We start from the raw sequence: 115,343 nt of genomic DNA, 5'->3' as shown, positions 1-115,343 counted from the left end.
GTCCGTGTTGTCCGCATTGTCCGCTACATAAAATACCTTTGAATGTGCATGGACACAAGGATTTTATATACGCGGACAACATGGACAGCGCGGACAAGGCTGATTGTAGGGTATAGTTTATTGCATATCAGGTAGCTGGTTGAGATGATGCTTTGAGTTATAAATTGCTTTTTGAATATTTTTTAAGCTTTGGAGATATTCGTTATATAATTCATATTTTTGATGGTCGTATGGCAATGAGAAAATTTCTTTACACAATGCGAATTGCATTGAAACTATTTCGTTGAAGTCCTCTAAGGCTTTTAAGGGGGTTGATGCCACATCGGGCTCAGATTTGTCACTTGCTTGGGTTCTGTTTATGTTCTTGAGAGGTTGTACTTCGACAAGGTAGTTCTGATATTTTTCTTGAAGGTTATCTATTTTCTCTCGCTGTTTTCTTATAAGGTCTGTAAGTTCCTTGGAATGAGCAGCTATTATGGAAAGATATTTATCTGATAAAATGTATTTTTTTGAGTTGCCGGATGAGCTTAATTGATTCTTAAAAGATACAAGGTAGTCAGTCATTGTCAGGAAGGTTTCAGATGCTGCTGTAATGGCTGCAACTGTTTTTAGATAACGATTACTATCCGTATTTGTGTTTCTCCCATAATATTCAAGTGTGGAGTTTCCCTCAAGAAAATCCAGGGTATATCCTGTGACTGCGGCCCAGAACCAGAGATGTTTTTTCAAAAATTCATTGCTGTTTTTGTTGCGGCTAATGGTTCCTTCGGTAACAGATAGTATTTTGGAAAGCTCTTTATTATTAATCCCAAAGTTTGACATGATATAGCTTTGAAGATTTGAAAATACGGGAATGTATTCTATATATGGCATTTTAGTTAGGCGAAGCACTTCTTCCAGCCTTTCAAGGAAAAGAGCTTCTGCAGAGGTGATGACGGTATTGCTCACTTTTAGATAGAACTTGTATTGTTTTATTAGCTTCAGTAGCATGAAAAAATTCAAGCGATTATTGCTTTTGTAAGCATCATTACAGATAACGTATGGTTTACATAATTCATCAATAGCAACATCTGGCTTGTAGAATAGAATGTCATCAATATCTGGATAATGTTGCTTTAATAGTTCATAGATGTAGGTGAAATATGCTTCATATAGTTCTATTGTTCCAGCTATTGATTCAGGTTTTTGTTCAAAGAGAAATATATATACAATTTCAAGATTGTGTTGACCAGCATTTCCAAATCGGAGCATGAAAATAAGCTCGTTTAATATTTGCTGCTGATTACCATTTTCTGTACGGTTTAATAAACTGCATGAATGTAAATGTTGTCTTATTTCAGTTATATATCGACTAAGATTGTCTATACTTTCATTAATCGTCTTCCAATCAGATTTCATGCCAGTATACAAATATTTATTCTGTATAAATTCAGTATGGTTTCTATATTGTGCCAATAGCTCTGTGATGGCAGTGAGCTTTTCGCGTAAAAAAATTTTTCGTTTAAATTCCAACTCATTGATGTGAGGAGAATATTTTTTGATAAATGCAGAAAGTTTTTGAGTAATTTCATTTACATCGTTTAGCAATGTTGTTAGTTTTTCCTTCATGCATGTATTGGTTATATGGCTAATACTGTCATTTAAATTGTTATGATGTTTGCCCACAAACTCAATAATGTCATAGGTAGCAAAATTTTCATTAATCTGGGGAGAATATATTTCATATACTTTGTTGCGTATTTTTTTGATGCTAGATTCTGAAAAATCAAAATTGGAAAGTGATGCCCAGCCTTTTGTGCTGTTTAAAAAGTGCGTGAAATTCAAATGGTTTATCCAGAAGGCAGCAACTAAATTTGGATGGTCAGCGTTGTCATTTAAAAAATTAGCTAATTCTTTGTGTAGCTGTGTATTTGTATGCATGGAAATTCCTCCTTTTTCTTAATTTTATCCCCTAAAAATTTTTTTTGCAATTTTTTCCCCTTGTAATTGTGGCACAGTGCGATTTTGTTATGAATTGCGTTTTTTGGGGGACTCTGTAGAAGTGGGAGATTTTGGTACTATATAATTGCAGCTAGGGAAATGGAGGTGAATATAAGGGCTGTCAATACGTATGAAATGAAAGAAGGAGAATTGACATGACAAAAATGGAGAACGCCGAGCAGGCAGTTTTCACGGCAAGAGTTGTCAAACGAGAGGCGGCAGAGCCACCAACATTGCGTTACCCTGTAATTTTTTACGGTGATAGTGCTGAGGTAAAAAAAGCAGAGAGGCAGCAGGTGCCTGTCAGACCATTCCTGTTGGAGAAAGTTCCAAACAGCTATTTTGCTCAGCCGCATTATTTTGGGCCTGTAGAACATGTGGATGATTTACCAGTACGGTATAAGCACATCGAACGCGATTACTATGAGGGTGATGATGGATATTACGTTCTACTAAATAATGGAGAATATGTTCGTATAACGGATTTTAAAATCACGCTATTAAGAAGAACAAAAATGCTAAAAAATACTGAGGAGGAGGAATTTGAAGAAATAACAACCAAAGTTCGCAATGATTTAGGCAGGGAAATTTTATTGGAAGTTCGCCTCGAGGAATGGGTGAATTTGCAGTCAATAATAGAACGCAAGGCACCTTTTATGCAGTTTATTGGCGAAAAAGTGGGAAATATCAAAGAGCGCTTCAAAGGGTTGCTGGCAATTTTACTAAAACAATCGTTTGGAAATTTGCCGTCTAGCATAGTTGTGGAAACTTGGGGGTGGGGACCAAAACTTGCGGATGGCGGGCGGTATTTTTATCATGGAGGGCGCGAGGACTGCTGTTCACCGAAATGTTTGTCAGCGCATATTGATGCCGAAAGATTGCAGCAGGGCTTGGGAATTTTAGAAGTCGCACCACAGGAGGTTATTCGTCCACTTTTGTTATACAGCCTTGCTGCATACACAGACCAACTGTTTACAGATGCAGGGTATCCATTGGCGAGTTGCCTGATGCTGGTGGGGGAGTCGGGGATGATGAAGTCGGCGTTGTCGCGAGTGGTTTTTTCGCCATTCGTGCCAGATTCAAAACGATTATTTTCGGTCAGGAGTACCGAGGCTTCCATGAATGTGATGACCGAGCAATGCCTTGATGATGTACTGGTGATTGATGACTTCAATCTGGAAGGAACAAGAGCAGAAGTTTTACAAAAAATGAAACTTATGCGCGGCCTGATTCGTGGCTACTCCGATAAAACGCCAAGGACGAAATATGGCGGGAATAATAATATCAAACAATACAAAATACGAGGAGGATGTGTATTCACAGGTGAGACTCGCTTGACAGGGCAGCTGAAATCGTCAGAATTGCGGTATCTATTGATAAAATTGCGAACTCGAGTGGATGGTGGAAAATTGCGCCAATATCAAGAAAAACCAGATTTGATGCAAGTATTGATAAGCGCATACGTTTACTTTTTAGAGAAAAATTACAGAATTGTTGTTCTTGAAATCGCAAGGCAATTTCCCATTTTGCGTGAGGCATTTGCAGACATAAAGGAGCCACGAATGCGGGATACCTGTATTCATCTAGTTCTGACATCGAAACTTGCGTTTGTGGCCTTTCAAAATGTTTTGCATTTAGATAATTCGTTCGCAGAAAATTGGAGTACCGTAAATGAGAAAATTTTGTTCGATATTTGCTATCGTCAGAGCAATGAAGCACAAGATGATGAACCGTATATTCGCTATTTGGCAGAATTTTTCAACCTTATTGGTACAGGCGATATAAAAATTGCAAGTAATATTGAGCAGTATGTCAAGAGCCTCGATTATTTTGATGGTTATATGGACGAACAGCTGTGCATGTTGAAAAAAGATGTCATTTATGGGAAAATCCAGCAGGCATTTTATGGAAAAAATTCTAGCTTGCCGATTGATGTGGATGAGGTGTCGCGAAAACTAAAGGAGGCGAGTTTAACGAAGTGCGATGCCAATTCTGCGCTCAAAAAAGCATCTAGCAAAATCCCAGGGAGGCCGCGGATGCTGGCATTATTTTACAAACAAGCATTTGATATGGTAGAAAGGAAAGAAGTATTATGAACAATGTAGCTTTTGTTCCGTTTAAGGGAAGATTTTTTGCAGTCTGGGGTAGCGACGGCTGTGCTGTAACATTTAACGAAGCGGTATTTTTACATGCTATGCGCACATTGTCACATGCCCGTGCGGCTGAATGTTCGACGGAGGAAGAAGCAAGGAGCTTAGCTGTCCGGATGTATGGTGGAGAATTGGTGTATCGCCATTTTAGTCGGGAACAGGGCGAGAAAATCTCTCTGGAGCTGATGCTGAATTTACCGGTCGATGCGATATATAAGGAGCCAGAGCCTCATACAATTACTATTGATAATAATTATCAAAACTATCCTCCGTTAATGTAGTGCAGATATGTTCTGGTTATTGAGGTGGAGATATGAAGGTTACAATTTCCCCAGAAAATAAGTATTGCCTGACAATTAACGAGGCAGCGTCATATTTTAATATTGGCATCAAACGTTTGGTTCATCTGTTGAATTCGCAAGAAGGAGCAGATATTCTATTAATGGCTGGCACTAAGCGGCTTGTGAAACGCGAAAAAATGGAAAAATTTCTGGACAAAACGTTAGCGGTTTGATGATTTTTTTGCCTCCGCGTGCTACAATAAAGGTATGCGGAGGCTCTTCTTGTATGGAGGAGCGGTTAAAATGGCAACGAGGAGAGATAAAAAGAAAAGAGTTCTTCGCAAAGGCGAGGGACAAAGACCGGATGGCAGGTATTTCTTTAAGTATCAGAATGTGAAGGGAGAGGTGCATTTCGTATACAGTTGGAAGCTTGAGCCTTATGATATTCCTCCGGCTGGGAAAGATTCTGAGTATTCTTTACGAGAACTTGAAAAGCAAATCGTCCACGATATTGAAAATGGTATTGTCGGATATGACAGTAGAACTACAGTATTGGAATTAGTGGAGCTTTATCTTCAACAAAAGGTGGGTGTACGTCATAATACTCAGGCTAACTATAATTTTGTGATTAATATTTTGAAGAAGGAAGCCTTTGGGCGTATGCTGATAGGCAAGGTTAAGCAATCTGATGCTAAGCGTTGGCTTATCAAGATGCAAAAGCAAGATGGGCGAGGCTATAGTTCTATTCATAGCATCAGGGGTGTAGTCAGACCTGCTTTTGAAATGGCTGTTGCAGACGATTTATTAGTAAAAAATCCTTTTAATTTTGAGCTGGTCACAGTGGTTGTGAATGACAGCGTCAGAAGAAAAGCTCTTTCTCGTAATGAGCAGCGAAAGTTTTTGGAGTTTATTGCTAATGACAAACACTTTTCAAGATATTATGATGCTATTTATATTCTGTTTCATACAGGGCTGAGAATATCTGAGTTTGTTGGTTTGACACTCAATGATGTAAATCTCAAGGATAATAAAATAACAGTGGATCATCAGCTTCAGCGCAAGAGGAACATGGAATATGTCATAGAAGCTACTAAGACTGAAGCTGGTAACAGGGTTATTCCTATCACCAGCGATGTAAGTGCTGCTTTTAAGCGCATTATTGCAAATCGTAAGGCACCAGATGTTGAGCCGATGATTGGTGGCAAGGTTGGCTTTTTATTTTTGGACAAGAATGGTATGCCCATGGTAGCGTTGCATTGGGAGCACTACTTTAAGCATATTTGTCAGAAATATAATTCAATCTACAAGGTGCAGCTGCCTAAGATTACGCCTCATGTGTGCAGACATACTTATTGCAGTAATATGGCGCATTCTGGTATGAATCCCAAAACGTTACAATATTTGATGGGGCACTCTGATATAAGTGTCACACTTAATACTTATACTCATACCAGCTTTGAGATGGCTGAGAAGGAACTAAAAAAAGTGAATGGATTAAAGTTGTAATTCGTGATTTTTGCGCCGTTTTTACAACTTTTTTACAACTTTTGCCATCAAAGATATGCGAATTTATGCAGTTTTATGCCGATTAATTAAAAATGAGAAAATGCTGAGAAGTCTTGTATATCAAGGGTTTATGAGGGGTTAGAGGAAATGAAGAAAGTGCTTTTTATTTGCCACGGCAATATATGCAGGTCAACAATGGCTGAGTTTGTTATGAAACATCTGGTGAAGCAGGCAGGGTGGGAAGATGAGTTTGAGATTGCCTCGGCTGCTACCAGCAGGGAGGAAATCGGGCATGATACCCACTACGGCACCAAGGAGAAGCTTCGGGAGAAGGGGGTGCCTTTTGCAAAGAGGCGGGCTGTTCAGATGACAATGCAGGACTATCAGTATTATGACCTGATAGTGGCTATGGACAGGGAAAACCTCTGGGGCATCAGGCGGATTATTGGTGATGATACCTTGGGCAAGGTGCGGCTGCTGCTATCCTATGCCGGGGAGCCGGAAGGCGAGGTGGCTGACCCGTGGTACACGGGAGATTTTGAGGCAACTTATGTGGATGTACTGCGGGGGTGCCAAGGGATTTTGAAGAATGGCTGATATGCATGCTATTTATATGGTCAGGCTTTCAAAGAGGGCAGCTACTGCCCTGGGGATGTCCTTTTCCGTCAGGGATGAGTAGTTGACCACAAAGGTGTGCTCCGGTGCTGCCTGGCGGTTCTGGTAGTAGTGCTGCAGGGATTGCAGGTGGACGCCGTTTTGCTGCAGCCGGGAGCGCAGGTCCCTGTCGGATAGGGTGGTGTTGATTTTGAGCAGGAAGTAGAGCCCTGATGCCTGTTGCAGGATTTGGATTTTATCATGTTCAGGATGGGTGAGGAGCTCCTTCAGGAGCAGCTGGCGCAGCTTTTTGTAGTTGTTTCTCATGCGGTTGATGTGTCGCTCGAAGTAGCCCTGATTGATAAACTCAGCCAGGGTGTACTGCTCGAAGGTGGAGACGGTGCAGCTGAGATAGCCCAGGCGGCGGTTGAACTCCTCCATGAGCGGCATAGGCAGCACCATATAGCTGATGCGGATGGTGGATGTGAGGCTTTTGGAAAAGGTATTCATGTAGATTACCTTGCTGCTCATATCCATGCTGAACAGGGAAGGGATAGGCTTTCCTACCAGCCTAAATTCCGTGTCGTAGTCATCTTCAATAATGTATCGCTGGCCGGAAGTTGCCCAGCCCAAAAGCTCGTAGCGGCGGCTGACCGGGGTGATAATCCCCGTAGGGAAGTGGTGGGAAGGGCTGATGTGGATAACATCGCAGCGGACGGCGTTCAGGGCGGTAACTGACATGCCCTGCTGGTCAATAGGCAGGGAAAAGCAGCATGCCCCGTTGTCCGTGTATATTCTTTGCAGCTTGTGGTAGCCAGGGTCTTCCACGCAGTAGATTTTGTCCCTGCCGATAAGCTTGATAATCAGTTCGTAGAGATACTCTGTACCGGCACCGATAATAATCTGCTCCGGCTGGATATGCATGCCGCGAAATCGCAATAGGTGCTCGGCTATAGCACAGCGCAGGCTGTAGATGCCTGCTGTGGGGGATTTGGTTAGCAGCAGTGCCTGGTTTTCTGACATAGTATGGCGCATCAGCTTTGTCCAGATGCTGAAAGGGAAGCTTTCCGGCAGGATGTTGTTGGAGGAAAGGTCAATTGTTGCACATGAAGTCTGGGCAGTGCGCTCATGGCTCATTCTGCCCTTAGATGATATTGTTGATGATGAGGGCATTGATGTTGAGGTTATTGATGGCCTTGATGATATTTCGGATGATGCGTGGGATAACGCGGTATTTGTGCTTTGCAGGCTGGATGGCACAAATATGCCTGATGTGCTGGGGCTATTGGATAAACCTGCCATATTAACGGTGCCAGATGCGCCAGGCATATTGTCGGTGTATCCCGATTCGTAGCTGATTTTTTCCGGGCCGCTAAAAAGCTGGGCATCCCCCAGTGTATTGTGCTGGAAAAAATCTGCGGCACTATCATCTGCCTGCTGAATGCTTTCCAAAGGGGAGATATAGTAGCCGGATTTTGCCTTCGCATAGATATATCCTTCCGCCATCAGCTGACCATAGGCGCCTTCAATGGTGATGGTGCTTATGCCCAGCTGGGCTGCCAATGCCCGTTTGGAGGGTAGTTTGGTCCCGGCCTTCAGGCGGCGTGCCAGCACCTCGCTTTTTATGTAGCTGTAAATCTGCATATAAAGAGGGGTGCTTTTGTTTTTGTGCAGTTCCAAAGTCAGCATGGCTATATCTCCCTATCCAAATCCAAAATATAAAAAATGCAAAATGTGGAATATATGGAATCAAAAATGCTCAAATCCCAATTTACTTTAAAAGCTTGATTTTCTGCAAAGGCTTTGCCAGTATCAGGAATACCACTGCGTTCATGACGCCCTCCATGGCAAGTCCCGGGGTGGAAGCAAGCCCTGCCTCAAGGCTGCCGTAGAGGACGGCTCCGGCAATTGTATAGGAAACAGTCATCCACAGGCATGCCAGCACCAGCCCGATGATGCTCTGGCGGTTGATGGAGAAATTGCCCGGCTGTGCCTGTCCACCTGCATAGGCGAAAATCATGGCCATAACGTATTTGATAATCAGGGTAGGGATAATCCAGATGGCAAAGCCGCCGATAAGATCAGCCAGCCCGGAGCCGATGGAACCGGCAATGGCACCGTTACGCCTGCCAATGAGGATAACCCCGAGGAACACGGCAGCGTTTCCCAGGTGGGCATAGCCGAGGGGAATCGGGATTTTTGGCACAAAGGTCATGACGAAGACCAGGGCGGTAAAAAGGGCGGTAAGGCAGATTTCTTTCACAGTGAATTTCATGGTAACACACTCCTGACAATAAAAGATAATAATAATATGACGAATATGCTGTATAGTATAATATCAGATTGATTATATAAAAATAGCCAATTTGAGACAATAATATATTATCAGATTTATAGCCAGATGAAAAGATGGAATCCATGCAGCTAAAGGCGAGGGGCTTTACGGCATCTTTTTCAAGTAATATAATGGATATGATTGCGGTTATAATTAAAGTAGATTAACATAGATAATGTGTATCAGACAAATCAGAAAATAAAACTTGGGCAGGGTGGCATTATGGCAAAGCTTCGGTGCGTGGTGGAGAGAATTACATTTCAGAGCCCGGAAACCGGCTACACGGTTTTGAAGGCAAGGGTAAAGGATTATACAGAGCTGGTGGCAGTAGTGGGCAATCTGCTGGATGCCAATGTGGGCTCCGTGCTACTGGTGGAGGGCAGCTGGAAGGTGGACAGCAGGTATGGGCGGCAGTTCATGGCGGAAAGCTGGGAGGAAACCATGCCTGCCACGGTGTATGGCATTGAAAAATACCTGGGTAGCGGGCTGATTAAGGGAGTGGGTCCCAAGTTTGCCCAGCGCATTGTGCGGATGTTTGGCACGGAGACCATCGCCGTCATCGAGGACGATATTGACAGGCTGCGGCAGGTGGAGGGCATTGGCAGCAAGCGGATCAGCATGATCAAGGAAAGCTGGCAGAAGCAGAAGGAAGTCAAGAATATCATGCTGTTTTTGCAGTCCAATGGCGTCAGCACCGCCTATGCGGCAAAGATTTACAAGGAGTACGGCAATGCTGCCATTGACAAGGTGAAGGAAAACCCTTTCCGGCTGGCGGATGATATCTGGGGCATCGGCTTTCGGACGGCAGATACTATTGCGGCAAAGCTGGGCTTTGGCAAGGATAGCTTCGTGCGGCTCAGAAGCGGCATCCTGTACACCCTGTCCGCTCTTGCTGACGAGGGGCATGTATACGCGGAGAGAGACCAGCTGGCAGACAAGGCGGTGGAGCTTCTGGAGGCGGATATTGCCAATGTGCAGATGACCTTGGACAACATGCTGCAGGCAGAGGAATTGATTCTTGAGGAGGATGCCATTTTCCTGCCTGCCTTTAACTATGCAGAAAAGGGCACGGCTCACAAGCTGATACAGCTGTCGGAAGATGTATCAGGCTTTGACAGCCTCCGCCCGGAACCTCAGGTGGATGTGGAGGCACTGGAAAAGAAGCTGGGCATCCAGTATGATGAGGTTCAGGCACAGGCTGTGCAGGAGGCGGCCAGGTCAAAGGTGATGGTGCTGACGGGCGGCCCAGGCACAGGCAAGACAACCACCGTGCAGGGGATAATTGCCGCCTATGGCCAGATGGGCCTGCGGATTTTGCTGGCTGCCCCTACAGGCAGGGCGGCAAAGCGCATGTCGGAGGCTACCGGGCTTCCTGCCAAGACCATACACCGCCTGCTGGAATGCAAGCCCCCGGATGGCTATCAGCGCAACGAGGACAATCCGTTAGAGGGTGATGTGCTGATTGTGGACGAGTGCTCCATGATAGATATCATTCTGATGAACTCCCTGCTGAAAGCCCTGCCGCGCAATATGCGGCTGGTGCTGGTAGGTGATATAGACCAGCTGCCTTCCGTAGGGGCAGGCAATGTGCTGCGTGATATTATTGATAGCGGCAGGTTTCCTGTGATACGCCTGACCAGGATTTTCCGCCAGGCACAGCAGAGCAGGATTATTACCAATGCCCACAGGATAAACCAAGGTGAGTTTCCTGATATTTCCAATGGCAGGAATACGGATTTTTTCTTTATCAACAGCGAGGAGCCGGAGGCGGCAGTGCAGGAGATTGTGGCACTGGTCAGCAGCAAGCTGCCCAGGTATTATGGGGTGAAGCCCTCGGAGGTGCAGGTGCTGACGCCCATGCAGCGGGGCGTCCTGGGGGGAACCAACCTGAACCAGACCTTGCAGGCTGCCCTCAACCCGGAAGGGGAGGGGCTCAGGCGGGGCGGCTTCATCTTCAGGCTCTATGACAAGGTTATGCAGGTTAAGAACAACTACGACAAGGAAGTTTTTAACGGGGATATTGGCAGGATTACAGCAGTTGATTTGCAGGAGCGCACCTTGCAGGTCATGTTTGACGGCAGGGTGATAGAATACGATGTGTCCGAGCTGGATGAGCTGGTGCACGCCTATGCCACCACTATCCACAAGGCCCAGGGCAGCGAGTATCCCATTGTGGTGATGCCTATATTGATGACGCATTTTGTCATGTTGCAGCGAAACCTGCTTTATACGGGGATTACCAGGGCAAAAAAGGTGCTGGTGCTTATTGGCAGCAAAAAAGCGCTGGCCTATGCAGTGCACAATGTCACTGTCAGCCAGCGCAATACAAAGCTAAAGGAAAGATTAAGCCGTGACTAAGTGGCGGCTTATTTCCGTTTCAGCGTAATGTAGATAATCGGCATGATTATCAGCAGGGAGCCGATGATTTCCGGCAGCTCAAACATGACATCCAGCAGGATGATGGAGAAGACGATGGATGCCAGGGGCTCTGTGGCGTTGAGGATGCTGGCTTCCTGGGCCAGGATGTACTTGGTGCTGGTTACATACAGCCAGAAGGAGGCGGCAGTGCCCAGCACGCAGATGTAGGCAAGGCTCAGGAGGGCAGGTATATCCACTATGCCTGGGTATGACAGGGGCGGATAGATAAGGGAGATGGCGGCACCGCCTATGAGCATGGCCCAGCCGATGACCTGGGGGGAAGGCCAGCGCATGAGCAGCCAGCGGGGCTGCACTGTGTAAAAGGCGGCGGCAAAGGCACTGAGGATGCCCCAGAAAAGTGCCCTGTCCGAGATGGCCAGGGCCGTCAGGCTGCCGTGGGTAACCAGCAGCGCCGTGCCGAAAATCGCCATGATGGCGCAGATGACCTGGGACAGGCCGGGCAGCTTCCTCTCCGTGATGGAAAACCATGCCAGGATGAGGATAGGCATCAGGTATTGGATGATGGTGGCAGTAGGGGCGTTGCTGCATTCGATGGCAACGAAGTAGGTGTACTGCACGGACATCATGCCCAGCACGCCGAAGGCCAGCAGCCGGTGGCGGCTTTCCTTGTCCTTCCAGATGGCGAAGATGTTGTTTTTGTTGATGAAGGCATCGATGGACAGCAGCAGGATGCCTGCCACAATGGTGCGGACAGCCGTCAGGTAATCCGCAGTCATGCCTTTTTCCTGCAGGATAAACTGGGCGGCTACCCCTGAACCGCCCCAGAAAATGGAGCCGATGACAGCCATCAGCACGCCTTTGGTTCTTGATGAAATATTCATGGATACTGCACCTCGTTATTGCTAAAATAATACAGTACATAGTATATCAGAAAAATGTTTTTCTGATAAATTTTTTTCCGCTGAAATGCCGGGGATGTGGCTGGAGTGGATAGATTAGAGATTTGGGTAGAAAAAATATTGCATATGGTGTATAATATTATGGTGTTTTTGTAATCAGATTCAAATTTGGATGGTGAGAAAATGAAAGTTACCAAGAAGGATATGGAAAACGTAGCAGTTTTGTCCCGTCTGGCAATTCCTGCTGACAAGGAAGAACAGTACACCCAGCAGCTCAATGATTTTCTTGAGTATGTTGACAATCTCAGTGCTGTTCCTACTGATGATATTCAGCCTATCGCTCACGTGCTGCCGGTCAGCAACGTGTTCCGGGAGGATGTGGTGAAGGAGTCCCTGGACCGAGAGCTGGCTTTGTCCAACGCTCCTTTGAAGGATGATGGCTATTTCCGTGTGCCAAAGGTTTTGGAAGATTGATTAGGAGGCTTGACTGTGAAATTGTTTGAACAACCTGCCCATGTCCTCCATGACATGCTGGTAAATAAAGAAATAACCTCTCTGGAGCTTACCCAGGCTGTGCTGGCCCGTATTGATGAGGTAGAGGGTGATGTGCAGGCATACCTGACTGTTACCCGTGATGAGGCCCTTGCCCAGGCAAAGGCCGTGGATGAGAAAATCGCCAGGGGTGAGGAGATCGCTTTCCTGGAGGGCATTCCGGGAGCAATCAAGGACAATATCTGCACCAAGGGAGTAAAGACTACCTGCGCTTCCAGGATTTTGCAGAAGTTCGTGCCGCCTTATGATGCTACCGTTGTGCAGAAGCTGGCTGCCCAGAATCCTGTTGTGCTGGGCAAGACCAACCTGGACGAGTTTGCCATGGGCGGTTCTACTGAGAATTCCGCTTTTCATCCGACTCACAATCCGTGGAATACGGACTGCGTGCCTGGCGGTTCCTCCGGTGGCAGTGCTGCTGCCGTGGCTGCCGGTACTGCTGTGTGGGCTCTGGGCTCTGATACCGGCGGCTCTATCCGTCAGCCGGCTTCCTTCTGCGGCGTTGTGGGCATGAAGCCTACCTATGGCCGCGTTTCCCGCTATGGTTTGGTGGCTTATGCTTCCTCCCTTGACCAGATCGGGCCTATTACCAAGGATGTAACTGACTGTGCCAACATCCTGAATATTATTGCCGGCCGTGACGAGATGGACTCCACCAGCATTGACAGCGTGGTGCCTGATTATACCAAGTCTTTGGTGCAGGATGTGAAGGGCCTGAAAATCGGCCTGCCGAAGGAATATTTCGTCAAGGGCATGGACCCTGAGGTTGAGGGTGCTGTCAAGGCTGCCGTCAAGCAGCTGGAGGCTCTCGGTGCCGAGGTTGTGGAGATTTCCCTGCCAAACACGGATTATGCTATTTCTACCTATTACCTGATTGCCCCTGCTGAGGCGGCTACCAACCTGGCCCGCTATGATGGCGTAAGCTATGGCGAGCGTGCGGAGGATGCAGCTGACCTGGTGGAGATGATGACCAAGACCAGGAGCCAGTATCTTGGCGAGGAAGTAAAGCGCCGCATCATGATTGGCAACTATGCCCTGAGTGCAGGTTATTATGATGCTTATTACCTGAAGGCATTGAAGGTGCGCCGCCTGGTGAAGGAGGACTACGACAAGGCCTTTAAGGAAGTTGATGTTATTATCTGCCCTGCGGCTCCGTCCGTTGCTTATAAGATTGGCGAAAAGATTGACAATCCGCTGGAGATGTATTTGCAGGATGCCTGCACCGTGCCGCTGAATCTTGCCGGTTTGCCTGGCATTTCTGTTCCTTGCGGCTACAACAAGGACAAGATGCCAATCGGCATGCAGATTATCGGCAAGGCACTGGATGAGGAAACCCTGATCCGCGTTGCCTATACTTATGAGCAGAGCCAGTCCTACTATCAGGACAGGGCGCAGTTGGGAGGTAAATAAGCATGAGCTACGAAGCAGTCATCGGACTGGAAATACACAGTGAGTTAAAGACCAATACCAAGATTTTCTGCGGCTGTGCAACCTCCTTCGGTGCGGAGCATAACACCCATGTCTGCCCTGTATGCCTGGGTCTGCCGGGAGTGCTGCCTGTGCTGAATAAAAGGGTGCTGGAGTTTGCCATCAAGGCAGGTCTTGCCCTGAACTGCAAGATTAACAATTTCTCCAAGTTTGACCGCAAGAATTATTATTATCCTGACCTGCCGAAGAACTGGCAGACATCCCAGTATGATTTGCCAATCTGCGAGCATGGCTATGTGGATATTGAGACTTCCAAGGGCAAGAAGCGCATCCGCATCACCCGTATTCACATGGAGGAGGATGCTGGCAAGCTGGTACATTCCGGCAATACCATCAAGGATTCCGAGACTTCCAACGTGGATTACAACCGTACCGGCGTCCCTTTGATTGAGATTGTTTCCGAGCCGGATATGTCTACTCCGGAGGAAGCCCGTCTCTACATGGAAAAGGTTAAGTCCATTCTGCAGTACATTGATGTTTCCAACTGCAAGATGGAGGAGGGCAATCTCCGTGCCGACCTGAATGTTTCCATCCGCCCGAAAGGCTCCGATGTGCTGGGCACCCGTACTGAGATGAAGAACATCAATTCCTTCAAGGCTGTGGAGGAAGCTCTGGAATACGAGATTGAGCGTCAGGAGGAAGTGCTGGAGGATGGCGGCCATGTCATTCAGGAAACCCGTACCTGGGACCCTGACCGGGGCGTTACCCTGTCTATGCGCAGCAAGGAAAACGCTCACGACTACCGCTACATGCCGGAGCCTGACCTGGTGCCTATCATTACCTCTGATGAGGAGATTGAGGCATACAGGAAATCCCTGCCGGAGCTGCCGGATGCCCGTCAGGCACGTCTGGAGAGCGAGTATGGACTGTCCAGCTACGATGCAGGCATCATCACCAGCTCCCGCCAGATGGCAGAGTATTTTGATGATGTAGTGGCTGCCGGGGCGGATGCCAAGCTGGCTGCCAACTGGATTATGGGTGATTTGTCCAAGAACCTGAATGCAGAGGGCATCGGCATCGAGGCTTCCCCTGTGGATGCCAAGCGCCTGGGCGAGATGATTTGCCTCATCAGCAAGGGAACCATTTCCTCCAAGATTGCCAAGAAGGTCTTCGAGGAAATGTGGAAAAGCCCGGATAGCCCGGAGAAGATTGTCAAGGACAAGGGGCTGGTACAGATTACCGACACCAAGGCTATAGAGGCAATCGTGGACAAGGTTATTGCTGACAACCCGAAGGCCGTGGAGGAATACAAGGGCGGCAAGAAGAAGGCTATCGGCTCCTTGGTTGGGCAGGTTATGAAGCAGTCCAAGGGCAAGGCAAATCCTCAGATGGTCAACGAGCTCCTGACTCAGAAGCTGGGCTGATTTGCATTGTGGCAGCTGGTGAGCCGGGAAGCTATATTATTTTGTTGTATACATCAGCAATTTGCTTTTATTTTTCAGCGTTTTGTGTTAGCATGATAGAGTAGCGTACTTTTAGTGGCATGCTTTGGATTTGAAAGGTGGGATTGTTGTGGTTAGTGAAGAAACTATGATGTTCCGTTTTGGAGCTGAGGAAAACCGGGCTGAGAGCATCATTCGCAGTACCTGTTCCTCCATGGAGAAGAAGGGGTATAACCCTATAAATCAGCTGGTAGGCTATCTCCTGAGCGGAGATCCTACCTATGTCACCAGCTTTGAGGATGCGAGAAAGAAAATCCGCAGCCTTGAGCGTGATGAGATTCTTGAGGAGCTTATCCGCTCCTATCTGGAGAAGCACTGATGAAAAGAGCATTGGGACTTGATATTGGTGACAGGACCATCGGCGTGGCAGTCAGCGACCTTCTGGGCATGACGGCGCAGGGGGTGGAGACTATCCGCCGCACTACGCTGGAGGCTGATTTGGCGCGGCTGCAGGAGCTGATGGCGCAGTATGAGACAAATCTGCTGGTTTCCGGCTATCCCCGGAACATGAACGGCACCGAGGGGCCTCGCTGTGAGTTCGTGAGGGAGTTCTGCGAGGAAATCCGCAAGGCGGTGCCTGAGGCGGAAATCGTCTTTCAGGATGAACGGCTTTCCACGGTGGCGGCAACCCGTTCCCTGCTGGAGGCGGATGTGAGCCGCAAGAAGCGGAAGAAGGTCGTGGACAAGATGGCTGCGGTCTTCATCCTGCAGGGGTGGCTGGACAGCCATCCCCAGCTGTAAGAAAATAAAATTTACCTATGGGCGTGACTCCCTGCCGGAGCTTTCTGGCAGGGAGTTATTTTTGCATTGCAGAAAACTTTTGTTTAAGGTAGAATTGTTCTTGAAAGGAATTGCTAGAGGCAGGGTTAGTCGTGTTTACCTGCCTGACTAATGTTATCGTGCGTCAAGTTTCTGCGAGATAGGATGTGAATGTATGCCAAGGGAAAAGTTTAACATTGATGGACAGATTCAGCAGATGAAGTCAAAGGGAATTACCTTTGAGATGATTGATGAGAAAAAAGCCAAGGAGTTTTTGGCGAATCATACTTATTATTTTCGATTGAAGTTTTATGCCAATAATTATGACAAATATCGCAAAGGTGACCGGATGGGAGAGTATATTGATCTGGATTTTGCCTATCTCAAGGAGCTGTCCTTGCTGGATGTTTATCTGAGGCGTGTTATGTTTCCTATTGTGATGGATGTGGAGCATTTTGCCAAAATCAATCTTCTGTCTTCCCTGCAGAAAAACAAGCGTGAGGATGGCTATAGCATTGTGACGGAGCTGTTTAAAAAGCAGCCATGGCTGGCAAGGGAGATTGAACGGCAGAAGGCACCGTATACCGCTGGTTTGATAAAGAAGTACAAGGATAATTTTGCAGTGTGGAATATCATAGAGGTGCTGACTTTTACCAATCTGATTGTATTGTACGATTTTTATTACAGTAAATATGATCAGAAGCATGTCAATCCAAATTATTTTTATTCCGTGCGCAATATAAGAAATAGTATTGCTCACAACAACTGCCTGTTGCATGATTTGCGGGCAGTGGACGATGGTCAGATGGAAAAATCGGAGGAAATATGCCGGATAGTCAGTGAGATTCCGGGGATTGGTGTTTCCATGCGCAGCACTAAGTTGTCTGTGCCGTTTTTGTATGATTTTGTTACTGCTATGGAAGTATTTGATAAAATCGTTACTAGCAAGCAGGAAAAAATCAAGCAGCTGGAGCTTTTGTATTTAGTGGTGAACAATCGTTTTTCCAGGCACATTGACTATTTTGCCAATAATGATATAGTCAGGACGGCCTTTGATTTCATGAATAAGGTTGTCAGTTATTACAGAAGCAAAAATTTAGCCGGCATGGAGACAGATGATGTCTGATGGTGTAATGAAAATAGGGGGATTTGTGAAGGAATATAGAAGGGATGTTGGCAATCTTTTGCTGCTGGGTAAATTTTGATGAGATGTTGGTCAAAAAAAGATTGACTTTTGGGAGCGTCTAGGATATTATTTATATGTTATTTTGGAATGAGTTTAAAGTGGGGAGCAGGTGACTCCCCTTTTGTTTGCATTAATGGGAGGAATTGAAAACCTATGAGTACAAATGAGAATTTGAGGAATATTGCTATTATTGCTCACGTTGACCACGGCAAGACTACCCTGGTGGATGCCATGCTGCAGCAGAGCCATATTTTCCGCTCCAACGAGCAGGTTGCTGAGCGCGTTATGGACTCCGGTGATTTGGAGCGTGAACGAGGCATTACAATTCTTTCCAAGAATACTGCTATTATGTACGATGGCATCAAGATCAACATCGTTGATACCCCGGGCCATGCTGACTTCGGCGGCGAGGTAGAGCGCGTACTGAACATGGTTGATGGCGTTGTGCTGCTGGTTGATGCCTTTGAGGGTCCGATGCCTCAGACCAAGTATGTGCTCAGGAAGGCACTGGAGCAGGGCCTGAAGCCAATCGTGGTCATCAACAAGATTGACCGCCCTGACCAGCGTGTGGACGATGTGTATGATGAGGTGCTGGAGCTCTTTATGGAGCTGGATGCAGATGATGAGCAGCTGGATTTCCCTTGCATCTACGCTACTGCCCGTGATGGTATCGCCAAGTACAGCATGGAGGACGATAATGCTGATCTGAAGCCTCTGATGGAGACTATCGTTAAGGAAATCCCTGCACCGAAGGGGGATGCTGAGGGGCCTTTGCAGATGATGGTTACTACTCTTGAGGCTGATGAGTACATCGGCAAGGTGGCTGTGGGACGCATCATCCGTGGCAAGGTAAAGCCTAATCAGGCTGTGGTGCTGATGGATGGCGATAGCCAGACCAAGGCCAAGGTAGGCAAGGTGTATACCTATCAGGGCTTGAGCCGTGTAGAGGTGCCGGAGGCTTCCATGGGTGAAATCGTGTGCCTGACCGGCCTGGGCAATGTAAGCATCGGCTATACGGTAGCAGATGCGGAGAATCCTGAGGCATTGCCTACTATCAATATTGATGAGCCTACCCTGTCCATGACCTTTGGTGTCAACACTAGCCCTTTTGCCGGCCGTGAGGGACAGTTCGTTACCTCCCGTCATCTCCGTGACCGCCTCTTTAAGGAGGTTGAGACCAATGTTGCCCTGCGGGTAGAGGAGACTGAGAGTGCCGATGTATTCAAGGTTTCCGGCCGTGGCGAGCTGCATCTGTCCATTTTGATTGAGACTATGCGCCGTGAGGGCTACGAGCTGCAGGTGGGCAAGCCTGAGGTTGTGTACAAGACCATCAACGGCCAGAAGTGCGAGCCGATGGAGAATCTGACCATTGAGGTGCCACAGGAGTTCATGGGCACCGTTATGGAGTCCCTGGGCACCCGCAAGGCGGAGCTTTCCAACATGACCGAGGTGGCTGGCTACATGCGCATGGAGTTCCTGATTCCTGCCCGGGGCCTGATTGGTTTCCGCTCCGAGCTCTTGACCAATACCAAGGGTAACGGCATCATGAACCATGTATTTGCAGGCTATGTGCCATACAAGGGGGATATTCCGGGCCGTGTACGGGGCTCCCTGGTAGCCTTTGAGCAGGGTGAGACCACCGGCTATGGTATCTTCTCCTTGCAGGACCGTGGTACTATGTTTATCTCTCCGGGCCAGGCGGTTTACGAAGGCATGATTGTGGGCGAGAATTCCCGTGAGATGGATATCGATATCAATCCTTGCAAGGCAAAGCATGTTTCCAATATGCGTACTTCTGCTTCTGATGAGGCAATTCGCCTTGTGCCACCGCGTATTTTAAGCCTTGAGCAGGCTATTGAGTACATCAATCAGGATGAGCTGGTGGAGATTACCCCGGAGAGCATCCGTTTGCGCAAGGCGATTTTGGACAAGACTGTTCGCGGTCGTGCCAGCAAAAATGCCAGGAAGTAAGGCAGTTTTGAATTAGGTCTAAAGTATCCATTGATATTTATGAAACAATAGTGTATAATAATCGCAGAATTATAGATTGATGAAGATGAAGTTTAGCACTTGATGGAGTAAAACAATATGTGGCGTTTTTCTGTAGGTGCAAGAACACGATAGCAAGGGATATATCGTATTTGTTTGGATTTATTGTTGGAGGCGGATAACGTGGAAATTATCAAAAAGCTGAGCAATTTTTTTGCACCCGTGGAGGAAGAGATCTACTTGGAAAGCGGAGCTGAGGAGGAGTCTGCAGCAGTGACTGCCGGCCCTGAGGTAGTGTATACTGCCGCTGCTAATGAGGAGAAGAAGGTTGTTGGCGGTGAGCCTTTGGGCGTGGTTGCCCCGAAGCCTGCTTATGGTGTGGGCGGTTCCCGCAAGAGCGATATCAGGCTGGTATCCAATAATAAGTCCCTGGATATGAAAATCCAGATTTATACTCCTCAGAATTTTGACAGTGTGTCCGAGATTGCTGATGCCTTGAAGTCTAAGCGTTCCGCTATTGTGAATTATGAGCGTGTAGAGATGCCTGAGCAGCGCCGTATCTGTGATTTCCTGAATGGCGTGTGCTATGTGCAGGACGGCGAGGTGCGCCGCATTACTGCGACTATGGTGCTTTATGTACCGGATGGAGTGGAGATTAGCGAGGTAAAGAGCGTAGCTCCGGCTCCGGCACAGCTCTGATAGCTGGTTTGGCAGTTGCTTTATTTGTTTTGCTTTATTGCTTGCTGCTGGTTTTGTATTTGTTTTTTGATAGGCAGGGAGTCGGTTTGCCCGGTGGGCGCCGACTCTTTTTTTATGCTGATAGGGGGCGGATATGAAAAAAATTGCAAAAAAGTGTTGACAAGCTCGAAAAAAAGGTGTAGCATACAAATCGTCAAAGGGAGCAGGGCTTCTGGGACATGAAAGGTATCAGAACTGAATATTCTAAACCATGGAGTGGGAAATAGTAGCTGATTTTACTTATCTTCAGCGAGCCGGTGCCGCGGAAGCGGGTTGGTGTGATGACCGGTGTTAGGCCTTCAGTGAATGGTCCCATGAGGGTTCACCGAAATCTGTCTTGTTGGGAGATGGAGAGTAGGCTGAAACGGGTGCCCCCGTTACAGGGCTGAGATATCGGAAGCATCAGTGTTGATAGTTTCCCGTATCAAGAGGATATCATATCGAGTGGTACGACATTTCGTCTCGTTAGGGAGGAAGTGTCGTTTTTATTTTCTCCTGCTTGCCGGTGGTGCGTGACAGCAGATACAGCTAAGGCTCAGGATATGATGTTGAAATTGGGTGGCACAGCGAAACCATTTCGCCCCATGTATAATCCGTAGGAACGGTGTTGTACATGGAGCGAAATGGTTTTTATTTTTTTACGGAATGAAGAAAGGAAGTAGTTATTATGTTGAAGCAGTATATTACGAAGATTATGAACGGTGAGAACCTGACTCAGGAGGAGGCAGGCAGGGCCATGGATATTATCCTGACCGGCGAGGCCAATGAGAGCCAGATTGCCAGCTTTTTGTCCGTGCTGAAGATGAAGGGAGAGGTTGTGGATGAGATTGCAGGGTTTGCCAAGACACTGATTGCCCATGCCTCTCGTGTGCCCCATCAGAAGCCGGTAATGTGCAACTGCGGCACCGGCGGTGATACCAAGAACACCTTCAATATCTCCACTACGGCAGCCTTTGTGCTGGCAGCCGGCGGTGTATCCGTTGCCAAGCATGGCAACAGGGGCGTGTCCAGCGCCAGCGGCAGCTCCGATGTGCTCAGTGAGCTGGGCGTCAAGTATGACCTGACACCAGAGAAAGCAGGAAAAATCATTGATGATATCGGCATTGCCTTCCTCTTTGCACCGGCCTTCAACAAGGCCATGAAGTATGTGGCAAAGACCAGGAAGGAGCTGGGCTTCCGCACTGTGTTCAACCTGCTGGGCCCGATTATCAATCCGGCAGGCCTTGACTATCAGATGGTGGGTATCTATGATGCGGCACTGACGGAGCTGATTGCAGGGGTGCTGAAGGAGGTCGGCGTAAAGCATGCCATGGTAATTGCTTCCGGTGACGGCATGGATGAGATTTCCACCAACACGAGAACCAAGGTCAGCGAAATCAAGGATGACCAGATCAGGACTTATGAAATCAATCCTGCTGACTACGGCTTCCAGCCGGGGACGCTGGCTGATTATGCAGGCGGCACGCCACAGGAGAATGCGGAGATTACCCTGAAAATTCTCCGGGGTGAGGAAAAGGGCAGCAAGCGGGATATCGTGGTGATGAATGCCGGTGCCGCCCTTTATGCCGGTGATAAGGCTGCTTCCATTGAGGAGGGCATCAGGCTGGCAAATGAGCTGATTGATTCCGGGGCGGCTCTGAAGAAGCTGCAGCAGCTGATTGAGGAAACTCAGAAGCTGAGTGCGTAATATGTATATGAGGTGCAGGGTGATTGTGTGATGAAGGACAGCAGCGTAAAGGTGAAGATTTGCGGCATCAGGGATATGCAGGCGGCCCTGGCGGCAGCCAGGGGGGCGGATTTTCTGGGGTTTATCATGAACAGCAGGTTCTGGCGTTATATAGAGCCTGAGATGGTGCGGGAAATCTGCCAGATGGTTCCCCAGTGCCGCAAGGTGGGGGTTTTTGTGGATCAGCCCCTGGACGAGGTTAGCCGCCTGGCTGACTACTGCGGGCTTGATTTTGTCCAGCTTCACGGCCACGAAAATGAGGCATACGCCGGAAGGCTGAAGGCAGGCGGTTACAACATCATCAAGGCATTTCGCTACGGGGAGGATTTTTCCCCGGAAAGAGCCAACGATTACCCGGCAGATTTGGTTCTGATAGACAGCTACAGCAAAAATGCCGAGGGGGGCAGCGGCATCAGCTTTGCCTGGCAGGCCGCTGCCAAAGAGATACGCCAGGTGACAAAGCCGTATATTATCGCCGGAGGCATAGGGGCGGACAATGTCAGGGAGGCAATGGAGCTGTTCCAGCCCTACGGCATAGATGCTTCCAGTTCTATGGAAAAGGACAGGAAAAAGGATGTGCACCTGATAAGGAGCTTCCTGCAGGAGGCAGGCAAGCTGTGAGAAGCAGGTCAGGAGCAGGCAAGCTATGAGAGGTAAGTTATGAGAGATATTTTGGCAGAAATCGTGGAAAAGAAAAAGGATACGGTGGCGGCGGCAAAAAAGGCCCTGCCATTGCATGAGGTAAAGCGGAGAGCGGAGGAGAATACAGGCAATTTTGCCATGTCCCATCGCTTCCGGCAGAGCAGATGGAACCTCATAGCTGAGTGCAAGCTGCAGTCTCCTTCCAAAGGGAATTTCGGGCATCACCATTCGGTGGCGGAGCTGGCGAAGATTTATGAGCAGGCAGGTGCCGCGATGCTTTCGGTCCATACGGATGAGCATTTTCTGGGCAGGAACGAGGATGTGACCATGGTCAAGGAGCTGGTGGATATCCCGGTGCTGAGAAAGGAGTTCATCATTGATGAGTACCAGATTTATGAGGCGAGGATGCTGGGAGCGGATGCGGTGCTGCTGATAGCCCGTATCCTCACGGCACAGCAGCTGAAGGATTATCTGTATCTGGCCTGGAGCCTGGGGATGGATGCGCTGGTGGAGGTTCATGACGAGGATGACATGGCGAAGGCACTGGCAACTCCCGCCCAGTTCATCGGCATCAACAACCGCAACCTGAAGTATTTCAGGACGACTATCCAGAACACCCTTGACCTGCTGCCCCTGGCAGACAGGAAAAGGAACTTGATTAGTGAAAGCGGCATCCACACGGTGGAGGAAGCGCGGCAGCTGCACGAGGCAGGGCTGGATGGCATCCTGGTAGGCGAGGGCCTGTCCACGGCAGCTGATGTGTACGGGCAGACGGAGAGCTTCGCGAGAATGTGATACCTGCCCGGGGTTACGGGCTGGGAAATTATACGGTTATAAGAATTATAAAGTTGCAAAGTTATTGAAGATGTAGAATCATAGGAGGAAATAGAGAATGGCTAGTAAGGGTAGATTTGGCAAGTATGGCGGACAGTATGTGCCTGAGATTGTTATGCCGGTGCTGAACCAGCTGGAGGAGGCATATAACAAATACAAGGATGATCCTGATTTTCTGGCAGAGCTGAGAAAATACTATGTGGAGTATGCAGGCAGGCCGACGCTTTTGTATTATGCAGACAAGCTGACCAAGCATTATGGCGGAGCAAAGATTTATCTCAAGCGTGAGGATTTGCTCCATACCGGCGCCCACAAGATCAATAATGCCCTGGGGCAGGCTCTTTTGGCGAAGCGCATGGGCAAGAACCGGGTGATTGCGGAGACCGGTGCAGGCCAGCACGGCGTGGCAACTGCTACGGTGGCGGCGCTGTTCGGCATGGAGTGCAAGATTTTCATGGGGGCTGTGGATATTGAGCGCCAGAAGCTGAATGTTTTCAAGATGAAGCTTCTGGGGGCAGAGGTGGTGCCTGTCACTACCGGCACCAGCACCCTGAAGGATGCCACCAGCGAGGCAATCCGTTACTGGGCTGCCCATATCGATGATACCCACTACATCATCGGTTCTGCGGTGGGGCCTCATCCATATCCGACTATGGTAAGGGATTTCCAGTCCGTTATCGGCAGGGAAATCCGTGAGCAGATCAAGGAAGAAACCGGCGGACGCCTTGACTATCTGCTGGCCTGCGTGGGCGGAGGCTCCAACGCCATCGGCACTTTCTACGAATTCAGGGACGATGCCGATGTGCACAAGTTTGGCGTGGAGGCAGCCGGCCGCGGCACTGCCATCGGCGACAATGCCCAGACTCTTTCCAACCCTGACAGCCGTCCGGGCGTGCTGCATGGTGCATATAGCTACCTGGCACAGGACGAGGACGGGCAGGTTATCGAGGTGTATTCCATCTCGGCAGGCCTTGATTATCCGGGAGTTGGCCCGGAGCATTCCATGTTCCATGACCAGGGCGTAGTAAAATATGTAGGAATCAACGATAAGGAGGCACTGGATGCGTTCCAGCTGCTGACGAAGCTGGAGGGCATCATTCCGGCGGTGGAAAGCTCCCACGCGCTGGCTTATCTGGAAAAGCTGATGCCGAATACGAAGCAGGACGAGGTTGTAGTGGTTACCCTGTCAGGCAGGGGAGACAAGGATGTACAGCAGGTAGCGAAAGCATTGGGAGAGGAGATTGACTAATGAGCCGTTTGGAGAATAAGTTTCAGGAATTAAAAAATGCAGGCAGAAAGGGCCTGGTTATCTATATAACTGCCGGTATGCCGGATGCGGAGTCCACTGCAGGGCTGGTGCTGGAGGCTGAGAAGGCCGGTGCGGATATTATCGAGCTGGGAGTGCCTTTTTCAGACCCTATGGCAGATGGCCCTGTGATTCAGGCGGCATCCTATCAGGCTATTCAGAAGGGCATGACGGTGAAGAAGGTGCTGGAAATCGTCAGGGAAATCCGCAAATCTTCCCAGATTCCGCTGGTGGCCATGGGCTATGTGAACAACATGCTGACCTACGGCTTTGAGAAATTTACTGTGGATGCCAGGGAGGCAGGGCTGGACGGCTTCATCATCCCGGATGTGCCTCATGAGGAATCTGCTGACATGAAGAAAGCATGTGCAGAGCAGGGTCTGCATCTGGTGGAGTTTGTTACCCCGGGCACTACCGATGAGCGCATCAGCGAAACCTGCACTACGGCGGACGGTTTTATCTACTGCGTGTCCATTAATGGTGTTACCGGCGTCAGGAAGATTGATTACAGCCCGATTAACAGGGTGATTGAGCATGTGAAGAAGCAGACGGCTACCCCATGTGCCGTAGGTTTCGGCATCGGCACCCCGGAGGCTGCCGTGGAGGCCGCCAGGCAGGCGGATGCCGTTATTGTAGGCTCTGCCGTAGTAAAGCGCATCATGGAGGGCAAAAGGTCAGAAGCTATGGAGCTGATTGGCAGCATGCGCCAAGCCCTGGATAAGATGTAATTGGGGAAGGTGAAATAATATGAAGCTGAGTCCGTCAAGGGAGGATTTTAAGAAGCTGTCGGAAACCGCCAGCCTTGTGGCGGTGGCAACTTTCATAGATACGGATTTGGATACGCCTGTGTCCATGTATTATAAGCTGGTGGGTGAGTCAAAGGGCTTTTTGCTGGAGTCCGTGGATGCCCATCAGAAATTTGGCCGCTTTTCCTTTATCGGGGCGGAGCCTTTTATCAATTTGCAGATTTATAAGAACCGCCTGATGATTCAGGAGGATGACCGGCTGAAGGCACTGGATGGCAGCCCGGTGGAAACCATGAATGAGTACATGAAGGGCTTGAAGTCAGCCCTTTATAACCAGCAGCTGCCCCTTGCCAATGGCGGTGCGGTAGGGTATTTCAACTACGAGACTGCCGCTGTCTTTGACCGGGTGCGGGGCCTGGATGTGGCGGAGGATGAGCTTTTGGGGCAGTTCATGATTTGCAGGGTGCTGATGGTTTTTGACCAGCAGAAGAATGCTTCCCAGCTTATCTACCTGGCTGATGTAAAAAATGCGGAGAACCTTGACGAGCTGTATGACAAGGTGGAGGCCAGGATGCAGGAGCTGGTGGAGAAGCTGTATAGCCCGGCTATCACTACCTCTGCCAAGGTGCCGCCTCGGCAGGAAAAACTGGATTTTCTCAATGAATATGGCGAAATGCCTCAGGATTTTGCGGATACCATTGCCAGCTGCAAGAAATATATCAATGCAGGAGATATTTTCCAGGTAGTGCCAAGCAAGCAGTTCCGCACCAAGCTGACCAAGCCGCCATTCCTGTTTTATCGCCGCCTGCGTCAGGTAAATCCTTCTCCGTATATGTTCTACCTGAATTTTGGCAGGAAGAAGTTCGTGGCGGCTTCCCCTGAGATGCTGGTGAAGGTGGCAGGTGAGTATGTATATACATATCCGATTGCCGGAACACGCCGCCGGGGTGCCAGCGAGGAGGAGGATAGCGCACTGGAGGCGGAGCTGAAGCACGATATCAAGGAGTGTGCAGAACATTCCATGCTGGTGGATCTTGCCAGGAACGATATCGGGCGCATCAGTGAGCCGGGCTCTGTGGTAGTGACCAAGCTCAGGCAGGTGGAGAGGTTCTCCCACGTGATGCACATGGTTTCCGAGGTGCGGGGCAATCTGAAAAAGGGCTATACGCCTATGGATGTGATGCGGGCCTGCTTCCCGGCAGGTACAGTCAGCGGTGCACCGAAGCTGAGGGCCATGGAGATTATCAACGAGCTGGAGCCGGTGAAGCGCGGTTCTTATGCAGGTACGGTAGGTTATATGGATTTTGCCGGCAACATGGATATGTGCATTACCCTTCGCACCATGTTTATTGACGGGGATAATGCCTACATCCAGGCAGGTGCCGGGATTGTCTACGATTCCAAGGCGGAGTTTGAGTACAAGGAGATTTTGCAGAAGGCCAAGGCCATGTTTACCGTAGTAGAGGAGGTGGAGAACGATGTTGCTGCTTTTAGATAATTATGATTCCTTTACTTATAACGTTTATCAGCTGATGTGCGAGCTGGGAGCAGAGGTTGAGGTCATCCGCAATGATAAAATCACTGTGGAGCAGGTGGCAGCCAGGAAATATGACGGCATCGTGATTTCACCGGGGCCGGGTGTGCCTGGTGACTCCGGCATTACCGAGGAGCTGATAGACAGGATGAAGGGCAGGGCGCCTATCCTGGGCATCTGCCTGGGGCATCAGGCCATCGGCGAGGTCTTCGGGGGCAGGGTAATCCGTGCCGGGGAAATCGTCCACGGCAAGACCTCCAAGCTCAGGCACAATGGGGAGGGCATCTATGCCGGGCTGCCCCAGGATATCGAGGTGGGGCGTTATCACTCACTGATTGTGGAGCGTGACAGCCTGCCTGATTGCCTGGAGGTGACAGCGGAGCTGGCCAATGGCATGATTATGGGGCTGCGGCACAAAGAGTACGACATTCAGGGCATGCAGTTCCATCCTGAGTCCATCCTTACCCCTGACGGCCATGTGATGATGAAAAACTTCCTCAGCCGGGTGCTGAAATAAGCAATATCAAAGCCGGGGAAAGCTGGATAAGCCCTGTTTTGAAAAATATTTTACAAATATTTTACGAAAATGCCTCACAGGCCAATGGACTGGTTTGGGGGCATTTTCTCGTTCTTATGAATATGATGATATTTTTGGTTTTTGCAGGATTAAACTCCCATAGATACTTGAGAAATTGGTGTAATGAGTATACAATAGAATAGATGATAGAATGGGAGGGCAATGATATGTCTGCGGATAAGCTTCATAATAAGGACATAGATGATGTTTTACGGTTGGTAAGAAATGTTTATCACACAATAATATATATCAATCTGACGGATAATTCCTTTCGCTGTATTCAGAGCAATCAGCTGGATATTCAGCGGCTGCTGGCGAATAGTGAGAATTATGAGAGGATGGCTGCCAGGGCAGCTGAGGCCGGTATGGTCTACGCAGAGGATGCCCAGGAGTTTGCCAGCTTTCTGGAAAGAAGCCAGCTGAGGTCGCAGCTGGCAGGCGGCAAGGAATATCTGAGCATAACCTATCGCCGTTCCAAGGGTGGCAGGTACAGGTGGGAAATGATTGAGATTATCCCCTCCCGGGACTACAAGGCTGACCGGCAGGTGGTTCTCCTGTGTGCCCGTGATATTGATGAGGAGCATCAGCGTGAGCTGGACAAGGAAGCGAAGCTTTCCGTGAAGGAACGCCAGCTGGTGGGGGACAAGACGGTGCTGGTGGTGGATGACTCGGATTTGCAGCGGACTACCCTGTGCTATTTTTTGGAGCAGCACTACAAAACTGTTGAGAAGGAAAACGGCTTTGAGGCACTGGAGTACCTGAAAAATCACAGCACGGATATCAGCGTTATCCTGATGGACCTGAATATGCCGGTGATGAACGGCTATGAGTTCTTGCGGGAGTTCCAGAAGGATGAAATCATGCGGATGATTCCTGTGCTGGTGCTGACCAGCGACAATACCCCGGAGGAGGAGGCAGGCTGCTTGAAGGCCGGTGCCACGGACTTTGTAGCCAAGCCATTTAATCCTGATGTGCTGCTGAGCCGCCTGCAGCGTGCCATAGCCCTCCATGAGAAGACCGTCATGCTGAACGTGCTGCGCATGGACAACCTGACCAACTGCTATACCAGGGATTATTTCCTGCATCTGGCGGAGCAGCTTTTGGCCAGGTATCCTGAGGAGGATTTTGATATGGTCTGCACCCATGTGGTGAATCTGCCCAACATCAACGAGCAGTACGGTGCGAAGCAGGGAGAGGCTATTTTGCGCTATGTGGCGCAGAATCATGACCAGGACCAGTGGGAAAGGAGCGTCTACGGGCGCCTGGATGATGCAACCTTCGTCCAGCTGCTGCCTCATTCGGCCGGCAGCTACCAGAAGCTTTTGCAGCAGCAGTCTGACGAGCTGCATGAGTACAAGACGGTTAAGGAGGGGCTGCCGCCCTTTGTGCAGAAGTACGGCATTTATGAGTCGGTGGATCATAGCATACCTGTCAGTGTCATGTGCGACCGTGCCATGATGGCGCTGCAGAAAATCCTGCACAAATACAATCAGCTGATTAATCTCTACGATGATAATATCCGTTTGTATGCCCTGAAGACCCAGCGGATTCTGGAAAATATGGAGGAAGCCATCAATCAGCGGCAGTTTCAGGTCTGGTACCAGCCCAAGCACAATATCTTTGATGGCAGGCTGATTGGGGCGGAGGCTCTGGTGCGCTGGATTCATCCTAGGTACGGCTTCATGTCCCCGGGAGAGTTTATTCCGATTTTTGAGGATAACGGCTTTGTGGCTCATGTGGATAGGTATGTGTGGGAGGAGGCCTGTGCCGCTATCAAGCGCTGGCGGGACATGGGACTGAAGACGGTGCCTGTGTCGGTGAATATTTCCCGGAAAGATTTTATCTATTTCCACGATGAGGAGATGTTGAAGCCCCTGCTGGCAAAATATGGCCTGGAGCCTGCGGATTTGCACATCGAGGTAACGGAGTCGGCATACATGGACAATCCTGATATGGTCATCAGGAAGGTCAATGAGATGCATCGTGACGGCTTTGTGGTGGAGCTGGACGATTTTGGGACGGGCTATTCCTCCCTGAGCATGTTCGGCCACATGGATATAGATGTGGTGAAGCTGGATATGAGCTTTATCCGCCAGGAGCAGAATGAGCAGAGCGACAAGATGATGCGCTATATTATTGATATGTGCAAGAATATGGGGCTTTCGGTGCTGTCCGAGGGGGTTGAGACCGAGGAGCAGCGGCAGCGGCTGATGAAGATGGGATGCGACTATGTACAGGGGTATTATTACTCCAAGCCTTTGCCGGAGGCAGATTTTGTTGATTATTTGCGAAAACACAGTTGAATTGAGGGCGCAAAGTCTGTATAATTAAACGGTGTTGATTCAGGCGGTATCAATATGAAAAATTGCTGCACGGAAATATGGATTCACTGTTGGTTGCTGACGAGCTGATGATTAGTTGTTATAGAAAGTTGTTCATAGAAAGGAATGTTCACGGATGGAAATTGATAGCCTTTCTTCTCTGGAGCGCAGGGAGATTTTGCTGACTGATATACGAAATGCCATTGAGGTGGAATGGGCAAATCCCATGAAGATGAATAATGATGATGCTGTGCTGCGTTCATCCCTCACTTTGTCGGATATTGATTCTGCCTATGCCCGTATGCGCCGCTTTGCTCCTTTGATGAAAAAGCTGTTCCCGGAAACGGAGGAAAGGAACGGCCTGATTGACTCCGACCTGGTGGAGGTGTCGAAGCTCAGGGAGGCACTGAATTCGCCCCGCATTGGCGCGGATATTTCCGGGCGGCTGATGATGAAGCTGGACAGCCATCTGGCGGTGGCTGGCTCGGTGAAGGCCAGGGGCGGCATCTATGAGGTGATGAAGCATGCGGAAATCCTGGCGGTGGAGAACGGCATCCTGGAAAGCTTTGAGGATGACTACTGCAAGCTGGCTGATGAGGAGGCACGGGAGTTTTTTGCTACCCGCAAGCTGCAGGTGGGCTCTACAGGCAACCTGGGGCTGTCCATCGGCATCATGGGAGCGGCTCTTGGGTTTCAGACCATTGTCCACATGTCCAGCGATGCCAGGCAGTGGAAGAAGGATTTGCTCCGCAGCAAGGGCGTGACCGTCATTGAGTACGAGGGCAACTATAGCGATGCTGTGAAGGAAGGCCGGGCAAAGTCTGATGCTGACGAGAGCAGTTATTTTGTGGATGATGAACACTCCCAGGAGCTGTTCCTGGGCTATGCGGTGGCGGCCAAGATGCTGGTAAGGCAGCTGGCAGCAGAGCATATTGTGGTGGATGGTGACCATCCCCTGTTTGTATACCTGCCATGCGGCGTAGGCGGTGCCCCTGGGGGCATTACCTTCGGCCTGAAGCAGCTTTTTGGGGAAAATGTGCACTGCTTCTTTGTGGAGCCTACTCAGGCTCCTTGCATGCTGCTGGGCATGGTGACGGGACTCTTTGATAATATATCCGTGCAGGATATCGGACTTTCCGGCAATACCCAGGCGGATGGGCTGGCTGTCAGCCGTCAGTCGGGCTTTGTGGGGGAGTTTATCCTGCCGTTCCTCAGCGGAGATTTTACCATTAAGGACAAGCGGATTTTTGAGTATCTGCAGCTTTTGTGGCAGCATGAGGGCATTTTCATCGAGCCTAGTGCCTGTGCCGCCATCCACGGCCCTGTGTGCATGGGGCGGTCCGCTGTGATGGATGAGTACAAGTACGACAACCGCCTGGGCAAGAAGATGGCCAACGCTACCCATATTATCTGGGCTACCGGCGGCAATCTGGTGCCGGAGGAGGTGCGTCAGCAGCTGCTGGCGAGAAAAGCCTGACTGTGCCATTGGCCTGTTTTGTTTGATATGGAGCTGATTTTGCTGTGGGTTTGCCTGACGCAAGAAAGGCCTGATTTTGTTGTAAGCCTGCCTTGCCCCCAAAAAAGGGCTGGGCAGGTAATAAAAATATATAGGAGTTGAAAAAATGGATGTATTGTTATGTTCCCTGCTGGTATTCCTGCTGGGAACGCTGACTATTGTCTGGCCCAAGCGGCTGGAGCTGGCTGCTCATTATGTAGGCATGCTCTGTGCCATTGTTGCCAGCGGCATGACTGCTTTCAGCGGCCTAAGGTATCTGCTGATGCCTAATAGTGCCCTGCTGATTGATGCAAAATGGGGCAGCTATTCGCTGATTGCCGATGGCTGGAGCAGCGTGTTTTTAGTTATTACCGGCGTGGCTGGGTTTTTCATTAGCATTTATGCCCTGGACTATGCCAGGGGGTACCTGGGGAGCCGTATCCGTGCCCTGACAGGTATGTGGAATTTATTTTTGTTTTCGATTGTAGCGGTGCTGATTTCCGGGGATGCGTTTACTTTCATTGTATCCTGGGAGATTATGGCACTTGTTTCTTTTTTGCTGGTAAATCACGAGGCAGGCAAGAAGGAAACCGTTTCAGCCGCTTATCAGTACATGGTGATGACTCACCTGGGAACGGCGGCAATCCTCGTGGCTTTTTATCTTCTGGGCAGCCATTCTGCCAGCTTTGCTTTTGCTGATATGATGCATAATCAGCTTGACGGGGTTATGCGGCATATCGCTTTTTTATGTGCCTTTGCAGGCTTTGCCCTGAAGTCAGGCCTGATGCCTCTGCATATCTGGCTGCCTAATGCCCATCCGGCGGCACCAAGCCATGTGTCCGCCCTGATGAGCGGCGTCATGCTGAAGGTGGCACTGTACGGCTTTGGCCGCTTTGCTTTTCAGTTCATCGGCATGGATGTGTTCTGGTACGGCCTGCTGGTGACTGTTGTGGGCTTGATTTCCGCTTTCCTGGGTGTGCTGTACGCCACTATGGAGGTGGATATGAAGCGGATTCTGGCTTATTCCTCTGTGGAGAATATGGGCATTATCTTTGCCGTGTTTGGCTGCGGCATGGTGCTGATGGCTATGAATCTTTTCCCTTTGGCGGTGGTGGCCTTTACTGCCGCTATGGTACATGCCTTCAGCCACAGCCTGATGAAGGGGCTCATGTTCATGAGCGCCGGTGCCGTGATGCACGCTACCGGCAGCAAGAATATTGAGAAGATGGGCGGCCTGATTAAGAAGATGCCTTATACGGCATTTTTCACCTTGATTGGTGCCATGGCACTGTCTTCCTTGCCTTTTACCAGCGGCCTGATTGGCGAGTGGCTGGTATTGCAGAGCTTTATTACCCTGGCACAGCAGGCTGGCAGCCCGGAGCTGAGGCTTTTGGTGATTTTTGCCTTTATCCTGCTGGGACTGACCGGCGCTACGGCACTGGGGTGCTTCGTGCGCCTCTACGGCACGGCCTTTTTGGGCTGCCCACGGAGCCAGATTGTGGACAAGGCTCATGAGCAGCCGTTCTTTATGCTGCTGGGCATGGGCATCGCTGCGGCTCTGGTAGTGATTGTGGGCATCTTGCCGGACCCTGTGGTGAACATCATGCAGAGCATCGTGGCGGGGCCGATGACTGCGCCTATGGGGAACCCTCTGGGCATTATCTGGGGCGGAAGCGGCCGCTATGCCATCTACAGCCCGGCGATTATCCTGGCTGTGACGGTGCTGGTAACGGTGTTTGTGGCCGTGTCACTCCTGGGCAGCAAAAAGTTTGAACGCCGGGATGTGACCTGGAACTGCGGCACTTATCCTACCAGCCGCCAGCAGTACAGCGCCACGGGCTTCAGCAAGCCTCTGCGCCGTGCTTTTGGCAGCATCCTGAACCCTCAGCGGCATACCGAGTACATCCGCAAGGAGCATGATTATTTCGGCCGCAAGCTGAAGGTGCATCTTGAGATTCCTGATTTGTTTACTGAGAAATTGTACAAGCCGGTACAGACCTGGATGATCAGCTCATCCTCCGCTTTCCGCCACATTCAGGAAGGCAGTGTGAGCCTGTATATCGGCTATACCATGATTGCCATGATCTGCGTGCTTATCTGGGGGGTATTATAATGGGCTACATTCTGGAAGGTCTGGGGCTTAATATAGTACAGGCCCTGGTGCTGCTGGCTTTTGCGCCTTTGATTGCCGGCATTATCAACAAGGTAAAGGCGTTCTTGCAGAAAAGGCAGGGTGCCAGCGTGCTGCAGGAGTATTTTGATTTGCGGAAATGGTGGAAGAAACCTACTATCCTGACGCCCCATACCAGCGTGATTTTCATTCTGGCGCCGGTGGCGTACTTTGTGACTAGCTTTTTGGCGGCTTCTATGGTGCCGGGCTTTTTGGCAGGGCAGGTAAGCATTAGTGATGCTTTTGTCTTTGTCTATATTCTCGCCCTGGGGCGTTTCTTTATGACGCTTTCCTCCATGGATGCGGCAACTTCCTTTGGCGGCATGGGGGGCTCCCGTGAGATTTATATTTCCGTGCTGGTGGAGCCTGCTGTGATGCTGGCCATCCTCATCAACAGCCTGCGGTATCATTCTACTACTTTGTCCAGCATGGTGATTGACTATGACGGGGCTTATTTTACCGTGTCGGCTGCCCTGGCCTGCGTGGCGTTTTTCCTGGTAATCCTGGCGGAAAACAGCCGCCTGCCGGTGGATAACCCTGACACCCATCTGGAGCTGACCATGATTCATGAGGGCATGACCCTGGAGTATTCCGGCCCCCTGCTGACGCTGATTCATCTGGGCAGCATGCTGAAAATCATGGTGTTCCTGACCTTGTTCGGGGCTTTGTACTTGCCGTTGGCTGTGCCTTTGGCAGTGAAAATCCTGTTTGGGGCGGTGCTGATTGGCGTTGTGGAAATCCTCAACAACAAGATGCGTCTCTTTAAGGTGCGTGTTTATCTGGGGGCGGCAATAGTGCTGCTGCTTCTGGCGATTATTGCAGAGTAAGGAGGACTGGGAGAAAGTGGATTATTTGGTAGTGTTCCTGGTTCTTGTAGTTTTTCTGCAGACCAGAATTACGAATTTGCGGCGGGCAGTCATCTGCCTTGCCAGCCAGTCATTGATTATTGCCTGTGCCTGCTTCTGGCTGGGCCTGTCCCATGGGGGCGGGATGCATGCTATGCTGCCGGGGCTTTTGACGCTGGCGGTAAAGGTCATCTTTATCCCGGGGGCTGTATGGAATCTGGTGGGCAAGCTGACCAACGAGCGTGAGATTTTGTCCGAGAGCAACGTCAACTACTCAACTATGGCAGCGGCACTGTTTCTGGTGCTGGGCTATGCCATTGTGGAGCGGCTGCTGCCGGGCTCTGTGGGACGTGATATTGTTGCCGCTTCTATCCTGATGATTATGACGGGACTTTCCCTGATGGTGCTGAGAAAGCGTGCCATCATTCAGATTGTGGGGCTGATTACCCTGGAGAACGGCATTTACCTGCTGGGACTCCTGATGACGGAGGGACTGCCGCTGGTGGTGGAGCTGGGTGTTTTCCTGGATGTGCTGATTGCGGTAGTGGTGCTGGTTATCCTGACCTCCAGAATGCGCCTGTCCTTTATGACTACTGATACAAGTGTAATGAAAAAGCTGAAGGGGTAATAATGAGATGAATTTTAGTATAAGTGACCTTATCTATATCATACTTTTGTTGCCTGTCATTTTCAGTCTGGTTTCGGCAACAAATATGCTGTCAAGGAATGTGCTGCACTGGCTGAACCGCCTGACTGCCACCTCTGTGGCGGCGGCGCTTTTCCTGCTGGTGACGGCCTTTGATGTTAATACTCCCTACGGGGATGAATACCTGTATCTGGATGCCCTCAGCGTCTGGATGCTGCTGATTATCGGTACACTGTACCTGGCCTTTGCCTGGACCAGCAAGGCCTACCTGGACAGGGACACCAACAAGCGGTATGGCTACCTGCGCCGCTTCGGGCGTCTGGAGGGGCGTTTTTATGCCCTGTCCCACATGTTTGTGTGGATTATGTTTGTGGTGGTGACGGTGAATAACCTGGGCCTGATGTGGGTTGCTATCGAGGCGACTACTTTGGTGTCTGCACTTTTGGTGGCGTTCAAGTTTACCCGTACTTCGTTGGAGGCAACCTGGAAGTATGTCATGGTCTGCACCGTGGGCATCTGTCTTGCTCTTTTGGGAACAATTCTCGTTTACTACATCCAGCTGACCAATATCGGGCCGGCCAATCCTCTGAACTGGCTGTATCTTGCCCAGCATGTGGACAGCATTGACCCGGCTATGGCCAGGTTCGCCTTCTGCTTCCTCTTTGTGGGCTATGGCACCAAGGTGGGGCTGGCGCCTATGCATGCCTGGCTGCCGGATGCCCATTCCGAGGCACCGGCACTGACCAGCGGTCTTTTGTCCGGCTCTTTGTGCATCTGTGCCATCTATGTGCTGATAAGGAACATCATCATCCTGCTGCCATCCATCGGGGTGGATTTCATCAGCGGCCTGTGCCTGTTCTTCGGCCTCTTTACAGTGGCGGCGGCAGTGCCTTTTGTGCTGGTGCAGAGGGATGTAAAGCGCATGCTGGCGTATTCCTCCATGGAGAATTTCGGCCTGATGGTGGCAGGTTTAGGGCTTTTTGTGCCGATGGCTGCCCAGGCAATGCTGCTGCACATGTTTAATCACGCTTTGGTGAAGTATTCCCTGTTTTACACGGCCGGTACTATCATGGAGGAGTTTGGCACCAAGAATATGATGCGCATCCATGGCATGATGACTCAGACGCCGCGGACAGCTTTGTTCTGGCTTTTGGGCATCGTAGGTATTCTTGGCATGCCGCCAATCGGCGTGTTCTTCAGCAAATTTTATATTATTTTCGGCTTTTTCCAGGCGGAGCATCCGTGGCTGGGCATTTTAATGCTGCTGTTGCTGGCTGGCATGCTGATTGGTATTCTGTACCATGTCATGCGCATGTTTGGCGGCCAGGCTAAGAGAAAGAGCTCCGGGGAGCTGTTTGGCTTCGTGGATTCCGCTGTGCTGGCATGGCTTTTGCTCTTTAGCTGCGTGGCCAGTGCCGGGCTCAGTGAGATTGCAGTGCTGAATAACCTGCTGGCTCATGCGGCACAGATTGTTCTGGGAGGTGTGTATTGATGGAGCGTATTGCACATGTTGCGCAGGTGATTGCGCCGGAGGCCTTGCTGGAGACGGCAGTGCGTGTCTATGACGGGGGGCACCATCCGCTGACTGCCATGTTCGGCAGGGATGAAACCGCCCAGGGCACCGGCTACGCCATTTATTGCTATTTTGAGATTCCTGAGAAGAAGGACATGCAGGTGGTCAAGGCTGTGTTTAAGCCGGAGGGCTCCCTGAGCTATCAGAGCATCACCCATGCTATTCCGGCTGCGGCCTGGTATGAGCGTGAAATCCATGATATGTTCGGCCTGGTGCCGGAGGGACATCCTGATTTGCGGCCGCTGGTGCTGCATGAGAGCTTCCCGGATGGCTTTTATCCCCTGCGGAAGTCTGTGAAGGTCAATGCCAAGGTGCGGGGCGAGCGGAAGTTCAAGGTGCGCTCCGCCAAGGGGCAGGGGCTCTTTGAGGTGCCTGTAGGGCCTATTCATGCAGGCATCATCGAGCCGGGGCATTTCCGCTTCAGCCAGGCCGGTGAGGCTATGCTGCAGCTGGATGCCAAGCTGTTCTTTACCCATCGCGGCATTGAGAAAGCCGTAGAGGGTAAAACGCCGGAGGAGGCCCTGCATATTGTAGAGCGCATCTGCGGTGCCTGCAGCGTGTCCAACACCTGGAGCTTCTGCCAGGCGGTGGAAAAAGTGGTAGGTGTCAGCGTGCCGCGAAGGGCGGAGATTATCCGTACCTTGCTTTCGGAGCTGGAACGCATTGTAAATCATGTAGGTGATTTGGGCAACATGCCGGCAGGCGTGGGCTTTAATCCTGCTATCAGTTTGGGTTCAAGGCTCAAAGAGCGTTTGATGAGGCTTTGCGAGGCCGTGGCTGGCAATCGCTTCCTCCGGGGCGTGATTGTGCCGGGGGGTGTCCGTCAGGATATTACGCCAGAGCTGATTGAGGAAATCCATAGCGTGATGGATGCTACTGCCGAGGGCGTGGAGGATTTGGCTACCATGTTCCGGGAGCAGGAGAATTTTCAGAACCGCGTGCAGACTACGGGCATCATCCGCCATCAGACGGCTGTGGATCTGGCCATGGTTGGCGTGGGGGCCAGGGCCAGCGGCTATGCCCATGACAGCCGCAGTGATTTTGCCTTCGGGGTGTACCCGGAGCTGGACTTCCAGCCATATACCAAGACCATGGGGGATGTGGCGGCAAGGCTGCTGGTGCGCATCGGGGAGCTGTCTGCTTCCTTTGAGATGGTGGACAAGCTGCTGGATATGCTGCGGAACTGCCAGGGCATGCCGCTGCATGCCGATATGGCCTATGGTGCCGGGGAAGCCTGGGGCATCTGCGAATCACCGAGGGGCAGCAATTTCCATTATGTGGCGCTGGATGAGGAGGGCAGGATTGACAGGCTCTTTGTTCGCAGTGCTTCCTATCCTAACTGGCCTGCCCTGACCATTGCGGTGCAGGGTGATATTATTCCTGATTTCCCATTGATAAACAAGAGCTTTGAACTTTGCTACGCATGTATTGACAGATAAGGAGGGATGACTGTGTTTAAGGTATTGGAGAGAATTTTTCGCGACAAGATAGCCACGGAGCAGGTGTCCCTCAGCGGCAGCCAGCGTTTTCGCGGCAAGCTGTCAGGCAGCGTGGAGGAAAGCCTGTTGCCAAGGTGCCAGGCGGCATGCCCGGTAGGGGCTTTTCAGGCTGAAGGCAGCGGATATAAGATTGACTACAAGAAGTGCATTTTCTGTGGCAAGTGCGTAGAGGCTTGTGCCAGGGCTGCCCTGGAAGACGGCAGGGAAACTGAGGGCGTGCTGCACCATTCTGCTGAGGATGCCATGCCATATCTCATTGAAGCAGGGCAGGAGGCTTTGGCAGATGTGCTGAAGGAAAAGCTGGGGCGTTCTTTGCATGTGCGCCATCTGGATGCAGGCTCCTGCAATGCATGTGATTTTGAGATGGGGGCACTGGGCAATCCTTATTATGATTTGCACAGGTACGGGGTGGCTTTCGTGGCATCCCCGCGCCATGCAGATATGCTGATGGTGACAGGCGTGGTGACGCGCAATCTGGAGCAGGCCTTGAAGATGAGCTATGAGGCCATGCCGGAGCCGAGGCTGGTGATGGCATGCGGTGCCTGTGCGGCAGGCGGCGAGACCTATGGGGATACTTATGCCATCGTAGGGGCTGCCGACAAGGTAGTGCCGGTGGATGTGTATGTGCCGGGGTGTCCGCCGAGGCCATCGGCCATGATTGTGGGGCTGCTGGCGGCAGCTGATATGCTCAAGGAGAAGATGAAATAATACTTACTGCATCGTAAGCGTACAAATATTGTATACGGGGCGGCATGGCAGTGCCTGTTCAGGTACATGCCATGCCGCCCTGATGCATTGCCAGTTTGTTATTTTTATGCAATCTATATGTTCCTTCGTAAAAAAGTGCTATGCGTATATTGGATGAGGTGCATATTCTATTATTAGTTGCTACAGATCCCTTACAACATTGACTTTTCCCTTTTTTTATGATGTAATTTAAGGGAATGATTTGGAGGTAAGGTTATGAGGACATTTAATTATTCTGACATAAAGAATCAAAAGTGGGATTCAGAAATTCTGGGGTTAATTGCGGCTATATACAAAGAAGCTGGGAAGCAGGAAATGTATCTGAAGCAGAGACCGGAAGAACTTGAAAAGCTGGTTGAGATTGCAAAGATTAAAAGTACCGAAGCTTCTAATGCCATTGAAGGTATTGTAACGACAAGTACCCGTATGAAGCAGCTGGTGGAAGAAAAAACGACTCCTAAAAACCGTAATGAACAGGAAATTGCAGGCTATCGCGATGTTTTAAATATTATTCACGAAAGCTTTGATGCGATTCCGATTTCGCAGAATTATATCCTGCAGCTTCATAAAATTCTGTATAGCCACATGAATAATCCTATGGCAGGCCGGACGAAAAGTGTGCAAAACTACATTAGTGCCACTTACCCGGATGGCCATGTGGAGAACTTGTTTACTCCCCTTGCACCTTATGAAACCACGGAAGCACTGGATAAAATCTGTGAGGAATATAATCGTGTTATTGGTAATATGGAAGTTGAACCATTGATTGTCATTCCGATATTTATTCACGATTTTCTGTGTATTCATCCTTTTAATGATGGCAACGGCAGAATGAGCCGGTTGCTCACAACTCTATTATTATACAGAAGTGGTTTTTATGTTGGAAAGTATGTTTCTCTTGAAGCAAAAATTGCTAAAAATAAAGACCTTTACTATAATGCACTGGGGCAGGCGCAAATTGGATGGCATGAAGGTGCTGAGGATGCGGTTCCATTTATCAAATATCTGCTGGGAACTATCCTTGCAGCCTACAAGGATTTTGAAGACCGTTTTGCGTTGGTAGAAACAAAACTGCCTGCCTTGGAAACAGTCAGACGTGCTACGATGGATAAAATTGGTCGTTTTACCAAGCAGGACATTCGTGAGATGTGTCCATCTCTCAGCGTAAGCTCCATTGAGGGAGCTCTCCGCAAGCTGGTATCATTCGGTGAATTGAAACGGGAAGGAGCTGGGAAGAACATCTGCTATTACAGATTGAAGTAATTTCCTCAATTTACATTTTTGTATTAAGTCCGGTTGATGGTAACAGCCGGGCTTTTTAGCGTAAAATTATTTCTTAATCTTGAGATATATGGTAATATTACAGTGTGAAGGATAGTGCCGATATTCAAGGCTGAGTGTTGTGCAGGCAATACTGAATAATGTTGGTGGCTGGATACGATATAGGAAGATGTGCAGCTTTTTTTGACGAAAGTATGTAGTAATAGTATAATGTAGAGTGAGATTTGTTGGACTAATTTTTCGGCATGGCGGCAGCAGGTGATGCGGCTGCTGTGTCTTATAGATATGATTTGCAGATAGGAATTGATAATATGGAAAAGAGAAGAATTGCCGTTGCCATGAGCGGAGGCGTGGATAGCTCCCTGACGGCAGCGCTTTTGCAGGAGCAGGGGCATGAGGTGGTCGGCATCACCATGGAGCTGAGTGATTGCTCTGCCGGTGCCATCAAGGATGCCAGGATAGTGGCGGATTTTTTGGGTATTCCCCATCATGTGGCGAATTTCAGGGCATTGTTTCAGGAAAAGGTGATAGATTATTTTCTGAATGAATATGCCGCAGGGCGCACTCCTAATCCTTGTGTTGCCTGCAATCCAAATGTGAAGTTTGGCGGCCTTTTGCAGCAGGCGGCGGAGCTGGGCTGCGATTATCTTGCTACAGGGCACTACGCCAGGGTGCATTATAATGAGGCAACGGGCAGGTACAATATCAGCAAGGGTACAGATGGCAGCAAGGATCAGGCTTATGCCCTTTATCGCTTGCGGCAGGAGCAGCTGGCCCATGTAATGACTCCCCTGGGGGGCTGGGTGAAGACGGATACCCGGGCGGAGGCGGCAAAGCGCAGCCTGCCGGTGGCCAACAAGCCGGAGAGCCAGGAAATCTGCTTTGTGCCTGATGACTACAAGGAGTATTTGCTGCAACACCGTCCCGAGCTGAAGCAGCCGGGAGATATTGTGGATACCTCCGGCAGGGTGCTGGGCAGGCATGAGGGCATAGCCTTTTACACCATCGGCCAGCGCAAGGGGCTGGGGATTGCGGCAGAGAAGCCTCTGTATGTGGTAGGGCTTGATGCGGCGCACAATCAGGTCATTGCAGGTGACAATCAGGAGGTTTTTGGCAAGGGCATAGTAGTGGAAAGCCTGAACTGGGTTGCTATCCCTGAGCTGCGGGAGCCCATGGAGGCAGGTGTCAAGATTCGCTATGGGGCCGGGGAAGCGGAGGCTGTGCTGGTGCCTCAGGCAGATGGCACGGTGCAGGTGGAGTTTGCTGCGCCTCAGAGGGCCATTACCCCGGGGCAGTCGGCGGTATTTTATATTGGTAGCGATGTTTTGGGCGGCGGCATCATCAGGTCTGCCATCAAGTGAGGACAGCACTTCTGATAGATGTGCTATCAGGCAGGGCTTTGCTGCCAGGATTTCGTTTTAAGGTTTTATTTCAAGGTTTTGTTTTAAGATTTGCTGTTATATAGCTTTGCTGTTATATAAAGGGAATGATTTGTATGAATAGATTTATGCAGTCTTTAAAGAAAAGGGTTATTGCCTTTGCCCTGGTGGCGGTGGTGATTGCTGCGGCAGGTGGCTGGTGGTATGTAAGCTATTATACCAGAACGCCTGAGTATTCCATAAAAATGGTGCAGGAGGCGGTAAGCCAGCACGACAAGGAGAAGCTGTACAAATATGTGGATGTGAACCACATGCTGGATACGGCTAGCGATGCTATGCTGGACGGGCTGGTACAGGCCATGGTGCCTGCTACCGGTGATACCAAGGAGGCCGTCAGCAGCCTGACCAAGATGTTCAAGGCACCTGTGATTATGAGCCTTCAGTCGGCAGTGGATAATTATGTGGCGCAGGGAACCTGGATTGACGAAAATGTGGACGAGCGCAGCATGGCTGCCGCGGTGGATGCGGATATGATTGTCAACCGCATCGGTTTGCCGAATATCAGCTTCCAGAAGCTGGAGTCCATGGCAGTTGATTTTGATAATGGCACAGCTGTGGCAAAGGTGCAGGTGCGCCAGACGGAAGCAGGGGAGGATTATACGCTGGATGTGGAGCTGGTGGAAACAGACAGCGGCATCTGGCGCATATACGAGATTACCAACTTCAAGGAGTTTATTGAAAATCTGCAGCGCCTGCGGCAGAGGCATGTGAAGGCATATCTGGACGAGTCAGCCAGCCTGATGGAGCAGCATGATGCTGTGATAGCGGCAGCTGAGCAGGAAATTGCGGGGCTGCTTGCCAATGGCTCCCTGGGAAGCAATGCCACCCGGAGCCAGGTAAAGGCTGTGCTGGAAAACAAGCTGATACCTGATTGGCAGGCGCGGAAGGCTGAACTGGAAGCTATGGAGGTGCCTGATGCGGCAGGCAGCCTGCACCGCCTGAGATTGAAGATTTGCGATGCCAGGATTGAGGCGGCAGCCAGTTATGCCAAATGGATGGATGACAAAAAGGCAGCTACCATTCGTGCTTCTGATAATAGCCTGCGCATGGCAAGAACCCTGGAAAAGGATGCAGAGCTTCTGACGAAGCAGGTAAACGCCCATGTGCGTTAAATTGAGAGAGGATATAGGTTATGAATAATAAAGGTGAACATGTCCTTTTGTATCAGTTCAGTGACCAGGCGCGGCTGGAAGCTGTTACCCGGCTTCTGCACCACATGAATATCAGGGTGACTGTGCTGCCTGATGAGGCCTGGAAGGAGAAGGTGGGCTTTCTGCTGGGCAGCAGGGGCTTTTCCCCGGCCAAGGCAGAGGAGGAGGAGTTTTCTTTTCCTCATGAGGTCATGCTGATGCAGAATATCCGCAATAAGCGGCTGGATAAGCTGCTGGCAGCCTGGAAGGAGGCAGGGCTGGCACCTGTCATTTACAAGGCGGTGGTGACGCCCTTCAATACGTTGTGGACACTGAAAAAACTCTGCCAGACCATGGAAAAGGAGCATGGGGCTGTTGTCAAGGAGATCAGCGAGCATGAGGAGCAGAAAGCATTGAGCGAGGATGTTATTGATGAGCGAGGAGATTGAGGATAGTATAGATGAATAAGGATTTTGAGCATACACAGCCGCTGCCACGGGTGAGCCCGGATATGGAAAGCCAGAAAACACAGCTTTTGAACGTAGGCAAGGTCAGGGAGCTGGAACCTGTGGAGATACCGAGACGCCAGCAGCAGGCTGATAATGGCGGCTATGGCGGTGCTGGCAATATGCCGCCCGGGGACAATACCGGCATAAACGGCATGAATAGCATAAACAACATGAACAGCATAAACGGCCGCAATGGCATGAATATGAATGTTCCTGGCAATCCGCCACAGAAAGACCGGCCAGGCGGCAGGGGCAAGATGATTGCCCTGCTGGCTGTTGGTTTTGTGGTGGCGGCTTTTTGCGGTGCGGCACTTTCCGGCTACCTGAGCGAGCAGCAGGCAAAGAAGGAGGCCTTGGACAGCCAGCATGCTGCGGCAACCAGGCAGCTGCAGGAGGCTGACAGCCAGCAGGAGTCCCTGAGCAGGAAGAAGGAACGGCTGGAGGCCGAGTATCAGAGGCTGCTGGAGGAACAGAAGGCTGCCCAGTCCGCAGCGGATAAGCTGCATGGGCAGAAGGAGCAGCAGGAAAAGTCCCAGCAGGGAAAATCCGCTGCCGGCAAGGTGCTGGACAAGATTACCGGCGATGCAGGCAAGCAGAAAAAGGAAGCTGAGTCCACGGCTGCCCAGGAGGCTGAGGCCAAGGAGAAGCTGGAGTCCGTAAGCCAGTCCGTGCAGGCGGCAGGGGCGGCACTGGAGGAACTGGATGACCAGCTGGATAACCTAGAGGCCATGCGCCAGCAGGCGAAAAGCGTCAAGGCCGATGTGGACAGGGCTTATAGCGAAAACAAGGATACTATAGATACGGTGCTGCACTATGTATCTGTGGGCTTAAATGCATTATTCAAGTAAAGGGGAATGGTTTATGAAAAGGTTATTGGTAATGATGATGGCGGCTGTTCTGGTGCTGAGTGCCCTTGTGGCAGGCTGTGGCAGCCAGCAGGCTGAGAAAAAGGAGCTGCAGGGGATAGCCATTGGCTTGATGCCTGATATTGATTCCGTGCCGATTATTATTGCAGAGGAAAAGGGATATTTTGCCGAGGAAGGCCTGAAGGTTGACATTCAGAAGTTCAAGAGTGCCATGGACAGGGATGCTGCCTTGCAGAGCGGCAATCTGGATGGTGCTATTTCTGATATGCTGGCAGTGGCATTTGCCAAGGCCGGCGGCTTTGATGTAAAGGTTACTTCCTACACTGACGGTACCTACAAGCTGATTGCCGGTAAGGGGGATGGTGATGTAAAGCCCCAGGATTTGGCCGGCAAGGATGTGGCTGTATCCAAGAATACCATCATCGAGTATGTGACTGACCGCATTATGGCCAGTCAGAACATGCCGGAGGATAGCATCAACAAGGTGGTGATTCCGCAGATTCCTACCCGTCTTGAGATGCTGCAAAGCGGCAAGCTTGCTGCTGCCACCCTGCCTGAGCCAATGGGCTCCATTGCCATTGCCAACGGCTGCCGGTTTGTAACCGATTCTGAGGAAATGGGCGTGAATCCTGGCGTGATGATGTTCACAGCCAAGGCGGCTAGTGATAAGAAGGCGGAGCTGCAGGCTTTTTATCGTGCCTACAACAAGGCTGTCAAGTACCTGAACGAGCATCCGCAGGATGAGTATATGGACCTGGTGATTGAAAAGAGCGGCTTCCCGGATGCGGCAAAGGCTGCCCTCAAGCTGCCACACTATCGTGAGGCAGGGCTGCCGGCTGAAAAGGACGTCAGCGAGTGCATCAACTGGATGGTGCAGAAGGAGCTCATCAAGCAGAGCTATACCTATGACGAGCTGGTGCTTGACCTGAACAAGTAAGGGCATGGCCGGGCTGCAATGTGAAATGCAGGATGAGTGCCATGCAGGATAATTTGTTACAGAATATGCTATAGAATATGATTGAGATAGAAAATGTGTCTGTCAAGTACAGGACGGAAAATGATATTTACACGGCAATCGCCAACGTAAACCTGATTATTCCCGATGGGGGCACCTGCGCCGTCATCGGGCCTTCGGGCTGTGGCAAGTCAACTCTTTTGAAGTGCGTGGCGGGGCTGATTCCCGATTATGAGGGCAGGGTGCTGATTAATGGGGAGGAAGTCAATCCCAAAGCGCAGACTATCGGCTTTATGCCGCAGAATTATGGCCTACTGCCTTGGAAAACGGTGGTGGACAATATCCGTCTGGGCATGAAGATCAAGAAGGCGCCGGAGCTTCTTGACCGCAATGTGATAAAGCAGCTGATGCGCCAGCTGGGCATCGAGGGGCTGGGGCACCGCTATCCTGTGGAGCTCAGTGGCGGCCAGCAGCAGAGGGTGGCCCTGGCCAGGGTTTTTGCCCTGCAGCCGGATGTGCTTTTGATGGATGAGCCTTTTTCCGCGCTGGATGCCATTACCCGTGAGGAAATGCAGGATATTTTCCTCCGGCTCTGGCGCAAGTTCAACGTGTCCACGATTTTCGTCACCCACTATGTGGAAGAAGCCCTGTACCTGGGGCAGAAAATCGTGGTGCTCTCCGCCTATACCGGCGGCATCAGCCAGGTTATCGAAAATCCGCTGTTCGGCGGCAAGGATATCCGCCAGCAGCCTGAATTTTTTGAAATGGGGCTGCGCCTGAGAAATCTTATCAAGAAGGACTGGAATCAGATATGGGAAAATCAATGAGTGTTTGGTATCTGGCTGCAGCGGTATTTCTGACTGCCCTGTGGGCAGTGGCGGCGGAGCTGGTGGCTCTGCCAATTATTCCCAGCCCTGTGCTGGTGGTGGAGAATCTGGCGGATATCTTTATGAAGCATATTGCTATCCATAGCATCTACAGCCTGTGGCGCATTGCTGCCGGGCTGTTCCTGGCTGTGGCAGTGGGGCTTCCCCTGGGGGTGCTGATGGGGTATTTTCCCAAGTGCGACCGCTTTCTGTCGCCTCTGGTGTACCTTACCTACCCGGTGCCGAAGATTGCCCTGCTGCCTATCCTGATGCTGCTTTTCGGGGTAGGGGAGTCTTCCAAGATTACCATGATTTTCCTGATTATTGTCTTTCAGGTGGTGGTGGCAGTGCGTGACGGCATCCGCGCCATTCCCAAGGAAACCCTGTATCCTTTGTATTCACTGGGGGCAACCTTCCGGGATATTTTCTTTGAGGTGCTCTGGCCTGCCTCCCTGCCCAAGTTTATTACTGCGGTGCGGGTGGCTCTGGCCACGGCCATTTCCGTGCTGTTTTTTACGGAGACCTTCGGCACCAAGTACGGTATGGGGTATTTTATCATGGATGCCTGGCTGCGGGTGAATTATCTGGAAATGTACTCCGGCATCGTGGTGCTGAGCCTTATCGGGCTGATTATGTTTACCACCATTGACATGATTGAGCAGTATGCCTGCCATTGGCAGTACAAGCAGTGAGGTATTGACAGTGTGAGTTCATGTAAATATAAGACAAAAGTACCAATAATGTTAGTAGTTTTGTCTAAATATTTGTGTATTGGTAGCGTTGTAACGTGTTTTATGGTAATATGTAAATATACAGGTAGATATACTTTTACAACAAGGGATGGTTGATATTATGGCAGGAAAGTTGACTAGTGATATGTTGAAGGATTTGACGGTTACCAATGTCATGGAAATGGTTGTAGATGAACAGTTTCCTATTGTAATGCAGAAATTTCCTGGTGCGTGCTGCTGCACCCAGTGCTTGTCGGATATAAAGGCACTGGCTCTGAACAACCTGAAGCCTCATTATGTTTCCTCTGACCGTGGCAATCTTTTTGAGCGCATCAATACCTCTGATATGATGGTCAAGGTAGATGTGCTGCGGGCCATGACTGAGGCAGCTGAAAAGGTTACCAGGAATCCGCGGCATGAGTGATAGTGCTTGATAGCTACAAGCCTGAGTGCAGCCTTGCGGGGCTGCGCTTTTTTTTCAGCAAAAAGCTGTCACACCAATCGCTTAGTGTGACAGCTGATAAAGCGTAATCATGCATGCCATGTTCAGATGTTGCCATCCAATAAATCCTGTATGGTGATGCCATAGAAGAAGTCCTTGGTGAGCTGGTCGTATTTTTCCCACATGGGAAGCGTCAGGCAGGTACTGCTGCGCTGGCAGGGCTCTGCATCCGGCAGCAGGCAGCTCACTGGCGAGATAGATGTTTCTTCCAGATAAAGGATCTCTCCTACGGTATATTCCGATGGTTTTCGCGTGAGGCGGTAGCCGCCTTTTTTGCCACTGATGCCTTTGATGAGTTTGGCCTGCACCATTTCCCTGATAACAATCTGCAGGTATTTTTCAGAAATATTCTGTCTCTGGGCAATAGTGCGCAGAGGTATGTATTCATTGCTGTCCTGGCCGGCTAAGTCCAGCAGTAGCCGCAGGGCGTATCTGCCCTTGGTGGAAATCATATAAAACACCTCCATAGATATCCTTAGACATATTATAATACTATGTTGGTGGGTATGACAATAAGACATCGCAAAATAATGGGAAATGCTGGTTATTGTGGCAGGAGCTGTATATATGTGTGCGGAGGCAGTTCCATAAGCGTGAAATTTTTATTGACGCAGGTGCGTAATTATTGTACAATGTGAGTGTTCGTGAGACTGACGGAAGTGGAATTGACCACATGAATTGCGAATGAGATAATGGCCGACCGTCTGGGCAGAAGGTGCCCTGGTGGCGGCCTTTTTGTTTGCATTTTTAAGGAGTGTGTTGATGGTGAAGGAAAATGGCAGGCTTTTCGTCAGCTCTGTGCTGGCAGGTATGTGTATTGCGATGGGCGGTACGGTTTTTTTGCGGCTGAAGGATGCTTTTCCCGGGGGGAACGTGGTGGGGGCGCTGCTCTTTACCGTGGGGCTTTTCGTGGTGTGCACCAGAGGCTATGCCTTGTTTACGGGCAAGGCATGCTACATTTTTGATAATCCTCCTGCCTACCTGGGCAAGCTGCTGCTTATCTGGCTGGGCAATCTGGCAGGGACGGGCTTTTTTGCCCTGATGGAGCGGCTGACCGCTATCTGCGGCACAAAGGGCATTGATGCCGTGGCAGCAGGCCTTGTGGCGGCGAAGATTGCCAATACCGGCGTGTCCCTGGTCATCCTGGGGGCGGTGTGCAATATTTTTATTTTTATTGCTGTCAACGGCTATGCCAAAAATCCCCATGAGCTGGGCAAGTACCTGGCGCTATTTTTGGGAGTGTCCTGCTTTATCCTCTGCGGCTCGGAGCATAGCGTGGCGGATATGTATTACTGGTGGGTGTCAGGCTGTATGCTGGCAGAGCCGGGGACTGCATTCATTTGCCTTTTGTATATTTCCCTGGGGAATATTCTGGGCGGTGTGCTGTTTCCTGTGCTGGAACGTTATATATAAAATGAGCAGAATAGGCCATCTTTGCAGGTGGCTTATTTTTGTAAAATTTTCTCTGAAAACATTTTCGTCAGTGGAAAACATCATCAGGTCAGCAGGGGATATAATTACAGCATAGAAATAAAAAATGCTTGAGGGGGATATTCACATGATTTTAGTAATAAATCTTAATGCTTCTGTTGACAAGAGATACCGTATGAAGGAGCTGACCAAGGGCGAGGTTATGCGTGCTGCCGAGGTGGATAATACGCCTGGCGGCAAAGGGCTGCATGTGGCCAATGTGGCTACTATCCTGGGCGAGGACTGCATTGCCACCGGCTACCTGGGGGGCAAGAGCGGTGAGTTTATTGGCGAGAAGCTGAAGGATTATGGTATAAAGCAGGATTTTGTCAAGGTAGCAGGTGAAACCCGTTCCTGCCTGGCCATCATTACCGATGATGGTGCCCAGACGGAGATTCTGGAGCCGGGTCCGGTGGTGACAGCTGAGGAACAGGAAGCATTTTTGCTGAAGTACCGGGAGCTTTTGAGCAAGGCAAGCGTTGTTGTGGCTTCCGGCAGCATGCCTCAGGGGCTGCCAAAGAATTTTTATGCGACCTTGATTGAGATTGCCAAGGCGGAGCACAAGCCGTTCCTGCTGGATACCAGCGGCGAGGCACTGGTGCAGGGAATTGCTGCCATGCCGTATTTTATCAAGCCGAATACGGATGAAATCCGTGCTATCAAGGGCACCAATATCGATTCTGATGAGGACGTAGTGAGGGAAGTGCAGCTGTTCATGGCTGACGGCATCAAGCTGCCGGTGGTTTCCCTGGGTGCCCGTGGCTCTATTGCAGGCTACAACAACCATGTGTACAGGGTAACTGTGCCAAAAATCCAGTGCAAGAATCCTGTAGGCTCCGGCGATTCCTTTGTAGCTGGCATTGCCGTGGGCATTGAGCGCGGCATGGCTATAGAGGATATCCTCAGCCTCGGTGCGGCCTGTGGCACGGCCAACGCCATGGAGGATGAAAGCGGCTTTGTGCGCAAGGAAGTTGTGGATGAGTTGTTTGGACAGATTAAGATTGAGCAGTTGGTGTAATCACCGGGCAGATATTTTTTGACCTCCCCGCCCTTGCCAGTTTTTTGCAGCTGGCAGGGGCTTTTTTCGTGGATGAAAATGCTGAAAAGAAAGTGAAAATATTTTCAAGACATGAAAACATGGCATGGCGAGTGGTAGCTATAATTATAACTGTAAGGGGACGAATTAATACCGAATATGACAGATTGCCGTAACTGAGAACGTTGGAACACAGTGGGGATGTGGACGGAGCAAGCGAAGGGAACCTGCATTAGGTCGGAGTTCGTAGCCTGGTTCAAATAACTACTTGTTATAGGGGGAAATGTTATGAAAAAGAAAACTTTAGTATCTGCTGTACTGGCAGCAACTATCATGGGGACTACCAGCGTATCCCTGGCTGCTGAGAATATGTTCTCTGATGTACCACTTGACCATTGGGCTTATGATGCTATCGCAAAGCTGGCTGAGGATGGCATCATTGAGGGCTATGGTGACACCGGCTTCGGCGGTGACAAGGCAATCACCCGTTACGAGATGGCACAGCTGGTTGCAAAGGCACAGGCAAATCAGGAAAATGCCCGCGCAGTTGACAAGGCCGCTATTGAAAAGCTCCAGCAGGAATTTGACAGCGAGCTCAAAGGTGAGGTTCAGAACCTGCGCAAGGATGTAGATGAGCTGAAAGGCCGCATGAGCTGGTATGGTGATGCTCGTGTACGCTACCTCTTTAACAAGAAAATGAATGGTACTAGCGACAATGCAGGCGGACGTCGCACTCAGTTTGAGGAAAGAGTACGTCTTGGCTTCTGGGCACAGATTGATGACAACCTGAGTGTTGATGGTCGCATGAAGTTAGAAAACACTGTTGATGAAGATGACGGATGGGGACAGGCTCGTCAGAACTTCAATCAGTACGAAACAGCAGATGCCGTGTACAGAAATCAGGGCAAATTTGGTATCGACAGACTCAGCCTGACTTGGGATAAGGGAGATACTAAGTATCGTATCGGTCGTAACGAAACCAGCCTTGGACAGGGCTTGCTCTGGTGGGAGAATCCAATTGACGGTGTTGAAGTAGAGCATAAATTTGGTGATAAAGTAACTGCAAAGGTTGGTTATGGTGATACTGCTGCTGGCGGCTGGTATCAGTCTAACCTGTGGACACTGTATGGTGATGTAAAGGTTCAGACTTCTCCGGCTACAAGCATTACTCTCGCTGCATTGCATAATGTTACCAATTTGAGTCATTATGGAAAGACGGATACTAATCAGACTGTTTATAAACCGTCTGGTGGTCAGATTGGTTCTGTGTGGATTGGTGGTACTGAGTATCCTGTATGGGGTAGCGAAAATGGAATAGGCTCATTTTCAACTGAAACCTATTCTTGGCAGGATTCCGGTTATAAGATGAACCAGATTTCGCTTGGTTTCAATACCCAGCTTGCTCCAAAATGGAACTGGACTGTTGAAGGTGTTACCAACAATGTTGCAGGAATGAACGGTGAAGCTGTCAACAAGCATGGTGTATGGTCTCGTCTGAAGTATGGTAATTTGGAGTGGGGCAAGGCAAATACCTGGCATGTATATGGTGAGTATTTCGCTCTTGGTAATGCATCCATGGATACTATTGGTTGGGGGCATCACCTTAATATTCAGGGTGGTAACGCAACTGCAACTAGCTGGGGCGATGGTGCTCGTGGCTGGGGTATCGGTGTTGGCTATCAGATTGCTCGCAACACGAACCTTGAGCTCACTTACTACATGCTGAAGCCATATGATAAGGCTGCTGCTGCTTTCGATAACTATCAGAACGTAGGTTACGCTGCTTTGAGCTATAGCTTCTGATAATACTTATTATTTTCTTGGAATTTGAGAAAGTAGAAAATATAACGGCATTGATATGCATGACAGGCATTAAGCCGTAAATACTAGTGCCTGATGGATATAGTATTCATCAGGCACTAAGTATATAGAAAAACAAAAAAATTGCTTTTTATGAAATAAAGTTTAAGTGCTTAGAGTTAAAAACATAAGAAATACCGATAACAAGTAGTTATTTGTAAAGTATATGTATATCGGATTTCGTCATTGTTCACATCAGGAGCCTGTGCCGTGGCATGTGCCATTCGCAGGCACTGAGACGCGCCTCGGTACTTAGCGAGTCGCAAGCCGCAGGCGCAGCGAGAGCTTAGTACCGCTAGGCGTGGATAGTAGCGCGAGCGTGCCTGCATTGGCATTGCCACGGCACAGGCATAAAAATGTGAACAACGCAAAAAATGAAGAAGGGGTAATTTCACATGAAAAAATTCACAAGCAAAAAACTCACTGCCTATGTAATGGCAGCCCTCATGGCAGGTTCCGCCATGCTTGGCACTTCCTTTGGCGCCAGTAGTGCTGAAGCTGCAGTAAAGGTAAATCCAATCGCAGGCATCAGCGACGACTTCATCAAGGGCGCAGACGTATCCATGATTCCAGAGCTGGAACGCCTGGGCGGCAAATTCTACGACAACGGCGTAGAGAAGGACTGCCTCACCATCTTGCAGGAAAAAGGCATCAACTGGGTACGTGTCCGCATTTGGAACGATCCATATTCCTACGGCCCAAATGGTAACGGCGGCGGCGTAACCGATGAAAAGAAAGCACTAGAGGTAGCCAAACGCGCCAAGGCTCTCGGCATGAAGGTCCTCGTTGACTTCCACTACAGCGACTGGTGGGCAGACCCGGGCAAGCAGTATCCTCCAAAGGCCTGGGAAAACCACAACGCCAAGCAGCTGGCCAAGGACGTATACAACTACACCGCAAAAGTCATGAAAGACTTCAAAGCTGCAGGTGTAACCCCTGACATGGTACAGATCGGCAACGAGCTGAACAACGGCATGCTGTGGCCTGTATGCAAGACCGACACCCCTGAAGGCTACAAGGCATTGGCAGACGCCATCGCCCAGGGCCTGAAAGCAGTAAAGGACAACGACCCGAACAATCAGGTAACACGCATGGTTCACCTGGCCAACGGCAACAACAACGCCCTGTACCGCAGCTTCTTCGATGAGCTGATTGTCAACAACGGCGTCAACGACTTTGATGTAATCGGTTTCTCCTACTATCCATTCTGGCATGGCAGCATGGAGGAGCTTTCCTACAACATGAATGACATGGTTGACCGCTATGGCAAGGATGTCATCGTAGTAGAGACTGCCTATGCCTTCACCAACGAGCAGGGCGATGCCCAGAAGAACTGCGCAGGCCCTACCGAGGAAGCTATCGCAGGCTACAAGTCCACCGTACAGGGACAGGCAAGCGGCCTCCACGATGTAATGGAGCACGTTTCCAATGTCAAGAACGGCAAGGGCAAGGGCATTTTCTACTGGGAGCCTGACTGGATTCCTGTAGAGGGCGCAGGCTGGAAGGCCGGTGAAGGCAACGAGTGGGAAAACCTGGCCATGTTCGACTTCCAGGGCAATGCACTGGAATCCCTGGATGTATTTAAGATGGTCAGCGACCAGTCCAAGCCGGTAGTTGAGTACAAGGTAAAGGAAATCGAGGCAGCATTGGTAACCGGCTCCGTAGGACAGCCTGTGGAAATGCCTAAGAAGGTCAGCGTTGTCTATGAGAACGACGTTGTCAAGAGCATGCCTGTAGTATGGGAGAATGCCGAGCCTGTCTTTGATGCAGCTGGCAAGTACACCGTAAAGGGCACTGTCAATGGCGTAGCTGGCAAGACTGCCGTAGCCTCCATCAATGTTATCAAGAAGGTAAATCTGGTGAAGAACGGCACCTTTGAGAACGGCGATTTGAACGGCTGGACCATTACCGGCGACAAGGATGCCGTAAACACCGTATCCTCCGCTGGTGATGCCCGCGGCAAGAGCGCAATGCACTATTGGGCTGACAAGGGCTTCAAGTTCAAGGCAACCCAGAGCTTTACCGGCCTGAAGGACGGCAAGTACACCGTATCCTGCTGGACTCAGGGCGGCGGCGGCCAGCATTACTACACCCTGATGGTACAGACCTCCAAGGGCGAGCAGTCCGCAGTTATTGCTGATACCGGCTGGAACGATTGGCATCAGTGGGTAATCCGCGATGTAGAAATCAAGGACGGCAAGGCAACCATCGGCATTGATATGGTAGCCAATGCAGGCAACTGGGGCTCCATCGATGATGTGGAGTTCTACCTGCAGGAGTAATCCCTGTGCTGCCGGAGTGGGAAAATAAATAATCATCCATATAATTATCTCTATGAACAGGAACCGGGCGGAGCAATCTGCCCGGCCTTTTTTCTGCCCGGCAATATAATCTCAATATAATCTCAGTATAAGTCTAATATAAGCTTACCATAAGCTAATATAAGCGTATGATGTACATGCCGGTGGCTTGACAAACAATCTCAATGGGGTAAAATTATATAGTAAAAAATTGTAGCCTGAGAAGCAGGTTGAATGCTTCGGGATTTGCAGGAAGCGGAGGTTTTTTCATGACTAAGATTAACATATTTTCAGGTTTTTTGGGCGCAGGCAAGACTACGCTCATCCAGAAGCTGATTAGTGACGGCTTTACAGACAAGATTGCCCTGATTGAAAATGAATTTGGCGAGATTGCCATTGACGGCGGCTTTATGAAGGAAGCCGGTGTGGAGATAAAGGAGCTCAATTCCGGCTGTATCTGCTGCTCTCTGGTAGGTGATTTTGAGCAGTCCCTGAAGCAGGTAATGGATACCTATCACCCGGAGCGCATCATCATCGAGCCGTCAGGGGTGGGCAAGCTGTCTGATGTAAAGAAGGCCGTTGCCACCGTGCTGAGTGATGATGTAGTCCTGGACGGCAGCATTGCCGTAGTTCACGCCAAGAAGTGCAAGATGTACGCCAGGAATTATGGGGAGTTCTTCGTGGATCAGATTGCCCATGCTGACTGCGTTGTGCTGAGCCGCAGCCAGGATGTGACGGAAAAGAAGCTGGCTGAGACTATGGAGATTATCCGTCAGCACAACCCTGAGGCGCCGGTTGTTACTACCCCTTGGGACGAACTGAGCGGTAGCCAGATTTTGGCCGCGTTGGCAAACAGTCCTCTGCTTTCCGTATCTGAGGTAGAGCAGGAGCAGCATGAGCACGAGCACGACCATGAACATCACGACCATGAACACGGCCACCATGACCATGAGCATCATCACCATCACCATGAGGGGGAGTGCCATGACCCTGAGTGCAGCTGTCACGACCACGAGCACCATCATGACCACGAACATGAGCATGAACATGAACATGAACATGACCATGACCATCATCACCATGAGGGGGAGTGCCATGACCCTGAGTGCAGCTGCCATGACCACGAGCATCATCATGACCATGACCACCATCATCATCATGCTGATGATGTATTTGGCAGCTGGGGACAGGAAACTACCAAAAAATATTCTGCCGATGAACTGAAGGAAATCCTGGCGGAGCTGGTCAATGCAGATGAATACGGCGTAGTTCTTCGTGCCAAGGGCATCGTCAAGTCCGTCAATGAGGGTGAATGGTTGCATTTTAACTACGTTCCCGGGGAAAGCAGCGTGGAGACTGGTGCTGCTGACTACACCGGGCGTTTCTGCGTAATCGGCAGCAGGCTGCATGAGCACAGCTTGCAGGAGCTGTTCATGGGCAAGGAGTGAGTGTTAAGATATGAGTGAGAAGCAGAATGTACCTGTATACTATTTTCTTGGCCTTTTGGAAAGCGGCAAGACCAGCGTGATTATCGACTTTCTGGCCAACAACCAGTTTGGCAAGGCTGAGTGCAACCTGATTATTATGGGTGAGGAAGGCGAGGAGGAAATCGACGAGGAGCTCCTTGCCAAAAGCCATGCCAAGATTATTACCGTAGAGGATATTGAGGAGCTGACTCCTGAGTTTTATCAGGAATTGCAGGACAAGTACCATCCCAGCAGTATTTTGTTCGAGGCCAACGGCATGTGGAATGCAGGGGATTTTATGAATATCCCTATGCCGGAGGAATGGTTTGATTTTCAGAATGTGGGGCTGGTCAATGCTGAGACCTTCGAGGTTTATCAGAAGAATATGAAGGATCGCTTCGTGGATTTGTTCCGCTACTGTGAGCTGATTATCTTCAACCGCTGCGACCACAATACACGCCAGCAGGATATCCGGCGCAACGTGCGGGTGGTGAACCGCCGTGCCAACGTGATTTTTGAGTCTGAGCTGCCGGATTTTGTGGAGGAGGAGCCGGAGCTGCCATTTGACAACACCAAGGATGTCATTGATTTGGATTTTGATGATTATGGCGCCTGGTTCGTGGATATGCAGGATCACCCGGAGACCTATGACAAGAAGCGGATGATTTTTGACGGCTATATTTGCTCTGCTGAGAAAAAGGGCAAGGTGCATTATGGCGTAGGCAGGGTAGGCATGGCATGCTGTGCGGAGGATATGATGTTCCTGGGGATTGCCGGTGCCGGTGCGCCTTTCAGGCAGCTGAACCACAAGCAAAACGAGCGCAAGTGGGGGCAGATTACCGGCGTGGTGCACTGCAAGCTGGGCTCTGACGGCGAGGTGGAGAACCTTTCCTTCAAGGTGGAGGAGTTCAAGGAAAAGGCAAAGCCGCAGGATACGATTGTGTATTTTAATTGATTGGGCTGCTTAATCTGCTTAATTTGCTTGGGCTGATTGAGTGGAGCAAGCTGCTTCAATTGGTGTGGATGATTTTTTCATAATCGAGGTGTTTTTATGCCGCTGAAGGAAAAGATAGTTGAACGTGTAAAGAGTGAGGCCGGGGAATGGCCCTATCTTGAAAACCTGCCCGATGAGCTGCATACCTTGCAGTTTCAGCGGCTGTACCGGGAAAACGAGGACATGTACGAGCTTTTTTCCTATACCAGTGAGGAGCGGCATCTGGGATTTTGTGCGTACTTTCATCAGGAGACTGAGGAATACAAGGTGCGTGTCTGGATAGGCCTGACGGAGTTCTGCCTGCTGCAGTTTATTACGGCAAGCTTTGAGACCTTCCAGCACCATCTGCAGCAGTACATGGAAGGGGCGATTCACGACCTGGTGGTGTACAACCCTGACAGCATGAGCTATGTTACCCGGGAGATGAATATTACTGCCTGGGATTACAGGGCTCTGCTGCCGGAGAGGCTGGAGGGCTTTGAGCTGTTTATTACGCCTGAGGCGCCGGTGAGGGTGCTGAATGGCTCGTACATCGTTTTTGATTATTCGGATTTTACTTTGAAAAGCAATTTTATTATCTACTATAATGAGTTTCGCTGTGAGTTCTTTGGGGAGGCCCGTATCCTGAATATCCCGGAGATGAATTATGTGTTTGACTCCAAGAGCCTGCCGGAGCTGGAAGAAAAGCTGAAAGCCCATCTGACGGACAGGCTGCAGGAAATCCGGCGGCGGTCGCTGGCAGCGGATTGAGAAAATCTGCCAAACGGGGCATTTAACGGTTTTGGTTTTTTTTATGCTTTCGGGGCTTTTTAATGGTTTCGTGGCTTGTTGATGCTTTCGGGGCTTTTTTAGTGGTTTGAGTCGGAGGATGAAATGACCAAGTATTGTATCGTACCGGAAAATTGCAGAATACTGGCACAGCTGGCTGCCGGCATGGAGATGGAGCCTGAGGAGCGTGAGCTTCTGGAGAGGGGCTTTATTCGCCATGTGGAGATTACGCCTGGCGCCAACCTGTGGGAGATACTGGTATGGTGCGATGGGGAGCTTCCTGCGGCGCTTCTGGACAGGTGCAGCAGCTATGTGGCAGTCAGGCACCATGTGGACAAGGTTGTTTTCTATCCAACGGCTATCAAGCTGGAAAAGCTGGTGGAGCAGAAATGGCCGCAGCTGGTGGAGTTTGTGTCCAAGGGTGATCATGTGTCCAAGGTCATTCTGGATAAATCCCGCCGGGTGTATGGCAAGGACAGGATTCTCTTGCAGGTGCAGGGGGATTTTGCCCGTCATATCCTGGAGCAGCACAAGATATTGGAAAAGCTGACGGACAGCGCGGTAAAGGTTATCGGCTATCCCCTGCGGCTGACCTGCCAGGCAGTCTATGAGGAAATCGAGGCCTTCCGGCAGAGCAATCAGGACCATGCGGATGTTACGCCTGAGTACCTGGCGGCACTGGAAGCTGTCAAGAATGCGACGCCGGTGGCTACAGCACAGGGGGGCGGCGGCAGCTATGGCGGAAGCTATGGCAGTGGTGGCGGCTATAGAAATAGTGGCGGTGCTGCAGGCTCGTCAGGTGATGCCGCCCATGGCGGCAACGGCAGCAATGGCAGTAACGGCAATGGCGGCAGTGGCGGAAACAGCGGCAACGGCGGCAGGCGGTATCGCCGCAGGCAGCTGGCTATTGGCGCGGAGGATTCGCCTATTGTCTTCGGTGATGGCATCGTGGGGGAGCTGACGCCTATCAACCAGCTGCAGGGTGAGATGCGCTCCGTGGTGGCACAGGGCTATATTGCCGGTGTGGACGGCAAGGAGTTTGCTAATACCAACATGCTGCTGTTTTCTTTGGCTGATACCACCGAGGGCATCAGCTGCAAGGTGTTTATCAGTGACCATGACGGCTACGAGACCGTGCTGGGGCGGCTGAAGGCTGCTGCCAAGGCAGGGGGCATGGTGAAGGTGCGGGGCCCTGTCCGCTATGATACCTATGCCAATGATTATGGCATTATGCCTGAGGCACTGATGCTGGTGGACATGGAGTCCAGGAAGGATAATGCGGCAGAAAAAAGGGTGGAGCTGCATTGCCATACCAATATGAGCTCCATGGATGCGGTGTCCTCTGCCAAGGCACTGATTAAGACAGCGGCCAAGTGGGGCTGGGATTCCATCGCCATCACTGACCACGGCTGCGTGCAGGCTTTTCCTGATGCCATGTCAGCTGCCAAGGACACAGGCATCAAGGTCATCTATGGCGTGGAAGGTTATCTGGTGGGGGATGATTATCAGCAGAAAAAGGCGCACCATATCATTATTCTGGCCAAGAATCCTATCGGCCTGCGGAATCTCTACAAGCTGATTTCCATGTCAAACCTGCGGTTTTTCTTCAAGCGTCCCCGCCTGCCCAAAAGGCTGATTCAGGAATACCGGGAGGGGCTGATTATCGGCTCTGCCTGTGAGGCCGGGGAGCTGATGCGTGCCATTGTGGCAGGGGCAACGGAGGAAGAATTGCTGGAAATCGCCAGCTTTTATGATTATCTGGAAATCCAGCCTGTGGGCAACAACGAGTTCCTCATCCGGGAGGAGGCTTTTCCCCACATCAACACGGAACAGGATTTGATCAATCTCAATCTGAAGGTGGCGGAGCTGGCAAAGAAGCTGAATAAGCCCCTGATAGCCACCTGCGATGTGCATTTTCTCAATCCTGAGGACTATATCTATCGTGCTATTCTCATGAAGGGCAGGGGCTTTGCGGATGCGGACAAGCAGCCGCCTCTTTTCCTGCGCACTACGGAGGAGATGCTGGCGGAGTTCACCTATCTGGGGGAGGAAGCCGCCTATGAGGCGGTGGTGACCAATCCCCGGAAGATTGCCGACATGGTGGAGCGGTTCAAGCCCATTCCTGACGGGCTGTATTCCCCGATGATTCCGGGGGCGGATGAGGAAATCAGGGAAATGACCTACAGCAAGGCTCATGAGTTGTACGGCAGCGTCCTGCCCAAGGTGGTGCAGGACAGGATAGACCAGGAGCTGAAGCCGATTATTGCCCACGGCTTCTCCGTGCTGTACCTGATTGCCCACAAGCTGGTGAAAAAGTCCAATATTGACGGCTATCTGGTAGGCTCCCGTGGCTCTGTAGGCTCATCCTTTGTGGCCACCATGACGGATATTACGGAGGTAAATCCCCTGCCGCCTCACTGGCGCTGCCCGTACTGCAAGCACAGTGAGTTTATTCTGGACGGCTCCTACGGCTGCGGCTACGATTTGCCGGACAAGGCATGCCCTGTCTGCGGCACCAACATGGTCAAGGATGGCCACGAAATTCCTTTTGCGGTGTTCCTGGGCTTTGATGGTGACAAGGTGCCGGATATTGACCTGAACTTTTCCGGCGAATATCAGCCGGTTGCGCATAAATATACGGAGGAACTTTTTGGCAAGGACAACGTGTTCCGGGCCGGTTCCATTACCACTGTGGCGGATAAGACTGCCTATGGCTTTGTGAAAAAGTATTACGAGGAAAAGGGGCAGTCCAAGCGTGATGCCTTTATTGGCAGGATGGCGGTGGGCTGCCAGGGGGTAAAGCGCACTACCGGCCAGCATCCTGCCGGTATCATGGTAGTGCCCCGGAATATGGATGTGCACTTTTTTACGCCGTTGCAGCATCCGGCAGATGATCTGACCTCGGATACTATCACTACTCATTTTGATTATCACTCCATCAGCAGCCGTCTGGTTAAGCTGGATATTCTGGGGCACGATGATCCTACGGTTATCAAGATGCTGGAGGATTTGACTCATCGTGACCCGAAGACCATTCCTTTTGATGATCCGGCTACTTTGAGCATTTTTAACTCCACTGCGGCACTGGGGGTGACGCCGGAGCTTTTGGGGGCTAACTCCGGCACCTATGGCATACCGGAGTTTCGGACGAATTTTACCCGTCAGATGATTGACGATACCAATCCCCAGTGCTTTAGTGACCTGGTGCGTATTTCAGGTTTTTCTCATGGTACTGATGTGTGGCTGGGCAATGCCCAGGATTTGATTCGGAATGGCACCTGCACCTTGCAGAATGCTATCGCTGCCCGTGACGATATCATGATTTATCTCATGCACAGCGGTGTTGACCCGCTGGCGTCCTTCAAGATTATGGAGCGTGTCAGGAAGGGCAAGGGGATTCCTGATGATCAGGTGGAGATGCTCCGGGAGAAGAAGATTCCTGAGTGGTATATCGAGTCCTGCCAGAAGATTAAGTACATGTTCCCTCGTGCCCATGCTACGGCCTATGTTATGATGGCGTACCGCATTGCCTTCTGCAAGGTGCACTATCCGCTGGCCTACTATGCGGCATATTTCTCCATCCGGGCGGCGGCCTTTGATGCGGATATTATTGCCGGGGGCAAAAAGGCGGTGGAGGAAAAAATGGCGGATCTGGAAGCCAAGGACAAGCGTGAGGCCAAGGAGGAGGAGCTTTACGTTGTCCTGCAGCTGGCCTGGGAGATGTATATCCGGGGCTTTGTCTGCGAAAGGGTGGATTTGTATCGCTCCAAGGCGGACAGGTTTACCATGGTGCCGGAGCACAATGCTATATTGCCGCCTTTTACGGCCCTGGGGGGGCTGGGCGGTGTGGATGCCCACGCCATTGAGCAGGAAAGGGAGCATGGGGAGTTTTCCTCCGTGGAAAATCTCAAGAAGCGTACCGGCATTACCAAGACCTCCGTGGAGGCGCTGCGCCGTCACGGCTGTCTTGACAGCATGGATGAGAGCGACCAGCTTTCCCTCTTTGGTTGATATTTTTCGTTAATAAGCATGGTAAAATCAAAATACCCTCTTTCAAGCAGGCAGGATATTTTAATATCTTGACCTGTTTGGAAGGGGGTATTTTTGTGTGGCTTAGAATTTTACCAGCAGGTAGCAGGAGACAACGATGGGGAAGCCCACTGTGGAAATGGCGGATAAAATGTGTTCGTCCATGAATGTGATAGCTCCTTTCTTTTTATTTTCGTGCCCTATAGCGCAGGTATGTCAGCAACCACGAAAACACGCTCTCGCTCGGGGGATAACAGAACCCTATATCCATGATTATTTTCGGTCTAAATCCTTGTCTGCGTTGTTGTTGTCGGTCGGCATGGAACCACCATGCCTTCCTCCTCCGCCTAGCATACAAGGATTTATCCTCGAAACTAATTCATGTCAATAGGGTTCTGTTATCCCGTGCCTCGCGCTTCTAAGTTCCTGCTTCGCTTGCGCTCGCACTCACTAAGAAGCGAGGCTGCACTCAAGGATTTCTTTGGCAGCCGGGTGGTGAATAACCTGGCTGAGTTCAAGTCCATGGCGCAGGTGATTATTGCTAACAGATATGACAGCCAGCTGGCTGATGTGGCTAAAAAGGTATATACCCGGGATCTGTTTGGCAGGGATTGAATATTTAAAAAGAAATTTTTCAAAAAAGTGTTGACAAATATGTCTGAAATACATATAATAGTCATTGTCGCGAGGTGCTAAGGCACTGATGAATGTGACTCACTAGCTCAATTGGTAGAGCATCTGACTCTTAATCAGCAGGTTCGGAGTTCGAGTCTCCGGTGGGTCACCATTTTTTCTCGCGTGATGTGAATAGGCGGTTCGCCAAAATATTGACTCACTAGCTCAATTGGTAGAGCATCTGACTCTTAATCAGCAGGTTCGGAGTTCGAGTCTCCGGTGGGTCACCATTGCAAGTGACAGGTCAGGACGGTGTTCTGACCTGTTTTTAGTATATGGGGATGTAGCTGATGGACATTGGCAGATATTGATATATGTTTGTAGATATTGATGTATAATTGGTATGTAATTGTGTGCAAAAAGGGGGAAATCATGCGAATCTTAATTTCTAATGATGATGGTATCCAGTCCCGGGGCATAGAGGCACTGGTCAAGGCACTTTGCCCTGACCATGAGGTGATTGTGGCGGCGCCTGCCGGTCAGCAGAGTGCCAAGGCTCATGCCATTACGGTGCGTGACAGGCTCTATGTGGAGCATTATCAGCCGCTGGAGGCCCAGTACGGCATACAGGCATTTTCTATTACTGGAACGCCTGCTGATACAGTCAAGCTGTACATTGAGGGGATTATCCGCCGGGAAAAGGCATTGCTGCCTGACCTGGTGATTTCCGGCATCAATGATGGCAGCAACCTGGGCACGGATATTTTGTATTCCGGCACGGTGGGGGCTGCTACGGAGGGATTTGTGCAGGGGCTGGATTCCCTGGCGGTTTCCCTTGAGTACAACGCCGGTTATGCTTTTGATTTTGTAGCGAAATGCGTAGCGTATAAATTGCCGGAGCTTTTGGCAGATAGGGTGGATAAGTCAGATAAGTCAGTCAAGCAGGACAGGCTGCTTCTGAATATCAATTTCCCTCAGACGCTGGCACCGGATTATAAGTGGGTATGGTGCCGTCAGGGAGTGCGGGACTATTGCAATGCCTATGAGCGTCAGCAGGCGGAGGATGGGCGCATCTTTTATACTGTAGGCGGCACGCCTCTGGTGACCGGCAACAGTGATGATACGGATGTGGCTGTAACCTGCCGTGGGGATATTGCCATTACCCCTCTGAAGCTGGATAAAACCGACTTTTCGGTACTACAATCCCGTGCCGGTGTATGATATAATATAACGCGGCAGTGGTATAATAGATTGTTAGTTGCTTTACGAGACAGCATATTGATGCGAGTTTTGATGCGAAATTTAAGATTAATAATTTGATTGCTTATTTTGAGAGGAGAATGTTACATGAAATCTAAGATTAAGGATATTGCCCTGGCACCTTCCGGCCATGACAAAATCAACTGGGTAAAGAATTTTATGCCGGTTATGAATGCCATTGAAAAGGAATACTCCGTAACGAAGCCATTTGCTGGCAAGCGCATGGTTATGACGATGCATCTTGAGGCGAAGACTGCTTATCTGGCACTGGTGCTGCAGGCTGCCGGGGCGGAGGTGATAGCTACTGCTTCCAACCCTCTGTCCACCCAGGATGATGTTTGTGCGGCACTGGTAGAGGGTGGCGTTACGGTATTTGCCCATCATGGCTGCACCATGGAGGAATACGATGCCTATATCGACATGGCTCTGGACTGCCAGCCGGACATCATCATGGACGATGGCGGTGATTTGATTTATCGCCTGCACAATGAACGCCGGGAGCTGCTGCCGAAGATTATCGGCGGTTCAGAGGAGACTACCACAGGTGTTATCCGGGATCGTGCCCTGGAAGCTGCCGGGAAGCTGGAATTCCCGATGCTGGCTGCCAATGATGCTTACTGCAAGTATCTCTTTGACAACCGCTACGGCACCGGCCAGTCCACCTGGGAGGGCATCATGCGCGCCACCAATCTGGTTATCGCTGGCAAGACCGTGGTTATTGCTGGCTATGGCTGGTGCGGCAAGGGCGGTGCCATGCGTGCCAAGGGGCTGGGTGCCAATGTTATCATCACCGAGGTGGATCCGATTAAGGCTATTGAGGCAGTATTTGACGGCTTCCGCGTAATGCCGATGGATGAGGCTGCCAAGGTGGGGGATATTTTCCTGACCCTGACTGGTGATAAGGACATTCTCCGCAAGTGGCACTATGAGTCCATGAAGGATGGGGCAGTGATGGCAAATTCCGGCCATTTTGATTTGGAAATCAATATTCCTGAGCTGGAGGAGGTTTCTGAGAGCCGTACTCAGGTAAAGCCGGGCATTGAGGAGTTTAAGTTTGCCAATGGCAAGAAGCTGTACCTGCTGGGTGAGGGACGCCTGGTAAATCTCGCCTGCGGTGATGGTCATCCGGCTGAGATTATGGACCTGAGCTGGGGCGTGCAGTTCTTCTCCGCCCTGCATATTGTGGAGAACCATGACAAGCTGGAAAACAAGGTCTATGTGCTGCCGGAGGAGGTAAATGCCAAGATTGCCAAGATTAAGCTGGCTGCTATGGGCATTGAGATTGACGAGCTTACCCCTGAGCAGTATGCCTACCTGCATCAGTGCTGATTCAGAGAATTATAATTGTACGGAGTGTTATAGATGAAGATATTGATTAAGGGCGCCAATGTGCTGCAGCCTGATTATTCCACAGGCGTGGCAGATATTGCCATTACGGATGATGTGATTGCTGCCGTGGGAGAGGTTCCCGGGGATTTTGCAGCTGATTATATTATTGAAGGAAAGGACCATTTTGCGGTGCCGGGGCTGGTAAATGCCCACACCCATGCCTCCATGACACTGCTCCGCAGCTATGCTGACGATATGGAGCTGATGGACTGGCTGAACAACAAGATTTGGCCGATTGAGGGAAAGATGGTGGAGAAGGATATCCGCGTGGGGGCAAAGCTGGCACTGGTGGAGATGGTCAAGGGCGGTACTACTGCCTATGCTGATATGTACGGTCCCTGCATGGAGTCTGTGGCAGAGGAAACTATCAAGGCAGGCGTCCGGGGTATTCTCAGCCGCGGTTTGATTGGCTTTGCGCCTACTGCCATGAAAAGCCTGGCAGAAAACGTGGATTTGTACAAGAACTATCATGGTGCCGGTGATGGCCTGATCAGCATTTTGCTGGGTGTCCATGCACCATATACCTGTCCGCCTGATTTTTGCAAGGCGGCAGCGAAGGTTTCGGCAGAGCACGGCATCAATGTGCATATCCACATGTCCGAAACCCAGGATGAAATCAGGCAGATGCAGGAGAAGTACGGCAAGCGTCCATTCCAGTATATTGCTGAAACAGGGCTTTTTGACCGGCCGTCTATTGCCGCCCACTGCGTATGGCTGGATGATGCGGATATTGCCATGATGAAGGAAAAGGCGATTACTCCTGTCCACAATCCTGGCAGCAATATGAAGCTGGCCAGCGGCGTGGCACCTGTGCCGAAGCTTTTGGCGGAGGGCGTGCATGTGGCTCTGGGCACTGATGGGGCTTCCAGCAACAACAATCTGGATATGCTGGAGGAAATCAGGCTGACGGCCATGCTGCACAAGGTGCATGAGCTGAACCCGTTGGCAGTGCCTGCGGCAGAAGCCCTGAGGATGGGCACTGAGTACGGTGCCGAGGCTCTGTGGCTGGAAAAGACTGGCAGGCTGCAGGCTGGCTGGAAGGCGGATATTGTGCTGTACGATATGAACCGGCCGGAGTGGTGCCCTCGCCATGACCTGGTTTCCCTGCTGGTTTATTCTGCCAACAGCGGCAGTGCTGATACTGTGCTGTGCAACGGCAAGGTTCTTATGGAAAAGGGCGAGCTGAAAACTCTGGATGAGGAAAAAATCCTGCGCGAAGCAAATGCCTGTGCAATGGATTTGGTCAATAGGGGTTAAAGCGGATTTCAGGCAAATTTAATGTAGATTTAAGGCAACTTTAATGTCAGTATGCTACATATTCTACATATTAGTGTAGGCAAAGATATTAATGAGATAAATAAGAGGTTAAGTTTGGCAAAGGCGAAGAATAATTTTTATGCAGTGCTGGCAGGAAGGAAGCCGGGAATTTACAGGACCTGGGCGGAGTGCCAGCGGCAGGTTATCGGCTTCAAGGGGGCGAAGTTCAAGGGCTTCGTCACCCTTGAGGAAGCGGAGGCCTTTATGGGCAGCCGGAATGGTAGCAGTTCTGCCGGGAATGGAACAGGTTGCGGAGCAGGTCCTGCCGGGAATGGCATGGATGGCGGAGCCGGTGATTTTCCCAAGGGCACGGTTATTTTTGTGGATGGCTCCTATATGAAGGGGCGGTACAGCTGGGGCTTTGCTGCCTATGAGGATGGCGAGCTGGTGGATACCAGAAATGGTGCCGGTACCTCCAAGGATGCGGCGAAGCTGCACAATGTGGCAGGAGAGATGGATGCTGCCCGGGAGGCAGTCCTGTGGGCGGAGGCCCAGGGACTTGAGGATACAGGCGTGACTATCTGCCATGACTATGAAGGGATAGCTGCCTGGCCTCTGGGGCACTGGCAGGCAAAGCTGCCTCAGACACAGGAATATGCGGCTTTTATGCAGCAGCGGCTTGGCTGGGTACGTTTTCAGAAGGTAGCCGGCCATACCGGCGTTGAGGGCAATGAGCTGGCTGACAGGCTTGCCAAGGAGGCGCTTTTATGAGATTTTTCGGCGTTATTGGTTCTGCTGTTTTACAGGTTGCTTTTTGTGTCGTCTGCTGTGTTGTCCTGCTGATGGGCAATGTGGCAGCAGCAGGTGCTCGTTCCCTGGATTCAGCCGGTCAGGCACGGATGGCGTATATCTGTGCCCTGGCTGATATGGCGGTCTATGACAGCGACCTGAATGAAGCCGTGCGGCAGGAAATGGGCAAGCTTGGCTGGCAGTTCAAGGATTACAGGAATGCTGACAAGAGAGCCCATACTACCTTCTACACGCTGGAGAATACTGCTGCGGATGAAAACTGCCGTGAAACCCTGGTGGTTATCCCGGGGACGGAAAAGCTGAAGGATGTGGAGGTGGACCTGCGCTTTGGCAAGGTGCTTTTTGGCGGCAGGACACCTCAGGAATTTCGCCAGTTTGCCGAGGTGGAAAAGGTAGATGCTAATCAGCCTATGGTACATCAGGGCTTTAACGATTATACCATGACGGCGTTTTTTACCCCGGATGGGGAGGGCGTTATGGGGGCTGACAGGCTGAAAGGTTTTATTGACGAGGAGGGGGAGCACCTCTACCTGACAGGCCATAGCCTGGGTGGCGCCGTGGCAACCCTGCTGGCGGCACGGCTGATTTCCATGGGGGTGGAGCCGGACAGGCTCAGCGTATTTACTTTTGGTGCTCCTACGGTGGGCAATACGGCCTTTGCGGAGGAGCAGGGCTATCGCATCGATCTGAGCCGTTATACCATGGGCGGCGATGTGGTGAAGAATGCCTTGCAGGCATTGAAGGCCGATTATGTGCATTTTGGCACTGAGTACAGGTGGCAGAAGAACGAGAATTCCCACAAGTACAATCACGCCATAGAAGGATACCTTGATGCGGCCATCCGCAATTATTATGACGAGGTGCTGCAGGGGGATTTGAGCCTTGCCGGCCTGGCTGCCAGAAAGCCGGAGCTTCTTGCTGAAGCTGGTTCAGCGGAGGGGGCGGCAAAGGTCAGGCTGCCCTGGAGGCGCAGTTTTGACGAGGGCAGGGTGTATATTGCCCCTGTTGCCATTGATGTGCCTGAGTACATTGCCAATGACAGTGCCTACATGAAGGTGGTGGCAGGGGATATTCTCATGAGCCAGTTCAGCCGTATCCGGGTGGATGAATCCTTTGCCCTGCCGGATGCAGCGGAGGAGACGCTTTTCGCCGCCTGCCGACGGGCGGAAGAAAATGGCTGTGACAGGGTTGCCATGGTGAGCATCACAGGCAGGGCGGACAAGGAAAATCCCAAGCTGTACAGGCTGATGACCTCGGTGGCGGTTTACAGTACTACGGGAGAGCAGCTGATGAGCACGATGACTTCCAATACTACCAAGGAAATCACGCCCATTGAGGCTGTCATGTATGATATGACCAGGGCGGCAGATGATATCAGGGCGGCTCAGAAGCAGGGCATCCTGCCGGAGTAACCCCATGAAAAGAATATATATTGAAAATAGCAACATCTATATTGATGCCCGGGAACATTCCCGGGCGGTATTTTTTTGCCTGAAAATAGCCATAGCAATTTTCTTTCAACCTTGAAAACGTTTTCATGCTTGGAAAACATCCTATGGAAAAATACAGTATAATAATAAATGTAAGGTGAAGGGAACGAAAAAAGCAGCCGGGAGGCTGGCAAAGAAAGTTTGCATACTTCATCAGCAATTATCATCGTTAATAATTTAAAAGAGTTTTATAGGGGGTAAAACAACATGGCAACATTTAAGAAGTTCCCGGAGGACTTCATCTTCGGTGGAGCCACTGCTGCTTATCAGGTGGAAGGTGCTACCAGGGAAGATGGCAGAGGCCCATGTGCCTGGGATGACTACATGAACCGCCCGGGCAGCCGCTTCACGGCAGACCCTGCCAGCGATTTCTATCACAAGTACAAGGAGGATTTGCAGCTGTCCCATGATTTCGGGGTAAACGGCATCCGCATTTCCATCTCCTGGACCCGCATCCTGCCGGAGGGCAAGGGTGCCATCAATCAGGCAGGCATTGACTACTACAACGACCTGATTAACGAGTGCATCAAGCAGGGGGTTGAGCCTTTCGTAACCCTGCATCACTTCGATACGCCGCTGCCGTTCTTCAACAACGGCCATTGGCTGAACCGTGACCTGATTGATTACTTTGTGGATTATGCGAAAATCTGCTTCGAGAATTTCGGTGACAGGGTAAAGAAGTGGGCAACCTTCAACGAGCCTTGGTCCATTCCGCAGAACGGCTACATTGCAGGCAACTTCCCACCTCACAAGCAGTTCGATATGCCGTCCGCCATCCAGATGATGCACATCATGATGGTGGCACACGCCAAGGCCGTAAATCTCTACAAGTCCATGAACCTGCCGGGGCAGATTGGCATTGTCCACACCCTGGAGGGCAAGGTGGCCATGACCGACAAGCCGGAGGACATTCATGCAAGAGACCTGGATGATGCTATGGCAAACCGCTTCATGCTGGATGCCTGCTTCCACGGCGGCTATGATGATGAGACTATGGCGCTCATCAATGAGATTCTTGAGAAGAACGACGGCAAGCTGGTAACCTATCCTGAGGATTTTGAGGAATTTAAGAAAGCTGCGGAGCAGATTGACTTCCTGGGCATGAATTATTATTCCAGCCACTTCCTGCAGGCTCATGACGGCGAGAGCATGATTTACAACAACTCCACCGGTGAGAAGGGTACCTCGGTATTTGCCCTGAAGGGCGTAGGCGCAAGGGTTTGCAACCCTGAGGTACCGACTACCGATTGGGACTGGCCAATTTATCCTGTAGGCATGTACAACCAGCTGAAGCGCATTGCCAGGGATTATCCGAACTACAAGACCATCTACATCTCCGAGAACGGCATGGGCTACAAGGATGATTTCATCGATGGCAAGATTGATGATACACCGCGCATCGAGTATGTAACCCAGCATCTGGAATACATCCTGAAGGCTGTTGCCGAGGGTGTCAATGTGAAGGGCTACTACATCTGGTCCCTGATGGATGTGCTTTCCTGGTCCAACGGCTACAACAAGCGTTACGGCCTGTTCTACGTTGACTATAACGACCAGAAGCGTTATCCGAAAAAGAGTGCCTACTGGTACAAGCTCATGACTGAGCGCAAGGAGATTGTGCCGATTGAGGATGTAGAATACTGATGAAATCAGAAAATTACAAAATTACAAAATAACAAAGTGTAATCATGCAAAATTTGTAAAAGAAGGAAGCGAAAATCATGGAAAAAATTATTGCAGCGGTTGACAAGATGAAGCCTTTCTTTGAAAAGGTTTCCAACAACCCTTATCTTAGAGCAATCCGCGACGGCTTCGTAAGCTGCCTGCCGGTAATCCTGTTCTCCTCACTGTTCATCCTGGTGGCATGTATCCCGGAAATCTGGGACTTCAAGTGGGATGACTACATCAGCGGTCTTTTGTGGCAGGCTTATGGCTACTCCATGGGTATCCTGTCCGTGCTGATGGTGGCCACCATCGCCAAGAGCTTGACTGACAACTTCAACCACAAGCTACCAAAGCTCCGTCAGATTAATCCTGTATCCGTAATGATCGTGTCCATCATCTGTTTCCTGCTTCTCTCCATCGAGGGCGTGGACAAGGGCATCGCTACTGAGTTCATGGGCACCAAGGGCCTGCTTTCCGCTTTCGTGGTAGCCTTCACCGTGCCAAACATCTACAAGTTCTTCGTAGGCCGCGGCGTTACCATCAAGCTGCCTGAGGAAGTTCCTCACTACATCGCACAGACCTATGCTGACCTGATTCCGCTGGCTGTGTCCATCACTTTCTTCTGGGTATTCAGCTTCGTATTCAAGGATATCACCGGCATGCTGTTCGGTAACTGGATTCTTGAGCTGTTCAAGCCGCTGTTCCAGGCTGCTGACGGCTACATCGGTATCGCCCTCATCTATGGCGCAATGGCAATGTTCTGGTTCGTAGGTATCCATGGTCCTTCCATCGTAGAGCCTGCTGTAACCGCTATCTATATCGCTAATATCGAGCTGAACCTGCAGGTTGTACAGGCAGGCGGCCATGCAACTGCAATCCTGACTCACCCTACTTCTTACTTCGTAGCTACCCTGGGCGGTACTGGTGCTACCCTCATGTTCTGCGCAATGTGCGCCTTCATCGCCAAGTCCAAGCAGCTCCGTACTGTAGGACGCAGCTCCATCATTCCTGTACTGTTCGCAGTAAATGAGCCTATCATCTTCGGTGCTCCTATCGTATTGAACCCTGTACTGTTCGTACCTTTCATCCTGGCTCCTATCGCCAACGTATGGCTGTTCAAGTTCTTCGTAGATGTGCTGGGCATGAACGCCTTCTCCTACATCCTGCCTTGGACCACTCCTGGTACTATCGGCTTGATTGTTTCCACCGGTTTTGCAAAGCTGTCCTTTATCCTGGCTCCATTGCTGCTGGTTGTTGATACCATTATCTACTATCCGTTCTTCCGTGCTTATGACAAGCAGCTGGTAGAGCGTGAGGCCCTGGTTGCTGCCGGTATGGCTGACGATGAGGGCGATGCTATCGAGGCTCCTGCTGCCAAGACCGTGGCAAAGGTGGAGCCAAAGGTTGAGGCAAGGCCTGCAGCGGCTGCTGTGCCAAAGACTGAGAAGAAGGTCCTGGTTCTCTGTGCCTCCGGCGCTACCAGCTCCATGCTGGCAAAGGCAATCGTCAAGGGTGCCAAGGCTGCCAATGCTCCTGTTGACTCCATCGCTATGGCGTATGGCCAGCACAAGGACTGCATTACCGACTATGACCTGATTGTACTTGCTCCGCAGATGGCTTCCATGTTTGATGAGCTGAAGCATGACTGCGATGAGAAGGGCGTGCCTGCTGCTACCTGCTCCGGCAAGGAATATGTAGGCCTGACCCGTGACCCGGCCGGTGCACTGAAGTTCGCACTGGAGCATATTAAATAAGTTTTCCCTGTCCGGTGCAGTTCAGATTCTGGCTGCACCGTCCTCCCGAGGGCCACGAAATGAGATAAAGTTCATATCTTGCTTCGTGGCTCTCATTATATATGATGTTTTATAAAGAGTAGGGGGCTAATGTGATGATTGAGATTATGAATACATTAAAGGCTGGTTTTGTAAAATATTTTGGTGAGCAGAAGACTACGGCATTTTTTTCACCGGGGCGGGTAAACCTGATTGGTGAGCATACTGACTACAATGGCGGCCATGTCTTTCCATGTGCTATTTCCCTGGGCACCTATGCCCTGGTGGCACCTCGCCAGGACATGAAGACCAGGGCGATTTCCTTGAATTATGAAAAGGACGGCATCAAGGAATTTTCCATGGAGAACCTTTCCTATGATGAGTCCATCGGCTGGGCAAATTATATTGCCGGTGTGGTGAAGGTCTTTGAGGATGCCGGGATGAAGGCAACCTGCGGCTTTGACATTGCCCTGTACGGCAACCTGCCAAGCGGTGCGGGACTTTCTTCCTCCGCTTCCTTGGAAGTGCTGATGGGGGTTATCCTGAAGGAATTCTGCGGCTTTGAGATAGAGATGATTGAGATTGTGAAGCTGGGGCAGAAGGCTGAGAACCAGTTCGTAGGCGTCAATTGCGGCATCATGGACCAGTTTGCCGTAGGCATGGGCAAGAAGGACTGCGCTATCCTGCTGGATTGCAATACCCTGAAATACCGTTACAGCAAGCTGGACCTCCGGGATGCCTGCATCGTGATTACCAATACCAACAAGCCTCACAGCCTCAATGATTCCGAGTACAACCTGCGCCGCCAGCAGTGCGAGCATGCCCTGAAGCAGCTGCAGGAGAAGCTGGATATTACTTCCCTTGGTGACCTTGCCAACCCTGAGTTTGACTTCAACGCCGAGCTGATTACGGATGAGGTGGAGAGAAGGCGTGCCCATCATGCAGTGTATGAGAACCGCCGCACCCTGACAGCCGTAGAGGCACTGGAGCTGAACGACATCCAGCGCTTTGGCGAGCTGATGCGTGCTTCCCACGAGTCCCTCCGGGATGATTATGAGGTTACCTGCAAGGAGCTGGATACACTGGCAGAGCTGGCATGGCAGCAGCCGGGCGTAATCGGCTCCCGCATGACAGGCGGCGGCTTTGGGGGCTCCACCGTGTCCATTGTGAAGAAGGATGCGGTAGAGGACTTCAAGGCAGTAGTGGGCAAAAAGTACACGGAGATTATCGGCTATGCCCCTAGCTTCTATGTAGCAGATATTGCCGATGGTACCAGGAAGCTGTAAGCAAGGCTATAAAAAACAGAGCGAGACTGTGAATATAACAGCAAGAGGATAGAGCTATGAACGAGAGTATGAATTACGAGATTAACAGGCTGCTGAATTTTGCCTTGCAGCAGGGGCTGATCAGGGAGTCAGATGTATTTTATTCTGCCAACCTGCTCCTGGCAAAGCTGCGGCTGGATGAATTTGTGCCGGAAAAGGTGAATGAAGCCCTGAGGGTGCCGGATGAGATTCTGGGCAGGCTGCTGGACTACGCAGCAGCTGAGGGGATTATTGAAGATACGGCCAATCAGCGGGATTTGTTTGATACTGATTTGATGAACTGCGTAATGCCCCGGCCTTCCGAGGTGATTGCCGCCTTCAAGCAGGATTATGCAGCTTCCCCGGAGCTGGCTACGGAGCATTACTACCAGATGAGCATTGCCTCCAACTATATCAGGAAGGCGCGGATTGACAAGAATGTGGTATGGAAAACCGCCACGGAGTATGGTGACCTGGATATTACCATCAACCTGTCCAAGCCGGAGAAGGACCCTAGGGACATTGCCAAGGCAAAGCTGGTGAAGTCCTCCAGCTACCCCAAGTGCCTCCTGTGCCGGGAGAATGAGGGCTTTGCCGGGCACGCCAATCATCCTGCCAGGCAGACTCACCGCCTGATACCACTGGATTTTGGCGGCAAGGAATGGTTCTTGCAGTATTCCCCTTATACCTACTATAACGAGCACTGCATCATCCTGAACGGTCAGCATGTGCCCATGAAGATTTCCCGTGCTACCTTTGAGAACCTGACGGAGTTTGTGACGATTTTCCCTCATTATTTTGCCGGTTCCAACGCGGATTTGCCGATTGTGGGCGGTTCTATCCTGTCCCATGACCACTATCAGGGAGGGCATTATACCTTTGCTATGGCAACTGCGCCTCTGGAAAAGGAATATGAATTTGCCGGATTCCCTGATGTGCAGGCTGGCAGGATCAAGTGGCCGATGAGCGCATTGCGCCTGACTTCTGAGAACCGCCAGCAGCTGATTGATCTGGCGGAGCATATTTTGAAGAAATGGCGTGAGTACAGTGATGAGTCTGTAGGGGTACTGGCCTATTCCGGTGAGGAGCCTCACAACACCATCACCCCGATCTGCCGCCGCCAGGGCAGTGCCTACCAGCTTGACCTGGTGCTGCGCAACAACCGCACTGATGAGGAAAACCCGCTGGGTATTTTCCACCCTCATGCCAACGTGCACCATATCAAGAAGGAAAACATCGGCCTGATTGAGGTGATGGGGCTGGCGGTGCTGCCGCCTCGCCTGAAGGAGAACATGGCAAAAATCAAGGCAGCCCTGCTCTCCGGCAGGGAAACCGTGGCCGATGATGAGCAGCTGGCTGTCCATGCTGACTGGTATCAGGAGATAAGGGCGCTCCATCCTGAGATAGATGAAGAAAATGCCGGGCAGATTATCAGGAATGAAATCGGCAAGGTGTTCATGCAGGTGCTGACAGATGCCGGGGTATTCAAGCGGGATGCAGCTGGCATGGCAGCCTTTGACAGGTTTGTAAAGGAGTGTAACTGAGTTATGTCTATATTGGTATGCGGTGGAGCCGGGTATATCGGCTCCCATACAGTCCACCAGCTGGTGGAAAAGGGCGAGGATGTAGTTATCGTAGATAACCTGCAGACCGGCCACATGGGTGCGGTAAATCCCAAGGCAAAGTTCTACAAGGGTGATATCCGTGAGGCGGAGGTTCTCGACCGGATTTTTACGGAGAACAAGATTGATGCGGTGGTGCATTTTGCGGCCAATTCCCTGGTAGGGGAGTCCATGACCAATCCGCTGAAGTATTTTAACAATAATGTTTATGGTATGCAGGTGCTGCTGGAGGCCATGGTGCGCCACGGCATCGACAAGATTGTCTTTTCCTCTACGGCAGCTACCTACGGGGAGCCGGAGCGCATCCCTATCATGGAGGATGACCGCACGGAGCCTACCAATCCTTATGGCCAGTCCAAGCTCATCATGGAGAAGATGATGAAGTGGGTGAGCCTTGCCAACGGCATCCGCTATGTGTCCCTGCGCTACTTTAACGCAGCCGGGGCTATTGAGGATGGCTCCATCGGCGAGGACCACAGCCCGGAGACTCATCTCATTCCGCTGATTCTGCAGGTGCCGCTGGGGAAGCGTGATCATATTACCGTCTTCGGGGAGGATTATCCTACCCCTGACGGAACCTGCCTCCGGGACTACATCCATGTGCTGGATCTGGCAGATGCCCATGTTCTGGCCATAGATTATCTCCGCCGGGGTGGTGAGAGCAATATCTTCAACCTGGGCAATGGCCAGGGCTTCTCCGTCAAGGAGATGATTGAGGCAGCCAGGGAAGCCACCGGCCTTGATATCAAGGTGGAGATAGGTGAGCGCCGCGCCGGGGATCCGGCACAGCTTATCGCTTCCAGCGAAAAGGCCAGGAAGGTGCTGGGCTGGCAGCCGAAGTTCACGGATGTAAAGGCTGTGATTGGCACGGCCTGGAAATGGCATCAGCAGCACCCGGAAGGGTACCAGGATTAAGTGCTGATACATATATATTGATATAGATTTATACGGCATAAAATTGGTATAAGAGGCCGGTGGTTGTGGGACACTTTCCTTTTCACCCTCTCTGTGGCATCGGCCTTTTATATATATGACCCCATATAAAACATCAAGCCGAAGGGCAGGATAATTGGTACGTTATCCTGTCCTTTGTGCTGTTTGCAAAGATTTTCAGAGGTTGAAAATACAGGAATAATGACCTATAATATAATGATGTTGTAATGAAATACGCTTTATGAAATAAGCTTTTTGTTTGTGTATTGTGACAGGTTAGGGGGAGGATACACATGAAGAACTATCAGACTGCGTTGGAGCGGTACAGGGAGGCTGCCGAGAATGGGGACTTGGCAGCCAGCAGGAAGCTGGGCAAGGTTTTGCTGGAGGAAGGCTTGCGTTATATGGAGGCTGCTGCCCTGAACGGTGATGGGGAGGCACTGGAAATATTGTCTGCGGTTTTGGACTCTGCCAACAAGCTTTTGTACAAGGGGCAGAAGCAGGAGGGCAGGAGTCTTTTGGCAGAGACGGATTTTTCCCAGGTGCAGGCCGGGGATGTGGTGCTGTTTGGCAGGCATATCAGCAAGGACGAGCCTATGGCATGGAAGGTGCTGGATGCAAAGGAGGGCAGGGTGCTGCTTCTGAGCGAGGATATTTTGGAGTATCGTGCCTTTCATGACAAGTGGGGGCTGGTAACCTGGGAGAGTGCCAGTATCCGCAAGTATCTGAACGGGGATTTTCTTGCCAGGGCTTTTTCGGACAAGGAGCGTTTTATTATTGCCACTACCAAGGTGGAGGCTCATGAAAATCCCATGTGCAATACCGACCCGGGCAGGGATACCAGGGATAAGGTTTTCCTGCTCAGTGCCGTGGAGGCGGAAAGGTATTTTCCTGTTAATCTGGACAGAAGGTGCTTTTACTGCTTTGCTGACCGGAAGGCAGGAGCCAGGCCAAGCTGGTGGTGGCTCCGCTCCCCGGGCTTCAACGAGGCAAATGCCGCCAGCGTCTGGGAGGACGGGACTTTTGCCTATAGCTATGTCCGGGATGTGCGGGGCGGCATCCGTCCGGCTCTGTGGGTAGAGGCATAAAATTAAATAAAGTGATAGGAATATAGTAATATAATAAATTTTGTTTATTATATTATAAAAGTCATAGATAATATGCTTAATTGGTAGTTTTCTTTTTCGCTGTTCTGTAGTATCTTATAGGTAAAGAATATTGTATACAAAATACAAGCGTGAAAAATAAGGTCATACAGGGAGGCGGACACAATGAGAAAAGAGCATGATTTTCTGGGAGAGCTGAGTGTTCCTGATGAGGTTTATTATGGGGTGCAGACCATCCGGGCGGTGGAGAATTTCAAGATTACCGGCCAGAGGGTTGACACGGATTTTATTATTGCCATGGCACAGGTAAAGAAGGCTGCGATACTGGCCAATATGTCCACCGGCAGGCTGGAGAAATCCATCGGGGAGCCGCTGCAGCAGGCTGCGGAGGAAATCATCGGCGGCAGGTTCCTGGATCAGTTCCCGGTAGACCCGATTCAGGGCGGGGCAGGTACTTCCTTCAACATGAACATGAACGAGGTGCTCTGCAACAGGGCCCTGGAGATTACGGGGCAGGCAAAGGGGCGGTATGACATCATCTCCCCGAACAACCACGGGAATATGGCCCAGTCTACTAATGATACCTTCCCGACGGCCATCAAGGTATGCCTGAGACAGAAGGGCAAGAAGCTCCTGGCAGCCCTGGACTATCTGGCAACGGAACTGGAAAACAAGTCCGGGGAGTACAAGGATATCCTCAAGATGGCCCGCACCCATCTGCAGGATGCGGTGCCGATTACCCTGGGGCAGGAGATGGGCTCCTATGCTTCCTCCGTGCGCCGGGGCATGAGGCGCATCAGTCATGCCCTGGATGAAATCCGCTATATCAACATGGGGGGTACTGCTGTGGGCACAGGCCTCAACGCGGAGCCTGCCTACCTGGCTGTGATTGCTGACAAGCTGAGCGAAGTAACAGGGGAGCAGTGGGAGGAAGCTGCCAACCTGATTGATGCCACCAACAACACGGACGGCTTTGCGGATGTCTCCGCCGCCATGAAGAATACGGCACTGGTGCTGATCAAGATGGCCAATGATTTCCGCCTGATGGCGTCCGGCCCTAGGGATGGCTTCTATGAGCTGAAGCTGCCGATGCGCCAGCCGGGCTCATCCATCATGCCTGGCAAGGTGAATCCTGTGATTGCCGAGGTCTTGAACCAGACCTGCTATCAGGTGGTGGGCAATGACCTGGCTGTCAGCCTGGCGGTGGAGAATGGCCAGTTTGAGCTGAACGTTATGGAGCCGGTAATGGCGTTCAACATGTTCAACTCAATGAAATTCCTCACCAATGCCGTCAATGGCTTCGTGGACAAGCTGCTGAAGGATCTGGAGCCGAACCGCCAGCAGTGCCAGCACTGGCTGGACAGGAGCGTAGGCGTGGTGACGGCTCTGCTGCCTCACATCGGCTATGAGCAGTCCGCCCAGCTGGCCAAGGAGGCATATAGCTCCGGACGCCCTATCCGGGAAATCATTCTGGAAAAGGGCATCATGAGCGAGGAACGGCTGAATGAGGTCATGTCTCCGATGGCCATGACCAGCCCGGGCATTGTGGGGCAGTAAAAGGTACAAGTGGCACCGGCTGCATAAGCTGTCATTAATTTGCATTTGCCATTGATGGCATTAGCTGCATATCAGCCCAGGAACTGGTAAAGCTTGTAGCCCAGGAAGATGGCTATGTAGATGACGATGATTTTTTCCAGCTTTATCAGGATGCGGTTGATGGAGCGCTGCAGCAGCCTGTATACCATGAAGCCGCCTACGGCACCGTAGTCAAGGCCGTTCATCTGCTGGCCGCTCAGCAGGGTGACAATGTAATCCAGCATGAATATTACCTCCTAAAAACTATTAGTACAGATGTAGTATAACATGTATAGCTGAAAAATACAATATGTTCTATACAAAAAGTCCCAGGGAGATTTGGCAGGCAGAAAAATAAGTGGTAATTTTGTAAAAAAGATTTGACATGCGTTGTTATTTATGCTAATATAACGAAAGTGATTGAAGCAGAAGTTGCCACTTCTCACCTGCTGGTACAGATCAGTCGGGTTTATATCAGATTTTTTGGTAGAGGTGGCTTTGTGCCGCCTCTATTTTTGTTTTGGGCAGCTGCTGCTGCAATGGCTGCCGTTTGGAAATATCTGCAGGGAGGTGTATTTTCATAGCTAAGGAAATCGCAAGAATCAATGAGGAAATCCGGGTTCGCGGCGGCGAAATCCGTGTGACTGATGCTGAGGGGCAGACTTTGGGCATTATGCAGGTGCGTGACGCACTGCAGATGGCTATTGACCAGCATCTCGACCTGGTCGAGATTGCACCGAAGGCAAAGCCGCCTGTTTGCCGTATTATGGACTTTGGTAAGTATAGATATGAACAGCAGAAGCGGGAGAAGGAAGCCCGCAAGAAGCAGAAGGTCATCTCTGTAAAAGAGGTGAAGCTGCGTCCAAACATTGAACAACACGATTTTGACGTCAAGCTGAAGAATGCAGTTCGTTTCCTGGAGGAAGGAAACAAGGTCAAGGTAACCATTATGTTCCGTGGCCGTGAGCTGTCTCATCCGGAGCTGGGCCGTGAGATTTTAGGCCGGGTTGCCGAGCAGCTGAAGGATTCAGTATCTATTGAAAGAGATGCTAAGCTTGAAGGTAAAAATATGATTATGATTCTGGCCCCAAAGGCCGCATCTAAAGGAGGAAAACAGTAATGCAGAAGATGAAGACTCGCAGAGCTGCTGCAAAGCGCTTTACTTTAACCGGTAGTGGCGAAATTAGAAGAAACAAGGCTTATAAGAGCCATATCCTGGAGAAGAAGTCTCCGAAGCGCAAGCGCAACCTGCGCAAGGCTGCCCTGGTAGTTGCTGCTGACAAGAAGCGCGCTATGAAGTGCCTGCCATACGCATAATTTTTTGATTGATTATTTTTATTATTAGGAGGATAAGAACATGCCAAGAGTTAGAACTGGTGTGAGTGCACATAAACGTCATAAGAAGATTTTGAAGTTAGCAAAGGGCTACAAGGGTGCCAAGAGCAAGCAGTTTAAGAAGGCAAATGAGACCGTTATGAAGGCTCTCTACTATGCGCGCCGTGACCGTCGTGCCAAGAAGGGCGTATTCCGTCGTCTCTGGATTGCCCGTATCAACGCTGCAGCTCGTGCTAATGGCATTTCCTACAGCCGCCTGATTGCCGGCCTCGCCAAGGCTGGTGTTGAGGTAAACCGCAAGATGCTGGCTGACCTGGCTGTAAATGATGCAAATGCATTTGCCCAGATGGTAGCTGTTGCTAAGGAGAACCAGTAATACACAATGCCTGTGAAGGTGTTATGCTATAAGGAGCTGCTTCGGCAGCTCTTTTTTGCTAATATAAAAGATAGAGGTGCTTTTGATGCATAATTTATCAAAAATAGAGCTTTTGTCCGTGGGCTTTATGGTGTTTTCCATATTTTTCGGGGCAGGCAACCTGATTTTTCCGCCTTTTTTGGCGCAGAATGCAGGCACCAGCTTTCCCATTGCCATGGCAGGCTTTTTGGCAACCGGCATCGGCCTGCCTCTCCTGGGGCTGATTGCCACGGCAAAGCATGGGGGCAGGTACACCCAGCTGATAGATGAAAGGGTGCATCCCGTGTTCCGCGCCATTTCCTTCGGCCTTTTGTACCTGACTATCGGGCCTCTCTTTGCGGTGCCGAGAACAGGTGCCGTGTCCTTTGAAATCGGCATTAAGCCTTTTCTGGCAGTGGGCTCCGCCAGTACCGGCGAGCTGATTTACACGGCGATTTTCTTTTTGGTCACCTACTGGCTGGCGGCTAATCCCAGCATGATTGTGGACAGGGTGGGCAAGGTGCTGAGCCCCCTTTTGCTGCTGTTTCTCTGCGTGCTTTTTGCCCGTACCTATTATGAGCCTATCGGCAGGATTCTGGAGCCGGTGGAGGAATACGCTGTTTCGCCTTTTGCTTCTGGCTTCATCAATGGCTACCTGACCATGGACATGCTGGCGGCACTGCCTTTTGCCACTCTGGCTATTACTGCCATCAGGCAGAAGGGGCTGACGGAGAATGCCGACATCTGCCGTGCCTGCATTAAGGCCTGCATCATCGCGGTAGTCCTGATGGGCATGGTGTATGTTTCACTGGCATATCTGGGAGCTACCTGCCCGTCGGTGCTGGGCTACTCCGCCAATGGCGGCATTATCCTGTCCTCTGCCACTTATGTATTTTTTGGCGATACAGGCAAGATTGTGCTGGCGTTTATTATCGGCTTTGCCTGCCTGACTACCAGCATAGGTGTCAGCTCCGCCTTTGCCAGCTACTATCAGTACGTTTTTGACGGAAGGGTGGCCTACAAGACACTGCTGAAGCTTGCGGTATTTTTCAGCTTCCTTGCCTCCAATGTGGGGCTGACGGAGCTGATCCGGATTTCCGTGCCTTTCCTGGTGGCTCTGTATCCGATTTTTATCGTGCTGGTGCTGGTATCCCTCTTTGACAGGCAGCTGGGCTGCAGCAGCATCGTGTACCGCTGGAGCATCGGCATGACTCTGCCTTTCAGCATCCTGGATGGCTTGCAGGCAGCTGATATAAAGCTGGCAGGCTTACAGGAGCTTTTGACTCAGTATCTGCCCCTGTATGCCGTGAACCTGGGCTGGCTGCTGCCTGCCCTTCTGGGCGTAGCCATCGGCTATGTGCTGGCAAGAAGATAGAAAAATGCAGGACGCTAAAACTTTTTTAAGGTTTTGGCGTCTTTTTTCACCGCCAAAAGAAGGACTTTTCACTGTTTTTGTTGAATATATAATAAAATGAGTTTTTAGGCAAGCGTACAGGATAGGCTGGCTTATAAAAGCCGGCTGAAGGGCTGGACGGCTGGATGACAAGAAGTCCAATTGGAAAGGCAGTGATTCATATGAACAAGATTATTACTATCAGTCGTGAGTTTGGCAGCGGTGGCCGGGAGTTTGGCTGCCGATTGGCAGAAAATCTTGGCATCAAGTATTATGATAAGGAGATTATCAGCAAGATTGCAGAAAAGGCGGATTTGTCCGAAGGCTATGTCAAGGAAGTGGTGGAGAAGCGGCCGATGCCCCTGTTTCCTATGACCATTGGGGCTACCTTTGCGGCAGTGGGGGTGTATTATCCCCTGATGGTGGAGGAGTCCGTGTACACGGCTCAGACTGAGGTGCTGCAGGAGCTGGCGGAGCAGTCTGACTGCGTGATTGTAGGCCGCTGTGCCGACTATATCCTGCGCTCCTACAATCCTTTCAAGATTTTTGTCTATGCCGACATGCCGTCCCGCATCAAGCGCTGCATGGAGCGCAGCACGCCGGATGAGCAGCTGACGGAGAAGGAAATGAAGAAGAAAATCAACAATGTGGATGAAAGCCGTGCCAAGTATTATGATTTTTATACCGGCCAGAAGTGGGGGGCACGCCAGAATTATAATGTCTGCATCAATACAACCGGCATGGACATCGGGGCGCTGGCGGAGGCGTATAGCCACATGCTGAAATGACAGTCCCTGCCAGGCTGATTATGCTTATTGTATTGTAGTTTTGTTTGTTAGTTGATTTTGTGTATTGCAAGGGGAACGTATATTGAAAAATCTTGAGCGTATAGAAAGTAATGCCAATGCAAAAATAAAGCTGGTATCCAAGCTGCATGCCCACAAGTACCGCAAGGAGGAAAGCCTCTTTGTGGCGGAGGGGGTGCGCCTGGTGGAGATGGCGCTGGCGGCCAGGTGGCCTATGCGGTTTGCCTTTGTCAGCGACAATGCCCTGAAAAATCCCAGGGTGGTGAAGGCGGTTGAGCTTTTGCAGGACAGGGAATGCCCGGTGTATCAGCTGGATGGCGACCTGTACAGCAAGGCATCCGATACGGTGAACGGGCAGGGACTGCTGCTGGTGATGGGGCAGAGGCTCTTTACCTGGCGTGAGGTACTGAGCTGCCCAAGAGGGGATGCGCCCCTTCTGGCTGTGCTGGATGGCATTCAGGATCCGGGCAATGCCGGGACCATTATCCGCACGGCAGATGCCCTGGGGTGTACCGGGGTGGTCTGCCTGGAAGGAACGGTGGATATGTTCAGCGACAAGGTGGTCCGCTCATCCATGGGCTCCATCTTTAACATTCCGTTTTTGGACAATGTTTCCAGGAGTGCCTTTATTGATGCCTGCCATGATAATGAGCTGAATATGATTGCTACGGCACTGGACAAGCTGGCCCTGAAGCATTATCTGGCCGAGTACAACAGCCCTACCGCCATTGTCTTCGGCAATGAGGGCAACGGTATTTCCGCTGAGATTCTGGAGGCTGCCAGCAGCAAGGTATACATACCTATGTCCGGCAAGGCTGAATCCTTGAACGTGGCATCGGCAGCGGCCATTGTGCTCTACGAGGCCAGCAGGCAGCGTGCCATCCTGTAGGGGAGCTTCTTGATGACAGGCGGTGTTTGCCGTTTGTCCTGTAAAATTATGTAAAGTGATGCTTTTCTAATAAAACAAGGCTGGAGCAGAGGGAAACTGCTTCAGCCTTGTTTTTGTTTCGTTAATCTTCTGTATTCAGTTGATAACCACAGAAGGCCTGTCGATAATGGAAGACAGCACCACGATAGAGTGGGTTTTGTTTACCCCATCCTGCGCCTTGATGCGGTTCAGGAGCTCTGCCAGAGTGCCGGTGTTGTTGGTCTGCACCTTCAACGTGTATTCGTATTTGCCGGTGATGCGGTAGCATTCCTTGATATCCTTTTCCGTCTCCACGAAATCCACAAAACTGTCGGCATGCCTCTGCATGTCAAAGCCGATCTGCACCAGAGCCATAAGCTGCTTGTCTACCAGGGATGGGTTCAGCAGGGTAGTGAACTTCTGGATGACGCCGGAGGCTTCCAGCCTCTTGACACGCTCGCTGACAGCCGGCATGGACAGGGATACGGCACTGCTCAGGCTTGAGATAGTGGCACGGCCATTTTCCTGCAGCAGCTTCAAGAGTGCCTTATCTATTTTATCTAATTTATACATAAAATCACCTCTTTAAGGAATATTATAAGGGTTATGCAGAAAAAAGTAAATAAAAAAGGTTGCAGCAACAGCATTTTTTGATGTAAAAGCCTTTTGACGGCAGGTACATCGGCAATAGCGGTTACTGCAACCTTTTGTTTTTGTGTTCTTATGGTTTCCTAGTGTCGAGGTGCAGCGTTATCAGCTTTCCTTTTTAAGCACCGTTACCCTGAGGAACAGGAACAGGAAAATCGCTGCAAACACGAAGCCTGCCGGATAGCTGATGGAAGTGGAAAGCTGCAAGCCTTCCTTTGCCTGCAATATATAGGTAGTGGTTACCACCGACATGAAGGTGGCAGGGATGGCGGCAATCAGATATGCCTTGCTGCCCTTGAACTTTCTGTACATGTATACTGCGCCTGTCCACAGCACAATCATGGCCAGTGTCTGGTTGGTCCAGGCGAAATAACGCCAGATGATGGTGAAGTTTATCTGGGAGAGGAGACCGCCCACAGCCAGCAGAGGCAGGGCCAGATAGAGGCGCTTAACCTTGTTGCCCTGCTCCAGGCCGATCCAGTCAGCCAAAGTCAGGCGGGCGGAGCGGAAGGCGGTATCACCGGAGGTGATAGGGCAGGCGATAACGCCCAGCATAGCCAGAACAGATCCTACATAGCCCATGAAGCCTACACAGATTTCATATACGGCCTTGTTCTGTCCCACATCAGCCATAGCGGCAGCAAGGCCGCCGGTGCTGTCATAGAAGGTAACGCCTGCCGCAGCCCATACCAGGGCAATCACGCCTTCGGCAACCATGGCACCGTAGAAAACAGGACGTGCCAGACGCTCACTCTTGAGGCAGCGGGCCATCAGAGGTGACTGGGTGGAATGGAAGCCGGAAACAGCACCGCAAGCAACGGTGATGAACATCAGCGGCCAGATTGGCAGATCCTTTGGATGCAGGTTCTGCAAGGTCAGCTCAGGCATGGTATGACCGCCGACACCGGCGAGCATGGCAAACATAATGCCAAAAGCCATGATGAGCAGGCAGGCGCCAAAGAGCGGATAGAACCTGGCGATCAGGGTGTCAATCGGCAGCAGGGTTGCCAGGAAGTAATAAGCAAGCACAATCAGCAGCCACATGGTAGGGTCCATGCCGGTCAGCATAGCCAGCAGGTTGGCAGGGCCGGTCATGAACACGGTACCTACCAGCACCAGCAGCACCACGGAGAAAAGGCGCATGATGTGGAGCATCAGGCTGCCCAGGTACTTGCCCACAACCTCGGAAATGCTCTTGCCGTTCTCACGGAGAGAAATCATGCCGGACATGTAGTCGTGAACGCCGCCGGCAAAAATGGTACCGAAGACAATCCACAGATAAACGCTAGGCCCCCAGAGAGCACCGCCCAGGGCACCGAAGATAGGACCGAGACCGGCGATGTTCAGCAGCTGAATCATGAATACCTTCCAGGTTGGAAGCGGGATGTAGTCAACGCCGTCGTTGATACGCACGGCGGGAGTCGGCTCATCGGTTGGTTTGAAGACAGTGTCCACCAGCTTGCCGTAGATCAGGAAACCTACCACAAGCAGGGCGAGACAGCCTAAGAATGAATACATAACAATACCCCCTAAAACTTTTTATAATCATATTCCCCTAAAATGATTATAAAGAATATTTATTACGACTATATACTAGCACTATGGAGATGAAATGTCAAAAAATTCGCAAATAAATAACGGTTAAATTTATAAAATAATTGTATATGTATAATTTTATTTAGTAATTAGTGGTATTTTTTCTGATTTTCAGACAAATTAGCAGGATTATGTGGTAAAATAATGATAAATGATGTTTTGGGTGGTGTTGTGTATGATAAGCAGCGAGATAATGCAGGGGCTGGCAATCCCTTTTCTGGGAACTTCCCTGGGGGCTGCCATGGTGTTTTTCCTCAGGGGGCAGCTGAATGAGATGGTGCAGAGGAGCCTGACGGGCTTTGCGGCAGGCGTCATGGTGGCGGCATCTGTCTGGAGTCTTCTGATACCTGCCATGGAGCAGTCGGAGGCCATGGGGCAGCTGGCTTTTGTACCGGCAGTGGTGGGGCTGTGGGCAGGCATCCTGTTTTTGCTCCTGCTAGACCATATCATTCCTCATCTGCACATGAACAGCGATGAGCAGGAGGGGCCTCAGTGCAGCCTTTCCAGGAGGATGATGCTGGTGCTGGCAGTGGTGCTGCACAATATCCCTGAGGGGATGGCGGTAGGCGTGGTGTATGCCAGCTGGCAGTCAGGTGCTTCAGAAATCACCTTTGCGGCTGCCATGGCCCTGTCCATTGGTATTGCTATTCAGAATTTCCCGGAGGGGGCGATTGTTTCCCTGCCCCTGCGTGCCGAGGGCACCGGCAGCATGAAGGCCTTCGGCATGGGAGTGTTTTCAGGTGCTGTGGAGCCTGTGGCGGCGGTGCTGACGATTATTTTTGCCAGCTTTGTGATTCCCGTGCTGCCATATCTCCTGAGCTTTGCGGCAGGGGCCATGATTTATGTGGTGGTGGAGGAGCTGATACCTGAGATGTCTGCCGGGCAGCATTCCAATATCGGTACCTTGATGTTTGCTGTGGGGTTCAGCATCATGATGATTTTGGATGTGGCACTGGGGTGATGCTGGCAGCTGGCGGATATAGGTGTGTTTTGCCTGCGGTGCAGGCTTGATGTAGAAGGAGGAGTAAAAATGGCGGTTCTTACTATTACACAGGAAAATTTTGAGGCTGAGGTTTTGCAGTCTGACAAGCCGGTGCTGGTGGATTTCTGGGCAACCTGGTGCGGCCCCTGCCAGATGATGAGCCCTATCGTGGACGAGATTGCGGCAGAGCGTGACGATATCAAGGTGGGCAAGGTAAATGTGGATGAGCAGCGGGCTCTGACGGAAAAATTCGGTATCATGAATATTCCTACGCTGCTGGTGTTCAAGGGCGGCAGTGCTGCCGGCAGGATAGTTGGCTTCAAGCCTAAGGAGGAAATCCTGGCACAGCTATGATGCATACTTAACAAGATGAATGCTTGACAAGAGGGTATTTTTTTGATAACATCTTCTAGGTTATATAGGTCTTTGATACGGAAAGATGTTTCTACCAACTGCCGCAAATAGTTGTCTATGACCGATTATGCAGTTACTGCTGCGTATTGGTTTTTGTACACTATTTTGCGGCAGTTTTTGTATTTCAATATTCTAGTGGCGTTTTGATGAAAGTTTTGGGAAGCGAGGAGAATGGATATGAGATATGATGTGATTATCATCGGGGCGGGGCCGGGAGGCATTTTTTCCGCCTATGAGTTGGTGCAGGGCAGTCGGGATTTAAAGGTGGCAGTGTTTGAGGCAGGCAGGCCCCTGGAGCAGCGCAAATGCCCTATTGACGGCGTCCGCATCAAGAGCTGCATCAGCTGCCCGTCCTGTGCCATCATGAACGGCTTCGGAGGAGCGGGGGCGTTTTCTGATGGCAAGTACAACATCACCAATGATTTTGGCGGCACCCTGTATGAGCATATCGGCAGGGAAAAGGCCATGGAGCTGATGCACTATGTGGATGGCATCAATGTCAGCCACGGCGGTGACGGGACCAAGATGTATTCCACCGCCGGAACCAGCCTGAAGAAGACCTGCATGCAGAACAAGCTGAAGCTGCTGGATGCTTCCGTGCGACATCTGGGAACGGACAAGAACTATATTGTGCTGGAAAATATCTTCAATGAGCTGAAGGACAGGGTGGATTTTTTCTTTATGACACCTGTATCTGGGATTGAGGTGCTGGATAAGGGCTACCGGGTGCGCACGGCAGAGCAGAGCTATGAATGTGACAAGTGCATTGTGTCCGTAGGCCGCAGCGGCAGCAAATGGATGGAGCGTACCTGCCGGGAGCTGGATATCCCTACCATGTCAAACCGTGTGGATATCGGTGTAAGGGTGGAGCTGCCGGCGGAGATTTTTTCCCACCTGACGGATGAGCTCTATGAAAGCAAGATTGTGTACCGCACGGAGAAATTCGAGGACAAGGTGCGTACCTTCTGCATGAATCCTTATGGCAGCGTGGTCAGTGAAAACACCAATGGCATCATTACGGTCAACGGCCACAGCTATGAGGATAAGTCACTGCAGACCAATAACACTAATTTTGCCCTGCTGGTATCCAAGCATTTTTCTGAGCCTTTCAAGGACAGCAATGGCTATGGCGAAAGCATCGCCCGTCTTTCCAATATGCTGGGGGGAGGCGTGCTGGTGCAGCGTTTTGGTGACCTGGTGCGGGGGCGCCGCACAACCCAGAAGCGGATGAACGAGGGATTTGTAACGCCGACTTTGGCTGCGGCTCCCGGCGATCTCAGCCTGGTGCTGCCAAAGCGCATTTTGGACGGCATCATGGAGATGATTTATGCCCTGGACAAGATTGCCCCGGGTACTGCCAACGATGACACCCTGCTCTATGGCGTGGAGGTAAAGTTCTACAACATGGAGGTTGCCCTGGATGAAAACTTGGAGACGAAATACAAGGGGCTGTATATTATCGGCGATGGCAGCGGCGTAACCCACTCTCTGTCCCATGCCTCTGCCAGCGGCGTATTTGTGGCACGGCAGATATTGAATCTATAAGGGAAGGATTTCATAAAAATGAGGCTGTGGCACTGATGCGTTTCATCAGGCTGCAGCCCCATTTTTTGTTTATTCTTTATTCAGCTGGTCCTTCCAGTATTGCAGGTCGTGCTCGTTCAGGGGCAGCTCGATGGAGGTGCCGTCCTCGTAGGTAAAGCGGATGCGGACTACCTGAGCCTGGCGGATGGCAGCGAAGCTGTCCGCAGGGAACTCTGCAAAAAGCTTGTTGGTGTTCTTGAAGGTGGTCTTGTCGTTGTAAAAGGCGATGGAATAGCTGGGCGGTGTCTGCCGGATGCTGGCCTGCATGTCAAAGATATCATCGTCGCAGATCAGCAGCAGGGCAGGCTTCAGCCTGTCACCGGCAAAGCGGTAGTCCAGGATGGTCAGGTTGGCGGTGGAAACCACGCCCTTTTCGTCCACGTCTGTCTTGAAGTCAATATCGCAGTAGGCGGAGAGGCTGTCGGCAGTGCGGTGGTCAATCATATAGGTATAGCCGTAGCCGAAGCCGCCAAACATGATCAGCATTATCCCAAAGAGGATGATGAGCTTATTTTTCATATATTAATTCCTTTCATATTTAGGTTGTTTTCACTATTTTATCTTAGCTTGTTCTAGCCTTATGTTTGCTCTAGTTTTGTGCCTGGCTTATCTTTCGTACATCTTGTTGAGGGCGTTTTCCTTGAACAGATTGCCCTGCTCGATGTAGCGGTGCACCATTTTTTCGGATTTGTGCCGCGTCTGCCGCATGATGGACAAGGTATCCAGGTCGTGCTGGGCGGCACTGGTAGCAAAGCCGCGGCGGAGGCTGTGCCCGGCGAAATCATCAGGATTCAGCCCCAGCCGTGCCATGTATTTCTTGACGATGGTGGCAACCGCCTTGTCGTTGAGCTGGGTGTCCCGGGGCTGCAGGTTGCGCTTGAAGCCACGGAACAGGGGGCCTGTGGTGAGCCCTGCGGCATCAATCCATGCCCGCACTGCCCTGACGGCGCAGATATCCCTGTCAGGCGCGTAGGGAACGGCTATCTGGCTGCCGGCACCCATCTGGTCACCCTTGGACTGGGGGATGAAGACCACAAGCCCCTGGGTGGTGAAGGTCAAATCCTCCATCTGCACAGCCACCAGCTCCGAGCGGCGGAAGGCTCCTGCAAAGCCCAGGAACAGCAGGGCTCTGTCTCTGAGGGTAACCAGGTCCTTGCCCGTCAGCATATCTGCCAGCAGGGGCAGGGTTTCCATGAGAATAGGGGACTTGCCGTGCTGGAAGGTGCCCTTTTCCCGGCGGATTGCCTGCATGGCGTTGTGCACCATGACATGCTTGGCAGGATTGCTTTCCTGATAGCCTGCGGCAATGTGGTTTTCGGAGATGGCGGTCACTCGCCGGGAGACGGTGTTTGCCTTGGCATGGTCCGCCAGGTCATTGATGTAGTTGACAATATCCTCCGGCTTGCAGGGCAGGGGACAGAGCTCCGCCGCCTCGCACCAGTCCGTAAAGTCATTCCAGTCAGCAGAGTAGGATTTCAGGGTGTTGTCTGACTTGGCTTTCTTCATGCGCCGCTTGCTCTTGGCGGAGAGCAGGACATTTTTATTTATTTCCTTGTTGTCATAAAGCAAAAAATCATCGCGAATATTCATTTTATCACCTTGATGCAAAGAAAATCATTTCAGTACGAATAGCGTATAATGCACACAAATGGCGTATACTACACATAAATAGCGCATAATACACATAACGCACGCAATATAATAATACACATCATATAAGAAAAATCCCGAACAGTCAATGGCAGAATGTTCGGGATTTTTGCAGAATTCATTTTGCAGAAATTGCAGAAATCATTTTATAGCAATCAATCTACAGCTGTCAGATTTTGAATCTGCGGACAGCTTCCTGCAGAAGGTCTGCCTGGGCACTGAGCTCCACGGAAGCGGCGGCGGATTCCTCGGCAGTGGAGGAGTTGGTCTGCACCACATTGGAAACCTGCAGGACGCCCTGATTGAGCATTTGCAGGGCAGAGCTCTGCTTCTGGGACGCATCGGCGATGCCGCCCACCAGGCCGGTGATCTGGTCGATGCTTTCCTGAATGCTCCTGAGAGCCTCGGCAGTGCCCCGGGCCAGCTCCGTACCGGCATTGACGGTATCGATGGACTTTTCGATGATGTCGGTGGTCTCCTTGGCTGCCTTGGCAGAGCGGGCGGCGAGATTGCGCACTTCTTCTGCTACCACGGCAAAGCCCTTGCCATGCTGGCCTGCCCTGGCCGCCTCCACGGCGGCATTGAGGGCCAGGATGTTGGTCTGGAAGGCAATCTCGTCAATCACCTTGATAATCTTGGCAATGTTGGCGGAGGATTCGTTGATATCGGACATAGCCTGGAGCATTTCCTCCATGCGCTTGTTGCCTGCCTGAGCCTTGGCATCTGCCTCCTTGGTGAGCTCGTTGGCATGGGTGGCATTGGTGGCGTTGCCGGTGGTCTGGGCGGTGATTTCAGCGATAGAAGCGGACAGCTCCTCCACGGAGGACGCCTGGGTAGAAGCACCTTTAGCCAGCATGTTGCCGGAGTCGGAGATGTTCTTGGAGCCGCTGGCCACCTGCTGGGCGGCAACGGCAATCTTGCCCATGACATCGTTCATCTGCTTTGCCATCTTGTTGAAGGCAAGGGCGGCGTGGCCGATTTCGTCGTTGGAATGCACATCGAGATGGACGGTCAGGTCACCATTTGCCATCATGCCGGTTTTTTCCTCTAGCTCCTTCATCGGACGGACGAAGGTACCTGCAAGCACCCTGGCAAAGACAAATACGCCCAGGAGCAGGATGAGCACTACTGCTGCTACCTGCATGATGGCGGAGTAGAGGACATCCATGACCTCGCTGCGGTTATTTTCTACCACCAGTCCCCAGCCCATGCTGCCTACAGGGGATGAAGCAGCCAGGCAGTCTGCGCCATCTGCGTTTATGTACTCCATGGCGATAGATTTGCCGTCGGCAGCGGATTTGACAGGTGCCATAGTATTCCAGTTGGTGATGGTTTCAACGAATTTCTGCTCCGGGTGAATCATCACGTTGCCCTTGGAGTCGGTCAGGTAAATGACCTCCTTGCGGTCATTGAGCATATTGGTATTTTCGTTCAAAAGTGTCTGCAGGGTATCCATGTTGAAGGTGGAGGCCATAGCGCCGATGATTGCTCCCTGCTCGTTCTTGATTGGCACGGCGGCGATAATCATCACCTTGTTGGTGGCCTTGGAAATAGTGGCATCACTGAAGGCGTACGGCTTACCCTGCTGCAGCACTGCCTTGATGTAGTCCCGGTCAGCCACGTTTACATAGTTGCCGGAATCCCTGGCAACCTGCTGGCCGTTGGTATCGCAGATGAAAAGGCTGGATACTGTAGGAGAGTCCTTCTTGGCTACTTGCAGGATATGCTCCATGCGGTTTTTGTCCATGCTGCGGACTGCCTCTGTTTCACTCAGGGCTTCCATGAAGTGCGCCTGGTTCATGAAGGTTTCCGCCATATCACCAGCCTTCAGCCTGGCCAGGTAGATGTTGTGCTGGTCAATCTGCTCCAGCCGCTCATCATACATGGTATTCATGGCAATGGCAGTCACTATTGCCACGGGAATGAACGCCAGCAGCAAAAAGCTGCTAGTCAGCTTTTTGGTAAGATTGAGATTTGAAAAAAGACTTTGCAACATAATCCTATCCCCTTATGAATTATTTGTATAATTTATATAATATTTGTGCATACAGCATTACTCCTTCTATAGTTTAACATACTTGTGAGAAATTTGCCTAGGATTTTTAGGAAGATTTTCACATATTCTTTTGTTAATGGATGAAAAAACTATCCGGCTCCCCGGGGATAATATGTGCCTGAAAAACGCAAAACGAAGTATTTTAAGAATAATTTGCGAAATTAGGCAATATGTAGTAAAATTGTTGTGTCGCGTTTGAAAAACGCGAGGATTTATATTTGCAGGTGATATGTGTTGGCAAACAAGATGTTTGATTTGATTAAAAATGATTTGGCTGAGCTGGAAGTTGCCTTGCAGGAGGCTGTCAGCGCGCCGGAGAAGGTTATAACGGAGATTGGCACCCATCTGGTAAAATCCGGGGGCAAGCGCCTCAGGCCGGCAATTTATTTTCTGGCGGCCCGTTGCGGGGAGAAATTCTCCCTGCAGGAGGCTATGCCTTTGGGGGTTGCCTTGGAGATGATGCACATGGCATCCCTGGTGCATGATGATGTGATTGACAGCGCGGCTACCCGCCGGGGTTCCGCTACTGCCAATGCCAAGTGGGGCAACCAGATTTCCATCCTGGCTGGTGATTATCTTTTTGCCAAGGCATTTGCCCTGGTGGCGGAGAGCAATTACAGCAAGCGGGTGGACAGGCAGCTGGCCCGGCTGATTTGCGACCTCAGCTCCGGGGAGCTGATTCAGAACAAGGAAATCTATCACGCTTCCTGTGATGTGGACGAGTATTTTGAGCGTATTGCCAAGAAGACTGCCAATTTTATCGCCATTGCCTGCCAGCTGGGGGGCGATGTGGCAAAGCTGCCTGAGGGCTATATCCAGGCACTGTATGATTTTGGCTACAATGTAGGCATGGCGTTCCAGCTGACGGATGACCTGCTGGACCTGACCAGTGATGCAAAGACTTTGGGCAAGCCTGCCGGGAATGATATCTTGCAGGGCATTGTCACCCTGCCTGCCATCCGTGCTCTGGAGATTAGCCCTGACAGGGATGAGCTCCGTCAGATTGTGACGGACAGGAACATGACGCCGGAGATGGTGCAGAGGGCATTGGAGATTGTCCGTGCCAGTGACGGCATTGAGTTTACCAGGAAAAAGGTGGAGGAATTCCTTGAGGGGGCAGTGGCTGCCCTGCCGGAGGAAATGCCGGAGGAAATAAGGGAGTCTTACCGCATGATTGTCAGCTTTGTGGGCGGACGCAAATTCTAAGCCCCTTTGCATGTATTTATGGTTTGCATGTTTTTATAGCTGTATATGCTTCTATCAACGATGATAGTCCTTTCAGTTTTATGGAAGGGCTATTTTTGTTTGCTGAGTTATTGAGTTTTTTCCGTATTAAAGCTATAATAAATATGTGTGCTGTTTTATTTTTTAGTAATAGGGGGAAAGAAAATAGATGGCGTTTAGAGATTTACGGGAATACATTGCAGAGCTGGAGCACCGCGGGCTGCTGAAGCGCATTCAGGCAGAGGTGGATTGCGAGCTGGAGATTACGGAGATTACGGACAGGGTTTCCAAGATGGAAGGGGACAAGAATGTCGCCCTGCTGTTTGAGAATGTCAGGGGCTATGATATGCCTGTGCTGATGAATGCCTTTGGCAGCATGGAGCGCATGGCCATCGCCTTCGGTGTGGAGAAGCTGGATGATGTGGCTGATGAGATGCGGGAGATTTTGAAGCTGCCCTATATCTCCCTGTCCCACAAGACAGATTTGCTGTCGATTATTCCTATGGCCAAAAAGGCCATCAACTTTCCTAAGTATGTGAAGAAGGCGCCTTGCCAGGAGGTTGTGATTACGGACAATCCTTCCCTGGACAAGTTCCCGATTTTGAAGTGCTGGCCTCAGGATGGGGGCAGGTTCATTACCTTGCCGCTGGTTTTCACCAGGAATCCGAAGACCGGCAAGCGCAACGTGGGCATGTACCGCCTGCAGAAGTATGACAGCCGGACCACCGGCATGCACTGGCATATCCACAAGAATGGCGCGGACAACTGCCGTGATACCAAGGCATTGGGGGGACAGCGCATGGAGGTGGCGGTGGCTATCGGTACGGACCCGGTAGTAACCTATGCGGCTACGGCTCCATTGCCGAGGGATATTGATGAGATGGTGTTTGCAGGCTTTTTGCGCCACAAGTCCGTGGAGATGGTCAAGTGCAAGACGGTGGATGTAGAGGTGCCTGCCGATGCAGAGATTATCCTGGAGGGCTATGTGGATGTGGATGAACGTCGCTGGGAGGGGCCATTTGGTGACCATACCGGCTACTATTCCCTGGCTGATTACTATCCTGTTTTCCACATTACCTGCATTACCCATAGAAAGAACCCGATTTATGCAGCTACTATCGTAGGCAAGCCGCCGATGGAGGACTGCTTCCTGGCCAAGGCCACGGAAAGGCTGTTTTTGCCTCTCCTGCAGCAGGCAATCCCGGAGGTGGTGGATATCAACATGCCTTTGGAAGGTGTGTTCCATGACTGCATTTTTGTCTCCATCAAGAAAACCTATCCAATGCAGGCCAAGAAGGTCATGAATGCCCTGTGGGGCATGGGGCAGATGATGTTCATCAAGATGATTATCGTGGTGGATGCCCATGTGGATGTGCAGAATGAGAAGGAAGTCTGGTGGCGTGTGTTCAACAACATCGATGCCAAGCGTGACCTGGTGATGATGGAGGGGCCTCTTGACGTGCTGGATCACTCATCTCCGATGGCCAAGTGGGGTACCAAGGTGGGCATCGATGCCACCAAGACCTGGCCGGAGGAAGGGCACACCCGGGAGTGGCCTGACGAGATTGTGATGGATGAGTCTGTCAAGGCCATGGTGGACAGGAAATGGGAGGCGCTGGGCCTTGACTAGATTGAACCGTGATGATGACGAGGTATTTGAAAAGATTGACGTGAATAATATGACATTTTGGCAGAAAATAGATGCCCATCTCAGCAATATCGCTTTTTATCAGATTGTGTTTTCCCTGCCTTTTGCCTATATGGCGGTGCTTTTGGCCAACAAGATGCACGGGCTGACAACTGACTGGTGGACGGTGCTGTGGGTGACTACGACTATTGTGGCGGCCCGTAGTGCGGCGCTGGCCCTGGACAACATGATTGATTTGAAGTATGACAAGGACCAGCCGAGGTTTAATGAAAGGCCTATGGTGGCAGGGCTGATAACCCACAGGGATGTTTATCTTCTGCTGGCAATCTGCTTTGCCGTGCTGATTTTCTCCGTGCTGCAGCTGAATCCTATCTGCATCAAGCTTTTGCCGGTGGCAGCGCTGCCCTTCATTGTTTACCCTTATATGAAGCGGCTGACCTGCCTGTGCCACTACATCTGCGGCGTGGCGGTAGCCATGGCACCTGCCGGTGCCTGGGTGGCTGTGACAGGTGAGGTGGAGTACCCCATGGTGGTGCTGTTCCTGGCAGTAGTGCTGTGGATTGGCGGCTTTGATGTGGTGTATGGCGCCCAGGACGAGAAGTTTGACAAGGAGCATGGGCTCCACTCCATGGCCACCCTTTTGGGGGCGGAGAAGGCACTGCTTCTGGCGAAGCTTACCCATGTGGTTACCCTGGCGGTATTCTTTTATCTGGGCCAGCTTTTCGGGCTGGGGTATCTGTATTATATAGGTGTGGGCATTGCAGGGGGGACTCTGTACTACCAGCACAAGATTATTGATGTAAGGGGCTTTCGGGCCTTTACACGCCGTTATTATGTGCACAATGGCATCGTGTCAGTGGCGATTTTTATCTGCACGCTGCTGGATGTGCTGCTGCACGGCTAATGCTACATGATTGATGCCGCAGGGAGCTGGTGCAGCCTGTGCAGTATGTAACGGCTGGATTATATATTTTTCTCCGTGGAAAGGAGCGTTTTTGTATGACTGCAAGATTATTAGAGGGCAAGGTTTTCGCTGCGAAGCTTCGTGAGGAAGCAGGGCAAAAGGCTGCCGAGCTGAAGGAAAAGTATGGGATTACCCCTGGTTTGGCGGTTATTATCGTAGGTGAAAATCCTGCTTCTCAGGTATATGTCCGCAACAAGCACAAGGCATGCACTGAACTGGGCTTTTACTCCGAAGGGGTTGAGATGCCTGAGACCACCACAAGGGAGGAGCTTCTGGCAGAGATTGACCGCCTGAACAAGGATGAGAAGATTCACGGCATTCTGGTGCAGCTGCCGCTGCCGAAGGCGTTGCAGCCATACGAGTCAGAGGTGCTGGAGGCCATTGACCCGCTGAAGGATGTGGACGGCTTCCATCCGGTGAACGTGGGCAGGCTGGTAACAGGTCAGAAGGCACTGGTGCCTTGTACGCCTCATGGCTGCCTCAGGATGCTGGAGCTGGCTGATATTCCTATTGAGGGTGCCAATGCAGTGGTTATCGGCAGGAGCAATATTGTGGGCAAGCCGATGCTGCACCTGCTTTTGGGCAAGAATGCCACTGTGACTATCTGTCACTCTCGCACCAAGAACCTTGCCGAGGTGACCAGGCAGGCGGATATCCTGGTGGCAGCTGTGGGCAGGCCGAACTTTGTCACTGCCGACATGGTGAAGCCGGGAGCTGCCGTTATTGACGTGGGCATCAACCGCATCGCACCGAAAAAGCTGGTAGGGGATGTGGACTTTGAGTCCGTCAAGGAGGTTGCCGGTGCTATTACCCCTGTGCCGGGGGGCGTGGGATTGCTGACTATCGCCATGCTGATGCAGAATACCGTTGAGGCGGCACGGCTGCAGCTGGAGAAATAAGCAAACTACCAATATAGATAATGGGCAGATGGCATTGTTTGGGGCAAGCCATACTGCTGTTATAAACAAGAGTTATTTTTAGTCTATTTAGGGGGAATTGTATTTATGAAAACTGATGTTGAAATCGCCCAGGAAGCTCAGATGCAGCACATTCGCCAGATTGCTGCCAAACTCGACATTTGCGAGGACGATTTGGAAATGTACGGCAAGTACAAGGCCAAGATTTCCCTGGATGCCTGGAACAAGGTAAAAAATGACAAGGATGGTAAGCTGGTTCTGGTAACGGCTATCAATCCTACGCCTGCCGGCGAGGGCAAGACTACCACCAGCGTAGGCCTGGCTGATGCCCTGAACAAACAGGGCAAGAAGGTGGCTGTAGCACTCCGTGAGCCATCCCTGGGGCCATGCTTCGGCCTGAAGGGCGGTGCCGCAGGCGGCGGCTATGCCCAGGTGGTGCCGATGGAGGACATCAACCTGCACTTTACCGGTGATTTCCATGCTATTACCACTGCCCACAACCTGCTGGCAGCAGTGATTGACAATCACATCCAGCAGGGCAACGCCCTGGATATTGATGTGCGCCGTGTGGCATGGAAGCGTGTGCTGGACCTGAATGACCGCGCCCTGCGTCATGTAGTTATCGGCATGGGGGGCAAGGCTCATGGCGTACCTCGGGAGACCGGCTTTGACATTACCGTTGCTTCCGAGATGATGGCCATTCTCTGCCTGTCTTCAGACCTTGAGGATATGAAGAAGCGCCTGGGGCAGATTGTGGTGGCTTATACCCGTGATGGCCGTGCTGTCCGGGCTGATGAGCTGAACGTGACCGGCGCCCTGACGCTGCTCTTTAAAGATGCCATTAAGCCAAATCTGGTGCAGACTCTGGAGGGCACTCCTGCCCTGATCCATGGCGGCCCGTTTGCCAATATCGCCCACGGTTGCAACTCCGTCATGGCTACCAAGTTTGCCCTGAAGTTTGCTGATGTGGTGGTAACCGAGGCTGGCTTCGGTGCAGACCTGGGTGCTGAGAAGTTCCTGGATATCAAGTGCCGCTTTGCCGGTATTCATCCTGATGCGGTGGTTATCGTGGCTACTGTCCGCGCCCTGAAGATGCATGGCGGACTGCCAAAGACCGAGCTGGGCAAGGTGGATATGGCTGCGCTGGAGAAGGGCCTGGCCAACCTGACCAAGCACATTGAGAATGTGCAGAAGTTCGGCCTGCCTGCTGTGGTGGCTATCAACGCTTTCCCTACGGATACCAAGGAAGAACTGGACTTCGTGGAGGAGAAGTGCGTGGCTATGGGGGCTTCCGTGGCTCTGTCCGAGGTATGGGCAAAGGGCGGCGAAGGCGGCCTGGAGCTGGCTGACAAGGTTATGGAAGCCATGGAGAAGCCAAGCAATTTCCGCTTTATGTATGAGGTGGAGCAGTCCATTCCTGAGAAGATTGGGGCTGTTGCCAGGGAGATTTATGGCGCGGACGGTGTTGACTTCACCGGCCCTGCCAAGAAGCAGCTGGCGGAGATTGAGGCCCTGGGTCTTGACAAGATGCCTGTCTGCATGGCAAAGACCCAGTATTCCTTGTCTGATGACCCGACTAAGCTGGGCCGCCCGGAGGGCTTCCGCATTACCGTGAAGGAGCTCAGGATTTCTGCCGGTGCAGGCTTTATTGTGGCACTGACTGGTGATATTCTCACCATGCCGGGCCTGCCGAAGAAGCCGGCTGCGGAGAATATGGATATTGATGTGCAGGGCAGGATTACTGGCTTGTTCTAACGAAATTTTACTAGGGGATGTGATGTGTTAGTGGGAAGGATTTCAGTTGAGCTGGTGCCGCGCAGCCCGGAGGGGCTGCGTGAGGACCTGCAGATGATCAAGGATAATATTCATGGGGTGGATTTAATCAATATTCCTGATTTGCTGCGGTTTGAAACCCGCAGCTGGCAGGGGGCGGCCATTGCCCAGGATTTTTATCCGGCAGTGATGCCCCATATCAGGGCTATTGACGTGGATTTGACACAGCCTCTCGCCATGCGGCCGGAGCTTCGGCAGAGCGGCATTACGGAGGTGCTGGTCATCGAGGGGGATCCGCCCCAGGATATGAGCCACAAATTCTATCCTACTGTGACCACTGATGTGATTCAGAAATTTCATCAGGAAATGCCGGAGGTAAAGGTGTATGCCGGCATTGACCAGTACCGTGGCAGCATGCGCCAGGAGCTGTACCGCATCCAGCGCAAGCTGCAGGCGGGGGCGGTGGGCTTTTTCACCCAGCCGTTCTTTGACATGCGGCTGCTGGAGATGTATGCTGACATGCTGCAGGGGCAGAATGTGTATTGGGGTATCACACCTATTGCCTCTGAGCGTTCCAAGAGCTACTGGGAATTGAAAAATAACGTGATTTTCCCAAGGGATTTTGAGCCGACTCTGGAGTGGAGCATTTACTTTGGCCGAAAGGTAAAGGGCTTCATTGAAACTACAGGCGACAATCTCTATCTTATGCCTATTAAGGGGAATTTGCAGGCATATCTGGAGGGGATTCTCGGCAGCCAGCCGGAGTAATTCCGCCGCCGCGTCTATGTAAAAGGAGAGTATAAAGATGTTCAAGATTTTGAAGAAGCAGGAGCTTTCGCCCGGAATTTTTCATTATGACATTGAGGCACCGAGGGTTGCCAAAAAGGCGAGGGCAGGGCAGTTCATCGTGCTGCGTGTCAATGAGGAAGGTGAGCGCATTCCTCTGACCATTGCGGATTTTGACCGGGAGGCAGGCACCATCACCCTGATTTTCCAGGTGGTGGGAGCCTCCACCCAGCTGCTGGCAAGCAAGAATGAGGGGGAATCTATTCTTGATTTTGTGGGGCCGCTGGGGCAGCCATCAGAAATCAGTGAAAACATGGGCACCATTGTCTGCATAGGCGGCGGCATTGGCGTGGCTCCTGTTTATCCTATTGCCAGGGCCATGCACGAGGCAGGCAACAAGGTGATTTCCATCCTGGGTGCCAAGACCAGGGATATCCTGATTTTTGAGGACAGGATGCGTGCCATTTCTGACGAGGTGCTGATTGCCACTGACGATGGCTCCTACGGGGTGAAGGGCTTTGTGACCACTGCCCTACAGCAGCTGGTGGACAGGGGAGAGAAAATCGACCAGGTTACGGCCATCGGCCCAGGCGTCATGATGCGCAGCGTGGCGGAGGCTACCCGTCCTCTGGGGATAAAGACCATTGTCTCCCTGAACCCTGTCATGGTGGACGGCACAGGCATGTGTGGCGGCTGCCGTGTGCAGGTAGGGGATGAGATGAAGTTTGCCTGCGTGGACGGCCCTGAGTTTGACGGCCATCTGGTGGACTTTGACAGCCTTATGTCCCGCAGCCGCATGTTCCGGCCGCAGGAAGCACAGGCAAGGGATCACATCTGCAATATCGGGCTGGGGAGGTAAGGAAAATGGCATTAGTTATGACAAAGCACAAGATGCCGGAGCAGGACCCTCAGGTTCGTGCCCGCAATTTTCAGGAGGTAGCCCTGGGCTACGATGAGGAAACTGCTGTGGCGGAGGCCAACCGCTGCCTGGGATGCAAGGTGCCAAAATGCCGCCAGGGCTGCCCGGTACAGGTGAATATTCCTGCCTTTATCGGCAAAATCAAGGAACGTGACTTTGATGAGGCCATCAGGATTGTTAAGGAGTCCAACTCCCTGCCGGCAGTCTGCGGCCGCGTCTGCCCTCAGGAAAACCAGTGCGAGAAGCACTGTGTCATGGGCATCAAGGGTGAGCCGGTGGGCATCGGCAGGCTGGAACGCTTTGTAGCTGACTACCAGCTGGCAAAGAACGAGGAAATCAAGCCTATCCAGTTTGCAGAGGATGCCCAGAAGGTGGCTGTCATCGGCGCCGGCCCTTCCGGCCTGTCCTGTGCCGGTGACCTGGCAAAGCTTGGTTACAAGGTGACGATTTTTGAGGCGCTGCATGTGGCTGGCGGCGTACTTTCCTACGGCATCCCGGAGTTCCGCCTGCCGAAGGAAAAAATCGTGAAGCGCGAGGTGGAGAATCTCCAAAAGCTGGGGGTTACCATTGAAGTGAATGCCATTGCCGGGCGGCTTTTTACGGTGGATGAGCTTTTGGGTGAGATGGGCTTTGATGCGGTGTATGTGGGCACCGGCGCCGGATTGCCGCATTTTATGCACATTCCTGGGGAAAACCTCAATGGAGTATATTCCTCCAATGAGTTCCTGACCCGCTGCAACCTGATGAAGGCCTATGACTTCCCGAACCATGCTACCCCGATTGCCATCGGCAAAAATGTGGCCGTGGTAGGTGGCGGCAACGTGGCCATGGATGCGGCCCGTACCTCCCTGCGGCTGGGAGCGGAGAATGTGTACATCGTCTACCGCCGTTCCGAAGCGGAGCTGCCAGCCCGTGCCGAGGAAGTGCATCATGCCAAGGAAGAAGGAATTCAGTTCAAGCTTTTGAACAATCCTGTGGAAATTCTGGGTGATGAAAATGGCTGGGTAAAGGGGCTCAGATGCATCCGCATGGAGCTGGGTGAACCTGATGCTTCCGGCCGCCGCCGTCCTGTGGCAGTTGAAGGCTCTGAGTTTGAGCTGGCTGTGGACACCGTTATCATGGCTATCGGCAACGGCCCGAACCCTATCGTGGCTTCTACTACGCCGGGCATGGACACCAACAAGCGTGGCAATATCATTGCTGACGAGGAAACCTGCGCCACCACCAAGGAAGGCGTTTTTGCCGGCGGCGATATCGTAACCGGCGCGGCTACAGTTATCCTGGCTATGGGAGCTGGCAAGAAGGCTGCTGCTGCCATTGATGCGTATCTCAAGGCAAAGAAATAAGTATAAAGTTATATTGTGTTTTGTTATATTGTTTTTGGGCATGAGCTATGGGGCTTGTGCCTTTTTTCTTGACCTGCGGCACTTTTTGAGTGATAATATAAAGTAGCTTGTGTGTATTTTTGGAGGGATTTTCATGGAAAAGGCAAAGGTTTATTTTACGGATTTCAGGACGCCGGTAGGCACCAGCTGGACTGCCAAGCTGCAGAGGCTGTGCATTGCCGCCGGAATTAAGAATATCGACTTTGACAAGAAGTTTGTAGCCATCAAGATGCACTTCGGGGAGCTGGGCAACCTGTCTTTTTTGCGCCCGAACTATGCCAAGGCCATTGCAGACCTGGTGAAGGAGCAGGGGGGGCTACCGTTCCTGACGGACTGCAACACGTTGTATCCGGGCAGCCGCAAGAATGCCTTGGAGCATATTGAGTGTGCCAATATCAACGGCTTTAACAGCATTTCTACAGGCTGCCAGATTATTATTGGCGATGGCCTGAAGGGCACCGATGATGTGGAGGTGCCTGTGAAGAACGGCGAAATCTGCAAGACTGCCAAGATTGGCCGCGCTGTTATGGATGCGGATATTTTCATCAGCCTGGCACATTTCAAGGGGCATGAGACGACAGGCTTCGGCGGTGCCATCAAAAATATCGGTATGGGCTGCGGCAGCCGTGCCGGCAAGATGGAGCAGCATTCCTCCGGCAAGGTGGTAGTCAATGCTGAAAAGTGCCGTGGCTGCCGCCGCTGTGCCAAGGAGTGCGGTTCCGATGCCATCACCTATGTTGATAACAAGGCAGTGATTGACAAGGATATCTGCAAGGGCTGCGGCCGCTGCATCGGTGCCTGCGGCTTTGATGCCATCCGCAACGAGCAGTGGGATGCCGGTGATTTGCTGGACAAGAAGATGGCGGAGTATGCCCAGGCAGTAGTGCAGGACAGGCCGTGCTTCCACATCAACATGATGATGGATATTTCTCCGAACTGTGACTGTCACGGGGAAAACGATGCCGCTATTCTGCCGAACATCGGCATGGCAGCTTCCTTTGATGCTGTTGCTCTTGATCAGGCTTGCGTTGACCTGTGCCAGAAGGCGGAGCCTATTAAGAACTCCCAGCTGGGTGACAACCTGGCCAAGCCTGATTGGCACCATCACCATGACCACTTTATGGACAGCAATCCAAACGTGCATTGGAAGGAAACCTTGGAGCATGCGGAGAAGATTGGCATGGGGACAAGGGAGTATGAGCTGATTACCTTGAAGTGATTTCAGGGGGCAGGATATGTCCCGTAACACATAACTACCATGTAACTAAATTGTATATAGTATCAGAAAGAAATGTCATAAGTTCGTGCTTATGGCATTTTTTTTATGCCCAAAATTTCGTCATCCGCAAGACTCTACTTTTTTCCGTTAAAAAATAACGTAAATGTCTTGCGGGGGGGGGAGTCTTGTGCTATTATAATAGACATGTGGATAAATATACTTTTTAAGTGAGATGATTTGCTTTTTGAGTGTGAATTTGTGGTGGAGAAAATACATGGGCTATACCCGCAGGATAATGATGCTTTTGCACATTGTGACGGATTATCTGGCGATTGTGCTGGCGGAGCGCACGGCATTGTGGCTGCAAGGGATATTTCGCGTTGAGGCAAGCAGCATCATGGTTTTGCCCTGGGATTATCAGTATGTGTACATTCCAGGCATGTTTCTGCTGATTATGCTGCAGTCGGACGGTTATCGCTTCAATCGTCCGTCCTTGGATGTGGCAAGGGATGTGTTCAAGGGCAGCTGCTTTGGCTTTTTGATGTACACTTTGGTGATTTTCCTGATGCGGAACAGCATGCAGGTATCCAGATACTACGCAGGCTGTTTTTTGGTATTTATGCTGCTGTATATGGCACTGGGGCGGTATCTGCTGGGAAGGCTTATTTTGCGTGCCGGATGCCTGAAGGAACGGGTGCTGCTGATAGGTGCAGGAAAGACAGCGGAGCGGCTGTTGTCAGCTTTTAACGATGATTTTTGTTACTGCTACAAGGTCATAGGCGTGCTGGATGACCATCCTGTGTCGGAGAAGTTGCCTAGGCAGTATCCGCTGCTGGGAGGCTTTGAGGATGCGGCGAGGATTATCCGTCAGCAGGATGTGCGGACGGTGATTATTGCCGCACCGGGGCTTTCCGAGGACAGGCTGCGAAGCCTGCTGATGAGTATACAGCATCTGACAGATACGGTGCTTTTTACGCCAAGCCTTGTAGGCTCGCCTCTGGGCAGTGTGGAAATCAGTACCCTTTTTGTGGAGCAGTTGACGATTATCAAGAGCAAGAACAATCTGTCCAGGCGCATCAATCGCCTGACGAAGTTTGCCTTTGATATGGTGGTGACTTTGCTTGGGATTATTGTTATTTCGCCATTGTTGCTGTTGCTGGCAGTGCTGGTTGGTATTGACAACAAGGGTAGCGTGTTTTTCGCCCACAGGCGTGTTGGCAGAAACGGCAGGGAGTTTCCCTGCTACAAGTTCCAGACTATGGTGTCAAACGCTGACGAGGTGCTGGTCAGGCACCTGTCAGAAAATGCAGCCGCCAGAAAAGAGTGGGAGAGCAGTTTCAAGCTGACGAATGATCCACGGGTGACAAGGCTGGGAGCATTCCTCAGAAAAACCAGCCTTGACGAGCTGCCGCAGGTGTTCAACGTACTGAAGGGGGAGATGAGCCTGGTGGGGCCTCGTCCCATCGTCCGTGCCGAGGTGGAGAAGTATGGTGAAAATATCCGTGAATACTACATGGTGCGGCCCGGCATCACCGGCATGTGGCAGACCAGCGGCAGGAGCGATACCACCTATGAGGAACGGGTGGCAATGGACACATGGTATGTGCGGAACTGGTCAGTGTGGATAGATATGAAATATCTGGTGAAGACATTTGGTGCGGTGCTGGGCAAAAAGGGCGCGTACTAGGTAATTAATGAGCCAGGGATGATGTTTGACTGAAATGCTTGTGCTTGTGTTGATGTTGATATTGCTACTGCTACTGATATTAATGCTGATGTAATTGTCATGCTGGATTTGTGGGGGTTGAGGTGTTACTGATTGGAGATTATGTATAAGGTTGCAATAGTAATACCCACCTGCAATGCTGGCAGGGAGTTTGCCAATCTGCTGGCAGAGATTGCCCGGCAGAGCCTGCCCATTGATTACAAGTTAGTGATAGATTCCACATCAGCAGATGGGACAGCAGATGTGGCTGGAAACCATGGCTGGCAGGTGCGCATTATTCCACAGGCTGAGTTCAGCCATGGCGGTACAAGGCAGATGGCAGTGGAGCTTTTGCCAAAGGATATAGAGATAGTTGTATTCCTTACTCAGGATGTGAGACTGCCGGATAGATACAGCCTGGAGAAATTGCTTGGGGCATTTGTTGATGACCGGGAAGCGCAGGTGGCAGCAGCCTATGGCAGACAGGTTCCTCATGAGGGGGCAAGCATCTATGCAGCGGTGGACAGGGAGTTTAACTATCCTGCTGTCAGCAGGACAAAAAGCATGGCAGATAGCAGGGAGCTAGGCATCAAGACAACCTTTCTGTCTGATTCCTTTGCAGCATACAGGGTGCAGGATTTGCTGAAGATTGGCGGCTTTCCAAAAATCAATATCTGTGAGGACATGTATGTGGCAGGAAGGCTTTTGCTGGCAGGGAAGCGGATTGCCTATGTGGCAGAAGCAATAGCAAGGCATTCCCATGAACCAAAGCTAAAGGATATGTGGTGCCGCTATCGGGAGATGGGGCGCTTCCAAAAGGAAAACCCGTGGATAGGGGAAAGCTTTGGCCGTGCCGGTGGCGAGGGCGTGAGGCTGGTCAAATATCAGGCTGGACGTGTTTATAAGGAAAAAGGGATTATAGGAATTGGAAAAATTTTGTCTATGGATTTAGTTAGGTTTTTGGCCTACAAAGCAGGTATGTATATAACAGAAATATGATGGAGTAGTTTTGAATGAGGAAGATATTAAACCAAATAGCTATATGCTTGTATTCTCTTTTTATCAAGGTATTGCCTGGCATTAATGAACAAAAGGCAGATGAGAAGACAATAGTGGTATTTTTTCCTCAGCAGCTAGGTGATGCCTTGTTGTTTTCAGCAGTTTTGCAACAGTTAAGAGCAATGTATCCTGAAGATAGAGGTTATTGTATTTGTTTTATTGCAAATAGTGCAGTTAATGAATTTTTAAAAGTTGCAGTAGATATAGGGAGAGATATTAGTTTTATAGATTTTGATAAGGATAAGCTGTTTTCTGATTTTACTTATTACAAGAAGTTTTATAAACAGTATTTAATGATGGTTCATCATATTATTGTACCCAATCCTAGCAATAGTGGATTGTGTATAGGAATTGTATGTAATTCGAAATATAAAACTATTGCTGTTAATACATATCAAAGAAATATTTTATATAGAATAATGCTAAGAGGATTATCTGAGAATGATATTGTGGCGCAGAATCAACTAATGGTTTTTGAGTTGCATAAATTCTTGTTGAATAAGCTGGGAAATAGAGAGTATAGTTCGCACATACCGATTATAAAAAAATTGCCTCAAAAAGTTCAAGGCAGGTATTGTGTATTACATCCAGGAGCCAGCTTGAGCTACAAGGTGTGGCCTGTAGAAAGATATCTCCATATAGCTGATTATTTGACATCGGCGTTAGGATATGATGTTTTTTTGTGTGGCGATACATCAGATATGAAATATGGAAAGTACATAGAAGAAAACGCAAAAATACCATACAAAATAAAAAATTATACAGGAAAAACAAATTATGAAAAATGGATAGGTGTTATACAAGGAGCCCAACTAGTAATAGGAAGTGATAGTGCTAGCATACATATTGCGGCAGCTTCTGGTATTCCAAGTATAGTCATATGTGGGCTATATGATAAAGGACTTTTTTTCCCGTATGTTGTGGATGAAATTCTTTTAGGAACAATAAAACCCAAATGTTTGGAGACAAACATGGATTGCTGTCGTTGCAGAACTATAAGCTATACTGGTGCTGGCAATAAAGCTTGTTATGATAAAGTTAAAAAAGCTGATGTTGCTGTTTGTGTGGCAGCAATTTCAGTAAATGATGTAAAAAAGGCTATTCATAGTGTATTAAAACTTTCAGAATGGAGCGAGGAAATATGAAAGAGGCATGGATAAATAATTTATTGAATGCAAAGCATGATTTGCTGAACGAGATAGCCAAAGATGGCGGATATCTTGATAAGGTGCTGGCAGCGGCAGAGGTCATGACTGATGCCATAAAAAGCGGACACAAGATTTTGCTGGCTGGCAATGGGGGAAGTGCGGCAGATGCCCAGCATTTTGCAGGGGAGATTGTTGGCAGGTTTTTAGTGGAGCGTGAGGCTCTTCCAGCTATTTCCTTGTGTGTTGACCCTTCTGTGATGACCTGCATAGGCAATGACTATGGCTATAACGAGGTATTTGCAAGACAGTTGGCAGGAGTGGGAAATGAGGGTGATGTGTTTATTGGCATTTCTACTAGCGGCAATTCGGCCAATATTTATCGGGCTATGGAGATTGCTAAGAAGAAAAAGATTAAGACGGCAGGCCTCTTGGGACGGGACGGCGGAAAGATTAAGGAAATAGCTGGCATAAGTTTGATTGTGCCATCTGATAGTACACCTAGAATACAGGAAATACATGGTTTTACTGTGCATTTGCTGTGTGAAATCATTGAGAGAAATATCTTTGCGGGGGAGAAAAAAGTTCATGATTAATAATTTTTCTATGCTGAAAGATACAGTAAAAAATAAATTTTCTCAGCAGAATATATTGGTTATTGGCGATTTGATGGTTGATGAATATGTTACAGGTCAGGTGTCAAGGATTTCTCCGGAGGCCCCGGTGCCGGTTTTGCGATACAGGAAGAAGTCTATGGAAGCCGGAGGTGCTTCCAATGTTGCCAATAATGTCCATGCTTTGGGTGCTAGTGTAGCGGTTTCAGGCCTGGCAGCGGATGATTTTGCCGGCAGGTGGCTAAGAAAGCACTTGTATGAGATGGGCATAGATGTGTCCGGCATTATTGCAGAACAAAACAGGGATACCATTGTCAAGACAAGGTTTGCGACAAAGGGACAGCAGCTGTTGCGTGTTGATAATGAGCTTACAGAAGAAATAAATGCCAATTCACGCAATGCCATTCTTGCATATCTAAAAGAGCATATCTCAGGATTTTCTGCGGTGATACTTTCAGATTATAAAAAAGGTGTACTTAATTCAGGAGAATTTGTGGCGGAAATTATCAAAATCTGCAATGAGAATAATGTTTTGATTTCTGTGGACTCCAAGAGCCGCAATATTGAGGCCTTTAAAGGTGCGGATTTTGTGAAACCAAATAATTTGGAATTGGCAGAAGCTGTAGGAGTTGCCATAAAGGATGAGGATTCCTTGAATCGTGCCGGAGAGGAATATTTATTGCGGTCAGGTGCTAAGGCATTAGTGGTAACGAAAGGTGCGAAAGGTATTTCATTATTTAGGATAAATCAGGAAAGGCTTGATTTTCCAGCTGCGGAGGTGCAGGTATATGATGTAACTGGTGCTGGTGATACTGTAATCAGTACGATTACGTTGGGATTGGCAAGTGGCTTGGAATTTTCAGATGCCATCGTTCTAGCAAATCTGGCTGCCGGAAAGGTCATCAGTTCAGTGGGAACAGCGGCAATCAGGCAAGATGAGTTGATAAAGGCTATAGTGCGTGAAAAGAGGTAATAGGGATGTATATTGTAACTGGTGGAGCTGGTTTTATAGGCAGCTGCGTTGTACGCATGCTGAATGATATGGGGATACAGGATATTGTAATAGTTGACCATATTTCAGCAACTGATAAATGGAAAAATATGTGCAATAAATCTTATCTGGAATATATAAACAGGGATGAATTTTTGGGCAGGCTGGATGAATTTGCAGGCAAGGTTTCTCATGTTATACACATGGGAGCATGCTCCGCTACGACTGAGCGTGATTTTGATTTTTTGTATAAGAATAATTTTGAGTATAGCAAAAAACTGTGGAATTTTTGTGCAGAAAATGAGATAAGCTTTATTTATGCCAGCAGTGCAGCAACCTATGGTGACGGCAGTCATGGGTTTGATGATAAGGGCGATATAAAGGCTTTGCAGCCGTTGAATGGATATGGCTACTCCAAGCAGTTATTTGATTTGTGGGCAGAAAAGCAGATATCTGCACCTAAGCAGCATGTTGGTTTTAAGTTTTTTAATGTTTATGGGCCTAATGAATACTTCAAGGGGAGCATGGCAAGTGTAATTTTTCATACGTTTAACAGCATAAAGAGGACAGGCAGGATGGGTTTGTTTAAATCTTATAAAGAAGGTATAAAGGATGGACAGCAGCTGCGTGATTTTGTCTATGTAAAGGATATTTGCAATGTAATTAAATATATGCTGGAGCATCCTGAGATTAATGGCTTGTTTAACTTGGGAACGGGGGTGGCACGAAGCTTTTATGACCTGGCAGTGGCTACTTTTGCAGCTATGGGGCGAAAGCCTGAGATAGATTTTATTGATATGCCGGAGCATTTGAGGGGGAAGTATCAATATTTTACTCAGGCCAATATGGAAAAACTTCGTGCCGTTGGATATGAGGCTTCTTTTTATACATTGGATAGTGGCGTTGAGGATTATGTGTGCGATTATTTAATGAAGGATTATGCAGTGTATTGAGGCATAATGATTTCGGCTACATGGAGGTTTGGCTGCGTTGTTAATGGGGATGATGAATAATTTTTATAGGTACAAGTATTTATTATGGGTGCTTGTGACGAGGGATATAAAGAAAAAATATCGAAGAAGTGTTCTAGGAATATTATGGAGCATGTTAAATCCTTTGCTAATGATGATTGTTACTGCAATGGTATTTTCAACTTTATTTCGTTTCGATATTCCGAATTATATTCTTTATTTATTGATAGGGCAGGTGTTTTTTTCTTTTTTCTCAGAATCCACTAATTTTGCAATGAATGCTATTTTGGATAATGCTTCGCTATTGAAAAAAGTATATGTTCCTAAATATTTATTTCCTGTATCAAGGGTATTATCCAGTTGCGTGAATTTACTGTTTACTTTGCCACCAGTGTTGTTCATGATGTATTACACAGAACAATATCCTACGTTTGATGTAGTAAGTATTTTTATACCTTTGGTGGCATTGTTGATATTTTGTACTGGAATAGGGTTGGCATTGTCGGCAGTTGCAGTTTATTTCAGAGATATTTTGCACCTATATGGAGTGATATTGACAGCGCTCCAATATTCAATACCTATTATTTACCCTGAAAAGATTATTTCACTGCAGTACAAGTTTTTATTGTTGTATAATCCGTTATATTATTATTTGTCAGCTTTTCGTCAAGTGGTTATATGTGTAAAGTGCCGGATATTCACACGATTGTTGCTTGCTATGTATTTGCTATTATATCCCTGTTTGTAGGTGTTGTGGTTTTTAAAAAAGCGCAAAATCAGTTTATTTTGTATATATGAGGTATGTAGCGATGAACGAAAATGCAATAGAAGTTAGAAATGTCACGATGAAATTTAATTTAATGGAGGAAAAGGTAGATTCTATAAAGGAATATGCTTTGAAATTTCTTCAGAGGAAATTGCTGTTTAATGAGTTTATTGCCTTGGATGATGTTTCATTTGATATAAAAAAAGGAGATGTCTTTGCGCTGATAGGGTTTAATGGCGCAGGTAAGTCTACTATGCTGAAGATATTGGCAGGTGTATTAAAGCCAACCAGTGGACATGTATCTATTAATGGTAACATCGCACCATTGATAGAGGTAGGGGCAGGTTTTGACCAGGATTTAACGGCAAGAGAGAATATTTTTTTGAATGGGGCAATACTGGGATATAGCAAGGAATTTTTAGATGCACATTTTGAAAATATTATTGAATTCGCAGAGCTGAAAGATTTTGTAAATGTACCTGTCAAGAATTTTTCAAGTGGAATGTATGCTAGACTTGGCTTTGCGATTGCTACGGAGGTACGACCTGATATTTTGATAGTGGATGAAGTTCTTTCTGTAGGTGATTTTAAGTTTCAACAAAAATGTGAAAAGCGTATACGGGAGATGATAAGTAAGGGGACGACTGTGGTAATAGTATCACATACCATAGATTTAATAAGGAATTTATGCAATAGGGTGTTATGGCTTGACCATGGTAAAGTAAAAGAGTATGGCAGTGCTGAAACTGTATGTGAAAAATATGAGCCTTCTAAAATGCGTGGGAAGACTACTAGAAATTTATTTTATAATGGGAGAGAGGTAACACAACGAGTTATTTTGCAAAAAAATAGCATTAAGCAGGTTATTATCCATCCTATAACTTGGAAAAGACGTTATTTAGAAACAGATGAACTTGTAATGAGTATAAGGAGTTTATCAGGAGAGAGTTTATGCACAACGAAGGTATTTTTAAATGATTTTAGCGATAATAGAGAATATGCTATAGATGTAAACATGTATGGTTTAGCTGAGTATTCTGCTTATGATATTGTATTCAGCTTGTCAAGGGATGGTGAATGGGAGGAAGAATTCCAGCTTCTTACGACACTAAAATATGATAGTTCTATGGGACGTGCTATTTTGGATGATAAAGAGCAAGCTTGGTCAATTTGCATGAAGCTGATATAGAAATAAATATAATGAAGTAGTGAATATTGGAGAGACTTTATGTTGGATAGAAATATTGGAAAAATACACTTTATTAATAGGATTGATAAGGATAATGTTGGTGATTGGATTTGCTCACCATTAAACTATTTTTATGATTATTTTAAAAAGTATAACTTGATAAGGCATGATATAGATTTTATTGATTGGAATGAAATCCAGCGTGAAGATATAGTGATTGTCGGAGGGGGTGGACTTTTGTATGTCACAGAAACATTCAATTTATCAATTAATAAGTTATTGCAAAAGTGTGACACAGTTATTGCTTGGAGTGTAGGCTTTAATACGCATGGAGAGCAGTGGTCTAATGGAAACAATTTTCCAGAAATACCTTTAGATAAGTTTAAATTGATTTCTATAAGAGATTATGAACATCCATCGAATTTGGAGTATTTGCCTTGTCCATCGGTTTTTGCACTGCCGTCTCCGGATAGTGTTTCTGTTGATATAAAAAGAAAATTCGGATTAATTGGGCATAAGGATTTATCAGTTAATCTTGACAATTTGCATATAGAGGCTATTAGTAACAGTAGCAGTATAAATGAGATAGCAGAGTTTATTCTGTCCTCAGAAGCTGTAATTACTAATTCGTATCATTGTGCATTCTGGACTATGTTACTTAGGCGCAAGGCGATAGTGATAAATAAATTCAGTACGAAATTTGATTATTATAAATATCAACCAGAATTTGTTACGGTTAGTAAAAATGATGATTCAACAACTATAAAAGAAGTTTTGGAAGCAGCGTATGGACGGGCAAAGATATATGATGCTGCTTATGCTGAAGCTGTAAATTTGAACAATGATTTTTTTGAAAAAGTAAAAGAGATTATATTTGAAAAAGGCATAAAGGAAGGGAATGATTATCAGCATTTATATGAATTGAACAATTCAAGTTTGTGGAATACTCAAAATGAACTTAAGAAAATTGGTCGTATTTGTATCAGACTAGAGGAGTTGCAGAACAACATCAATGATTTACATGATGAGCTTTATGATGTAATAAACAATCTGCATGATGAATTATATGGAGTAAATGCACAATTAAAAGAAGAAATTTCAAGTGGGCGTTTTATAAAAAAAGCATTAGCTAAAAAGATTTTAGGCAAAGGTGATTAATAAGATGGAGTTTATACAAAAATTAAGTATTGGGGATATTGTTTTTTTAGTAGTAGCTATAGGGATAGCAGAAGCGGTTGGTTTTGTGTTTTTAATAAGATATATAGCGGTTGTTTTTGTGTTTTTAATAAGATATATAAAGAAGCCGTTGAAGAAGTTGATAGAAGCATATAGAGAGCAAGGTGCGGTTTTTGTTATATCAAAATTAAGAGAAAAAGGTAATGTTTTTTTTATAAAACATGGTTACAAGAATGTTGAGGCGGGAAAACAGTATTCAAAAAAAGTTATTAACTTCAACCTTTTTTCAAAAAGGCTTGATATTTATGAGGAATATGAGAGCAGTTTTGTAACGATAGCATTTTATCCTACAGGTGGTATGGGAGACTATATTATTTCAGCAAAAATATTGGAAGAAATACAAGCATGTTGTAATTGCCAAATTGATGTGTTTGTTGAAAAAAAGGTGTTTGGTGAAGCTATCTATGGTGGAAGAAAAAAAGTTAAAGTCGTTAGTGCAGAAGATTTCTATATTGAAGCAATCAAATATGATTTAGCAGTGTTAGTAGAGCATTTTGTTCATATTATTGGAAAAAAAGATGATAGATTGTTGCAATTTGCTCCTAACTTATACGATAAGGTGAAATACATAGAAAATAACTGGAATAAATTGTATGTGGATATCTCGGAGCAGTGCTGGCGTGAAAGAATACAGTTTGAGCGATGTAAAGTTTTAGGCTTGAACAGATGGACTGAGCTTCGTATGGGGAAAGCATTTAATGTAGAGAATATGCGAGTAACAATACCATTTAATTCTTTATATAAAAAAGACTTTATGGCAGTTAAATTCTATGGAACCAGATATGTAACTATTAATTATGGGGCAGATGCGATGAAAATTGGGTTCAAGCAGCTAAAGTTATGGCCTAAAGAGCATATAGAGGCATTTGTAAAATCATTTAAGCAGAGATTTGAAAATGTAAACGTTATACAATTAGGCGGTGCAGATGCGGAAAAGCTGGCTGGTATTGATTTTTATGTATTGGGTGAAAGTATAGAACTGACCAAGTATATATTGAGAGATTCATTGTGTCATGTTGATTGTGAAGGTGGACTGGTTCATTTAGCAACGCAGTTAGGTACTAAATGTGTTGTTGTTTTTGGGCCTACCCCTGTTCATATGTATGGCTATCCTCAAAATGTAAATTTATACAGCGATAAATGTAATAACTGTATGGGATTACATGAAGATTGGGCGTATACATGCTATCGAGGTGATGGAGCTCCGTGTATGAAGGAAATAGATAGCGATACTGTGCTGAAAAGTGTGGAAAATGTCATATATGATGATAAAGAGAGAAGTGAGGATGTTGTTTAAGGGAGAACATAGAAAAATAATAATCTTGTCTATTTTTTTAGGTATGATTGTATCGTATTTTTTTGTACATTGGAATACAGATTATTATTTATTACGGAGTGGAGATGTTAAAGAAGAAACATATAGGATATCTAATGAACATTCTATAATTCAGGATATGTATGTGGGGAGAAATTCATATATTCGTATATCCTGCTTTAAGGAAAATATTAAAAAGAATGATAAATTAGTTTTTACATTATCTCAAGATGATATAACTGAAAAGTATGTATATGATGCTAATAAATTGCGTGATAATAATTGGGACATGTTAAATGTTTATATGGATTTTGATGATTTTTTGCCAGGTGTAGGTCAATTGCAAATTTCCTTTGAAGGAGAAGGTGATGGCGTTACAGTTCTATTGGTAGAAAATCCTAATGAAAAGGTATTGCGACCTGCCATATTGGAAAATGAAATAAGTGACAATAAATATTTGGATTTTATGTATGACAGATATACTATGAGTTACTTTGCGCCATTGTGGTGTATCAGTACAATAGTAATTGGATGTTTGTTGTATAGTAGGAAATATTTCAGTCAGGCACTAAGAACATATCCAATTACAGTAGTGGCATTTGTTGTTATTTTTTATTGGATTGCAATTAAAGATTTTTATGTTGGGACTCACATCGAGGAATGGGTCAGAGCTTTTTGGATGATTGACTATAGATTTGGTTTTACTAATAGAGGCTTTGTGGGGTCTATAGTTTCTATCTGCTTAAAAGTGTTCAATGGTAATACATATTTGCCAGATAATGTGCTACGAGGCATTATTATTGGTTCAACGCTTATTGTAAGTGCAGTGGTTTTGCATGGAATATATTTATTGGAAAAGTATGCCAATGATAACCAAGATAAGCTGATAAAAGGATTTATGTTAGTTTTTGTATTAAATCCATTCTTTTTTACATATTATTTGAATACTAAATCCTTAGATTATTCGGCTTTATTAGGTCGAGTTGATATATTTTTTATAATGATTAGTATTATTGTATTTGAGTTGTTACTAAAACGAAAATACTTGTATTTAGTGCCTATTTGTATCTTTATAGGGATATGTATATATCACATTTATGCTATAACTATTGTTCCTATTATTTTGTCTTTATTGTTGGTTGCCTATTGTGATAGTAAGGAGGCAAAAGTAAAAAAAATATTGGTAATAAGTATCATGATTTGGGTAGGCTTGACAATTTACATGTCAAGTTTCACACATGTTCACGGGATACCTATTGATGAGTATTTTAATTTACAAGTAGCGAGAACGGATGTTGATTTGAAATATGATGTTACTACTTTTTATGCATACGGACATGAAGGAAGTGCATTTCCAGATATTGTTAAAAACCATTTATGGTATAGGTTTTTCCTGTTAGTGATGTTTACACTTCCTTTTTGGGGAATATATTTATACATTGTTTATAATCGTATTTATATTTCTAATAATCTTTTTGAGAAATTCGCTTATGCATCATTTCTGGGTTCTGGACTATTTTTATTTACGGCTATTCAATCTTCGGATTTTATGCGTTATTTTGCTGATTGGTATATGGGCCTAGGTTATGGTTTTTTTGTTTTGTATTTTTCTGATGGCTATGGGATGAAAACATGTGCTGAATATAATGGGCCCCCTGTCAAGACCACTTTTTAAAATTTTAAGAGTGTCATAACACAGTATAATACTAAGCTGCAAAACAGCTATAAAAAATCTCATCTGGTACTTTGTAGTCCAGTGCCTCATGCGGACGAAGACTGTTATATGTGTCCACATAGTCGTTAATCAGCTTACGCA

General features: G+C 49.6%; 100 protein-coding genes, 2 tRNA genes and 2 riboswitches. Of the genes, 90 read left to right on the top strand and 12 right to left on the bottom strand.

All coding sequences use genetic code 11. The features are described 5' to 3' along the window. Window positions 1–117 precede the first annotated feature (117 nt). Complete coding sequence (locus FYJ84_RS01480) at window positions 118–1,920, bottom strand: hypothetical protein (RefSeq protein WP_154405428.1); 1,803 nt, start codon at window positions 1,918–1,920, stop codon at window positions 118–120. A gap of 215 nt (window positions 1,921–2,135) precedes the next feature. Here FYJ84_RS01480 and FYJ84_RS01475 point away from each other — a divergent pair, with 215 nt between their 5' ends. The 5 genes from FYJ84_RS01475 to FYJ84_RS01455 all read left to right on the top strand — a co-directional run bounded on the left by FYJ84_RS01475 (window position 2,136) and on the right by FYJ84_RS01455 (window position 6,514). Next, entirely contained in the window at window positions 2,136–4,076 is a 1,941-nt protein-coding gene (locus tag FYJ84_RS01475) for a hypothetical protein (protein ID WP_154405426.1), read from the top strand. Next, on the top strand, window positions 4,073–4,411 hold the full coding sequence (locus FYJ84_RS01470) for a hypothetical protein (protein WP_154405424.1): 339 nt from the start codon (window positions 4,073–4,075) through the stop codon (window positions 4,409–4,411). Before FYJ84_RS01475 ends, FYJ84_RS01470 begins: the two co-directional genes overlap by 4 nt. A 32-nt stretch (window positions 4,412–4,443) precedes the next feature. Then, window positions 4,444–4,644: an excisionase gene (locus FYJ84_RS01465; RefSeq protein WP_154405422.1), complete on the top strand. Its 201-nt coding sequence runs from the start codon at window positions 4,444–4,446 to the stop codon at window positions 4,642–4,644. Window positions 4,645–4,714: 70 nt separating this feature from the next. Next, window positions 4,715–5,917, top strand: a complete 1,203-nt coding sequence (locus tag FYJ84_RS01460; protein WP_154405420.1) for a tyrosine-type recombinase/integrase — start codon at window positions 4,715–4,717, stop codon at window positions 5,915–5,917. Window positions 5,918–6,064: 147 nt separating this feature from the next. Beyond that, window positions 6,065–6,514, top strand: a complete 450-nt coding sequence (locus FYJ84_RS01455) for a low molecular weight protein-tyrosine-phosphatase (protein ID WP_154405418.1) — start codon at window positions 6,065–6,067, stop codon at window positions 6,512–6,514. Between the two features lie 12 nt (window positions 6,515–6,526). Here the strand turns inward: FYJ84_RS01455 and pdxR are convergent, their stop codons facing one another. Together pdxR and FYJ84_RS01445 are read right to left on the bottom strand one after the other, a co-directional pair. Beyond that, entirely contained in the window at window positions 6,527–8,200 is a 1,674-nt protein-coding gene (pdxR, locus tag FYJ84_RS01450; protein ID WP_154405416.1) for a MocR-like pyridoxine biosynthesis transcription factor PdxR, read from the bottom strand. 82 nt (window positions 8,201–8,282) lie between these two features. Next, entirely contained in the window at window positions 8,283–8,786 is a 504-nt protein-coding gene (locus FYJ84_RS01445) for an ECF transporter S component (RefSeq protein WP_154405414.1), read from the bottom strand. Between the two features lie 282 nt (window positions 8,787–9,068). Between FYJ84_RS01445 and recD2 the strand changes: the two genes are divergently transcribed. Continuing rightward, on the top strand, window positions 9,069–11,204 hold the full coding sequence (gene recD2, locus FYJ84_RS01440) for an SF1B family DNA helicase RecD2 (RefSeq protein WP_154405412.1): 2,136 nt from the start codon (window positions 9,069–9,071) through the stop codon (window positions 11,202–11,204). A gap of 8 nt (window positions 11,205–11,212) precedes the next feature. Here recD2 and FYJ84_RS01435 read toward each other — a convergent pair whose 3' ends face one another. After that, a complete protein-coding gene (locus FYJ84_RS01435; protein WP_154405410.1) occupies window positions 11,213–12,106 on the bottom strand; it encodes a DMT family transporter in 894 nt (297 codons plus the stop codon). A 201-nt stretch (window positions 12,107–12,307) separates the two neighbouring features. Here FYJ84_RS01435 and gatC point away from each other — a divergent pair, with 201 nt between their 5' ends. The 32 genes from gatC (at window position 12,308) to FYJ84_RS01275 (ending at window position 47,137) form a co-directional block, all read left to right on the top strand. Further along, window positions 12,308–12,598 carry an Asp-tRNA(Asn)/Glu-tRNA(Gln) amidotransferase subunit GatC gene (gatC, locus tag FYJ84_RS01430; RefSeq protein WP_154405408.1) on the top strand — a complete coding sequence of 97 codons (291 nt, stop codon included), beginning with the start codon at window positions 12,308–12,310 and terminating at the stop codon, window positions 12,596–12,598. 15 nt (window positions 12,599–12,613) lie between these two features. Further along, on the top strand, window positions 12,614–14,083 hold the full coding sequence (gatA, locus tag FYJ84_RS01425; protein ID WP_328596304.1) for an Asp-tRNA(Asn)/Glu-tRNA(Gln) amidotransferase subunit GatA: 1,470 nt from the start codon (window positions 12,614–12,616) through the stop codon (window positions 14,081–14,083). 2 nt (window positions 14,084–14,085) lie between these two features. Continuing rightward, window positions 14,086–15,525, top strand: coding sequence for an Asp-tRNA(Asn)/Glu-tRNA(Gln) amidotransferase subunit GatB (gene gatB / locus FYJ84_RS01420; RefSeq protein ID WP_154405406.1), 1,440 nt, complete (start codon window positions 14,086–14,088; stop codon window positions 15,523–15,525). Between the two features lie 148 nt (window positions 15,526–15,673). Then, window positions 15,674–15,922 carry an IreB family regulatory phosphoprotein gene (locus tag FYJ84_RS01415; protein WP_277007761.1) on the top strand — a complete coding sequence of 83 codons (249 nt, stop codon included), beginning with the start codon at window positions 15,674–15,676 and terminating at the stop codon, window positions 15,920–15,922. Continuing rightward, window positions 15,922–16,344, top strand: coding sequence for a Holliday junction resolvase RuvX (gene ruvX, locus FYJ84_RS01410; protein ID WP_154405404.1), 423 nt, complete (start codon window positions 15,922–15,924; stop codon window positions 16,342–16,344). The genes FYJ84_RS01415 and ruvX overlap by 1 nt, the downstream gene beginning before the upstream one ends. A 193-nt stretch (window positions 16,345–16,537) precedes the next feature. Then, window positions 16,538–17,488 carry an Abi family protein gene (locus FYJ84_RS01405; RefSeq protein WP_154405402.1) on the top strand — a complete coding sequence of 317 codons (951 nt, stop codon included), beginning with the start codon at window positions 16,538–16,540 and terminating at the stop codon, window positions 17,486–17,488. Between the two features lie 213 nt (window positions 17,489–17,701). Continuing rightward, on the top strand, window positions 17,702–19,519 hold the full coding sequence (gene typA / locus FYJ84_RS01400) for a translational GTPase TypA (protein ID WP_154405400.1): 1,818 nt from the start codon (window positions 17,702–17,704) through the stop codon (window positions 19,517–19,519). 258 nt (window positions 19,520–19,777) lie between these two features. Next, on the top strand, window positions 19,778–20,236 hold the full coding sequence (locus tag FYJ84_RS01395; protein ID WP_205764039.1) for a cell division protein SepF: 459 nt from the start codon (window positions 19,778–19,780) through the stop codon (window positions 20,234–20,236). A 706-nt stretch (window positions 20,237–20,942) separates the two neighbouring features. After that, entirely contained in the window at window positions 20,943–21,962 is a 1,020-nt protein-coding gene (trpD, locus tag FYJ84_RS01390) for an anthranilate phosphoribosyltransferase (RefSeq protein WP_154405396.1), read from the top strand. Between the two features lie 30 nt (window positions 21,963–21,992). Then, the gene (locus FYJ84_RS01385; protein WP_154405571.1) at window positions 21,993–22,622 is read left to right on the top strand and encodes a phosphoribosylanthranilate isomerase; all 630 of its coding nucleotides are present in this window, start codon (window positions 21,993–21,995) and stop codon (window positions 22,620–22,622) included. Window positions 22,623–22,661: 39 nt separating this feature from the next. Beyond that, entirely contained in the window at window positions 22,662–23,438 is a 777-nt protein-coding gene (trpC, locus tag FYJ84_RS01380) for an indole-3-glycerol phosphate synthase TrpC (RefSeq protein WP_154405394.1), read from the top strand. A gap of 97 nt (window positions 23,439–23,535) precedes the next feature. After that, window positions 23,536–24,726, top strand: coding sequence for a tryptophan synthase subunit beta (gene trpB / locus FYJ84_RS01375; RefSeq protein WP_154405392.1), 1,191 nt, complete (start codon window positions 23,536–23,538; stop codon window positions 24,724–24,726). Then, complete coding sequence (trpA, locus tag FYJ84_RS01370) at window positions 24,726–25,511, top strand: tryptophan synthase subunit alpha (RefSeq protein ID WP_154405390.1); 786 nt, start codon at window positions 24,726–24,728, stop codon at window positions 25,509–25,511. The genes trpB and trpA overlap by 1 nt, the downstream gene beginning before the upstream one ends. Window positions 25,512–25,530: 19 nt before the next feature. Further along, window positions 25,531–27,027 carry an anthranilate synthase component I gene (gene trpE / locus FYJ84_RS01365; protein ID WP_154405388.1) on the top strand — a complete coding sequence of 499 codons (1,497 nt, stop codon included), beginning with the start codon at window positions 25,531–25,533 and terminating at the stop codon, window positions 27,025–27,027. Next, entirely contained in the window at window positions 27,008–27,580 is a 573-nt protein-coding gene (locus tag FYJ84_RS01360; protein ID WP_154405386.1) for an anthranilate synthase component II, read from the top strand. The genes trpE and FYJ84_RS01360 overlap by 20 nt, the downstream gene beginning before the upstream one ends. Window positions 27,581–27,807: 227 nt before the next feature. Then, entirely contained in the window at window positions 27,808–29,943 is a 2,136-nt protein-coding gene (locus FYJ84_RS01355) for an EAL domain-containing protein (protein WP_205764038.1), read from the top strand. A gap of 154 nt (window positions 29,944–30,097) precedes the next feature. Then, window positions 30,098–31,438 (top strand): D-serine ammonia-lyase, encoded by a 1,341-nt coding sequence (locus tag FYJ84_RS01350; protein ID WP_154405382.1) that lies wholly within the window; start codon window positions 30,098–30,100, stop codon window positions 31,436–31,438. A gap of 145 nt (window positions 31,439–31,583) precedes the next feature. Next, window positions 31,584–33,569: a proton-conducting transporter transmembrane domain-containing protein gene (locus FYJ84_RS01345; RefSeq protein WP_154405380.1), complete on the top strand. Its 1,986-nt coding sequence runs from the start codon at window positions 31,584–31,586 to the stop codon at window positions 33,567–33,569. After that, window positions 33,569–34,453: a respiratory chain complex I subunit 1 family protein gene (locus FYJ84_RS01340; protein ID WP_154405378.1), complete on the top strand. Its 885-nt coding sequence runs from the start codon at window positions 33,569–33,571 to the stop codon at window positions 34,451–34,453. Before FYJ84_RS01345 ends, FYJ84_RS01340 begins: the two co-directional genes overlap by 1 nt. 16 nt (window positions 34,454–34,469) lie before the next feature. Further along, window positions 34,470–35,099 (top strand): hydrogenase, encoded by a 630-nt coding sequence (locus FYJ84_RS01335; protein WP_277008474.1) that lies wholly within the window; start codon window positions 34,470–34,472, stop codon window positions 35,097–35,099. A gap of 7 nt (window positions 35,100–35,106) precedes the next feature. Next, window positions 35,107–36,609, top strand: coding sequence for a proton-conducting transporter transmembrane domain-containing protein (locus FYJ84_RS01330; RefSeq protein WP_154405374.1), 1,503 nt, complete (start codon window positions 35,107–35,109; stop codon window positions 36,607–36,609). After that, on the top strand, window positions 36,609–38,129 hold the full coding sequence (locus FYJ84_RS01325) for a hydrogenase large subunit (protein ID WP_154405372.1): 1,521 nt from the start codon (window positions 36,609–36,611) through the stop codon (window positions 38,127–38,129). The genes FYJ84_RS01330 and FYJ84_RS01325 overlap by 1 nt, the downstream gene beginning before the upstream one ends. 12 nt (window positions 38,130–38,141) lie before the next feature. Continuing rightward, window positions 38,142–38,897 (top strand): NADH-quinone oxidoreductase subunit NuoB, encoded by a 756-nt coding sequence (nuoB, locus tag FYJ84_RS01320; RefSeq protein WP_328596303.1) that lies wholly within the window; start codon window positions 38,142–38,144, stop codon window positions 38,895–38,897. A gap of 255 nt (window positions 38,898–39,152) precedes the next feature. Further along, on the top strand, window positions 39,153–40,199 hold the full coding sequence (locus tag FYJ84_RS01315) for a Fic family protein (RefSeq protein WP_154405368.1): 1,047 nt from the start codon (window positions 39,153–39,155) through the stop codon (window positions 40,197–40,199). A 329-nt stretch (window positions 40,200–40,528) separates the two neighbouring features. Further along, window positions 40,529–41,578: a tRNA 2-thiouridine(34) synthase MnmA gene (gene mnmA, locus FYJ84_RS01310; RefSeq protein ID WP_154405366.1), complete on the top strand. Its 1,050-nt coding sequence runs from the start codon at window positions 40,529–40,531 to the stop codon at window positions 41,576–41,578. A 134-nt stretch (window positions 41,579–41,712) separates the two neighbouring features. Then, window positions 41,713–42,768 (top strand): DUF2939 domain-containing protein, encoded by a 1,056-nt coding sequence (locus tag FYJ84_RS01305; protein ID WP_205764037.1) that lies wholly within the window; start codon window positions 41,713–41,715, stop codon window positions 42,766–42,768. 20 nt (window positions 42,769–42,788) lie between these two features. Beyond that, entirely contained in the window at window positions 42,789–43,235 is a 447-nt protein-coding gene (locus FYJ84_RS01300) for a DUF3783 domain-containing protein (protein ID WP_154405362.1), read from the top strand. 11 nt (window positions 43,236–43,246) lie between these two features. Continuing rightward, window positions 43,247–44,143, top strand: a complete 897-nt coding sequence (locus FYJ84_RS01295; protein WP_154405360.1) for a hypothetical protein — start codon at window positions 43,247–43,249, stop codon at window positions 44,141–44,143. 13 nt (window positions 44,144–44,156) lie between these two features. Continuing rightward, the gene (locus FYJ84_RS01290) at window positions 44,157–45,098 is read left to right on the top strand and encodes an ABC transporter substrate-binding protein (protein WP_154405358.1); all 942 of its coding nucleotides are present in this window, start codon (window positions 44,157–44,159) and stop codon (window positions 45,096–45,098) included. A gap of 77 nt (window positions 45,099–45,175) precedes the next feature. Beyond that, on the top strand, window positions 45,176–45,943 hold the full coding sequence (locus tag FYJ84_RS01285; RefSeq protein WP_154405356.1) for an ABC transporter ATP-binding protein: 768 nt from the start codon (window positions 45,176–45,178) through the stop codon (window positions 45,941–45,943). Further along, window positions 45,940–46,674: an ABC transporter permease gene (locus FYJ84_RS01280; protein WP_235901302.1), complete on the top strand. Its 735-nt coding sequence runs from the start codon at window positions 45,940–45,942 to the stop codon at window positions 46,672–46,674. Before FYJ84_RS01285 ends, FYJ84_RS01280 begins: the two co-directional genes overlap by 4 nt. 160 nt (window positions 46,675–46,834) lie before the next feature. Next, window positions 46,835–47,137, top strand: a complete 303-nt coding sequence (locus FYJ84_RS01275) for a late competence development ComFB family protein (RefSeq protein ID WP_205764036.1) — start codon at window positions 46,835–46,837, stop codon at window positions 47,135–47,137. 122 nt (window positions 47,138–47,259) lie between these two features. Here FYJ84_RS01275 and FYJ84_RS01270 read toward each other — a convergent pair whose 3' ends face one another. Further along, complete coding sequence (locus FYJ84_RS01270; RefSeq protein ID WP_154405350.1) at window positions 47,260–47,667, bottom strand: RrF2 family transcriptional regulator; 408 nt, start codon at window positions 47,665–47,667, stop codon at window positions 47,260–47,262. 184 nt (window positions 47,668–47,851) lie between these two features. Further along, window positions 47,852–47,932: riboswitch (ZMP/ZTP riboswitch) on the top strand. 45 nt (window positions 47,933–47,977) lie between these two features. Between FYJ84_RS01270 and FYJ84_RS01265 the strand changes: the two genes are divergently transcribed. From FYJ84_RS01265 to FYJ84_RS01230, 8 genes are all read left to right on the top strand, one after another. Next, on the top strand, window positions 47,978–48,628 hold the full coding sequence (locus FYJ84_RS01265) for a formate/nitrite transporter family protein (RefSeq protein ID WP_154405348.1): 651 nt from the start codon (window positions 47,978–47,980) through the stop codon (window positions 48,626–48,628). 145 nt (window positions 48,629–48,773) lie between these two features. Then, the gene (locus FYJ84_RS01260) at window positions 48,774–49,703 is read left to right on the top strand and encodes a 1-phosphofructokinase family hexose kinase (protein WP_154405346.1); all 930 of its coding nucleotides are present in this window, start codon (window positions 48,774–48,776) and stop codon (window positions 49,701–49,703) included. A 306-nt stretch (window positions 49,704–50,009) separates the two neighbouring features. Next, complete coding sequence (locus FYJ84_RS01255) at window positions 50,010–51,524, top strand: S-layer homology domain-containing protein (RefSeq protein ID WP_154405344.1); 1,515 nt, start codon at window positions 50,010–50,012, stop codon at window positions 51,522–51,524. Between the two features lie 452 nt (window positions 51,525–51,976). After that, entirely contained in the window at window positions 51,977–53,863 is a 1,887-nt protein-coding gene (locus tag FYJ84_RS01250) for a glycosyl hydrolase 53 family protein (RefSeq protein WP_154405342.1), read from the top strand. 287 nt (window positions 53,864–54,150) lie between these two features. Continuing rightward, entirely contained in the window at window positions 54,151–55,329 is a 1,179-nt protein-coding gene (locus FYJ84_RS01245) for a CobW family GTP-binding protein (protein WP_154405340.1), read from the top strand. 10 nt (window positions 55,330–55,339) lie between these two features. Beyond that, entirely contained in the window at window positions 55,340–56,302 is a 963-nt protein-coding gene (locus FYJ84_RS01240) for a TIGR03943 family putative permease subunit (RefSeq protein WP_154405338.1), read from the top strand. Window positions 56,303–56,398: 96 nt separating this feature from the next. Beyond that, window positions 56,399–57,091 carry a hypothetical protein gene (locus tag FYJ84_RS01235; RefSeq protein WP_154405336.1) on the top strand — a complete coding sequence of 231 codons (693 nt, stop codon included), beginning with the start codon at window positions 56,399–56,401 and terminating at the stop codon, window positions 57,089–57,091. Between the two features lie 123 nt (window positions 57,092–57,214). Next, a complete protein-coding gene (locus tag FYJ84_RS01230; protein WP_154405334.1) occupies window positions 57,215–61,120 on the top strand; it encodes a PolC-type DNA polymerase III in 3,906 nt (1,301 codons plus the stop codon). Between the two features lie 102 nt (window positions 61,121–61,222). Here FYJ84_RS01230 and FYJ84_RS14970 read toward each other — a convergent pair whose 3' ends face one another. Continuing rightward, the gene (locus FYJ84_RS14970; protein WP_154405569.1) at window positions 61,223–61,303 is read right to left on the bottom strand and encodes a YvrJ family protein; all 81 of its coding nucleotides are present in this window, start codon (window positions 61,301–61,303) and stop codon (window positions 61,223–61,225) included. 216 nt (window positions 61,304–61,519) lie between these two features. Between FYJ84_RS14970 and FYJ84_RS14405 the strand changes: the two genes are divergently transcribed. From FYJ84_RS14405 to FYJ84_RS01150, 15 genes are all read left to right on the top strand, one after another. Then, window positions 61,520–61,753, top strand: coding sequence for a hypothetical protein (locus FYJ84_RS14405; protein ID WP_205764035.1), 234 nt, complete (start codon window positions 61,520–61,522; stop codon window positions 61,751–61,753). A 96-nt stretch (window positions 61,754–61,849) separates the two neighbouring features. Continuing rightward, a tRNA-Lys gene (locus FYJ84_RS01215) sits at window positions 61,850–61,925 on the top strand. Window positions 61,926–61,967: 42 nt separating this feature from the next. Further along, window positions 61,968–62,043, top strand: a tRNA-Lys gene (locus FYJ84_RS01210). A gap of 142 nt (window positions 62,044–62,185) precedes the next feature. Continuing rightward, entirely contained in the window at window positions 62,186–62,974 is a 789-nt protein-coding gene (gene surE / locus FYJ84_RS01205; RefSeq protein ID WP_205764034.1) for a 5'/3'-nucleotidase SurE, read from the top strand. A gap of 126 nt (window positions 62,975–63,100) precedes the next feature. Further along, window positions 63,101–64,342 (top strand): adenosylhomocysteinase, encoded by a 1,242-nt coding sequence (locus FYJ84_RS01200; protein WP_154405330.1) that lies wholly within the window; start codon window positions 63,101–63,103, stop codon window positions 64,340–64,342. 33 nt (window positions 64,343–64,375) lie between these two features. Beyond that, window positions 64,376–65,659, top strand: coding sequence for an amidohydrolase (locus tag FYJ84_RS01195; protein WP_154405328.1), 1,284 nt, complete (start codon window positions 64,376–64,378; stop codon window positions 65,657–65,659). 114 nt (window positions 65,660–65,773) lie between these two features. Then, entirely contained in the window at window positions 65,774–66,430 is a 657-nt protein-coding gene (locus tag FYJ84_RS01190; RefSeq protein ID WP_235901301.1) for a ribonuclease H1 domain-containing protein, read from the top strand. Continuing rightward, complete coding sequence (locus tag FYJ84_RS01185) at window positions 66,427–67,881, top strand: lipase family protein (protein WP_154405324.1); 1,455 nt, start codon at window positions 66,427–66,429, stop codon at window positions 67,879–67,881. Before FYJ84_RS01190 ends, FYJ84_RS01185 begins: the two co-directional genes overlap by 4 nt. Window positions 67,882–68,166: 285 nt before the next feature. Beyond that, window positions 68,167–69,603: a 6-phospho-beta-galactosidase gene (gene lacG / locus FYJ84_RS01180; protein ID WP_154405322.1), complete on the top strand. Its 1,437-nt coding sequence runs from the start codon at window positions 68,167–68,169 to the stop codon at window positions 69,601–69,603. A gap of 77 nt (window positions 69,604–69,680) precedes the next feature. Continuing rightward, on the top strand, window positions 69,681–71,378 hold the full coding sequence (locus FYJ84_RS01175; RefSeq protein WP_154405320.1) for a PTS lactose transporter subunit IIBC: 1,698 nt from the start codon (window positions 69,681–69,683) through the stop codon (window positions 71,376–71,378). A gap of 134 nt (window positions 71,379–71,512) precedes the next feature. Next, window positions 71,513–72,682: a galactokinase gene (locus tag FYJ84_RS01170; RefSeq protein WP_154405318.1), complete on the top strand. Its 1,170-nt coding sequence runs from the start codon at window positions 71,513–71,515 to the stop codon at window positions 72,680–72,682. Between the two features lie 56 nt (window positions 72,683–72,738). Next, entirely contained in the window at window positions 72,739–74,244 is a 1,506-nt protein-coding gene (galT, locus tag FYJ84_RS01165) for a UDP-glucose--hexose-1-phosphate uridylyltransferase (protein WP_235901300.1), read from the top strand. 3 nt (window positions 74,245–74,247) lie between these two features. Next, window positions 74,248–75,237 carry a UDP-glucose 4-epimerase GalE gene (galE, locus tag FYJ84_RS01160; protein WP_154405316.1) on the top strand — a complete coding sequence of 330 codons (990 nt, stop codon included), beginning with the start codon at window positions 74,248–74,250 and terminating at the stop codon, window positions 75,235–75,237. 311 nt (window positions 75,238–75,548) lie between these two features. Then, complete coding sequence (locus FYJ84_RS01155) at window positions 75,549–76,343, top strand: DUF6273 domain-containing protein (RefSeq protein ID WP_154405314.1); 795 nt, start codon at window positions 75,549–75,551, stop codon at window positions 76,341–76,343. A gap of 183 nt (window positions 76,344–76,526) precedes the next feature. Next, a complete protein-coding gene (locus FYJ84_RS01150) occupies window positions 76,527–77,918 on the top strand; it encodes an aspartate ammonia-lyase (RefSeq protein WP_154405312.1) in 1,392 nt (463 codons plus the stop codon). Between the two features lie 71 nt (window positions 77,919–77,989). On the opposite strand, the gene FYJ84_RS01145 is transcribed toward FYJ84_RS01150, so the two are convergent. Next, window positions 77,990–78,181 (bottom strand): hypothetical protein, encoded by a 192-nt coding sequence (locus FYJ84_RS01145; RefSeq protein WP_154405310.1) that lies wholly within the window; start codon window positions 78,179–78,181, stop codon window positions 77,990–77,992. Between the two features lie 305 nt (window positions 78,182–78,486). On the opposite strand from FYJ84_RS01145, the gene infC reads away from it, so the two are divergent. From infC to FYJ84_RS01115, 6 genes are all read left to right on the top strand, one after another. Further along, window positions 78,487–79,056, top strand: a complete 570-nt coding sequence (infC, locus tag FYJ84_RS01140) for a translation initiation factor IF-3 (RefSeq protein ID WP_154405308.1) — start codon at window positions 78,487–78,489, stop codon at window positions 79,054–79,056. Further along, the gene (gene rpmI, locus FYJ84_RS01135; RefSeq protein WP_154405306.1) at window positions 79,056–79,253 is read left to right on the top strand and encodes a 50S ribosomal protein L35; all 198 of its coding nucleotides are present in this window, start codon (window positions 79,056–79,058) and stop codon (window positions 79,251–79,253) included. Before infC ends, rpmI begins: the two co-directional genes overlap by 1 nt. Before the next feature lie 40 nt (window positions 79,254–79,293). Further along, a complete protein-coding gene (rplT, locus tag FYJ84_RS01130) occupies window positions 79,294–79,647 on the top strand; it encodes a 50S ribosomal protein L20 (RefSeq protein ID WP_154405304.1) in 354 nt (117 codons plus the stop codon). Window positions 79,648–79,732: 85 nt separating this feature from the next. Next, complete coding sequence (gene brnQ, locus FYJ84_RS01125) at window positions 79,733–81,040, top strand: branched-chain amino acid transport system II carrier protein (RefSeq protein WP_154405302.1); 1,308 nt, start codon at window positions 79,733–79,735, stop codon at window positions 81,038–81,040. 200 nt (window positions 81,041–81,240) lie between these two features. Continuing rightward, a complete protein-coding gene (locus tag FYJ84_RS01120; protein WP_154405300.1) occupies window positions 81,241–81,846 on the top strand; it encodes a cytidylate kinase-like family protein in 606 nt (201 codons plus the stop codon). An 82-nt stretch (window positions 81,847–81,928) separates the two neighbouring features. Then, window positions 81,929–82,753, top strand: a complete 825-nt coding sequence (locus FYJ84_RS01115; RefSeq protein WP_235901299.1) for a TrmH family RNA methyltransferase — start codon at window positions 81,929–81,931, stop codon at window positions 82,751–82,753. 135 nt (window positions 82,754–82,888) lie between these two features. Here the strand turns inward: FYJ84_RS01115 and FYJ84_RS01110 are convergent, their stop codons facing one another. Both FYJ84_RS01110 and FYJ84_RS01105 read right to left on the bottom strand, forming a co-directional pair. Further along, entirely contained in the window at window positions 82,889–83,344 is a 456-nt protein-coding gene (locus FYJ84_RS01110; protein WP_154405296.1) for an Lrp/AsnC family transcriptional regulator, read from the bottom strand. A gap of 180 nt (window positions 83,345–83,524) precedes the next feature. Next, window positions 83,525–84,937, bottom strand: a complete 1,413-nt coding sequence (locus FYJ84_RS01105) for a carbon starvation CstA family protein (RefSeq protein ID WP_154405294.1) — start codon at window positions 84,935–84,937, stop codon at window positions 83,525–83,527. Between the two features lie 253 nt (window positions 84,938–85,190). Between FYJ84_RS01105 and FYJ84_RS01100 the strand changes: the two genes are divergently transcribed. The 3 genes from FYJ84_RS01100 to FYJ84_RS01090 all read left to right on the top strand — a co-directional run bounded on the left by FYJ84_RS01100 (window position 85,191) and on the right by FYJ84_RS01090 (window position 87,956). Further along, window positions 85,191–85,976 (top strand): ZIP family metal transporter, encoded by a 786-nt coding sequence (locus tag FYJ84_RS01100; protein WP_154405292.1) that lies wholly within the window; start codon window positions 85,191–85,193, stop codon window positions 85,974–85,976. A 69-nt stretch (window positions 85,977–86,045) separates the two neighbouring features. Further along, window positions 86,046–86,351 carry a thioredoxin gene (trxA, locus tag FYJ84_RS01095; protein WP_154405290.1) on the top strand — a complete coding sequence of 102 codons (306 nt, stop codon included), beginning with the start codon at window positions 86,046–86,048 and terminating at the stop codon, window positions 86,349–86,351. Window positions 86,352–86,391: 40 nt separating this feature from the next. Next, window positions 86,392–86,489, top strand: a riboswitch (purine riboswitch). Window positions 86,490–86,582: 93 nt separating this feature from the next. Further along, window positions 86,583–87,956, top strand: coding sequence for an NAD(P)/FAD-dependent oxidoreductase (locus FYJ84_RS01090; RefSeq protein ID WP_268878675.1), 1,374 nt, complete (start codon window positions 86,583–86,585; stop codon window positions 87,954–87,956). Between the two features lie 69 nt (window positions 87,957–88,025). Here the strand turns inward: FYJ84_RS01090 and FYJ84_RS01085 are convergent, their stop codons facing one another. From FYJ84_RS01085 to FYJ84_RS01075, 3 genes are all read right to left on the bottom strand, one after another. Beyond that, window positions 88,026–88,514 carry a hypothetical protein gene (locus tag FYJ84_RS01085; RefSeq protein ID WP_154405288.1) on the bottom strand — a complete coding sequence of 163 codons (489 nt, stop codon included), beginning with the start codon at window positions 88,512–88,514 and terminating at the stop codon, window positions 88,026–88,028. Window positions 88,515–88,601: 87 nt separating this feature from the next. After that, a complete protein-coding gene (locus FYJ84_RS01080; RefSeq protein ID WP_154405286.1) occupies window positions 88,602–89,585 on the bottom strand; it encodes a site-specific integrase in 984 nt (327 codons plus the stop codon). Between the two features lie 229 nt (window positions 89,586–89,814). Further along, on the bottom strand, window positions 89,815–91,641 hold the full coding sequence (locus FYJ84_RS01075; protein WP_154405284.1) for a methyl-accepting chemotaxis protein: 1,827 nt from the start codon (window positions 91,639–91,641) through the stop codon (window positions 89,815–89,817). A gap of 291 nt (window positions 91,642–91,932) precedes the next feature. Between FYJ84_RS01075 and FYJ84_RS01070 the strand changes: the two genes are divergently transcribed. The 20 genes from FYJ84_RS01070 to FYJ84_RS00975 all read left to right on the top strand — a co-directional run bounded on the left by FYJ84_RS01070 (window position 91,933) and on the right by FYJ84_RS00975 (window position 115,202). Then, a complete protein-coding gene (locus tag FYJ84_RS01070; protein WP_328596302.1) occupies window positions 91,933–92,907 on the top strand; it encodes a polyprenyl synthetase family protein in 975 nt (324 codons plus the stop codon). Window positions 92,908–93,094: 187 nt separating this feature from the next. After that, window positions 93,095–94,555: a menaquinone biosynthesis decarboxylase gene (locus FYJ84_RS01065; RefSeq protein ID WP_154405282.1), complete on the top strand. Its 1,461-nt coding sequence runs from the start codon at window positions 93,095–93,097 to the stop codon at window positions 94,553–94,555. A gap of 49 nt (window positions 94,556–94,604) precedes the next feature. Then, window positions 94,605–95,477: a 4-hydroxybenzoate octaprenyltransferase gene (locus FYJ84_RS01060; RefSeq protein ID WP_154405561.1), complete on the top strand. Its 873-nt coding sequence runs from the start codon at window positions 94,605–94,607 to the stop codon at window positions 95,475–95,477. 95 nt (window positions 95,478–95,572) lie between these two features. After that, window positions 95,573–96,436 (top strand): bifunctional methylenetetrahydrofolate dehydrogenase/methenyltetrahydrofolate cyclohydrolase FolD, encoded by an 864-nt coding sequence (folD, locus tag FYJ84_RS01055; protein ID WP_154405280.1) that lies wholly within the window; start codon window positions 95,573–95,575, stop codon window positions 96,434–96,436. Window positions 96,437–96,541: 105 nt separating this feature from the next. After that, on the top strand, window positions 96,542–98,209 hold the full coding sequence (locus FYJ84_RS01050; RefSeq protein WP_154405278.1) for a formate--tetrahydrofolate ligase: 1,668 nt from the start codon (window positions 96,542–96,544) through the stop codon (window positions 98,207–98,209). A gap of 30 nt (window positions 98,210–98,239) precedes the next feature. Then, window positions 98,240–98,995, top strand: coding sequence for a methylenetetrahydrofolate reductase (locus FYJ84_RS01045; RefSeq protein WP_277006813.1), 756 nt, complete (start codon window positions 98,240–98,242; stop codon window positions 98,993–98,995). A gap of 37 nt (window positions 98,996–99,032) precedes the next feature. Next, the gene (locus FYJ84_RS01040; protein WP_154405276.1) at window positions 99,033–99,872 is read left to right on the top strand and encodes a sulfide/dihydroorotate dehydrogenase-like FAD/NAD-binding protein; all 840 of its coding nucleotides are present in this window, start codon (window positions 99,033–99,035) and stop codon (window positions 99,870–99,872) included. A 5-nt stretch (window positions 99,873–99,877) separates the two neighbouring features. Continuing rightward, complete coding sequence (gene gltA / locus FYJ84_RS01035) at window positions 99,878–101,278, top strand: NADPH-dependent glutamate synthase (RefSeq protein ID WP_154405274.1); 1,401 nt, start codon at window positions 99,878–99,880, stop codon at window positions 101,276–101,278. Window positions 101,279–101,411: 133 nt separating this feature from the next. After that, window positions 101,412–102,536: a DUF362 domain-containing protein gene (locus FYJ84_RS01030; RefSeq protein ID WP_154405272.1), complete on the top strand. Its 1,125-nt coding sequence runs from the start codon at window positions 101,412–101,414 to the stop codon at window positions 102,534–102,536. Between the two features lie 274 nt (window positions 102,537–102,810). Further along, window positions 102,811–104,223 (top strand): undecaprenyl-phosphate galactose phosphotransferase WbaP, encoded by a 1,413-nt coding sequence (wbaP, locus tag FYJ84_RS01025; protein WP_235901298.1) that lies wholly within the window; start codon window positions 102,811–102,813, stop codon window positions 104,221–104,223. Between the two features lie 141 nt (window positions 104,224–104,364). Next, complete coding sequence (locus tag FYJ84_RS01020; protein ID WP_154405268.1) at window positions 104,365–105,240, top strand: glycosyltransferase; 876 nt, start codon at window positions 104,365–104,367, stop codon at window positions 105,238–105,240. Window positions 105,241–105,254: 14 nt separating this feature from the next. Further along, the gene (locus tag FYJ84_RS01015; RefSeq protein WP_154405266.1) at window positions 105,255–106,445 is read left to right on the top strand and encodes a glycosyltransferase family 9 protein; all 1,191 of its coding nucleotides are present in this window, start codon (window positions 105,255–105,257) and stop codon (window positions 106,443–106,445) included. Then, the gene (locus tag FYJ84_RS01010; RefSeq protein ID WP_154405264.1) at window positions 106,442–107,041 is read left to right on the top strand and encodes a D-sedoheptulose-7-phosphate isomerase; all 600 of its coding nucleotides are present in this window, start codon (window positions 106,442–106,444) and stop codon (window positions 107,039–107,041) included. The genes FYJ84_RS01015 and FYJ84_RS01010 overlap by 4 nt, the downstream gene beginning before the upstream one ends. Continuing rightward, window positions 107,034–108,032 carry a bifunctional heptose 7-phosphate kinase/heptose 1-phosphate adenyltransferase gene (locus FYJ84_RS01005; RefSeq protein WP_205764033.1) on the top strand — a complete coding sequence of 333 codons (999 nt, stop codon included), beginning with the start codon at window positions 107,034–107,036 and terminating at the stop codon, window positions 108,030–108,032. Before FYJ84_RS01010 ends, FYJ84_RS01005 begins: the two co-directional genes overlap by 8 nt. Window positions 108,033–108,037: 5 nt before the next feature. Continuing rightward, window positions 108,038–109,003, top strand: a complete 966-nt coding sequence (rfaD, locus tag FYJ84_RS01000; protein ID WP_154405260.1) for an ADP-glyceromanno-heptose 6-epimerase — start codon at window positions 108,038–108,040, stop codon at window positions 109,001–109,003. Window positions 109,004–109,046: 43 nt separating this feature from the next. After that, window positions 109,047–109,769 carry an ABC transporter permease gene (locus FYJ84_RS14965; protein WP_407060733.1) on the top strand — a complete coding sequence of 241 codons (723 nt, stop codon included), beginning with the start codon at window positions 109,047–109,049 and terminating at the stop codon, window positions 109,767–109,769. A 61-nt stretch (window positions 109,770–109,830) separates the two neighbouring features. After that, complete coding sequence (locus FYJ84_RS00990) at window positions 109,831–110,976, top strand: ABC transporter ATP-binding protein (RefSeq protein ID WP_154405258.1); 1,146 nt, start codon at window positions 109,831–109,833, stop codon at window positions 110,974–110,976. Window positions 110,977–111,015: 39 nt separating this feature from the next. Further along, window positions 111,016–112,134 carry a polysaccharide pyruvyl transferase family protein gene (locus FYJ84_RS00985; protein ID WP_154405256.1) on the top strand — a complete coding sequence of 373 codons (1,119 nt, stop codon included), beginning with the start codon at window positions 111,016–111,018 and terminating at the stop codon, window positions 112,132–112,134. 4 nt (window positions 112,135–112,138) lie between these two features. Next, on the top strand, window positions 112,139–113,509 hold the full coding sequence (locus FYJ84_RS00980; RefSeq protein WP_154405254.1) for a glycosyltransferase family 9 protein: 1,371 nt from the start codon (window positions 112,139–112,141) through the stop codon (window positions 113,507–113,509). Next, window positions 113,475–115,202, top strand: a complete 1,728-nt coding sequence (locus FYJ84_RS00975) for a hypothetical protein (protein ID WP_154405252.1) — start codon at window positions 113,475–113,477, stop codon at window positions 115,200–115,202. Before FYJ84_RS00980 ends, FYJ84_RS00975 begins: the two co-directional genes overlap by 35 nt. Window positions 115,203–115,343: the final 141 nt, after the last annotated feature.

Origin of the sequence: Anaerovibrio slackiae (genome assembly GCF_009695585.1) — a bacterium.
Taxonomy (GTDB): Bacteria; Bacillota; Negativicutes; order Selenomonadales; family Selenomonadaceae; genus Anaerovibrio; species Anaerovibrio slackiae.
This window is presented reverse-complemented; position numbering and strand designations above follow the sequence as displayed.

Bases quoted from the DNA above. Each gene is read 5' to 3' on its own strand.
- FYJ84_RS01480 (WP_154405428.1), bottom strand. From the start codon at position 1,920: ATGCATACAAATACACAGCTACACAAAGAATTAGCTAATTTTTTAAAT.
- FYJ84_RS01475 (WP_154405426.1), top strand. From the start codon at position 2,136: ATGACAAAAATGGAGAACGCCGAGCAGGCAGTTTTCACGGCAAGAGTT.
- FYJ84_RS01470 (WP_154405424.1), top strand. From the start codon at position 4,073: ATGAACAATGTAGCTTTTGTTCCGTTTAAGGGAAGATTTTTTGCAGTC.
- FYJ84_RS01465 (WP_154405422.1), top strand. From the start codon at position 4,444: ATGAAGGTTACAATTTCCCCAGAAAATAAGTATTGCCTGACAATTAAC.
- FYJ84_RS01460 (WP_154405420.1), top strand. From the start codon at position 4,715: ATGGCAACGAGGAGAGATAAAAAGAAAAGAGTTCTTCGCAAAGGCGAG.
- FYJ84_RS01455 (WP_154405418.1), top strand. From the start codon at position 6,065: ATGAAGAAAGTGCTTTTTATTTGCCACGGCAATATATGCAGGTCAACA.
- pdxR (WP_154405416.1), bottom strand. From the start codon at position 8,200: ATGCTGACTTTGGAACTGCACAAAAACAAAAGCACCCCTCTTTATATG.
- FYJ84_RS01445 (WP_154405414.1), bottom strand. From the start codon at position 8,786: ATGAAATTCACTGTGAAAGAAATCTGCCTTACCGCCCTTTTTACCGCC.
- recD2 (WP_154405412.1), top strand. From the start codon at position 9,069: ATGGCAAAGCTTCGGTGCGTGGTGGAGAGAATTACATTTCAGAGCCCG.
- FYJ84_RS01435 (WP_154405410.1), bottom strand. From the start codon at position 12,106: ATGAATATTTCATCAAGAACCAAAGGCGTGCTGATGGCTGTCATCGGC.
- gatC (WP_154405408.1), top strand. From the start codon at position 12,308: ATGAAAGTTACCAAGAAGGATATGGAAAACGTAGCAGTTTTGTCCCGT.
- gatB (WP_154405406.1), top strand. From the start codon at position 14,086: ATGAGCTACGAAGCAGTCATCGGACTGGAAATACACAGTGAGTTAAAG.
- ruvX (WP_154405404.1), top strand. From the start codon at position 15,922: ATGAAAAGAGCATTGGGACTTGATATTGGTGACAGGACCATCGGCGTG.
- FYJ84_RS01405 (WP_154405402.1), top strand. From the start codon at position 16,538: ATGCCAAGGGAAAAGTTTAACATTGATGGACAGATTCAGCAGATGAAG.
- typA (WP_154405400.1), top strand. From the start codon at position 17,702: ATGAGTACAAATGAGAATTTGAGGAATATTGCTATTATTGCTCACGTT.
- trpD (WP_154405396.1), top strand. From the start codon at position 20,943: ATGTTGAAGCAGTATATTACGAAGATTATGAACGGTGAGAACCTGACT.
- FYJ84_RS01385 (WP_154405571.1), top strand. From the start codon at position 21,993: ATGAAGGACAGCAGCGTAAAGGTGAAGATTTGCGGCATCAGGGATATG.
- trpC (WP_154405394.1), top strand. From the start codon at position 22,662: ATGAGAGATATTTTGGCAGAAATCGTGGAAAAGAAAAAGGATACGGTG.
- trpB (WP_154405392.1), top strand. From the start codon at position 23,536: ATGGCTAGTAAGGGTAGATTTGGCAAGTATGGCGGACAGTATGTGCCT.
- trpA (WP_154405390.1), top strand. From the start codon at position 24,726: ATGAGCCGTTTGGAGAATAAGTTTCAGGAATTAAAAAATGCAGGCAGA.
- trpE (WP_154405388.1), top strand. From the start codon at position 25,531: ATGAAGCTGAGTCCGTCAAGGGAGGATTTTAAGAAGCTGTCGGAAACC.
- FYJ84_RS01360 (WP_154405386.1), top strand. From the start codon at position 27,008: ATGTTGCTGCTTTTAGATAATTATGATTCCTTTACTTATAACGTTTAT.
- FYJ84_RS01355 (WP_205764038.1), top strand. From the start codon at position 27,808: ATGTCTGCGGATAAGCTTCATAATAAGGACATAGATGATGTTTTACGG.
- FYJ84_RS01350 (WP_154405382.1), top strand. From the start codon at position 30,098: ATGGAAATTGATAGCCTTTCTTCTCTGGAGCGCAGGGAGATTTTGCTG.
- FYJ84_RS01345 (WP_154405380.1), top strand. From the start codon at position 31,584: ATGGATGTATTGTTATGTTCCCTGCTGGTATTCCTGCTGGGAACGCTG.
- FYJ84_RS01340 (WP_154405378.1), top strand. From the start codon at position 33,569: ATGGGCTACATTCTGGAAGGTCTGGGGCTTAATATAGTACAGGCCCTG.
- FYJ84_RS01330 (WP_154405374.1), top strand. From the start codon at position 35,107: ATGAATTTTAGTATAAGTGACCTTATCTATATCATACTTTTGTTGCCT.
- FYJ84_RS01325 (WP_154405372.1), top strand. From the start codon at position 36,609: ATGGAGCGTATTGCACATGTTGCGCAGGTGATTGCGCCGGAGGCCTTG.
- FYJ84_RS01315 (WP_154405368.1), top strand. From the start codon at position 39,153: ATGAGGACATTTAATTATTCTGACATAAAGAATCAAAAGTGGGATTCA.
- mnmA (WP_154405366.1), top strand. From the start codon at position 40,529: ATGGAAAAGAGAAGAATTGCCGTTGCCATGAGCGGAGGCGTGGATAGC.
- FYJ84_RS01305 (WP_205764037.1), top strand. From the start codon at position 41,713: ATGAATAGATTTATGCAGTCTTTAAAGAAAAGGGTTATTGCCTTTGCC.
- FYJ84_RS01300 (WP_154405362.1), top strand. From the start codon at position 42,789: ATGAATAATAAAGGTGAACATGTCCTTTTGTATCAGTTCAGTGACCAG.
- FYJ84_RS01295 (WP_154405360.1), top strand. From the start codon at position 43,247: ATGAATAAGGATTTTGAGCATACACAGCCGCTGCCACGGGTGAGCCCG.
- FYJ84_RS01290 (WP_154405358.1), top strand. From the start codon at position 44,157: ATGAAAAGGTTATTGGTAATGATGATGGCGGCTGTTCTGGTGCTGAGT.
- FYJ84_RS01285 (WP_154405356.1), top strand. From the start codon at position 45,176: ATGATTGAGATAGAAAATGTGTCTGTCAAGTACAGGACGGAAAATGAT.
- FYJ84_RS01280 (WP_235901302.1), top strand. From the start codon at position 45,940: ATGAGTGTTTGGTATCTGGCTGCAGCGGTATTTCTGACTGCCCTGTGG.
- FYJ84_RS01275 (WP_205764036.1), top strand. From the start codon at position 46,835: ATGGCAGGAAAGTTGACTAGTGATATGTTGAAGGATTTGACGGTTACC.
- FYJ84_RS01270 (WP_154405350.1), bottom strand. From the start codon at position 47,667: ATGATTTCCACCAAGGGCAGATACGCCCTGCGGCTACTGCTGGACTTA.
- FYJ84_RS01265 (WP_154405348.1), top strand. From the start codon at position 47,978: ATGGTGAAGGAAAATGGCAGGCTTTTCGTCAGCTCTGTGCTGGCAGGT.
- FYJ84_RS01260 (WP_154405346.1), top strand. From the start codon at position 48,774: ATGATTTTAGTAATAAATCTTAATGCTTCTGTTGACAAGAGATACCGT.
- FYJ84_RS01255 (WP_154405344.1), top strand. From the start codon at position 50,010: ATGAAAAAGAAAACTTTAGTATCTGCTGTACTGGCAGCAACTATCATG.
- FYJ84_RS01250 (WP_154405342.1), top strand. From the start codon at position 51,977: ATGAAAAAATTCACAAGCAAAAAACTCACTGCCTATGTAATGGCAGCC.
- FYJ84_RS01245 (WP_154405340.1), top strand. From the start codon at position 54,151: ATGACTAAGATTAACATATTTTCAGGTTTTTTGGGCGCAGGCAAGACT.
- FYJ84_RS01240 (WP_154405338.1), top strand. From the start codon at position 55,340: ATGAGTGAGAAGCAGAATGTACCTGTATACTATTTTCTTGGCCTTTTG.
- FYJ84_RS01235 (WP_154405336.1), top strand. From the start codon at position 56,399: ATGCCGCTGAAGGAAAAGATAGTTGAACGTGTAAAGAGTGAGGCCGGG.
- FYJ84_RS01230 (WP_154405334.1), top strand. From the start codon at position 57,215: ATGACCAAGTATTGTATCGTACCGGAAAATTGCAGAATACTGGCACAG.
- FYJ84_RS14970 (WP_154405569.1), bottom strand. From the start codon at position 61,303: ATGGACGAACACATTTTATCCGCCATTTCCACAGTGGGCTTCCCCATC.
- FYJ84_RS14405 (WP_205764035.1), top strand. From the start codon at position 61,520: ATGTCAATAGGGTTCTGTTATCCCGTGCCTCGCGCTTCTAAGTTCCTG.
- surE (WP_205764034.1), top strand. From the start codon at position 62,186: ATGCGAATCTTAATTTCTAATGATGATGGTATCCAGTCCCGGGGCATA.
- FYJ84_RS01200 (WP_154405330.1), top strand. From the start codon at position 63,101: ATGAAATCTAAGATTAAGGATATTGCCCTGGCACCTTCCGGCCATGAC.
- FYJ84_RS01195 (WP_154405328.1), top strand. From the start codon at position 64,376: ATGAAGATATTGATTAAGGGCGCCAATGTGCTGCAGCCTGATTATTCC.
- FYJ84_RS01185 (WP_154405324.1), top strand. From the start codon at position 66,427: ATGAGATTTTTCGGCGTTATTGGTTCTGCTGTTTTACAGGTTGCTTTT.
- lacG (WP_154405322.1), top strand. From the start codon at position 68,167: ATGGCAACATTTAAGAAGTTCCCGGAGGACTTCATCTTCGGTGGAGCC.
- FYJ84_RS01175 (WP_154405320.1), top strand. From the start codon at position 69,681: ATGGAAAAAATTATTGCAGCGGTTGACAAGATGAAGCCTTTCTTTGAA.
- FYJ84_RS01170 (WP_154405318.1), top strand. From the start codon at position 71,513: ATGATTGAGATTATGAATACATTAAAGGCTGGTTTTGTAAAATATTTT.
- galT (WP_235901300.1), top strand. From the start codon at position 72,739: ATGAACGAGAGTATGAATTACGAGATTAACAGGCTGCTGAATTTTGCC.
- galE (WP_154405316.1), top strand. From the start codon at position 74,248: ATGTCTATATTGGTATGCGGTGGAGCCGGGTATATCGGCTCCCATACA.
- FYJ84_RS01155 (WP_154405314.1), top strand. From the start codon at position 75,549: ATGAAGAACTATCAGACTGCGTTGGAGCGGTACAGGGAGGCTGCCGAG.
- FYJ84_RS01150 (WP_154405312.1), top strand. From the start codon at position 76,527: ATGAGAAAAGAGCATGATTTTCTGGGAGAGCTGAGTGTTCCTGATGAG.
- FYJ84_RS01145 (WP_154405310.1), bottom strand. From the start codon at position 78,181: ATGCTGGATTACATTGTCACCCTGCTGAGCGGCCAGCAGATGAACGGC.
- rpmI (WP_154405306.1), top strand. From the start codon at position 79,056: ATGCAGAAGATGAAGACTCGCAGAGCTGCTGCAAAGCGCTTTACTTTA.
- rplT (WP_154405304.1), top strand. From the start codon at position 79,294: ATGCCAAGAGTTAGAACTGGTGTGAGTGCACATAAACGTCATAAGAAG.
- brnQ (WP_154405302.1), top strand. From the start codon at position 79,733: ATGCATAATTTATCAAAAATAGAGCTTTTGTCCGTGGGCTTTATGGTG.
- FYJ84_RS01120 (WP_154405300.1), top strand. From the start codon at position 81,241: ATGAACAAGATTATTACTATCAGTCGTGAGTTTGGCAGCGGTGGCCGG.
- FYJ84_RS01110 (WP_154405296.1), bottom strand. From the start codon at position 83,344: ATGTATAAATTAGATAAAATAGATAAGGCACTCTTGAAGCTGCTGCAG.
- FYJ84_RS01105 (WP_154405294.1), bottom strand. From the start codon at position 84,937: ATGTATTCATTCTTAGGCTGTCTCGCCCTGCTTGTGGTAGGTTTCCTG.
- FYJ84_RS01100 (WP_154405292.1), top strand. From the start codon at position 85,191: ATGATAAGCAGCGAGATAATGCAGGGGCTGGCAATCCCTTTTCTGGGA.
- trxA (WP_154405290.1), top strand. From the start codon at position 86,046: ATGGCGGTTCTTACTATTACACAGGAAAATTTTGAGGCTGAGGTTTTG.
- FYJ84_RS01090 (WP_268878675.1), top strand. From the start codon at position 86,583: ATGGATATGAGATATGATGTGATTATCATCGGGGCGGGGCCGGGAGGC.
- FYJ84_RS01085 (WP_154405288.1), bottom strand. From the start codon at position 88,514: ATGAAAAATAAGCTCATCATCCTCTTTGGGATAATGCTGATCATGTTT.
- FYJ84_RS01080 (WP_154405286.1), bottom strand. From the start codon at position 89,585: ATGAATATTCGCGATGATTTTTTGCTTTATGACAACAAGGAAATAAAT.
- FYJ84_RS01075 (WP_154405284.1), bottom strand. From the start codon at position 91,641: ATGTTGCAAAGTCTTTTTTCAAATCTCAATCTTACCAAAAAGCTGACT.
- FYJ84_RS01065 (WP_154405282.1), top strand. From the start codon at position 93,095: ATGGCGTTTAGAGATTTACGGGAATACATTGCAGAGCTGGAGCACCGC.
- FYJ84_RS01060 (WP_154405561.1), top strand. From the start codon at position 94,605: ATGACATTTTGGCAGAAAATAGATGCCCATCTCAGCAATATCGCTTTT.
- folD (WP_154405280.1), top strand. From the start codon at position 95,573: ATGACTGCAAGATTATTAGAGGGCAAGGTTTTCGCTGCGAAGCTTCGT.
- FYJ84_RS01050 (WP_154405278.1), top strand. From the start codon at position 96,542: ATGAAAACTGATGTTGAAATCGCCCAGGAAGCTCAGATGCAGCACATT.
- FYJ84_RS01040 (WP_154405276.1), top strand. From the start codon at position 99,033: ATGTTCAAGATTTTGAAGAAGCAGGAGCTTTCGCCCGGAATTTTTCAT.
- gltA (WP_154405274.1), top strand. From the start codon at position 99,878: ATGGCATTAGTTATGACAAAGCACAAGATGCCGGAGCAGGACCCTCAG.
- FYJ84_RS01030 (WP_154405272.1), top strand. From the start codon at position 101,412: ATGGAAAAGGCAAAGGTTTATTTTACGGATTTCAGGACGCCGGTAGGC.
- wbaP (WP_235901298.1), top strand. From the start codon at position 102,811: ATGGGCTATACCCGCAGGATAATGATGCTTTTGCACATTGTGACGGAT.
- FYJ84_RS01020 (WP_154405268.1), top strand. From the start codon at position 104,365: ATGTATAAGGTTGCAATAGTAATACCCACCTGCAATGCTGGCAGGGAG.
- FYJ84_RS01015 (WP_154405266.1), top strand. From the start codon at position 105,255: ATGAGGAAGATATTAAACCAAATAGCTATATGCTTGTATTCTCTTTTT.
- FYJ84_RS01010 (WP_154405264.1), top strand. From the start codon at position 106,442: ATGAAAGAGGCATGGATAAATAATTTATTGAATGCAAAGCATGATTTG.
- FYJ84_RS01005 (WP_205764033.1), top strand. From the start codon at position 107,034: ATGATTAATAATTTTTCTATGCTGAAAGATACAGTAAAAAATAAATTT.
- rfaD (WP_154405260.1), top strand. From the start codon at position 108,038: ATGTATATTGTAACTGGTGGAGCTGGTTTTATAGGCAGCTGCGTTGTA.
- FYJ84_RS14965 (WP_407060733.1), top strand. From the start codon at position 109,047: ATGGGGATGATGAATAATTTTTATAGGTACAAGTATTTATTATGGGTG.
- FYJ84_RS00990 (WP_154405258.1), top strand. From the start codon at position 109,831: ATGAACGAAAATGCAATAGAAGTTAGAAATGTCACGATGAAATTTAAT.
- FYJ84_RS00985 (WP_154405256.1), top strand. From the start codon at position 111,016: ATGTTGGATAGAAATATTGGAAAAATACACTTTATTAATAGGATTGAT.
- FYJ84_RS00980 (WP_154405254.1), top strand. From the start codon at position 112,139: ATGGAGTTTATACAAAAATTAAGTATTGGGGATATTGTTTTTTTAGTA.
- FYJ84_RS00975 (WP_154405252.1), top strand. From the start codon at position 113,475: ATGATGATAAAGAGAGAAGTGAGGATGTTGTTTAAGGGAGAACATAGA.